Consider the following 113,962-nt stretch of genomic DNA (forward strand, 5'->3'; position numbering starts at 1 on the left):
AGGAACCGCGCACCGGCGCTTGGGGAGGTTGCCGGTCATGGATTTTCTGCGGCGGGGTCTGGTCCACGACCATGGTCAGGTCCGCCCGCGGCGCGAGGAGGGCAGGTGCGTGGGGAGCCTGCCGCCGCGTCACAGCGCGCCTGCCGTCTGCTCAGGGAGAGCGACCGCGGCCTCAACTTGGGTCCCGTCGGCGAGCGGTGTGGACTCCCATCGGGTGGCCAGGGCCTCGACGAGGGCCAGGCCTCGTCCGTGCTCCTCCTCGGGGCGCGCTCTTCGTGCGATGGGTGTCCCGGACAGTCCCTGGTCGGTGACGGTCACGATGGCCTCAGTGGCGGTGACGGACACAGTGATCTCGATGGTCCGACTCGCTGTGTGGACCATCGCGTTGGTGACGAGCTCACTGACGATGAGGCGCAGGGCCTCGACGATGTCGTCGTCGATCTGCCACTCCCGCAGAGCATGGACCGTGTGTGCGCGGGCGTGAGCCACGCTGAAACGGGAGCCTCCGGGTAAGGCCAGCCTGCGCTGGAAAGGAGGACAAGGGCCAGCCACAGGGCGGGCAGTGGACAGACCTGGCAGGTTGACCGGCTTGATGTCACGGCGTGGTACTCGCGCGGCGGAGTCGTAGCACGGAGAAGGAGTCGGTTTCATGCGAGGCGCGTCCCTCCCGAGCGTGCCGGGCGCGCGAGGGCGAACCAAGGCGACGCCAGCTTGACCAGTGCGCTGGTGATGGCCTCGCACAAGACGTCGCTGTCGGTGGTGGCCGGCCTCTCGGGGCCGGGGGCGCAGATCCAAGTGCGACCGCCCGTGCGGCGGCGGCAGGCGGCCGTGACGTCCGGTGCAGGGCACCGCATCACGGCGTCCTCGACGCAGTTTGTACCTGGCAGCGCGGGCCAGGTAGCTCCCGTGCCCGCTGCGACGACGATCTCAGCCGTAAAGCGGGCCCGGTTGGCCAGGACCGGCCCCAGCGGCGTTCCGCTCGCTTCAAGAACAGCCAGAGCCGCCACCGCCACGGAGCCACTGACCCGTAACACCTCCGCACCCGTGATGCGGACGGTGCCGCAGCGGCCCAACAGCCAGGCCCGCTTGAGCCACTCCCCCGGTTCGGCGCCCGGCGTCCAGCTCTCAGCCCTCCCGAAGGCGGGCATCACCGCGCGCCCCCAACAGATTGAGGACAGTTGGGGCAGACGCGCACCGCGTAGCCGAGTAATCCACGCAACTTGACGTAAGCGAATCCACCGGGCTGCAGGTTCTTCGAACTCCCGCAGCCTGCACAGGCGTTGCCTCGAATCCATTCCCAGTCCTCGGCCGGCGTGGCCAGGCCGTCGTGCTCGCGGGCGCGAACGTCGCCTGACGTACCTGACCCAGGCCTTTTGATCGGCGGCTCGGTCTTGCAATAGATGCGCACAGCGGCTAGCCGAGTGGGCGGGTCGCTCGCCTGTAGATGCGGGGCGAGTTCTTGCCTCAGGGTGAAGGAGACGTGCTCGACGAATGCGATCCGGGTCCCAAAGAGCGGCTCCGTCCTCACTGGGGCACCCCCGGCACGCCGTACAGTCCGGCGCAGTTCTCACAGGCGTGCAGCTCCGCCTCATCTCGGAGCAGCGGAATCGGGTGCCGGTCGGAGGCCCAGTCCGAGCACAAGGCGCACGAGCGTCCATCACGCTGAGCCGTGCTGAGCTGCAACGCGTGGATGTTCGGCGCATCGACGAGCACTCTCGGGGCGGGGCTCTGCTGGGTAGTGCTGTTCGGTGTGGTCATCGCGGCCTCACACTCGCGGAATCTGGATGGCCCCGGCCCACTTGTCTCAGGGGAGAAACCTGCGGGCGGGACTGCCGCCCTGGGCGGCTGACATTCAGTCAACGCGCAGACGAGACCGAAGAAGACTCCGCACGGTGACTCCAAGACGGAGTCACGCCGCGCCGCTTGGGCATAGCATCGACTCACCGCTACTCGGGGGAGTTGCCAATGCACCAACGGTCACCAGACCCGCGCGCGATCATGGCCGGGCTACTCAGTGATGAGCGGCTGCTCCGCGCCTGTGCAGAACGTGACATGGGCACCGTCTTCCGGCTCCTCAACAACCGGGGCGTCAGCACTCGCCAGATCGCCGGCGACGCCGGTATCACCCAAGGGCGGCTGTACGACTACATGAACGGCAAGAGCCGGGTGGAGAAGCTGACGGTGTTCGAGCAATTCGCCGACGCTTTCCACATCCCCGGTCACCTGCTGGGGCTGGCCCGCCGTGCCTGGGAGCCCGCGCCGACCGCACCGGAGCACCAGCGCGCCGACCATCCGCCGCCGGACGGCGACGATCTCGCCGCCATGGACCACTTCCGCAGTGCCGACCGGCAGACCGGCGGCGGCCGCCTCTACGGGGCCGTGGTGCGACACCTGTCGGACCGCGTAGCGCTTCGGCTCGTCAGCACCGACAGCGGGCCCCAAGTCTTCGCCGCCGCTGCGGCGTTAACCGAAATGGCCGGGTGGATGGCCCACGACTCCGGGCAGGACACCCGTGCCGGCCGCCACTTCGCCCGCGCCCTGCCACTGGCGCGTACCTCGGGTGATCTTCCGCTCGCCGCCCATGTGGCAGCGTCCAGCAGCCACCTTGCCCTTCAGTCCGGCGACCCGGCGGCGGCCGTGCAGTGGGCTCGCACCGGCCTCGACCTCGCCGCGCAGGGCCCCAGGATTCCGGCGCTGACCGCGCGACTTCACACCATGCAGGCCCGCGCTCTGGCCGCAGCCTCGCAGCACACTCCAGCCGCCCGCGCCCTCGAAGCGGCCCGGCGCGACCTAGAGGGAGCCCCCGACGCCGCGCACCCCTGGCTGAGCCCATTCGACGCTGCCGCTCTCGCAAGCGAGTCGGCGCTGATCTTGCGCGACCTCGAGCGACTCGACGAGGCGCTGACACAAGCCGAGCAAGCCGTCGCGCTGCGCGCCCAGGCCGGGCGGGCGCGATCGCTCGCCCTCAGCCAGATCACTGTGGTGGACATCCAGGTACGCCGCGGAGAGCTGGACGCAGCCGTGCACACCGCACATGTGCTGCTGACCACGAGCCCGACCATGGCATCGGTTCGGGTCGTCCAGCAGCTTGACGAGCTCCGTCGTCTGCTGGAGCACCACAAGAGATATCCACCGGTACGGGAATACCTAGTTCGCTTCGACGAAGCACGCAGAGCGAGAATGCTGCTCCTAGCTGATCTCATCGCTCCGCAATCGGGAGGCATCCCGGCATGAGGCCCACCACCCCTACCCCTGCCGATCCTGAAGCGTGGAACGCCTACCTCGCAGAGGGAAACGCCAAGCAGGCCCGCAAGCGCGTGGCCGCCGACGTGCTGTTGAGAGATACAGCCGGACGCGTACTCCTGGTGAACCCGACCTACAAGCCAGGGTGGGACCTGCCCGGAGGGATGGCAGAAGCGAACGAGCCACCCGAGGACGCGGTGGGCCGGGAGCTGATCGAAGAACTCGGGCTAAGAATCACCGTGCACGGGCTGCTGGTGGTCGACTGGGTCGCCCCACACGGGCCTTGGGATGATCAAATCGCGTTCATCTTTAACGGCGGCACGCTCGCCCAAGACCAGACCGACCGGCTGACCCCGCAGGACGACGAGCTCGCCGAAGCGGCGTTCTTCACACCGGACGCCGCCCGCCGCCAGCTCAGCGACCGCATCCGGCCCAGGTTCACAGCGGCCCTAGACGCCATCGCGGACAGGCACGCCCGCTACCTCCGCAACGGCGAACCCATGGCATAGCTCCCTCGCTCATCCACTCCCGAACGCGGTGGCCACAACCGTTTCCCTACACCCCGAACTTCGCCGTCATGCTCCGCCAGCTGACAGGCGCGACTGCCGGGTAACGGTTCCGCCGTCCACAAGGTGATCGTCGCAGAGCAGGCCCGGCGTTCAAGCCCCACCTCGAGACAAGGAAGAGCATCCTCTCTTGGCGCACAAGAGAGGTGTCGGCATCGACGCGAAGTACCCCGTGACGCCCCGACCTGCGAAAACGCCCCCACGGTGCATCAGGGGTGGACTGCCATTGGGCAACCTGGAAAGCAACTTGGAAGGCAACCCGGAACGCAAGCTGAAAAGCAACCTGTAGGGCAACCCGCCACCGAGCACCGCCGCCGCAGTGGTGACGCCGTTCGATGCAGACAAGACTGCGTCGTGAGGGCGTGGATGGCGATGTGGACCGGCATCGGAACGGGCAGCTCGTCCGGCCACCTCGTACACCACCGTCTTGAGCGCCATCTCCTTCAGCGCGGTCTCCAGCAGTGGCGGGGCGTCGCGGGTGGCGTCGAACTCGACGATCAGCAGCCCGCCGCTTGCACGCGGACAACTGTGCCTCTTTACACCGCTACGCGGTGCGTGGGGCCCAACTGCCCGGTGCGCTGCGCCCGGCCAGTACCCGGCGCCATGGCGTACGCCCATCGCATCGGAGCTGTCTGAACTGCCGCCCCGTTACAGGCGCCCGCTTCGGCGAAAGCCGTGCCGCTCAGCGCGTCCTGGGGAGAGCTCGGAGTTCGGCTGTAGGTGCGCAGCAGCGCGCCCCCGAAGCCCGTGCAGCGGGCGTGTGCTCGTACGCACCCGGTGGAACCGGGTCGGCAACGTGTTCCACGGCCGGCACCGTTCCACAGGGGTGGAACGCTGTGAGCTGCGATTTTCCAGCGTGGGTCACTGTTTGGGGCATAGCTGACTGTGCTGCGCAACGCGCGTGACTGCGTCCGTTGCACGGGGTGGAACTGCTCAGGCTGCAGCGGTAATGCGCACTGCGTTCCACCCTCAAGCACGGCTCCAGACAGTGCCCCGTGCGGGCGCCCGTTCCACCTGCTCGGGTGGAGGGGGAACACGCCCCGTCGACCGGCCGCGCTCCACTGCGGTCTCGCTCCCTCAGACCACAGGGCGCGGACGGATGCCTGCCTCACCTCTGAGACCGGATCCCCGGCCTCCCCCGCCCTGTCCGTCTCGCGCTCCCTGACGGCGCATCGCCTGAATCGTGGCACGTTCCCCGCACCCGACCAGGTCGGGCGGCTGCGCGAAGGGAGCGTCGGGTGCCTTGCGGTGCGCGGGTCACCGCGTTTCTGGGTGGGTCACTCTTTGGGCAAGCACCTGACCTGCACATTCGGGTAGTTGGGGTATTCGGCGGGGCATTGGGGCTGAGGAGAGTCCACGACACGCACTTGAAAAGGGGTCGTGTCGTGGGAGCTACGCAGCGGGTTTTCGTGGGACTGGACGTGGAGTGGGCGCTGGTGTGCGCCACCCCGGCGAACGGCGCCCTCGTGCGCGGCTGGATCGAGGAGGCCGGCGTCGCCGCGGCCGGCGACCTGTCGCAGGAGCTGCGCGAGCTCGTCGCCTACCTCGCCGATCGGCGCGACGCCGCGTTCAGCGACCGATGGCTCATCGCTCTGCTCGAGCGCGCCGCAGGCGAGGGACAACAAGCGCAGCTGGCCGCGCGCGTCATCGTGCAGGCGATGGTGCCTGGCATGGTGCGCCTGACGCAGTCGCTGCTCACCCCGCGGCGCGACTTCGACGACGTGGCGCAGGTGGTGGTCGGCTGCCTGTACGTCGTCGCGCGGACCTTCCCGCTGCGCCGCCGTGCGAAGGTCGCCGCGAACGTGATGCTGGAGACGCTGCACCACGCGACCCGGGAGCTTGGCTCGGACGAGGCGCGCGAGGTTCGTCTCGATGTTCTGTGGGACGTTGCGGCCTCCGACGACGATGTCGCCGACCGGGTCGCGCAGGACCTGCTGATCGAGCGGGGCCAGGCCCAACAGGTCGCCGACACGGCGGAATTGGATGGCGCCGAGGGCGAGCTGGTGGCGCTGCTGGCGTGGGGCGTCGATCACGGGTCTTTGCCACTGCAGCAGGCCCGCTCGGTCGTGAGCATGGTCCGCGAAGAAGCCGAGCGCACGGGTGCTGCGACGCCAGCCGCGCGCAAGCGCCGCTCGCGAGCGGTCAGATGGCTTGGGCCGGTGGCGGCCGAGTGGGTGCGCGCCGCGTGATGCGAAGCGTGGAAATTGGTGCGCCCCTGGCGGTCACGTTTTGCGGGGTGCGGCTCCTTGGGGTGTGTACGGCGGCGAAAGGTCTGCCGAACACTCCGACTTGAGGGAGGAGCCGTGGCGATGACGCACACGGCGAAGGCGTCAGCCGAGTGGGCAGATCTGGACCTACTCGCCGCGGCGCGGGGCCGGGTCCAGCGGCTGGTCGCTCTGCTGGAGACGCTGCCGTTCACGGAACAGACCGCTCGGATCGCGCGCGAGTACCTGACCGAGGCAGGCCCGGCGCGCGAGGCGTTCGACCGCTTCGCGCAGCTAGATACGGCCGAGCAGCAGCGGCAGCTGCTTCTGTGGCAGAGGGCGGCATCGTGACGCGCCGCCGAAGGGAGCGTGCCCGGCAGTCCGGCGCCGACGTCGCAGTGGACCAGGAACTGGACGAGCAGAGCGGTTGGTGGACCTCGCCGTCGACCGGGTCGGTCGCGGTGGCAACCAACGTCGTGCGGCGCCTGGTGTGGGCCCTGCTGATCTCCGGCCCGCTGCTGGGCGGCTGGGCAATCGTGTCGCAGCCGGCCGCGGGCGCTCACCCCGCCCCTGCCATGCAGTCCTCCAGCGGCGACACGGCGGGGCCCGGCGGGTTCGCGGAGATGTACGTCGCCGCGTTCCTCCGCGCCGGCGAAGGATCACAGGGCGAACTCGCCGCCTTCTACCCGCGGGCCGAAGACCTGGAACTGGGCGGCAAGCCCGACGCGGTACAGGTCGGCCAGATCGCCGCGGTGCGCATAACGGAGGTCGCTTCGGGACGGTACTGGTCGGTGACGGTCGCCGCCCGAGTCCTGGAGCCCGCGGCCAAGAACACGGCGAACTCCACCGCGAGACAGCAGCCGCTGATCCGCATGCGGTTCTTCCAAGTGCCCGTCGAGGCGGACCGGGACGGCGGCCCGCTGGCCGCGCTCGCGCTGCCCGCCGAGATCTCCGCCCCCACCGGCAGCGCGCCGAAGGCGAAGCTCGCGTACGGCACGCCGCTACCGGCCCAGGCCGCCGACCCGGCCGTGGACACGCTGTCCGCCTTCTTCGCCGCCTACCTGTCCGGCAGAGGGGAGTTGGGGCGCTACGTCTCGCCCGGTACCCACCTCTCACCGGTCAGACCCGCCCCGTACCGGTCGGCAACCGTCACGCAGGTCGCCATCGAGGCCGCTTTCCAGGACAGCGACGGCGACGGACGGATCGGTGCCCCGGCGGGCCGGGAGCGGCTGCGCCTGGCGGTCGACATCAAGGCCGCCCGCCCCGACGGCATCGCGCGGCCGCTGTCATACGCGCTCACCCTGGCCGGCCGCGATGGCCGATGGGAGGTCGCCGCCCTGGACCCGACCCCCAAAGTCACCCTCCCCGACCTGCCCTCAACGTCGACGGCCTCGCCGTCCACCTCCCCTGCTCAGTAAGGAGAAGCCCTCATGTACTCCACTCCGTTGGCCGCGGTCGGCATCATCGACGACTTCACCGGCATGGGAAAAGACCTCAAGACCCTGCTCACTGTGGTCGTCCTCGGCATCATCTACGTGGGCAGTATCGGTGCGACCTGGGCCGCGACCCGCTCCATGCTCAAGGCCTTCGTCGCCGCCGTGGGCGGAGCGATCGTGATGGGTGTCATCGCCTCCCAGACGGTGCTCAGCAACAAGACGGCCGAAGAGCTGAAGAAGGACCACACCGTCGGCCAGGGCGAGGCGGTCGTCCGCGTGATCGCCGCTCCCGAGCCCATCGTGTTCACCGCTTCGACTGCGGGCCGTGTGCATCTGGGTCGGGACGCATGAGCTCCGCAGCCGAGGAGGATCTCGTCGGCCGCTGCTACACCAAGGCCCGCCGCCACCCGAGCATGATCGGCCAGTGGGAGGGACGCCGGCTGTGGGGCGGCCCGTACAGCGTGCCGCAGTTCATCACCATGGGCGTCGTCTTCGCGGTCATGATCGTCGCTCTGGTCGCCGTGCCCAGTCTGTGGTCGACGTTTGGGCTCTTCAACCTCGTCGCCCTGGCCCTGGTCCCTTATCTCGCCTCGTTGCTGGTGCGCCGCCTGCACATCGACGGCCGGCACCCGTTCGCGGCGTTGGCGAGCGCGGCGGGCCTGGTGGCAGGCGGGCAGCGGCCCCGGCTCGGTGGCCGGCAGCTGCGGCGGATCACCACGCAGCCGCTGCAGGGCACCGTCACCCTCACCGCGCAGGCACCAAAGCGGCGCGCGGCCGCATCTGCTGTGCCCTCGGAGATGCACGTCCTCGTACGACGCCCGTCGCGGCGCGCGACCACCACGCCCGTAGGTACCGCCTCCACCGCGCTCGCCCAGCTCGCGACCCACCGCTCAAGCGCTTCGAGGGAGCAGCGATGAACACCCCCGAACTCACCCCTGGGCCAGACAAGGCCGTGCACGTCGTGCGCGACGAGTGCTGGGAACTGATGAACCGGCCCCCGGAATTCACCACCGCCCAGGCCGTCTTCCCCGGTCTGCTCGCGCGCGGCAGGAGCCTGCCGATGCGCCTGCACCTTGCCCTTCTGCAGTCGGGCCGCGTTCTCGGGCAGTCGGCTCCGCAGCGCGAGGAGGGGGAGTAGGCGTGAAGATGCCGATTAGGCACGTGGCCGGGAACGTCGTGTGGAGCGTGCACGGCACGGTGTGGGCGCTGTACCGGGTGCAGGGAGTGGACCAGGTCCACGCCAGCAAGACCGCGAAGCTGCGCCGTCTGAAGGCGCTCGAGGCGCTGGTGAAGAAGCTGGTGGGCGAGTCGATGTGGCTCTCTCTGTGTCCGCAGGTCGACCCGCGCGCGGTGGTGCGGGCGATGACCGAGGACATCGACATGGCGGCCAGCGACGAATACACGCAGGTCGCCCACCGGGTCCTCGACAGGTTGGAGGGCCTGGAGCTGACCGGGCGCACCGACTGGCTCGCCGTCCCGCTGCCCGCAGTCGGTCGCCGTCAGCGCCTGGCGGACATGGCGGGCGCGGCGAAAGGCGAAGTCGCCCTGCAGCTCGGTCTGTTGCCCGCGCCGATCAGCCGGCAGGAAGAAGGACGCCGGCTGGCGCAGGGGGCGCAGATGGCGGCGACGTGGCCGGGCACGGTGGCGGTGCGTCCGGCGAGCGAGGCGGAGATCCTGTGGATCTACGGGCACTCGGCGCGGCGCGGGGTGCTGGAGCCGCTGCTGCCCACCCCCGACGCGCTACGCGGGCTCGTCAACCGCGGCCGCACGGTCGCCGCGCTCGGCCAGGCCGTGCTCACCGAGGGGGCCATCGACGGCGCCCTCGCCGACGAGGGGGAGCGGCGCGGCCCGGGCGTATTCAAGCGCAGGTGGCTGGAGGTCGCCACCGAACACGGCGCCTCCTACCAGTCGTTCTTGACGCTTTCCGAGATGCCGGAGGCATTCCGCTTCCCCGGCTCGGAGTACCTGGCCGCACTGGACACCTTCGGCTTCCCCGTCGACTGGGTGGTGCGCCTGAACGTCACCCCCGGGGCGGTCGCCGAGGCCAAGACCCGTCGCAAGGCCCGCGACCTGGCGGGCCAGCCCGAGGAGTGGGCGCACGATCCGGCCGGGGTGCCAGCCTCGATCGGAAAGGCATCGGACAGCCTGGCGGAGAACCGGGAGCGGCTGACCGCGTCCAAGGGCGAAGTCGACGTGCGGGCCATGGTCGCCTTCTGCGTCTGGGGAGCGGGCCCGCAGGAGGTGGAACAGCGGGCCGGACAGCTCACTGCGGAGTTCGGCGGCGACGACTACACCCTGGACCGGCCGCTCGGCGACCAGGAACACCTCTTCTACGGGATGCTGCCCGGCGCCCGCACCCCGCAGGCCATGGCCTCCTACGCCCAGTACCTACTCGCCCGCGACTTCTGCATGGCCGGACCATGGGCGGCGACCGAACTCGGCGACGAGCGCGGCCCGCTGTACGGGTGGCAACTGACCGGCGGCGGCGCCCGCCCCGTGCTGATGGACTTCACACGCGGCCCAATGAAGCGGACCTCCGCCTCGGCGGCGTTCCTCGGCGAGCTCGGCGGCGGCAAGTCGTACGCGATGAAGTGCGCCGTCTACTGGACACTCGCCGCAGGCCGCAAGAAGGGGGCGCCGGGTAGTCGCGGTCGCACGGTGATCGTGGACCGCACCCCGAAGCAGGAGTGGCTGCGCTTCGCGCGTGCCTGCCCCGGACGCACCGAGCTGATCACCACCGACAGCAGCGCCGCCGTCTGCCTCGACCCCTTTCGGGTGTTCACGCAGCAGCGCGGACAGGCGTCGGTCGACATCTCCGAGGCCCAGCGGCGCTGCGAGTCCTTTCTGCACATGCTGCTGGGCATCCAGTCGATGGACGAGGCAGGCGATGTCCTGTCCGAGGCCGTCGCACACGTCCTGGCAAGCACGAAGCCGAGCATGCGCGCCCTGATGGCGCACCTGACCGAGCGCGGCGTACGCGACGACGACCCGACCTGCCGGTCCTTGGCCCGCAAGCTGAACATGCACGCCCGCCGCGACATCGCGCGTGCAGTCTTCGACGAGAGCCTGCCGGTCATCGACACCGACGCCGACTCCGTGGTGTTCTCCGTCGCTCAGCTGGCACTGCCCAAGAAGTGGGAGCTGGAGCCGGGCCATTTCGAACGGCTCAGCCCGGAGAAGGTGTTCGGGCGTGCGGCCCTGTATCTGATCGCGGCGATCTGCCGGCACATCGCTTTCGACCCGCGCCACGAAGCGGAGTTCTGCCAGGTCGTGTGGGACGAGTGCTGGTGGCTCACCTCCGCGCCCGAAGGCCTGGACCTCCTCCTGGAGCTGGTGCGCGACGGCCGCAAGCACAACGCCGGCGTGCTGGTGGGCAGCCACGACCCCGACGACATCGGCCCCGACACGGAAGTCGGCCGCATCGTGCGCGGCCTGTTCCCCCGCCGGCACCTGTTCCGCCAGACCAACATGGAACTGGCCCGCCGCGGCCTGGACTTCCTCGACCTCGACACAGGCGACCCCGAACTGCTGGAGATGGTCACCACCCGGCTCTCCCCGCTGGACGAGTCCGACGTGGTGCAGGCACAGCGGGCCGGTGAGTGCCTGGTGCGCGACCTGTTCGGTCGGATCGGTGCGATGCGCGTGCAGGTGCCGCTCGACCCGGCGCTGGCCGACGTCATCCACTCCGACCCCGAACAGGCCCGAGCCGAGGAAGGCCCGGGCGGCGAAGGGCTGGTCGCGGACGGAATGGAGGCGGTGACGGCATGACCATTCGGCGGGGACGTTTCCGTGGGTTCACAGGTGTGCGGCGTCATCTGGCGGGCGGGCTACTGCTCGTCATCACAGCGCTGGCCATGATGATGCTGCTCGCGCCCCGGGTCGGCGCCGCCCCCGGGGACCCCACGCCAACGCCGTCCCCGTCGGCGTCGTTCCCGAAGTACGAGCCGGGCCTGGAACCGACCGCCCCCGGGCTGCTGCCTCCCGAGTCCGTCCACCCCACCGCCCCCAAGGACAAAGACAAGACCGGCCGCACAGCGAAGGACGGCAAGAAGAAGGACACCGACAAGCAGCCGTCCGCGAAGGAGAAGAAGGCGGCTGCGCAGGAGAAGCTGCGCCGCGAGATGCGGCAGCGGGTCAAGGAGTACAAGGCCAAGCACGGCGACGGCGGCGTCCTCAACGCGTTCGAGGTCACCGACGAGAAGGGCCTGCCGGTATCGGCGTACCGGATCGTCTCTGCCACCGGTGGCGTCACTGATTTCTCGGGCGAGCTCCAACAACTTGCCACGCAGTTCCTGTTCGAGCTCACCAAGTGGGTCGTGGCGTTCGGCTGCTGGCTGATCTCCTGGGCCCTGTCCTGGGCTTTGGCCTCCCTGTTCCTCAAGCCGGCCATGAAGCTGTCGGACGCCCTGTACAACCAGACGCTCGTCCAGCTCGGCGTGCCGGGCCTGCTGATGGCCTACTCCGGCGTGGTCGCGTTCTGGAACATCACCTTCGGCAGGACCTCCCGCGGCTGGGGCGAGATCGCCGCCTCCACCGTGATCGGCGCGCTCGCCGTGTCTACGCTCGCCGCTCCCCCGCAGCTGCTTCTCGGCCAGCAGGACGGTGCCGTCGGCAAGGCCCGCGATCTCGGCATCGCCATCTACGCGATCACCACCGGCCACGAGGACGCGCTGTCGAGGGCCGGGCAGATCACCGAGCCCAAGGCCCGGGAACTCACCCGCACTGTCACCGACGGGATCGTCGAGGCGTTCGTAGTGCGCCCCGCGTTCCTGCTCTCCTACAACCAGCAGCTCAGCGACAACTGCGTTGATCTGTACAGCGACTCCCGCGTTAAGCAGGCCTTCTTCAACGAACAGGTCGACAAGACCAAGGAGCTCATTCAGAAGAACCCGTCCGGGTTCGGGTGGGTGCCCAACCCTGTCCAGGGCCTCCCGGACGCTCTCACCGACAAGGCGACCGACTACGTCGCCAACGACCTGCTCGGCCTCAACCCCAACAGCGACTTCGAGAAGGCCTGCGTCAAGGACGCGGCCACAGCGAAGAGGACCGGCTGGGACAAGGTCGGCGGGGCGCTGTTCATCCTCATCGCCGCGGTCCTGATGACGGTGCTGCTGCTCATGACCGCGTTCCTCTACCTGTCCACGCAGATGCGTCTGGTCATCGAGGCGGTGCTGGCACGGGTCGCCCTCGCAGCGGGCATCATGCCCGGCCCCGGCCGGGCATGGCTGTGGGAACGGGCCACGAACATCGTGCGCCTGCTCGGACTCCTGGTCGCCTTGGTCACCGGCCTGGCCATCGCCGTCACCCTGGTGACTGCACTGCTGAACGCGCCCTTCGGCGACAACGCCGGGGCGCTGCCCGCCCGGTTCGTCGCGGTCGACGTTTCCGTCATCGCCTGCTTCATGTTCCGCAAGCGCATCACCCAGCGGTCCAAGGCCTGGGCCATGAACGCCCGCACCCGCCTGGCGGGCAGCCCGCTTGGCGGCAGCGCCCCCGCCGCGATGAACCAGGACGCAGGCCGCAAGCGGTCGCTGGCCGCGACGCTGGCCACTACCGCCCTGATGGTCGGCGCGATATCCGCGACCGGCGGGGCAGCCGCCGGCGGCGTGGGCGCTCGCTCTTTGATGTCGTTGGGCGGGCGCGGGGCCACGTCACTGGCCGGACGGCTGGGCACCCGCCTGGCCGTGCGCGGCACTACCGCCATGGCCAAGGGCGCCACCAAGGCCGTCGCCGGAGGTGCGAAAGCCGCGTACGGGGCAGGCAAGTTCGGGCTCAAGTACACCCTCGGCGCGCCCGTCTACCTGCCACAAGCCGCCCGCGCCGCACACACGGCGATCAAGGCCGCCCCGGGCAATATGGTGCGCTCCGCCGCGCAGCTGCGCTCCCGTCTCACCCAGCCCGTGACCCGGCAGCTGCCCGCCGTCCGCGACTTCTCCCAGACGTACTGGAACAACGTCGGCGGCCGCTGGGCCGGCAACAAGATCCGCATGCACCGCGGGCTGCCGCCCCGCCCGCACCCGCGCACCCCGCCCCGCGTCATCAACCGGCCCCTTGTTCCTTCCCCCGCCGTGCGTCACTCCTCGGCCGCCACCACGACGGCGGCCCCTCGGCCGCGGCGAGTGCCCCGGCCTGTGCCGCAGCCAGCCGCGTCCACGCAGCAGCAGGCCCTGCGCCAGCGGCTGTACCGGATGACGACGGACACGGCCCGCACGCACGGCCCCGCGCCCAGTGCGGAGCCTCAGTCTTCTGTGGCCCCCGCCGGGCCCCGGCCCCGGACGCCGCGGCCCGCGCCGGCCCGCCGGAGGACGCCGTGACGAAGAAGGGATGGCTCGCGCTCGGCGCGGCCGCCGCCGTCATGCCGCTGCTGCTCGGTGTCGGCGCCTTCGTGGCCCTCACCGGGGCGGTGGCCGCCGACCAGGACGAACAGAGGCGGCAGGCCGCCTACTTGTCCGGGGGCGTACAGGATGCGCCGGCCTCGGTGAAGGGGATCGGGCCGGTGATGCTGTCCGCGTACGCGAACGCGGCCTCCCGCACCATCAAGCTCCGCCCGAAGTGCAAAGGCATGCGCTGGTCGGTACTGGCCGGATTCGGGCAGGTCGAGTCCCACCACGCCGCGGGCCATCGCGTCGCAGACGACGGGACGATCACCCCGCGCATCATCGGCGCCCGCCTCGACGGCTCCGGCGCCGGCGGCAACACCAGCAAGGTGCCCGACACCGACGGCGGCACATGGGACGACGACACCTCATACGACCGCGCCGTGGGCCCGATGCAGTTCCTGCCCTCCACCTGGAACGGGCCCACCGGCCAGGACGGCAATAGCGACGGCATCAAGGACCCCCACAACGCGTTCGACGCGGCGCTCGGCGCCGCCGTCTACCTGTGCGGCACCGAGCCCAGCGACCTGAGCGACGACGCCCAGCTACGCAAGGCCGCCCTGCGCTACAACCACGCCGGCTGGTACGCGAACGAAGTCCTGCAGTACGTGCACCAGTACGACCAGGCCGGCGACGTCCTCGGCAACACCGGCAGCAACGGCCCCGTGCCCGTCTCCGTGTCCCTGCCCGGCCCCCCGGCCGCCTACCAGGGCGGAGCAACAGCCTGCTCGTACTCTGACCCGACCGGGGGCCGCTGCCTGACCGGCGCAACAGCCCACGGATACCAGGAAATCCTTAACAAGTGGCCGCGCTGGCACGGCGGAATCGGCTGCCAGACACCGCGCGCCGAAGGCGGCGAGCACCCGCTCGGCCGCGCCTGCGACTACACACCGGGCACCCTCGGCACCCGCGCCGTCGGCACCGCGCTCGCCCAGGGCTGGGCTCTGGCCGCATGGCTGCGCAAGAACGCCGGAGCGCTGGACGTGCAGTACGTGATCTGGCAGGGACGGATCTGGAGCATCAACCACCCTGAAGATCAGGGCGGTTGGGGGCGGCCGTACGACCACGGACTGAACAACACGCACACCGTCACCGGCGGGCACTACGACCACGTCCACGTCACCTACAACGACTGAGGCCAGCCCTCCGGGGCCTCCGCGTCGTCGCCTCCCGGGAAGCTGTGTCCGTCGTTTTCGAGTTTCCTGTGTAACGTCCTGCCGTCTCGCACCAATACCTGATGACAGGAAGCACCCGGAGGGGACGGAGGTGCGGGCGGTGGCCGATGCAACTAGCCGCTTCACCGCGATGTACGACGCGTGTCGGCAGCGGGTATGGGCGTACGCGGTCAGCCGGGCAGGCCGGCAGATTGCCGACGAGGTGGTCAGTGAGACGTTCACGATCGCCTGGCGTCGTCTGTCGGATGTGCCGGACCCGGCGCTGCCCTGGCTGCTCGGGGTCGCCCGCAACGTGGTGCGCGACAGCGCTCGCGCCGAGGTGCGACGCGCCTCGCTCGCGGCTGAGCTGCGCTCCTGGACAGAACACGCCGAAGGGGATGTCGCCGACGACGTGACCGACCGGCTTGCGCTGCTACGCGCGCTCACGACGGTGTCCGAGGCCGACCGTGAAGTACTCATGCTGGCCGCCTGGGACGGGCTCAGCCCGGCCGAGGCGGCCAAGGTCGTCGGCTGCACGGCGGCAGCTATGCGGGTCCGCTTGCACCGTGCCCGCGGCCGGCTCAACCGGGCGCTCGATGACAGCCACGCTTCTCCAGCGCCTGGCCCTGCTTCTACGCCGCCTAGTGCCGTGTTCGTACGAGAGGAGGCCTGACGTCATGGCAGACGACATTCTGCAGCGCCTCGCCGCCGCACGCCCCGCACACCTGGCCCCGGACTCGCCCGTGGACGACACCGTCCGGACCATCGAACTCACGGCCGCCATGGCCGCCGCGCCCACGTCATCCGAAACACGGTCCCCGATGGCGCGGCTGCGACGGCGACTGCGACCGGTGTGGGGGCTGGGCCTCGCGGCCGTGGCCACCGTAGCGGCGCTCGTCGTGACAACGACCAACTTGGGTCCTACGCACGAGCCCGCGCAACAGGTCTTCTCCGGCCGGGAGTTGCTGCTGGCCGGCGCGAACGCCCTCGACAGGCAGCCCCAGCTGAAGGGCGACTACTGGTACCAGGTGGAGCACCGCGGATACCTCACACAGATCCCCGGCAAGAACTACGTCATCGACCAGCGGTGGGTCACCCGCACGTGGCTCGCCGCTGACGCCGACAAACGGTGGACCGAGCACACCGACCTGGGCGCACGGCCAGCCACAGAGTCGGACGAGGCCGCCTGGAAGGCAGACGGTTCCCCGCACACCTTCGACCTGACCGACCCCGCCACCAAGGCCCGCGCCGAGCGGGAGAACGCGAAGGAGAGCCACCACACGCCCAGGTCCGTACCGAAAGACATCGTTCACTACAAGGGCCAGGGCGTCATCCAGCGCGACGCGCCAGGCGGCGGGAGTGAAGAGATGCCCTCCGGCGACATCAGCGTCCGCGAACTGCGCGGGCTGTCCACGAACGCGCACACGCTGGCCGACCAGCTACTCGTAATGATCGACGAGGACTACGACGCCCCGCCCAAGGCGCTGCACGAACTCGTCGTCGACACTGCCCGGCAGATCGCGTTCAGCATGCCATCGCCGCCCCGACTGCGCGCAGCGGCCTACCGGCTACTGGCCGACGAGCCAGGCGTGCGCTCCCTGGGCACGGTCGAGGACCACGACGGCCGTACCGGATACGGCATTGCCATGCCTTCGCCGTACGGGGCAGACCCGGGTCCCCTCGAAGTCCACTACGTCTTCGACCGCAGCACCGGCATGCCCCTGGGCAGCGTCACCGTCGCCGCCGCGGCCTTCAAGCAGTGGAAGGCGGGCGACACCATCAACTACACGACCATCGCCATGCGCTGGACTGACCAGGCGCCGCCGTTCGACACAGACACCCATCCGCGCCCTCCCTCCGCAGACCGCTGACGGGCCCGGCCTTTGCGGCATCCGCCGCCGGTCCCGGCAAAACCATCGATCCAACACGAAGGCGAGCTCATGACATCCGATCAGATCACCCTCATGGAAGCCCTGCGCAGCACGGAACGTCCCACCAAGGTCATCCTGTTCGCTGACCTGGCCGGCTCCACGGAGATGAAGAGCAAGGTGGGGGAGGTTGGCTGGCTGCCGACCCTCGGCACGTTCCTCGACATCGCCACCACCGCGACCGCGGAACACGGCGGCACCGTCGTGAAGTACCTCGGCGACGGCATCCTCGCCGTCTTCGACGGCGACCACGCGGCCGAGGCCATCTGCGCGGCCATCCAGATCCAGGAAATGCTCCACAGCGAGAACGCCGACCTAATCGTCGCCGACTGCCTGGCCAGTGTCGGCATTGCCACCGGCAGGGTCGTGGAGTACGAGGCGCCGTCAGGCGGACTCGACTACGTCGGGTCCGTGGTCGACCTTGCGGCCAGACTCTGCGCCTCTGGCAACCCGCAGGCCATCTGGGTCGACAGCGCCACCGTCGCCGCTGCGATCATGACACGGGTCTCCAGCAAGATCGGCCGAGTCCACGGCTTCACCTCGGACGACTATCTCTCCGACGAATGGCGGGTGAAGGTCAAAGGGTTCGCCAAGCCCGTCCGCTATCGCGAGGTCATCTGGCACACCAGTCCGTTCGGCGCCCGCAACGAGACCGTCGACCAGATCAGCGAGCGCCCCGGTGCCACCCCGCTCGGGCAACCGGGCAAGGACGGGCCAGGCAGCATCGCCGCCCAGTCGTCAACGCCCCTCGATGAACTGCGCGAGGGCGTGGTCAGGCGCTGGGACACCACACGAGGGCAGGGTTTCATCACGACCCCCGCCGACGGGGACTACTACATCGACCGCCGGTTCGTGGCGAACGGAGACAATCTCGCGGAGGGCCGCACCGTGCGCTTCGCGCCACACTCCCCCATCACCCCGGACGGCTCCCGTCCCGTCGCCGCCTGCGCCGTCCAGGAGGGCCACCTGGTACACGGCACCGTTCATCGGGTCCTTCCCCACAAGGGATTCGGCTTCGTCGATGTCGTGGACCAACTGGGCAACCGGCAGTCCCTGTTCGTCCATATGGGCCCGCGGGCGTCCGAGTTCCGCACCGGGCACCACGTCATCGTGGAAGCCGTGCGGAACTACAAGGGGATCTCAGGACGCCTCACTGAGGAGGCCGGCCCGGCGGACGACGGAGTCGAACGTGCGGCCTGACCACCCGGCGCGGACCGCGCTCACCGACGTACGGGCGGAACTGGCCCGAACCGACCAGAAGGCAGGCATGCTCTTCGCGCTGGTCTCCGCCGTCACGGCCGCGATCCTCGCGTCCTTCGCCACCCGCCCATCTGGGCTCTTCGCACTGTGGAACGGAATCGAGTGGCTGGCCTGGAGCGGGCTCGCCTGCCTGGCCACCAGCCTCTTCCACCTTCTGCGGTGCATCCGACCAGAGGGCGTGAACAACCCGCACAGCGGCGGCTACTTCGCCTTCTTCGCCCAGTACGCGGGACAGCCGGAGGCCTTGCGCGCCCACCTCGCTACTGCGACACCCGATGCCGACTGTGCTCAGCTCGTCGCACTGTCGATTCTCGCCACCCGGAAATACCAACTCATCGCCCGGTCCATCTCCTATCTGGCAACGGCGCTCCTCCTACTCGCTGCTGCCCTTGTTCTGAACGCCGTGCACTGACCCCGTCTGTTCCTCGGTCGGGTGCGGGTTGGGAAGAACCTTGTCCGTTGCCGTGGTGAACATGGCCCAAGGTCTCGGCGGTAGGAGGCCTCGAACCCGGACGTCCTGGCCAGCCTGAATTCTTCACGACAGTACGGTCACGTTTTACCCCCCGGCACTCCTTGGGGAATCAGACGGGCGGCACACGGCCGCCCGGATCCTGACGGGAGTGCCGGTGAAGTCCACACGGAGTACCCAGTCGCCGCGGGATGCGGCCGTAGTCCTGCTGGTGGAATGGTGCGGCTGGCTGGCCGCAGTCATCTTCGCCCTGGGCTGCGTGCACGGCTGGTGGTGGGGTGGCGATCTGAAGAATCTGCCGCTCATAGGGGATTCCGCGGCACAGGCGGCGGCGGAGCATCGCGGCTGGCCGTGGGTGCCCTTCCTGGTGATGGGGCTCGGCGGCCTGGCCGTACGACGCCTGTGGCGATCGGCAGCACACCGCGTGTTCGCCCTCGCAAAGGCGGAGCGGGAGGGGCTGCGCACGCCTCGGTTTCGCCTATCGCAAAGCAGCTGATGATGGGCGACATCGTCTCCTCCGTATTCTCGTTCGTCGTTCCCGATGACGTGCCGTGGGCGCAACTGCTGTGCGATGTGGCCTGGTGGCTGGGCTGGGTCGGCGGGGTCGGCGCTCTGTTGGCGGGCGCGGGCTCGCTCTTGTGGCGGTGGAGGGCACGCCGGCTGCTTACGGAACGGGCGGTCGTCGAGCTGGTGCCGTCCCAGGGATTTGATCCGTCCGCACCGGACATGACCCCGCACGCGGCGCGTCTGGCCCGCGCCTCGCAGACCACCGAGTGGACGCCGCGACGCGCGCAGGGGATACGGCTACGGCATGGCAGCGACGGGCAGGGGCAGCTGTCGCTGCGAATGGAAGGTCCGGCGACGTCGGCCGCGCTGATGCGGCTGCCTTCCCTGCCGAACGTCCAGGTCCGCAGCCATCAAGGCCGTCGCAGCCGCGACCCGGTAGAGCGCATCGCGTTCGAGGGAGCTTCTCCCCTGCCCCGGCCCGCAGCAGCTCCCAAGCGCGTGTCCCTGGTCAAGGGCAGCGGACAGGCGGCTCCCGCCGAGCCCGCCACCTTGTATGTGGCGCGCGCCGAGCTGGTCCTGGCGCGCCCCGACCACAAGCGTCTCACCCCGGCCGCGCTGGACCCGGACCCGCTGCAGGTCCTCGCGGACGCGTGTGGGCAGATTGATGCCGAGCGCGGGGAGCATGCCGAGCTGGTCGTCGACGTGGTGCCGGTGGCGAGCTGGCGGGTAGCCGCGTGGCGGCGCCGCCTGGTCCGCCGCGCCGAGCAGCGCGGACCGTCCGCATACGGCGAATCGCTCGGCTCGAGCCGACGCGGTGGCGGATCGTCGTTGATGTCGGCGCTGGTCGAAGGGCTCAACGGCGGCAAGCCGCTGTCCTCGACCAGCTCCTCCAAACCTTTGCCGCGGCAGAAGGACCTGGCCGACGGGGTGGGCAAGTTCCTGCCGACCACGGATGCGCGAGTCTTCGCGGTGCAGGTGCTGGTGCGGGTGACCGGGACGCACCCGGCACGGGCGCAGGCCCGCCTGCACCAGGTGATGGCTGTCATGGATGCCTGGTCCGGGGAGAACTGGTGGCGGCCGGTCGGTCCTCGCCGTACGGGGTGGCGGCCGTACAGCAGTATCTGGTGGCGCCGCCGCAGCTTCGATCGCCGCTACGCCACAGGCGAGTTCGCCCCGGCGCGCCGACAGTGGGTCACATCGGAGGAGTTGGCGGCGCTGCTGCGACCGGCGACCGTCCACTGCACGGCGCAGAACGTGGTGCGCACCGGCGGCACCCTCGCCCCGGCGCCGCGCGCACTGCCCACCTGGACCGGGCAGCCCGGCGTGGTGCCGCTGGGCCGGGTCACCGAAGCCGACGGGCGTACTCGGCTCGCGTGCCTGCCGCAGGCCGAGGTGCTGTTCGGTGCGTCGTTCGGCAAGTCCGGGTTCGGCAAGAGCGAGCTGGCGCTGCTGCAGGCCATCACGCTCTCCTACGGCGGGTTCGGATCGTGGTTCCTCGACCCGCACGGCGCGGCGATCAAGCGGGCGCTGCCGTATCTGACGCACCCGGCGGTCATCGGCCGCGTGCAGCTGATCGACCTGAGCGTGAAGAAGCCGCGGGCGATGGTCGCCGCGTGGAATCCGCTGTCGATGGAGGGCCGCGCCGAAGAGGAGATCCAGGACGTCATCGGCGCCGTGGTCGCCGGGCTCGCCGCCGCACAAGGCTGGGGCGACGGCGCACCGCGCGCACGCGCGATCCTCTCGCACACCGTGGAGATCCTCGCCCACCTCGCCCACCGCATGTGCCAGCGCGGGCGCCCGGACCTGCAGCCCACCCTGTTCACCATCCCCCGCCTTTTGACGGACGAAGAGTGGCGCGAGCGCGTGCTCACCCAACTGCCTTTGCCGCTCTCGCAGTTCTGGCGCACCACGTTCCCCAAGTACGAGGGCAGCGCGGTGCCGGTGGTCACCCAGACCATCGAGCAGCTCGCCACCTCCACCTCCCTGCGCGCCTTCCTCGGCCAGCCGCGCTCCACCTACGACGTACGCAAGGCGATGGACGAGCGGCAGATCGTGCTGCTGCGATGTTCCGGGACCGGCAGCGGCGACCAGATCATCACGAGCCTGCTGCTGTTCGACCTGTTCCGTGCCGGGCATTCCCGCGAGGGCACCGACCCGGAGATGGCCACGCTGTTCGCGTTCGCCGACGAGCTCAAGGCGATCGACGGCGCCGCCCGCGGCTACATCGCCGCGATCCTCGAGCAGCTACGCAAGTACGAAGTCCGGCTCATGGCGATGACACAGATGGCGATGCGGCTCTCGGAGGAGACCCGGCTCGCGCTCATGCAGAACCAGAGCCTCCTCACGGCCGCAGCCGCCGACACCGACGAGGCTACATTCCTCGCCAAACGCCTGCCCGGCGCCGACACGATGACGCTGACCGAGCAGCCGAAGTGGCACTACGCCGTACGCGCCACCCTGGGCGGCAGGCCCACGCCCACGTTCCAGGTCGCTGGCGTCCCCGTCCACGAGGTCCTCGCCGACTACCACCACCCCGAGCGCCTGCCCGATCTGGAGAAGGCCATGGACACCACGCTGCGGCGCCGCCCGCTGCGCACCGTCCTGACCGAGCTGGACGGCAGCGACGACGGGCGCAGGCCCTCCCTGGACGACCGGATCCTCGCCGAACTCGGCCGCCGCCCCGCGCCGCGCAAACCGGAAACCCCCGACGACTGCTGGCCCGACGCCAGCTCCAGTGAGGTTGCCTAATGTCTTTGGACACCCCCATCACACCGACCGCCCCGCCGCGCCCCACGGGCCTGTCCCGCCTGGCGCAGGACCTGCTGCCAGCGCTGTATCAGCACCGCCTGATCGCGACCAGTCAGCTGCACCGGCTATTCACCCCCCACGCCCGCCGTCCCGTCTACCTGCGCCAGCAGCTCAAGGAGCTGCGCCGCATCGGGCTCGTCGACGCCACCGCCCGGCGTACTTCGCGTATGGGGAACCCGGAGCTGCTGTGGTACATCACCGCGCGCGGCGCCGAAGCAGTCGCCTACGACCCGACGATCCCGCGGCGCGGCTACCGCATCAGCCCGCAGACCGCGGCCTCCCAGCTGCAGGAGCACACCCTCACAGTGGTCGACACGGGCGTCGCGTTCGCCGGCTGGGCGCGCCGCCTCGGGGATGAGTGCTCGCCGCTGGACTGGGAGCCCGAGATCGCGCACCGTATCCGCAACGGTGAATCGCGCGGTGTTGACGACGCGTTCATGATTCCGGACGCCGTGCTGCGCTACACCCATGCCGCCGAGGACGGGCGCCGGCGGATGCTCAGCTTCTTCATCGAGGTCGACCGCGCCACCATGCAGACCACCCGGCTAGCCGCCAAGCTCTCCGCGTACGCCCGCTACCAGAGCTACGTCCCCGCGGCCGGTGGCCGCGGCCGGCGTTCCACCCGCGAGGCCTGGCGCGACCACTACCCGGCCTTCCCCCGCCTGCTCATCGTGCTGACCGGAGCCTCCGACAGGGTTCTGGCCAACCGGATCCAGGACCTGCGCGCCCTCGCAGCCGCGGACCCGCGCGTCGGCCAGCTCAGCGCCGGAGTCACCACTCTGCAGCTCCTGCAGGACAAGGGACCCTTCGCTCCGGTCATGACCCCACTGTCCGGTGACGCAGCCCCGACTGACGTCTTCCTCGCCCCGACCGGAGGTTCCCGTGCATGATGTACGGCGCGCCCTTCTCCGGCGCGTTCCCTCGCCACCCACACCGGCCCCGTCGCCTCGAGGGCACGCCTGCGCACCCGTAGTGGACACAGTCCCGCTGCCGTCCCCGCTCCTCACCGAGCTGATCGCGCTGCGTGCCCATACCCGCCATCTCGGCTGGCTCAGCGAACGCGAGCACTGCCCCGCGCAGTACCAGCGCCTGGCCCGCAGCGTCCCGCAGGACCTCCTGGACGGATGGCTCGCCCAGACCGACGGCACCGGCCGCCTCGAGGATCTGATTCAGGCGCTGGCGCACACGCACCGTCAGGCCCCGAGCACCCACTGTGGATCACCGATGGCGCAATCCCAACGCCATATGACCACAGGGGAGTTCACGTGAAGAGAAAGCGCCAGTGGGCCGTTCTGGTGACCGCGGCAGCCCTGCTGTCGGGCTGTTCCGGGCCCCAGGACAGGGCCGAGGACTCGAGCCAAGCAGCAGCCGAGAGGCCTTCCACCGACCCCAAGTCCACACCGCCCTCCGCCCCGGACCTGCCGGAGGGCATGGTGCGCCTTGGCTCGTCCTTCCCGTTCAGGGAGGAGGGACAGAGTGACTCCTGGACGGTCAGTGTCAGTGCACTCTCCTCGGCCAAGCCGAGCGTGAAAGCTTCCTCGATCCCCGACGGCTGGCGAGCGCTGACCACCAAGGTCACCTTCACCAATACCGACAGCGGAATCGCGGAGCTGCACGGCTCTCTCGACGTCACCGCCCGCTACGGCCCCCAAGGCCGCACAGCAGCCGCGTTCACCGACACCGGCATCAAGGGCCTCGCGTTCCCCGACATCGAATCTCACCCGATCCGAGTTCGCCCCGGCGGCACGTACACCACCACAGTCGGCTACGCGGTCCCAGCCGATACCGCCGGACAACCCCTGACCTTCACCATCGAGGGCGACGACCCCACCTACTTCGAGGGCGCGATCCCAGGCGCCCCGGCCCGCCCCGTCGACACCTCTCACGTTCAGCCCGACACCACCAAAGAGCTGAAGTTCGGCGACTGGGAGGAGGACTCGCCCTGGCTCCGCATCGGCCAGCCCCGCACCGCCGGCGCCACCGCCCAGGGCAAGCGCTACGCGGTCGACCTGAGCTTCTTCAACAACTTTGACGACACCCTTCTTGGCAACCGCCCGGAGGCCAACCTGAAGGTTTACGCCGGAGCGGAGCTCGCCGAGGGCGACTTCGAGGAGAACCTGTCCAATCTGCCATCGCTCGCCTGGATCGCGCCCCAGCGGATGGCCACCGTGACCGTGCACTTCACCATTCCCGGAAAACAGATTGATGGTCCGGTCAGTATCGAAGTGGTCGATCCGTACGGAGAGGACGTCACCTACACGGGCGACGTGAAGAACTGACCGCGCCACGGGACCGCCCTATACCGAAAGGACCGGTGTGTCCCGTTGGGCGGTATTGACGCGTTCGCAGCTTGTGAACTGCCTTTACTGGCTGCGCTGTTGGGGTGAATATGCGTAACGTGTGCATGTGCACGGCAACCACACCCGTCTCGCGCAGCACGACCACACCATCACCCAGCGCGATACACCACAGGTCACCGGCACAGCGGACGAGGAGAACGGGGAGGCGTGATGACGCCAACGGCAAAGGCCAAAAACAACCTACTTCGCAGTCGAAATCGACTTATCGGCACGGCACTTGTGGGCTGTTCCGTCTTCGCCCTCGCTGCCTGCAGTTCTGATTCGAAATCCGACGGGTCCAAGCCGTCCAGCAAGCCGACCAACGCCGAGAAAGTACAACCTTCAAAATCATCCAACCCGCAAGCAGCCGAGAAGAAGGCGGTGCTGTCCGCCTATCAGCACATGCAGAGTGAACGCCTGAAGGCGTATGGGAAGGCCTCCGAGGAGGGAACCGAGCTCCAGAAGTACGCCACCTTGGACGCCTTGGGGCAGTTCCGGCTGGCGATGCTCGACATGAAGAAGGCGGGCACGGTCGTGAAGGGGACGCTGGGGCACCTGGGCACGACCGCGACGATCCAGACCGGTGCCAAGCCACCCTCGGCCAGCGTCAGTGACTGCGTGGACCTGTCGCAGTGGAAGACGTGGGACACCAAGGCCGACAAAGAGATCCCGATGCCGTCGGCACAGCCGCAGCGCTACCGGGCGACAGCGAAGCTGGAGAAGTGGAAGGACGGGTGGATCGTCACCTCCTACCTCCCGCACGGGAACCAGGAATGCTGAGGCGAGCGGCGGCGGCCACAATAGGCGTGCTGGTGGTCTCCTCGAGTGCGGCGCACGCCGACGGCGGTCCGGCGGTGGGCAACGATCCCGGTTGCCGCGGGGCAGCGCCGGACGTGACTGTGTGTGCGAGTGACCCTGTCCGCGCTCCGGGCAAGTCGGACTCCCAGAGCGCGGCTGCCAAGGGCGGCGGGAAGGGGTCCGCTGCCCCAAAGTGCATCTACACCAAGATGGTTCCACAGCCGCCTGCCGAGAACCTCGCAATGCAGGATGGCAAGAAGCGCGGGGGTAAGGGTGCCGCGTACCAGGTCATGTGCCCGGGTACTGGTCGGATCGGCGTGGTGTGGATCCCGGACGGAAACGCCCCGGGTGCGCCGGCAATCGATCCGGAGGTGGTGGCCCGTCAGGCGGTCGACTCGATGAAGCTCGTCGGTCCGGATATCGACATCAACCCGAAGCCGGGAGGCAAGGGCTTGGTGGGGATGCCCGTGTGGATGGCAGTGGGCCAGTCGCCGAACACGTACGGCCCCAACTCAGCGACGGCGACGGCCGGCGGGGTAACAGTGACCGCGACGGCGAAGGTGAAGTCAATCGTCTGGAACATGGGCGACGGGACGTCGGTGACCTGTAACGGTCCGGGAACGGGGTACCGGAAGTCGTTCGGGATGAAGCAGTCGCCGGACTGCGGCCACGTCTACAAGCAGACCTCCGACTCAGCGGGCGGGAAGTTCAAGGTGTCCGCGACCGCGACCTGGGCGGTCGACTGGCAGGTGGCCGGCGGCGGTGGGGAGACCGGTCACCTGACCGAGGTCCGCAATTCGCAGGTGGGGCTGACGATCACTGAGTCTCAGGCCGTCAACTAACCATTCTTGAAGGGGATTTCGTACGCCATGGACACCACGACGCCTGCGCCGCCGCCGATCGCTCCGCCACGTCAGGCTGACCTGCCGATCTCCGCGGGCGCCAAGAAGTCGTCCAGGGCCCCGCGCAAGCTGATCCAGGCCTTGGTCTGGACGCTGGCCGCTCTGGTCGGTGCCCTGGTGGCGATCTCTCAGGTGAACCGCGCCGGTGACCGGGTCGAGGTCCTGGCCGTGGCGCACGATGTGCAGGCCGGGCAGGTCGTGAAGGCCTCGGACGTGACGACCGCGTCGGTTGCTGAGGATCCCGCGCTCTCTCCGGTGCCGGCCGCCGACCGGAGCCGGATCGTTGGACAGCGGGCCGCGGTCGACCTGCGCCAGGGCTCCCTGCTGACCGCCTCCTCCGTGCAGTCCGGCGGCGGCCTCGGCGATGACCTGCAGGTGGTCGGCGTCGAGGTGAAGAAGGGCACCGCGCCGAGGGACGAACTGCGCCCCGGCGACAAGGTGCTGGCCGTGGTGCTGCCCGAGCAGGGCGCCCAGTCCACGACCGGCACGGGAGCCGCGAAGAACGGCGCGGAGCCAGAGCCGGAGAGCATCGAAGCGACGGTGAAGTCGGTGGGCCGTACGGACGCGACCGGATCGCTGGTGGTGAATCTCGCGGTGCCGACCACGGAAGGGCCGCAGCTGGCGGAGAAGGCCGCGGCCAAGCGGATCGCCCTGGTGCGGCAGCCGCGCGACGGAAAGCAGTGACGGCATGGCTCTGATCGCATTGGTGTCGGCGGCCTCCGACGGTGTGAGTACGTCGGCGACCGCGCTGGCGCTCTCCAGCCGCCAGTCGGTGCTGCTGGCCGAGTTCGACATGGCGGGCAGCAAGCTACGGCACCGGCTGCTGCGCGGCATCCACCTGGGCGGACAGGCCCTGGACGGCAATATCGGCCTGCACAAGCTGGCCGAGGCGTACTGGAGCAGCGCGGCGGCCGGGGTGCAGGATCTGGCGCCGCAGGTGGATCAGCATCTGTGGCCGCTGGACGACACCGGGATGCGGCTCGTGCTGCCGGGCCTGACTGATCCGCGGCAGGCTTCCTCGCTGCAGGAGTTGTGGCCGAGCCTGATCGACGTGCTGCAGATGACCGACCACGAGCACCACTGGGACGTGATCGTGGACGGCGGGCGGCTGGCCTGGGAGAACGGGCGGCTGCACCGGCTGCTGACCCCGTCCCCGGTCCTGCACCAGGCCGACATCGTCCTGCTGGTCGTGAAGCTCGCCGATCCCGCGTCGGTGTTCCTGGCCTCGACGGCGATCGAGGCGCTGCAGGACGAGCTCGGCCAGCACGGCACCGGCGCACGGGCGTTGGGCCTGCTCACACTGTCGTCCGGCTCGCGGCGGGAGTTCGCGCCGCACGAGGTGGAGGCCAAGTTCGAGGCCCCGATCCTCGGCTCGCTGGCCTGGGATGAGCGCGCGGCCGCGTATCTGTCGGCCGGCGGCGCGCCGCCGCGGAATCTGGCCCGCTCAGCGCTGCTGCGCAGCGCGCGCGATGTGCTGGGTCCGCTGCGCGCGTATGCCCAGCAGCGTCGGCTGCACATGGAGATGCGGGCCCAGCAGGGCGTGAGCCCAGCGGTGCTGCACCAGGTACGGCAGCTGGGGATGCGGCGTCGTAGGGAGGCATCGTGACGAACACTCCGACGGGCCCGGACAAGGACGCGGCCCGGACACAGCTGGGTCGTCTGCTCTCCCAGCGCAGCACCCACCCCCCGGAGCACGTCGCGCCTGCAACACCGGATCCCAGGACGGCACAAGCCCACCCGGCCCCCACCGCGCGCCCGGTCGCGCCGGCGCCTGCCCCCATGGTGCCCGTCGCGCCGGTGACCACCAGCTCCTCGGCGGGCGCCGGGGCGATGGGCGTGACCGACTTCGCGCGGACCGCATCGCTGCCCGGCACGCTGCCGGTGCAGCCGGAGGAGATCCAGAAACTGCGGGTGCGGGTCGCCGAGGATCTACGAGCCGTACGGGAGCGGCAGCAGGCCCAGACGCTGGAGGCGGAGGAGGAGCGGGAGCTGGCGGAGCTGTTCGCCCGCCGCCAGATCGCCGCCTGGCATGCCGAGTTCACGCAGAAGAATCCGCCGCTCAGCCAGGAACAACGCAGCATCCTGCACGAGGAGGTCCTCAACCTGACCTTCCGCGCCGGTGCGCTCCAGCGTCTCTTGGACCAGCCCGGTGTGCAGAACATCGACATCGACGGCGACGTCATGTATGTCGACGTCGCCGGCCAGCAGCGCCAGAAGATGGCCTCTCCGTTCGCCAGCCGTGAGCAGACGATCGCCTGGATCAACACCATGGCCGCCCAGTCCGGGCACGGCGAGCGGCAGCTGTCGTATGCGTCGCCCTACGTCGAGTTCCGGCTGCCGGACGATTCACGTGTGGCAGCGAATGTCCTGACCCGGAATGTGTCGGTGTCGATCCGCAAGCATGGCGGCCGCGCGTGGACGCTGGGCAACCTGCTGCAGGAGAAGACGGTCGACCAGCTGCTCGCCTCGTTCCTGTCGGCGGCGGTGCGGGCCCACATGAACATCGTCATCTGCGGCGGGATGACCGCGGGGAAGACCACGCTGATGCGCGCGATGGGCCGTGAGATCCCGGCCTCGGAGCGGCTGATCACGCTGGAGTCCTCGCTGGAACTGTTCCTCGATGACGCCGAAACGCCCTGCCACACCTTGGCGTTCGAGACGCGACAGTCCAACGGCGAGGACGGCGCCGGCGCCATCACCCTCTCCGACCTGATCGAGATCGCACTGCGCTACAACGCCGACCGGATCATGGTCGGTGAGGTCCGCGGCAAGGAGTCCATGGCGATGCTGGAGGCGATGTCGGCCAGCCAGCCCGGCTCGATGTGCACGCTGCACGCCGACTACCCCAAAGACGTCATCACCCGCCTCGTGCTGCGCCTGTCGATGGCCGATCTCAGTGCGGAGACCTCGTACCGCCTCATCGAGGGCGCAGTGCATCTGATGGTGTTCGTGAAGAAGGGCGCAAAGCCCGGCGAGAAGATCGTCTCCCACGTGTGGGAGGTCGACGGGCTCAACGAGGACGGCACCCCGTCCATGACCCAGCTGTTCGCGCCGAGGCCCGGGGACGGGCGGGCGGTGCCGACCGCGTTCCAGATGAGCCCGGAGCGGGCCGAGCAGATCGCCGAGGCCGGGTTCAACCCGCTGCTGCTGGCCCAGTACCCGCACGGCACCTGGGATCCGGTCGAGCAGTCCGGCGAGGCCGAGAGGCGGGCATCGTGATGAACCAGTCGCAGCGGGCCTTGGTGGCCGCGCTCGGTGTCGTCGTGTTCGTGGCCTGCCTCGCCCGGGCCGTGACGGCCCTGCGCCGCCGCACCGAGCCGGAGCGCGGCCCGGTCAAACGACGTGGCGGACCGGGGCTGCTGGACGAGCTCCCGCCGGTGTGGCAGGCCAACTACCGCTTCCTGTTCAGTGCCGCGGTCGTCGCCGGGGTACTGGTATGGGCGATCGCCGGACGTCCTGTGCACGGTCTGGTCGCGTTCGCCGGTGTGGCTGGTCTGCCGTTCCTGCTGTTCCCTGGCGGTTCGGCGCGTACCGAGCTGGAGCAGCTGGAGGCGTTCTCCGACTGGCTGCAGCAGCTGTCCAGCGTGATCGCTGCCGGAAAGCCGCTGGAGGTGGCGATCCCCGGTTCCCTGTCCACGGTGCCGGATCTGCTGCGTGTGCCGGTGACCCGGCTCGCGCAGCGGCTCGCGGACGGGGTGCCGCCCGCGCAGGCCTACCGGTACTTCGCCGACGATCTGGCCTCCAATACCGGCGACGAGATCGCCATGGTGTTCCAGATGCACACCCAGGCCCGCGGCCGCGGGCTGGCGAACGTGATCAAGGAGATGGCGTTCAACAAGTCCGACAAGGCCAAGGCCCTGCGCAAGCTCGACTCTGACCGGGCGCGGACCCGGCGTAAGGCCCGCAACGTCACCGTGCTGACCCTCGCGGTCATCGCGCTCGGGCTGACCAGCGTCTCCTACACCGATTGGTACCGCACCGCGCCGGGCCAACTCGGCCTGATGGTGGTGGGGTTGATGGTCACCGGGTCGCTGGTGTGGATGCGCAAGACCGCCCGGAACAAACCCGAACCGCGGCTGCTGCGCACGGCGGCCGAGCGTGTGGGGGTGGAGCAGTCGTGATCATGTCTGTGCCCGCGATGGTGGGCGGCGCGGTGGCCGTCCTCGGCGCCGGGATGACGGTGCGGGCGCTGATGCCCGCCCGGCCCTCCGTGGACGCACTGCTGAAGACCACCCGCTCCCCCGCCCCGCCCACCCAGGTCGATGCGAGCGCGGGCCGCTTCGAGGCGCTCACCGACAAGATGGGCGACCGGCTCGTCGCCACGCCCACGGTCGCCTCCCGGCTGCCGGCCACCGACCTCAGGCTGCTGGAGATGTCCCCGGCCAAACTCCTGGGCCGGTGCGCGCGGATGGCAGTGCTGGGGATGGTGCTGCCTCAGCTGTTCATGCTGCTGCTCACGGTTGCCGGCAAGCGCCCGCCGCTGCCGGTGCCGGTGCTGCTCGCGCTCGCGGTGGGTGGGTTCTTCGCGTTCAAGTGCCTGGACGATGTGCGCGACGACGGCAAGAAGCTGCGCGAGGAGTACCGGTACACGATCGTCTCCCTGCTGGAACGGCTCATCCTGATTCGCTCGGCGAACGCGTCGGCCGGCGAATCGCTGCTGCGCGCCGCCTCGGTCGGCGACACCACCCCCGCTTTGCAGATCCGCGAGTCCCTCGAGCACGCCCGGCTGACCGGCACGCCCTACTGGAGCGCGCTGGCCCAACTCGGCCAGGCGATCGGCGTGGAGGACCTGGCCCGGCCCGCCCGCGCCATGGCACTCGCCGGCGAGGAGAAGGCCGCCGTCACCCGCACCCTGGAAAACCAGGTCGACCTACTCAACGCCGCCGTCCAAGGCGACCGCGAAACCCGCGCCAACCAGGCCACCGAGCAGATGGACCTGCCGGCGTTGACCGTCGGCTTGTCCCTGGTCGTCTTCTGCGCCCTGCCCGCCTTCATCAAGATCCTCAACCTGTGACCTGGCCCGAAGGAGATACGGATGTCGCTCGCTCTGTACGGCCTGTGGGCCCTGGCCGTCACGCTCGGCTTCGCCCGCGTGGTCGCACTGAACCAGCCCGCGGCGGCGCGCAACCCCCGGGACACCGACCGGCTGCACCTGATCGCGATCGTCGTCGCGCTGAGCGTCGTCACCCTGATCGCTCTACCCGCCCTCATCAAGATCTTGTCCGTCTAGTCGCCGTCCCTGCAGGGGAGTTCGTATGGGATCCACACGTGAGCTGCTCATCCTCTGGACGGCGATCATCACCATCGCCACCGTCCTCACGATCCTTTTCCAGACCGTCCTGCCCTCCCCGTTCTGACCCCTTTCGCCGCGGACACCGCATCCGGCGCGTCCGCTTGTCCTCACCTCCCGGAGGTTGTGATGTCTCGTCGTCTCACCCGTATCACCGCTGTGCTGCGCCGCCGCTACGGCCACGTGCGCGGCCGCCTCTCCGATGCCGGCTACTCGGTCACCGAGTGGGCCTACATCACCGCGGCCGGCGGCGGCATCGCCACGATCCTCTACCTCGCCATCGACAGCACCGCCCGCGCCAAGGCCTTGGAGATCGCAGGCCTGTGACCAGAGCCGCCGGCAAGCGACACCCGGTCCCGGAGTCGAGATGGTCCCGGCTTCGGGAGCGTCTCAACGACCACGGCGACAGCGTCGTCGAGTTCGCGGTGATCTTCCCCGTCGTGCTGATCCTCGTGTTCACCGTCATCGAGGGCGCCCTGTACTTCCATGCCCGCTCGGTGGCAGCGCGCGCAGCTCAGGTCGGCGTGGACGCAGGCCGCTCCTACGACGCGAGCCCGGACGACGGGGCCGCCGCCGCCCGCGACTTCCTGGCCCGCACCGGCAACTCGGTCGAGGGCTCCAAGGTGGCGGTCGACTCCGGCGGCAACCAGATCGCGGTGACCGTCACCGGCACCGTCTCCTCCCTGGTGCCCGGCCTGGAGTTCACCGTGCGCCAGCGTGCCCAAGCCCCCGTGGAGGAATTCCGGTGAAACACGCGTGGGTTCACGCCTCCCGCGCCCTGCCGCTCGGCCGCTGCCGGCGGACAGAACATCTTGTGGCCCGCACGGTCCTGGGCTGGCGTGCTGCCTTCTCGGGTGCGGCCGCGGACCGGGGCAGTGCCGCGCTGGGTGCGGCAATCTTCACTCCGGTGTTCATCGCCCTGCTCGCCCTGGTGATCGCTGCGGGCCGGATCCAGATCGCGCAGGGTGCCGCGGACGCAGCCGCGCGGGATGCTGCACGCACCGCCTCGCTGGCCGACAGCCCCGACACCGCGCAGGGCGAGGCCCGCCAAGCCGCCGCCGAGTCGCTGCGCCGCTCCGGGCTGACCTGCTCCGACATCGCGGTCGCCGTGGAGTCCGACGGGATCGACGCGCCCGTCGGGCAGGCCGCCACGGTCACCGCCACCGTGTCGTGCACCGTGCCGCTAGATGACGTGGCGCTGCCCGCACTGCCCGGCACCAAGACGCTGAAGAGCACCATGACCAGCGTTGTTGATCAGTGGAGGGCCCGGTGACCAAGCCCCTCCCCCGACTGCGTGCCCATGTCCGTCGTGCCGTCAGTACGCTGCGCGAGCGCCGCGATACCGGCGGCGTGGAACTGTTCATGCCGATCATGGCGATCGCCATCTTCGTGATGCTCGGCCTGGTCGTGGACGGCACCGGCGTCCTCAACGGCAACTCCCGCGCCACCTACGCCGCTCAGGAGGCCGCCCGCGCGGCCGGCCAGCAGATCGATCCCGGTCAGGCCATCACCGGCGAGGCGATCGTCGTCGATCCCGACGCCGCCGCCGGCGCGGCCCAGGACTACCTCGACGCCGAGGGCCTGGACGGTGACGTAGTGGTCTCCGGCGATGGCAAGACCATCACGGTGACCGTCAACGACTCCTACGACCCGCTGTTCGCCTCGCTGTTGGGCATCGACACCCTGCCAGTGTCCGGCGAAGCCAAGGCCACCCTGCTCCACCAGCCCGGAGGCTGACCCGCTCATGGCCCACCGCATCGTCCGCTGGCCCCTCGCCCTGCTGCGCCTGATCGCACGCCTGGCCGCACTCGCCGTACTCGCCGCCGGCGTACCCGCGCTCCTCCTCAAGGTTGGCACCCTGCCGCAGAGCGTGCCGTCCCTGAGCGAGGCGCGTGAGGCGTTGATGGCTCCGGATGACGGGAGCCTGCTGTTCACCACGCTCACCCTCGCCGCGTGGATCGCGTGGCTGTGGCTGCTCGTTCCTCTCCTGGTCGAACTGGTCGCGGCCCTCGCGCACCGGGCCACACCCCGGCTTCCGGGCATGGCCACCAGCCAGCGCCTGGCCGTCTTTCTGCTGGGCGGGCTGCTGCTCGCTTCTCCCGCGGCCGCGGCAACCGCCGCCACCCCCGTCGTCGCAGCGACCGCCACCCTCGACCACGCCTCCCCCGCCCCGGCCTCCGTGGACCACACCGAGCGCACGGCGACCGCGGCGACAACGGCCGCTGCCACCAAGGAGCATCACGTCGCAGGCGAGGGTGTGGTGGCGTACGACGTGGCTGAGCAGCGTCTCGGCGACGGGTTGCGCTGGCGTGACATCGCCCGCCTCAACCCCGAGTTGCACATCACCGGGCCCAGCTCCTCGCTGTCGGCGGGCACCACGCTCACACTGCCCGCCGACGCCAGCCCCGCGGCCGCCTCCGCATCGGGCGCGAGTTCCGGCCTGCAAGCTCAGCTGGCGAGCTCCTCGCGCACGGCGAGCGAGGACGCCTCGGAGCAGCGTTCGGAAAGCCATTACATGGTGCGGCCCGGGGACACGCTGTGGGACATCTCCGAGGAGCAGCAGGGCGATCCCACGCTCTACCCGGAGATCGTCGAGGCGAACCCGGACGTCATCAAGAACCCGAACCTGATCCATCCTGGGGATCACCTGGCTATCCCCGACCAGGCGCGGCCCTCCCAGCAGCCCGGCAAGCAGGGCTCCGACGGCCAGGAGAAGGGCCACCAGGGCGAGGACGGCGAGGCGGCGGCATCGCCCTCCGAGTCCCCCCGGGCCAGCGACGGCGAGGCGGGCACCCCAGAACAGGAAGCAACTCCCGCCCCGTCCGCGAGCAGTTCCGCGCAGGAGCAGGAGTCCAACTCCTCGGCCACGAAGGCACCGAGTGAGGACCCGGGCGTCGGTGTGCCCTCCCAGGCCGCGCCGACCGCGGAGCCCTCCGGGGCCGGCACCGAGGAGCCCTCCGCACCCGGCACCTCGGCACCTGCTGGGGCTGCGCCGTCGGCTGACGATCGCCACAGCAGCGCCCAAGACGCCTCGCCGGACGAGGAGTCCGGCCTGACCGTCACGACGATGGCGTTGGGCGCGTCCGCGTTCGTCGCCGCCGGAGTGCTCTTGATGCTGCGGCGCAGGCGGACGGTGCAGCAGCGTCGCCGGCGGGCCGGGCGCCGGATCTCGATGGCGCAGGGACGTGCCGCCGCGACCGAGCGTGCCCTGCGCTGCGTCGATGCCATCGAGGAGGTCGACTTCCTGGATGCGGCCCTGCGCACGCTCGCCCACCACTGCGCCGAGGCGGGGCGTCCGCTGCCCGCTCTCGCCGCCGTCCAGCTGGGCACCGAGGGCGTGCTGCTCCACCTCGCCGACACCGATGATGCCGACGAACTCCCCGCTCCCCTGCCACCGTTCACCGCCGTCGACGACAGCCCGCAGCTTTGGTGGTGCGCCACCGACACCGGGGACCTCGCAGACGCCGAACTCCTCGGCCGGATGGACGCCCCTTATCCGGCACTGGTCGCGCTCGGCGACGACACCCGCGAGGCGCTGCTACTGGTCGACCTGGAACGCTTCGGGGCCGTGCACCTCACCGGCGCCACACGGCTTCAGGTGCTGCGCGCCCTGGGTACATCGCTCGCGGTGTCCCCGCTCAGCTCGGACCTGGAGATCGCTGTCGCGGGCGAGGACAGCGCCCCGGGCCTGTCCCTCATCGACTCGCGCGTGACCCCGTACACGACGCTCGCCGACGCGGCCGACGTCGTCCGCACCCACCACGGCCGCCAGCACACGGCACTGTCCGGCAGCAACAGTACGGACCTGGGAGCCGCGCGGGCCGCGGACACGGTGGACGAGCTGTGGCCGATGGTCGTCCTTGCCGACCTCGACAGCTGCCCCGACCCCGAGGCCGCCGAAGAGCTCGCCGAGGTCCTGCAGCAGGAACCGCGTACCGCGACCGTCATCATCACCAGCGGGCACATGCCCGCCGAGGCCGACGCGGTGTGGGTCCTGGACACCGACGACGAAGTCCATCCCGTGCCCGGTACCGGGCTGCACTGCCGCCTGGTCGCCTTCTCGGACGAGGAATACGCCGACGTCGTCGAGAGCGCGCTGACGTCGAACTCGGAGACCGACCTCGCCCCCGACGAACCGCCTGCGACCTCCGTCCCGCTGGCGAAGGACACCGAGGCGCCCGCCGCCGCTGCAGCTCCGGCTGCCGCCGAGTCGGTACCCGCCGCGCGGGAGTCGGACAGCCTGTTCGCCCGCCTGGCCGACCTCGACGACGACTCCCCAGCCCATCACCTCGAGGGCGCGCCCGCACCGGCCACAGTGCACCACGAGGACGACGCGGCCACGGAGGCCCAACCTTCTGCAGAAGAGGCTGGCCCCGCCATCCCGCGGACGGACGCCACCTCCCCCAGCCGGATCGTGCTGCCTGCCACAACCGCGACCTCTCGGGTCAACGCCCGGCTGCCCGAGCCCGTCAGCCCGCCGGCCCCGGTGCCCCAGGAGCCGGTGCCCACCAGTGCGGCCGACAGCCCACAGCGGCCGGCAGGCGAGGACGCGGCCGACGGGCCCCTGGTCCGAGTGCTCGGCCCCATCGACGTCACCGGCGCCCGCGGGCACATCGAATCCAACCGGCGCACCGTCGCCACGGAACTGGTCTCCTGGCTCGCCCTGCGCACCGACGGTGCCACCCGCCACGAGCTCGACGAGGTCATCGCGCCCGGCGGAGGGCGCGTGGAGAACAACACCAGGAACGGACGTGTCCGCGAGGTACGGCGCTGGCTCGGTGACGAGTACTACCCAAAGCTCAACGAACAGCCCGACCGCAAGCACCGCCTGGTCGGCGTCGCCTGCGACTGGCACCAGTTCCAGGACCTGACCACCCAGGCCGCTCGCGCCGGCGGCGATGAAGGGCGCGCCATGCTGCGGCGCGCGCTCGAGCTCGTACAGGGCCGGCCCTTCACCGGCATTCCGCCGCGCCGCTACGTCTGGGCCGAGGCCCTGACCCAGGACATGATCTCGGCAGTGGTCGACGTGGCCGACGACCTCGCCGCCCGCTGCCTGGCCGCCCGCGACCCTCGGGGCGCACTGTGGGCGTCGGGCCGCGGCCTGGACACCGCACGCGAGCGCGAGGCCCTGTGGCGCCACCGCTTCGAGGCCCTGGCCCAACTCGGCGCACACGACGAACTGGAAGCAGCGATCCAGCAGCTGAACCAGTACCTCCTCGATGCCGACCTGCCCATGGAACGCCAGACCGAGGAGACCATCCGCCGCCTGGACGCAGTCCGCCGCTAACCCTCGAACCACTGTAGGGTCCGCGATCCGGTGAGCACTGTGGGCGCTCGATGCGCAGTAAATGCGCAAATCCAGTTCCTGTGCGCAATGGCTCCGGAGAGTGAAGCCAACTGTCGATCTCTTTCGAGCCTTCCCAGGGCACTCAGCGCGGTCGCTGGTCTCCCGAACGAATCGACCAGCGATCACTAACGTACGGCAGATGAGAGATTCGAAATTGGATCCGGGGACCCCGGACAGTCGCAGTGCCGCGCGGTACCTGTGGTGGCTGATCACCAGTCAGCGCCGCCGGATCGCCGCCGGTGCGCTGCTGGGCAGCACTTGGATGGTCTGTCTGGCTCTGCCGCCGTACCTGCTGTCACGTGCCATCGACGACGGGCTGGAGCGGGGGCAGTGGTCCGTGCTCGTCGGCTGGGTCGCGGCGTTGTTGGGTGTGGGGGTGCTGAACGCGTGGCTGGCCATCATGCGACACCGCACCATGACCAAGGTGCGGATGGATGCGGCCTTCCGTTCTGTGCAGGTGGTGGTCAGGCAGGCGACCAGGCTGGGCGGGGCGCTGCCGCGCCGGGTCACGGCCGGGGAAGTCGTCACGATCGGGTTCGGCGACGTCGCGGTGATCGCGAGCACGCTGACCATTACCGGCCCCGGTGTCGGCGCGGTCCTCGCCTATGTCGTCGTGGCCGCACTGCTGTTGACCGCTTCGCCGTTGCTCGCCGTGGTGGTGCTTCTCGGTGTGCCGCTGCTCGCGGTGCTGGTCGGCCCGCTGCTGGGGCGGCTGCAGGGCGTCGAGGCGACGTACCGGGAACAGCAGGGCGGGCTCGCCGCCCGTTTCACGGACATCGTCGGAGGACTGCGCGTCCTCAACGGCATCGGCGGCAAGGAGGTGTACGCCGAGCGCTACCGGCGCGGTTCGCGGACGCTGCAGGCGAAGGGGTACCGCGTCGGCGCGGTGACCAGCTGGATCCAGGCCCTGAGCGTCGGCCTGCCCACCCTGTTCCTCGGGGCCGTGACCTGGCTGGCGGCCCGGATGGCGGCGCAAGGGACCATCAGCGTCGGCGAGTTGGTCGCGGTCTACGGGTACGCAGCGGTGCTGGTGGTGCCGGTCTCGTTCTTCATCGAGGGCGGCTACGACCTCAGCCGCGGACTCGTCGCCGCCCGCAGAGTCGTACGTTTTCTGGCCATGGAGCCCGATTCCCTCGGCGGGGACGCGGCTTCGGACGGGCCCGGGCTTCCGGCCGCGCTGCGTGATCCTGCATCCGGCGTCGAGGCGACGCCCGGCAGGCTGACCGCATTGGTCAGCGCCCGGCCCGCGGAGTCGGCGACGGTGGTCGACCGTCTCGGCCGTTTCGTCGAATCGGCCGTGACCTGGGGCGAGATACGCCTCGCAGAGATTGACCTGACACAGGTCCGCCGACGCATCCTCGTCGCGGACAACGAGGCCGATCTGTTCGCCGGCCCGCTGCGCGAGGTGATCTGCGGTCCGTGGGACCGGGACGAGGAGACCATCGGCCGGGGCCTCTCCGCGGCCATGGCGCAGGACATCGTCCGCGCCCTGCCGGACGGCCTCGACTCGCCCGTCGACGCGCAGGGCCGCAACCTCTCCGGCGGTCAGCGGCAGCGCATCCGCCTGGCCCGGGCCCTGCTGGTCGATCCCGAGGTACTCCTGGCGGTCGAGCCCACCTCAGCAGTCGACGCGCACACCGAGGCGGCCATCGCGACCCGGCTGTACGCCGCACGGTCCGGCCGCACCACGGTGGTCACCAGCACATCACCGCTCCTCCTGGTTCAGGCAGACACCGTGCACTACCTGGTCGACGGCTCCGTCGCGGACTCGGGCAGCCATCATGAACTCCTGGCCCGGCAGCCCAGCTACCGGCGCCTGGTCTCCCGCGGCGCGTCCGAAGCAGACGGCGTCCACGACGAAGACCGCGACCGCGCGGACGAAGGAACCGCTCCGACGTGCCGGGAGGCCGTGCAATGACTGCCAGTTCCCCACCCACGGCACCCACGGCCCGGGCCCTGCCCGTCGCCGAACCGTCCCGGATACGCCGGGCGGCACTCCGGCTGGTCCGTCAGGACGGCCGTGCTTTCGCCGCCATGATCGGCCTCAACGCGCTGGCCGCCGGTGCCGGACTCGTCGGCCCCTGGCTGCTCGGCCGCATCATCGACGAAGTCAGGGCCGGGGCCCCGGTGGCCTCGGTGGACCGTCTCGCGCTCATCATCTTCGTGTTCGCGCTGGCGCAGCTCGTCCTGGCCCGTTATGCCGGCTACATCGGACACCGCTTCGGCGAGCGGACCCTGGCGCGTATCCGCGAACAGTTCGCCGACCGGGCGCTCGCGCTGCCCGCCGCGATGGTCGAACGCGCAGGAACGGGCGACCTGATGACCCGTGGCACGGCCGATGTCGCCGCGGTCGGCGCCACCCTCCGGGACGCCGGTCCCCAGGTCCTCATCGCCGGAGTCCAGGCGTTGTTCATCCTCGGAGCGGTCTTCGCACTCGACCCGCTGCTCGGCGCGTGCGGAGTGCTGGGCCTGCTCGGCATCTGGTTCGCCGCCCGCTGGTACCTGCGCCGGGCGCTCACCGCGTACCTTGCCGAGGGAGCCGCCAACACCGCTCTCGCGGAGCAGCTCGCGGCCACCGCCGCCGGCGCCCGCACCGTCGAAGCCTTCGGACTGCAGCAGCACCGCATGACGGCATGCCAGGAGCAAATCGAAAAGTGCCGGACCACCCGGAACCGCACGCTGTTCCTGCGCAGTGTGCTCTTCCCGGCCGTGGACATCTCGTACGTCATTCCCGTGGCCGTTGTCCTGCTGATCGGCGGCGTGCTGTACGCCCACGGCACGATGAGCCTCGGCGCGGTGGTCGCCTCGGCCCTGTACCTGCGGCAGCTCTCCCAGCCCCTGGACACCATCCTCCAGCAGATCGAGCAACTGCAAAGCAGCAGCGCCTCCTTCGCCAGGGTCGAGGGCCCCGGCCTGGCCACGCAAGTACCACCGGCCGCTCCCCTCACACCGACCAACGACCGGATCGAAGTGGCCGATGTGCGCTACGCCTACGACGACGGGAGCGACGTCCTGCACGGCGTCGACCTCACGGTCCAGCCCGGCGAGCGACTAGTGATCGTCGGCCCGTCCGGCGCGGGCAAGACCACCCTGGGCAGGCTGCTGGCAGGCATGGACAGACCCCACACCGGCTCAGTGACGGTAGGGCAGATACCGGTCGCCGACCTGGACCCCGACCAACTGCGCCAACACGTCGTCCTCGTCACCCAGGAACACCACGTGTTCCTAGGAACGGTCCGGGACAACCTGCAGATCGCCTCCGCTCGCGCCACCGACGCCCAACTGCGCACGGCACTCGCTGCCGTCGGCGCCGAATGGGCCAACGAACTACCGGACGGGCTGGACACCGATCTGAGCCACGGGGGACACCGGCCGGACGGCGCCCAGGCACAGCAACTCGCCTTGGCACGCGTGGTGCTGGCCGACCCACACACGCTGATCCTCGACGAGGCAACTGCACTCCTGGACCCAAGAACCGCCCGGCACACGGAACGGGCGCTGGCCGCCGTCCTCAAAGGCCGGACCGTCATCGCCATCGCACACCGCCTACAGACGGCCCATGACGCCGACAGAGTGGCCGTGATGGAAGACGGTCGACTCACCGAACTCGGCACCCACGACGATCTCGTAACAGCCGACGGCGCCTACGCCGCGCTCTGGCGCTCATGGCACGGCGAGCGGCCTCCCTCCTCCTGAACACGGCACCCCGCGCCGCCCCGGACAGAACTCGCGGGTTCCGGGCTGCCCCTACCGACTGTGACCGACCGTGGATCGCCAACGGCGCCGATTGCTCACGCCTGGTCGACCCGACGAGTGCTCACCGAGCGCGGATTCCAGCGTTTCTGCAGGAACCAGTGCTCATCAAGTCGCGGACCCTACAGATCCACACCGGCCCGGCCACCCTCTCAGGTTGGCTGGGCCTGCTGGACGACCACCGGCCCCTGCGAGCTCCGGGCCCTGAGCAGTCCGGAACGCCCTGCGGGCCAGCCGCGGGTGCTCTGCCGTAGCCGACACACCGTCACGCAACGCAATCGGCAGTACGGTTCACCGGCCCGAGCCGTCGCAGCGGCGCCGCGTCAGCGTGGAAAATTCCACCCCGGTCGTCCCGGCCGCGGACATGCCGTCCACGAATTCCACCCGGCCGCACCCCGCGTGGAACGACCCGGAGGACGTTCACGGCCAGGCCCACTCGCCGCACCTCCAACGGTCGCAGTGAGCGGCGTCGGAACGGGAGCGGGGTATACCCCAAACAGTGACCCACGGTGGAAAATTGCAGGTCACAGCGTTCCACCCCTCTAGGAAGCGGACGTCCACCAACGCGAAGTCGGGCAGCCGTTAGGCAACTCCAGCCGCTCCGAGCGGAGCGAGTAGGGCAGCGGATGTGTGCCACACAGCAATGCTGGAAGAGCTGTCCTTTGCGCATTCCACCCCGCCGACGCGCATGCTCTGCTGCAGCAACTGCCGGATTCCACCGGGTGGAACGTCAGCCGGTTTCCTCGCTCGAACCGCGCCGCCGCATCTCGCCGATGTACTTGCGCACCGTGCCCTCTGCGTAGCCGGACAGTGCGGCAAGCTCGGGAGCGAGCGCCTTCGCGGACTTCCCCTGGGACTCCGGCGGCAACTGCCGGTAGTGGAATTCCACCAGGTCGATCCCCGACGGCTTCGCTTCAGTCGGCGCTGCTCCGCTCGGCTCGGGCTCGGCGAGCGTCCCGGTGCCGGCGGCAGGTGCTTCGCCCGTCGGCTCGGCCGCAGGCGCTTCCTGACTCTGCGACCGCTCCAGCTCGCTGATACGCATCTGGACTGCGACCCGCCCCGCATCCTCGGCCCGGCTGGCATTCACCGGAGCCTGGTCCCCCACTGCCACTCCACGAGCGGCCTCCGCCTCCCGGTTGGCGGCCATCACGTACGGGGCGAGGTATTCGGGAGCGAGCGGGCGGCCGTACTGGTCGGCGACGTCGTACTGCTCCAGCAGGTACAAGGACAGCTCATCAGCATCCGGCTCGTATCCCTGGTCCGTTGCGAACTGCTCTGCAGCGGACCGATAGAAGGACGCCCACTCCTTGTCAGGCTCACCACCCGATGCATCAGGCACCGGGGCCTGATGCTCTTGCTCCTGCGGGTGCGGCACCGGCATTCGCTCGGGATGCTCCTCGTGCCAGCTCTGGTGCTCCTGTTCCAACGCGACCATGGGCGGCTCCACCTCGGCGTCGTGGTCGCCCGGATGCTGCGTCTGGCGAGGCGCAGCGAACCCGTGGCTCGGCGCCGTCTGCGCGAGCACCCCAGCAGCAGGCTCCACCCGCACGACCTGCTGATCCAGTTGTGGCGCCTGCGGACGGCGCGGCAGCAACTGCGGCTCGACGCCCGCGGCGACGAGCCCGGCCGGAGCCATCTCCGCGAGCGGCACCCCGTAGCGCGCCAGGCGCAGCGGCATCAGGGACTCGACGGGAGCCTTGCGGCGCCAGGCGCGGCCGAAGCGGGACCGCAGCCGCGCCTGGTAGACGAGCCGCTCCTGCTCCAGCTTGATGACGGCCTCGTAGCTGCGCAGCTCCCACAGCTTCATGCGGCGCCACAGCAGGAACGTGGGCAGTGGGGAGAGCAGCCAGCGCGTGAGGCGCACGCCCTCCATGTGCTTGTCGGCCGTGATGTCGGCGATCCGGCCCACCGCGTGCCGCGCCGCCTCGACCGAGACGACGAACAGGATCGGGATGACGGCGTGCATGCCGACGCCGAGCGGGTCCGGCCACGCGGCCGCGCCGTTGAACGCGATCGTCGCGGCGGTCAGCAGCCACGCCGTCTGGCGCAGCAGCGGGAACGGTATCCGGATCCAGGTCAGCAGCAGGTCCAGGGCGAGCAGTACGCAGATACCCGCGTCGATGCCAATCGGGAACACATAACTGAAGTTCCCGAACCCCTTCTGGAGCGCGAGTGAGCGAACGGCCGCGTACGAACCCGCGAAACCGATGCCGGCGATGACCACCGCACCGGCGACGACCACGCCGATGAGTATCCGATGCGTCCGTGTCAGCTGCGGCGCGGACGCTCCACCTTCCCGCCCTGCCGCACGCTCTCCTCGCCCCCGCACGCCCGGTACTCCCCCGCCGTCAGCTGGTCAACTCGCCCATCACACTTCACTTTTGCACACCCGGTCAGGTCACGACACATGGAATCAATAACTGTCCAACTGGACACCGGTTGATCCTGACGACAGTGGCCTCGGAATTGCACCAGACGGGGCCTTCTACGGAAATGGCGAGAGTCCCCGGACCAGGGCCGTGCCCTTGGGAGGCGATGTACTCGACGTACGTGGCGGTCGTGCAGGGCTTCGTGACGCGGGCCATGGCGGCGCACCATCGTTCGAACATGCCGCGCTGGGAACGGTAGTTGCTGTCAGCGTTCTTCGGCGCGGACTGTTCGTCCATGCGCCGTGCGGTGGCTTCGGAGACGTAGAAGTCGCGCTCGCTGTAGCTGGGCCGTGTCGTGGCGGGGAGTTCGCCGGGACGCAGGATCGTGTGCCGGTCGACGAGCGGCCGCGGCGGGGCCTGCGATCTCGGGGAGGTCTGGAAGGCGGTCTCCGTCGACGAGCTCCGCGTGACAACCTCGGTTGGCTCCCCCGGGTCGTCCGCGTCGGACCCCTCTCAGACAATCAGGTACGTATACGACAAATTATACGAGGGTGATCACGATCCGGTTCCGCGGCGTAGCCGGCTGAGGGGGAATCAAGGGGACTAGTGCGACTGCGGCTTGCACCTGGGGCAGGGGATCAGTTCCGTCAGCAGGGCTTCGTACAGGGTGATAGTCTCCGGCCCGCTCGTCGGGCGGCAACGTTTGTCCAGCCCCGTGTGATAGACGGTGCCTCTCCCTGTGGGGCCGCTGGGAGCATGCCGCCACTGCGAGGCGACCACTGTCGTCTCCAACTGATCCAAGTGCCGCTGCACTTGCTCCAGTTCAGCTTTCAGTTCCTGCTGACGTGTGCGAAGCCGTGTGCGTGCGTCGGCGGCAGATTCCATCTCGGCTTCGGTCCTCTCGCGGTGAGCAGGGGCGCCGGCGGGGCGCCCCTCGCGAACGTACACCGTGAGCCATCTCCACCGACCGTGGTTCTCGAGGGTCACTCTGTGCTGCGCCGGATGTGAGCTCATCGCGGGCCAGACATGATGATCCCCGCGGCGCTCAGGGCGGCAACACGGGGACCGTTCGATGCGTTCGATTCTTCGTCAGGAGCGATCCTAAGCCGCTGTTCTCGTCGAGGCGATCAACGACGCTGACGAGGCTCCTCGACGAACTTGGCTCCAGCGGAGCCGACGACGAGACGCGTGCGACCGCAGAGGAGACAGCCCGGCTGCTCCGCGCGGCCATGGGATTCCCCGCCGGCTGAACAGCTCCTCGGCGTATTTCGCCAACTCGCTGTCCCGGACGGCGGGCAGGCTCCATGCTCCTGACGTGGCAGTCTCACTCCGGCGCAAGCGCGAGGCCCCCCGGGGCCGGTACACACCGAACCTCTGGCCCGTCTGGTTCGTGGCACTCGTGGCGCTGATAGCCGCCGGTGCCCTCGGCTGGGTCATCTACCACTACGCCTACGACCACTTCGCGCAGGCGGCCGCCGACCAGAAGCCGCCCAAGCCGGTCAACATCAATGACGTCCTCAAAGCCACCGTGACGGCCCTGACCCTGATCGGTGCCGTCCTCGCCGGTCTCTACGCCTACCGCAAACAGCTCCTCGCCGAGGGCGACGCACACCGCGCGGACGCAAGTCAGCTCGCCGACCGCTACACCACCGCTGCCGAACAGCTCGGTCACGACCAAGCCGCGGTCCGCCTCGCCGGCGTCTACGCCCTCGCCCGCCTCGCCGACGACTGGGCAGAACAACGCCAGGTCTGCATCGACGTCCTGTGCGCCTACCTCCGCATGCCCTACGAACCCGACCCCTCGTTGCCCGGCCACAAAGAAGGGGAACGCGAGGTCCGCCACACCATCATCCAAGTCATCCGCGACCACCTACAGGAGCCGGACGCGGCTACCGCCTGGTGCCTGCATGACTTCAACTTCACTGGCGCGGTCTTCGACGGCGGCACCTTCGATGCCAGCCACTTTCGAGGAAAGATCACCTTCTTCGACGCGAAGTTCAGCAGCGGCACCGTCAGCTTCAGCGGCGCGGAGTTCAGCGGCCCCACCGTCTACTTCGTCGGCGCAGAGTTCAGCGGCGGCACCGTCTACTTCGCCTCCGCGGAGTTCAGCAGCCCCAACGTCTACTTCGACGACGCAACATTCAGCAGCGGCGACGTCTACTTCGACGACGCGACATTCAGCGGCTTTGTCAGCTTTATCGACGCGACGTTCAGCGGCAGCGCCGTCAGCTTCACCGGCGCGACGTTCAGCGCCGGCACCGTCTACTTCGGCGACGCGACGTTCAGCGCCGGCACCGTCCACTTCGGCGTCGCGACATTCAGCGGCAGCACCGTCCACTTTGTCGACTCGACATTCAGCGGCAGCCTCGTCAACTTCAGCGGCGCGACGTTCAGCGGCAGCCTCGTCAACTTCGGGGACGCGGAGTTCAGCGCCGGCACCGTCCACTTCGGCGACGCGACATTCAGCGCCGGCACCGTCAGCTTCGGCGACGCGACGTTCAGCGGCAGCACCGTCAGCTTCACAAGCACGACGTTCAGCGGCAGCACCGTCAGCTTCGGCGACGCGACGCTCAGCGCCGGCACCGTCAGCTTCGGCGACGCGACGTTCAGCGCCGGCACCGTCAGCTTCGGCGGCGCGACGCTCAGCGCCGGCACCGTCAGCTTCGGCGGCGGCACCACTGGCTTCGCCGCCGCCAGGTTCAGCGGTACCACGTTTGAGTGGGGCCCTCTGGCAGTACCGGCGGGCGCCTAGACCGCCGTCGCACTTGTCCCGTCTCAAATGATCTGGTTCGAAACCGCGGCGGTGACCTGGGGCGACCAGAACGGTTGAGACACCTTGGTGGCCGAAAATCTCAGTTGATCTGGACCCTCGCCTATGAATACTGGCTGTCGTCTCGGTTGATCTGGTCTGCTTCCGGCGTTTCGAATGGGACTGGTGGAAGGGCTCGCGAGTATGACCATGCACGATGACCAAGTGGACGTGACCACCGAAACTGTTGCGACCTTGATCCAGGAACAGTTCCCTCAGTGGAGCGGCAAGGAAATCCGACTCCTGCAGTCGACCGGGACGGTCAACGCCGTCTTCCGCATCGGGAACGACCTCTCGGCACGTTTCCCGCTTCGTCTGGCCGGTGCCGCCGAGACGCTGGCGGTTCTGAAGCAGGAAGCCCGGGCGAGCGCGGAGTTGGCGCAGGTGTCTCGGTTCCCCGCCCCGGAACCCGTCGCCCTGGGAGAGCCTGGAGCGGGCTACCCCATGCCGTGGTCAGTCCAGACGTGGCTGCCGGGAACGGTCTCCTCGGACGCCGACCCGAGTGGGTCGGACGCTTTTGCACAGGACCTTGCGGCCTTCATCTCCGCCCTGCGGGAGGCCGAGACGCGGGGGCGGCACTTCAGCGGCGAAGGTCGTGGCGGCGTTCTCACTCACCACGACGGTTGGATGGAGAAGTGCTTCGAGGAGAGCGAGGAGCTGCTCGACGTGCGCCGGCTCCGCCACATGTGGAGCCACCTGCGGGAGTTGCCACGCGCGGGTGCCGACGTGATGAGCCATGGTGACCTGATCCCCGGCAATGTACTGGTCACGGGCGACCGGCTCAGCGGCGTACTCGACACCGGCGGCTTCAGCCCGGCCGACCCCGCGCTGGATCTGGTCAGTGCCTGGCACCTGCTGCAGCAGGGGCCGCGGGAAGTGCTCCGGCGGACACTGGGCTGTGACGATCTCGAGTGGGAGCGCGGCAGGGCATGGGCGTTCCAGCAGGCGATGGGCGCTGTCTGGTACTACGTCGAGAGCAATCCGGCGATGAGCAGGATGGGACGCCGGACACTCGACCGCATCCTGGAGGCGATGGAGTGATGTCGCCCAGGCTGCAGGCCGTGCCCAAGACGATCGCTTGCCTCTCCCGCCGACAGCAGCACCAACGGGACCGGATGAACTGAGACGACGAGCGAATCGGACCAGATCATTTGAGACAAGGACCAGATCGGCTGAGACGGGACAGCACTGCTCAGCTCCGCCTTCGTGGTGGTCGTCGCCGTCCAGAAACCGATCGGTTCCTGGACAACTCCTCACATGCCCCCGACACCGGTATCGATGAGTGCAACAACACTGTCCACCAAGGTTGGCTGGCCGCGAACCGAGCGAGGTAGTCAGTCAGGGGCGTACGGGGAGAGCGTTACGAAACCTTCGGGCATGGCAGACTGCCTCTCGTTGCGGGCAGATATACCGCAACCACTCCTGCACCCGTCTGGGCGCGGGAGTTCTTCGTTTCAGGGGTAGCTCTTGTCCCCCGTGGCCCTGGTCCCAGCGACCGGGGCCTTTCTCGTTCTCGGAGGTCCCGTGTTCGTCGTGTCGGCGGAGCTGTTCGTTGGCTCCTTGGCTCTCGTGCCGTGCGTTCTAGGTCTAGCTGTGGTTGTAGGTCTGGCAGTTCTGTTGCTCCTTCTGGTCCGGCCGGTGCTGGCCAAGACCCGGGCCCAGGACGTGCCTGCCGCCCTCGTCGGGCTCAGCCAGATCATTGCCTCCCTGTCCTGCTTTCTCCCCTGGGGCAAGTGGCGTCCACCCGCTCAGGACTCACCGGTTTCAACCGAGCAACGGGAAGTGGTTCAGCCTGGCCGATCCTCTTCCTCTACCACCACAATCACTGAATACCTGATGGTGGTGCGCCCGTGTCAGTCGGAGAGGAACGGTTTCGCAGCGCAGCTCTCTGCGCTGTCCCACGAGCATGAGGGGGAAGTAGACGGTGTCTGATGTGCTGATTCACCACTGTGTCCATTGCGGTAAGGACCTGGCATCTTCACGCTCCGGCCGGCCGCGCCGCTTCTGTTCACCTGCCTGCAGGCAGGCGGCGTACCGCGCACGCGGCGTAGTCACGGCACCCCAGCAGACGCCAAAACACTCCTTCTGGCGAACCAGGCCTCGACCATGTCGCGCCACACCAGGGCTTCCATCACGTATGCACCCGTACCTGGTCTGCCCATTGGTTCGCGGGCATCAGGGACTGCATCGCGCCTTGGTGGGACCTGCAAGGGGAGCGGTACGTCTGTACTGGGCAGGATGGCGAGACGACAGCTGGAGTGGAGCAGGTGGATGGGAAGAACCAGGCCCAGTAGACCTATTCAGTGCTTGCAGCCGGTGTCTTCTCCCGCTCGGTCATACGGGCCCTTGCTTGGACACGGCATACGTCTGGACCGACGAGGTCGGCCCCACGGTGCTGGACCGCACGCTCGATCGAATGGTGCGGATGAGGCTGTCCTTTCCGTCCCCAGACATCGCAGTCCCACGGTGGCACCCCCTCTAGGCCTGGTCGCAGCTGACCGCATCGTCCATGGAGAGGGCAGTTCACCCATGCTTCGAAGAGGCGGTGCGCGCCACCGGAGGTGCGGAACTGACCACCCACGACGTGGGGTTGGCCATACTCGGCCCGTTACAGGAACTCGACCTCGTTGCCTATCTGCGGTTCGCGTCTGTGTACCGGGCGTTCGACTCGCTAGAGGACTTCGAGGCAGCCATCGCGGAACTACGCGAGCGGTGGCCTCCCGTACGACGCTGTACAGGTACGTGCCTGAGCTGGCCGCAGGTCGGGATTCCCTCGTCGCTTGCTCAGCGCCAGCGTTGCCCGCTCCTCGCCCCTGGTGGGGGGGGTGAGAACATCCCCACGCGGAAAAGTGATGCGCTTCACAAATTGCCGCTGCGTGGGGGCCGAAATTGCAGGTGGAGTGATGTCAAAGGAACTGAAAGGAAGTCAAGGCCACTGGAATCCCCGGAGAGGCTCTAGCCATGTGTGCCCATGTATAGCCACAACTGCCTGACGGGCGGCCGTTGTTTGACCTCGCCAGTACTATCGTCCGGAAGCGCAAAAGGAGCCCATCCCCGACGCGAGTTGTCTAGGCCCAGTGTCGGGAGGGCTCCCTGCGCGATGTTCCATTCACCCGAGTAGGAGGATTGATACACCGTGTGTCAGCCTAACAAGGACTCCCTATGTAGGGAATCCCGACTGCGCCGTATCCGCCGTTACCTGCGGGAATGGCCACAGCGTCAGGGGCGGACTGTCCACGATCAGATGATCCGGGGAGCGTCGTACAGCCTCGGCAGCGGGGCCGTGAGCCTCATCGTCGTCTGGTTCCAGACCCGCCACTGACCGCGCAGAAATCCATGATGGCCCTCGCTTCGGCGGGGGCCATTCTCGTGGGCGGCATCTCTGGCCGTCGCTGCGCCGGTCTCATGGGCCCCGTCGGGCACCGCCCGCGCAGCGTAGGCCAGCGCGCATCCCCGGGTCGGCCGTCGCAGGCTGGCCCTGTGGAGTACCCGGTCGCTGTCGCCCTTGCCGAGGCTGTGCCGACGCTGCCCCGCGGCAAGGGCTGGTGGTACGAGATCAAGTTCGACGGTTCTCCAGACACCTGACGTTGTCTCATCTGGATGATGGCTCGGCGTCTCGCCGCAGCGGGCGGGACGTGACGGCGGCGTGGCCCGACCTCGCGGCGGCTTCCATTCACCTGCGCCCGGGCACGGTCCTCGGTGGTGAGTGCGCAATCGGCTCCGGGATAGCAGTGGGGCTCGACCCGCCGTAAACACGCTGCGATGAAGTCGGGGTTGAAGGTTCTGTAGAAGCTCCTGCTGGCGCCCGGGATGCTTGCAAGGATCTCTCGACTCGCCCAGCAACTGTGAGGAGCGGAGACAGCAGTGACTCAGGTCCAAGGTGTAAAACCGCCTGTTCCAGCGCAGTCCGGTGGGAACGTCGGGACGCCGCCGCAGCCGCCAGACGGAACCTCAGCAACGCCGGAGCGGAAGAAGCGCGACGGGATGCTGATCGCGACGATGATCGCCACGTTCGTCGCGGCCGGAGGTCTTGTCGCCTCCGCCTGGACGGGCTATTACCAGGTCAAGACGTCCCAAGATCAGTTAGCGCAGTCGAAGGAGGACTCCGAGAAGGAACTCCAGTCTCAGGCCTCGCGCGTCTCAAGTTGGACGATGGAGGGCAAGAGCGGCAAGACCACCGGGTACTTCGCGAACCGGTCTCTCGACCCCATCTCCCAGGTCACCATCGGCGTAGCGACGGGGAGTGACAGCGAGACGAACAAAGGCCAGGAGGGCCTGTACCCCGGTGAGAAGCAGCTGCTCGACCTCAGAGATGTGCCGCCGTGCAGCATCATCACGATCTGGACGCCCGGGAACGCGAATCACTTCGCCGTCGCCGGGTTCTCGTTCGTCGACGTACGCGGCCAACGGTGGGGACGCGCCGGGTACAAGCCGCTGAAGGCCATGGACCTCCCCGCCGCCGCACCCATCATGGGGGACAACGGGCACGGTCAGGGGTCGGCCACCTGGAAGCTCCTCTTCGGAGACACTGACCAGCAGTCGTTGGCCGTGGAGAGGCCGGGCTCGACGTTCAGCAACATCCCGCCGCCCAAGCCGCTGAAGGACTGCGGAGCCGACAAGAATTGAACGCGCTGCGCCCCTGAGTGGTCAGCGGCGCCCGTCGCTCTGTCTCACGAGACACATCAAAGTCTGGAGAACGACGGGCACCGCACCGCCCTGTAGCGCGATGCCGAGACCGTCCGGCTACAGGCCCGGTCCGGGCGGACGGTCACCTCGGCGTGGATGGATCTGGCCGTGGCCGGCATGAACTCGCTACGCCCCGGCACGGTCCTCGACGGGGAGGCTGTGATCTACAGCGAAGGGAGGATCGACTTCGCGGCCGCGCAGTCCCGCGCGGCCTCCGGCCCGGCCCGCGCCCGCGAACTCGCCGCGATACTCCCCGCCTCATACGCAACTGGAGTGCGCGCGGGTTCCTGAAGTGGCCCCCAGGGCACGATCGAGGGAAGTCAGCAGGTGGGGGGAGACCCCTCTTTGAGGCATCCCTCGACGGTGTGAGGTTCCCGCAGTTACTCGCAGATTCCAGGAGAAACGCTCGTAATCTGCCGTTCCATGGGGGATTTCGAAACTCGCACCCCGACATCTGGGCCGAGAGGGCGGAGCCTCCGGAGAGTGAATCCATCATTTTCTGAATTCAGGATGTCCTGTACTGTCGTGGGGTGCTGACTGTTGCCTCCGACATCGAGGTGCTGGCCCGGTTCGGCCGCGCGCTCGCCGACCCGATCCGCTGCCGCATCCTGCTCGCCCTGCGCCAGGCGCCGGCCTACCCGGCGGACCTCGCCGACGCGCTCGCCGTCTCCCGGACCCGCCTGTCCAACCACCTGGCCTGCCTGCGCGACTGCGGCCTTGTGGTCACCGTGCCGGACGGGCGCCGTACCCGCTACGAGCTCGCCGACCCCCGCCTCGGCCACGCCCTGGACCACTTGCTCGCCGCCGTGGTCGCGGTCGAAGGCGACAAGACCTGCCCGGACGCCGCCACGAAGGACTGCTGCTGATGACCGCGATATCCCTCGGGCCGTCCCCGGCCCGCCGCGACGCGCTCGCCCGCCGCATACGCTTCCTGGTCGCCGCGACCATCACCTACAACGTCATCGAGGCCGTCGTCGCGATCACCGCGGGCACGATCGCCTCCTCCACGGCGCTGATCGGCTTCGGGCTGGACTCCGTGATCGAGGTGTCCTCCGCCGCGGCGGTCGCCTGGCAGTTCTCCGCCCGCGACCACGCCGTACGCGACGCCCGGGAGAAGACGACCCTGCGGATCATCGCGGTCTCCTTCTTTGCCCTCGCCGCGTACGTCAGCGTCGACGCCGTCCGGGCCCTGACCGGCACCGGAGAGGCCGAGCGGTCCGTCCCCGGCATCGTCATCGCCGCCCTGTCACTGGCGATCATGCCGTTCCTCTCCGCTGCCCAACGCAAGGCCGGCCGTGAACTCGGCTCCGCCTCCGCGGTCGCCGACTCCAAGCAGACACTGCTGTGCACCTACCTGTCCGCGGTGCTCCTGATCGGCCTGGTCCTCAACGCCACGCTCGGCTGGTCCTGGGCCGACCCGATCGCCGCCCTCGTCATCGCCACCATCGCGGTGAAAGAGGGCCGCGACGCCTGGCAGGGCAAGGGCTGCTGCGCACCCACCGCCCACACTCCGGTCCCCGCCGGGGCGGCCGCGGCCGAGGCGGACGCATGCGGCTGCAAGCCGGGCTGCACCTGCTGCTCGTGAACATCTCATTGCCGCCCCGCCCTCCCTCTGGGTGCTCCCTCGATACTGACCGGGCAATCACGGAGCGGCGGGGGCAGCAGTGGAGTGGACGATCTGGGCCGGGTTCGCGGCCGGCCTGCTGATCTCAACGGTGACCGCGCCGGTCGGCGTGTCCGGCGCGGTCTTCCTCCTGCCGGTCCAGCTCAGCGTCCTCGGCGTGCCGAGCCCCGCGGTCACGCCGACGAACCTGCTGTTCAATGTGGTGGCTGGGCCCGGCGCACTGTGGCGCTACCGCCGCGATGGCGCTCTGCGCGGCGGCCTGGCCCGGCGCCTCGTTGCCTGGACGCTGCCCGGCGTCATCGCCGGCGCCGCCATCCGCGTCTTCGCCCTCCCCGGCCCCGACGTCTTCCGGATCCTGGTCGCCGCCTTCCTCCTTCCACTTGGCACGTGGCTGTGCCTGCGCACCCTGCACCCCGCCCGGCGGCGGCCGGACGCGGCCGAGCCGTCGGCGCGCGCGCTCGCCGCACTTGCCCTGACGGTCGGGGTGGTCGGCGGGATCTACGGGATCGGCGGCGGTTCCCTACTCGGGCCCATCCTCGCCGCGCGCGGTATGCCCATGGCCCGCATCGCACCGGCTACCCTCGCCGCCACCTTCACCACATCCGTCGCCGGGGCCGCCGCGTACGCCGTGCTGGCCCTGGCGAGCCCCGGGCCCGTCGCACCCGATTGGTGGCTAGGTCTGGCCTGCGGCGCCGGGGGGCTGATCGGCGGCTACCTCGGCGCACGGCTCCAGCCTCACCTGCCCGAAACCGCGCTCCGGCTCCTGCTCGGAGCCCTCGCAGGCGCCCTCGGCGCGGTGTACGCCGTCCAGGCCCTGGCCTGATCCCCGAGGCGGTTGGCTCGGGCGACGAAGGCTCCGCCAGCCCGAACCCGCGCGCTCGTCCATTTCTGAGCGCCGCGCACGATCCGGTTCCGGCGTCATGCCGTCCGGGAATCCACGAACCCGTGCGCTTCCGTGTGGGACCTCCTCGCCCACCCTGAACTCGGCGATGTCCGCAGCCGCCCGTACACCGAGCGGCGCGCCCTTCTCCTCGACCTGCTTCACGACGTGCCGCCCCCGATCCAGGCCGTACCCGCCACGGATGATCCGGACGTCGCACAGGACTGGTACGACACGCTTCAGGGCCAGGGCATCGAGGGCGTCGTCTGTAAGCGCGCCACGTCCCCGTACCGGGCCGGTCGGTCTGGAAGAAGGTGCGGCACTCGGACACCGTCGACGCCGACGTCGTCGGCTACATCGGCCCGGCATCCCGGCCCCATCGCGTGGCGGTCCGGCTGCCGGACGGAAGCCGCGTGCTGTCGCAGGCGCTGACGGCTCCCGTCGCTGCGGAGATCGCCCGTCACATCCTCGACGCCGGCCCCGGGCGGAGGGCTCGGACTTCAGCCGGTGACGCCTACGTGACGACCAGCCGGGGCCTCGTGGTGGAGGTCCTCGCGGGGACCACGCGGCACGCGGTGGTCACGGTTACCCGGATGCGCTGACCCGCAACGGCGGGACGATTCGAAAGCGGGCCGCGAGACCGCCGATTTGAGGTCCGCTCACGACGTTTTGAAAGTCTCCTCAGAAATTTTTCGCGCTGCGTGACATCGAAGTGGCAACGACACATAGCAGCGGGCGTGACCGTTGAGATATCACTAGAGAACTGCAACTCGGTCGACAACACGGGGGAGGTGTTGCCTGATCACCGATATGACGTCGCCCTCGACGTCGCGCTCGCTCTACCCGGACGCCAGGGGGAGCGGATCGCACGCGATGAAGCGCTCGTCGAGGACCTACGCCGTGGGGACTTCAAGGGGCCGCGCTACGACATGTTCGAGAACCGCCTCGCCGGCGAGGCGCTGCCCCAGCTCAAGGGCATGCTGCGCACCGGAACCCTGATCACGGATTCCCTGAGGAGGTGGAAGGAAGCAGGGAAGCCTTTCGGCGTCGCGGAAGGACACCGTCACCTACTGCGCGAGGATCTCGAGCAGCGCGACATCCTGGCCGTGGACATCCTGCTGCCCACGCTGGACTCTTTCCGCCGTAAGGCCCTGGTCGAGGGCGGATGGAACCCGCGGCACAAGGGAGGCCACGGGCCGGGCTGCCTGATGACCTACTTCATCGGGCGCTGCAGCTGGGAGTTCCGGCAGCAGTACGAGAAGTGGAGCATCAAGCAGCGGCGCATCGCTGAGGTGCACGCCAAGCTCCTCGACCCGGAGGCGTTCTTGCTGTCCGTGGCCAGCAGCGAAGGCACCGACTTGCACAGCGGCGGCGTGGTGCTCGACATGCTGCGCAAGCAGCCCCGGCAGACGCAGGCCGTCCTGGCGCTGGTGCTCCAGGGCTACGAACAGTTGGAGATCGCCGACCGGCTGCAGGTCTCGCGGGGCGCGGTGGCGAACTCGATCTACCGGTTCCGGCAGAAGGTGCTGCGCGCGGAGCATGAGGGGAAGATCCACATTCCGATGGCGCGCGCGTACACGGACCATAAGAGCGGGCCTGCCGTGCGCCCTATGGTGCAGCACGGCATGGGTGGCAGGGCCCTGTGGCGAGGGGAGTCCCGGTGAACGGGCGCCAATGGGCTATGCCTGCCCGCGTTGCCGGCCTGGTCGGCGGTGGGGCCGTGTTCGGGGTGTCTGCATTCGCGGGCGCGCCGTGGTGGGTCCTGCTGGGTGCTCTGGCCTTAGGCACGCTGCCCTCGGTCCTGCCGCAGGAGTCCGAGCACCGGCGAGACATCTTCCGGGACTACCTCCGGCACCGTGAGCGCATGGCGCGGCTCCGGCGCGAGACGCGCCCCGGGCAACTGACGGCGCCGGGGAGGGATGAGTGACGTGCGGGTCCGTGGTCGGCGACAATCGCAGCGTGCCGGAGTACGCCTCGATCACCGCGCTGGACCGACTCCTCGACGACCTCAAGGTCGGCGAGGCCCGCCGGCGTCAGCTCGCCATGGTCCGAGGGGAGATGGAGCGGGCGCTGGCCCGGGACGCGCTGCCGGTGGGAGCCCGGCGCAGCCTGCAGCGCCTCCTCGAAGAACCAACGCTCAAGTCGTACATACGGATCGCTGAGTCCGGGGCGCTGCGGCACCGCCGCGTCGGCGGCGGTTTCCCGCCCACTTCTCAGCCGACCAACGAGATCCGGCGCCGGTGCGTCGACCTGCTGCGCGAAGCGCTCGGCCTGCCCGGGGTCGGTCTCGGTGGCGGCGAGGTCGCGCTGCAGCCTGCGCCGGAGGCGGCCACCCTCGCCGCGCTGCACCGCCAGCTCGACCGGTACCTGGGCGGGGCGATGTCCCCGGCGCAGACCCGGCTGACGGCTGTGCTCGCGCTGGAGCTGGACACCGCGGCACGAAGTGGGGAGCTGGCCGCGCTGCGCACCACGGACCTGAGCGAGAACAACATCGCAGTGTTCGTCGAGCGGCACCCCCAGGGCGGCGGCACCGTCGAGGGGGAGTGGGTCGAGACCTCGGCGCTGACCCGGGCCGCGCTGGAGCGCTGGTTGTCGGTGCGCGAGGACCTGGTGCAGCGGGCCCACGGCACCTCTCGGCTGTGGGTGTCTCTCTGGATGAACCACGACGGCGTCCTCGACGACGAAGGGCGCACGGTGATCCGTCCTCCCGGGATGCCGCTGGAGGAGAACGGGCTCGTGAGCTCGTTCCGGATCGGCAGGCTGCGCTTGGCGGGAGCTGCGCAAGACCGGGGCGCTCCCCCTGGGACAGGGCATCTGGGCCGTGCCGGAGGTGCCGGTCTTCGCCGACGGCGTGCAGCGGGCCCTCGAACTCACCGACGGCGCCGGCGGCCAGGGCGTGGCCCTCCAGGCTTCCGGCCGTACGGCCGAGGATGCGGCCCGCTTCCGGGAGATGTTCACGGCCGCCCGCACGGCCGAGTGGACGGAGTTCCTCGCGGACTGCGGCAAGTTCGAGGAGGAGATCGCCAAGGACCGCATCGCGAAGTTCACCCTGGCCGAGCTGGAGGAAGAGGAGCAGAGCCTGGAGCGGCTGCGCCGCTGGCACCGGGATCTGACTGCGCGGGACGTCTTCGGCGCCCCCGAAGCCGCCGAAGCGGGGATACGGCTCAAGCAGTGCACAGCCGTCTGCGAGGACTACGCCGAGCGCGTCTTCGCCGCGCTGCACACCAGCGACGAGGACCCATCGTGAGCCACCAGCCCATAACCCAGGCCGCCCCGAAGCGAGCGATGTGGCCGCTGTACGCGGCCGGGTTCACCACCGCCTTCGGCGCGCACGGCATCGCCGCCAACCTCGGAGGCTTGTCCGAGGACGCCGTCACCTCGCTCCTGGTCCTGGGCGGCCTGCTCGCCCTGTACGACGGCGCGGAAGTCATACTCAAGCCGGTCTTCGGCTCGCTCGCCGACCGGATCGGCGGCAAGCCGGTCCTCCTCGGCGGTCTGATCGCCTTCGCCGCCGCCTCCGCGCTGTACGCGATCGCCGACAGCCCCGGCTGGCTGTGGGCGGCCCGCCTGGGCCAGGGCGCCGCGGCATCCGCGTTCTCCCCCTCGGCCTCCGCCCTGGTCGCCCGCCTCAACCCGGCTGCCAAGCGCGGGCGTGCGTTCGGCAGCTACGGGTTCTACAAGTCCATCGGCTACACCCTCGGCCCGCTCCTTGGCGGCGTCCTCGTCTGGGCCGGGGGCCTGCGTCTGCTGTTCACGGTGATGGCCCTGTGCGCAGCCGTCGTTGCCGTGTGGGCCGCGCTCGCCGTGCCCGTCGTTCCGCCGCTGCCCCGCAAGCGGCAGACGGTCGCCGACCTCGCGCGGCGCCTGGCCGACCGGTCCTTCCTCGCCCCCACCGCGGCGCTCGCCGCGGCCACCGCCGCGCTCTCCGTCGGGGTGGGCTTCCTCCCCGTCTCGGGAGCCGCAGCCGGGCTCGGCACCGTGGCCACCGGCGCCGCCGTCTCCGTCCTCGCCGCCACCGCGGCCATCGTCCAGCCCAAGGCCGGCCGCGCCCTCGACGCCGGACGCCTGACCACCCGTACAGGTCTTCTCACCGGACTGCTCATCACCGCCGCCGGACTCGCGGCCGCCATGCTGCCCGGCCTGCCCGGGGTTCTGCTGGCCGCCGCCCTCATCGGCACCGGCACCGGACTGATCACCCCGCTCGGCTTCGCCGCCCTCGCCGCCTCGACCCCGGAGGAGCACATGGGCCAGACCATGGGCTCCGCCGAACTCGGCCGCGAACTCGGCGACGCCGGCGGCCCTTTGCTCGTCGCCGGCGTGGCCACCGCCGCCACCCTCACCTACGGATACGCGGCCCTCGCCATTCTCCTGGCCGCAGGTGCGCTGCTCGCCCTTGCCAGCCGCCGCCGAACGGACCCCACGCCGAGCTGACCCGTCCCGCACCCGCAGAGTCCGGCCGCAAGCGTTCACATGTTTCGACACTATGACGGCTCACCGCCCACGGCACGTACAGGATGAGTCGGCGACGACTCCGGCAGGCGACGCACTCCCCCGTCTCTACCAGTGCGAGTCGAGCGGGGGCGGTGTAAAGAGGAGTCATGGCACAGCGATCTGCAGGGCTTCGCCAGCCGGAGCGTGCGAGCCGGGCGCTGGTCGCCATCCCCGTCGCGTGGATCGTCGCGGTGTCCCTAATTGACATTCTCGCGCCGCCCGACATCCATCTGGGGCCGCTGCTCGTCGCAGCCCCGGCAATCACCCCGTCGTTCGGCGGACCCCGAACGGTGGGCCTGGTCGCTGCCCTGGCGGTGATCGCACAGACGACCATCGGGTTGGTGCGCGATCCTGACGCGATGCTCTCGTCCAACCACCAGGCACAGATCATCGCCCTGATCCTGGTGGGAATCTGCCTCGTCATCTTCTGCGTGGTGCGGGACCGCCGGGCGAAAGAGCTGATGCAGGTGCGGTACGTGTCCGAGACCGCCCAGCGTGTGGTCCTGCCTTCGCTGCCCCGACAGCTCGGACCGCTGCGGGCCGCGTCCCTCTACCTCGCCGCGGAGGCCGAGGCCCGGATTGGCGGGGATCTGTTCGCGGCGGCACGTACCACCTCCGGTACGCGGCTGATGATCGGCGACGTGCGGGGGAAGGGGCTGACCGCGGTCAATGACGCAGCCCTGCTGCTCGGAGCGTTCCGCGGCGCTGCCCACCGCCAGGCGAGCCTGGGCGAGCTGGTGGCCTACCTCGACCGAAGCGTGTGCTGGGACCTGATGGAGCCGGGCGAGACGAGCCTCTACGGAGAAACCTTCATCACCGCCACCCTCCTGGACATCCCCGACCACGGCGGCCGGGTCCAGATGATCTCCTGCGGTCACCCGCCGCCGATCGTCCTCCGTAACGGCCGGCCTACGACCATGGACGCCCGTATTCCCGCACCCCCCTTGGGCCTCGGCGAACTATCGCATCCGCGCTACCGCGTCGACAGCTTCCCGTTCGAGCCGGGAGACCTTCTGCTGCTGTACACGGACGGCGTCACCGAGGCCCGCGACTCCACCGGCACCTTCTACCCGCTCGCCGAGCGCATCACAGGCTGGACCGAGAACGACCCCGACGCCTTCCTCGACCGCCTCCGCCGCGACCTGCTGCACCACGTCGGCGGACACCTGAACGACGACGCCGCCATGATCGCCATAAAGCGCACCGCCACGCCCCGGGCCTGATCACCCGACCCCTCTTGCACCACTCAAACCTCGATGTCACGCGCGTAAATATTCGATGGCGCCAGGTTCGCTGTCACGACAAACAGAACGGAGCAGCGAGGGACGTCAGCAGCACGCTGCAGATCTCGAACGTGGACGACCACCAGCTCCCACCCGCTCCGGCCACAATCAGCGGAACGGAGGCCTTCACCTGGATCAGCCGCACCGCTCAGCCGTACGTCGCCTGCGCAGCCCGCGACCGGCACACGCATCGCCGACATGTTGAGGTGCCAGGGGCTGACAGGCCGCACCGGCCCGGCCGCTTTCGGGCATGTAACGCGGGGACCGCAGTACCCGGCGGCAGCCTAGCCCTCGAGCATGTCGGTGGTGTTGTACTGGTCGTGCCTGATCCGGAAGGCTTTCAACTCTTCGCGGCTGCGCTGTGAGTACTCCTCCACCTTCTCGAAGTACTCCTCCCTGGGAGCTCCCGGTGTGAAGAGCAGCAGAAACGACACGGGGTCGTCGCTGTCGTTCTGGAAAGCGTGGAGCCCGCCGGGCGGTACGTAGAGGAAGTCTCCCTCGCCCCCTGTGACCCAGCGTTCGCCGTTGTAGAGCCGGACCTCGCCGGACAGGACGTAGAAGGACTCGGAGATCGTACGGTGGAAGTGTTCCCTGGCACCCATGGTCTTCGGCGCCATGTCGATCTTGTACAGGCCGAACTCGCCGTTGGTGTTCTCCCGCTTGGCCACATAGCTGATGTCGGTGCCGCCCGAGCCGGTGTCGGGCTGCGGGGGCGCAGGTCGGAACAGTGCGCTGGTCTGGCCCCTGTCTCCGAGGTAGCGGGGCTCTGGGTAGGACATGGCGACTTCCTAATTCGTGAGTGCTGATTGGACCCACGCTAGTGGCCGCTGCTGCGGCCAGAAGCGGCACGACAGGTACGGCAGCCCGACAGATGAATGAGGGAGCCAGGCCGACTCCGACCTATGGCGGGCGAGCGACGAAACGCGACACATGAGGTGACGGGATGCCGGTCGCGAGCCGGCCCCGGACTCGGAAGGAGCAGGCGTGCGACAGCCGTGCACCGAGATCGCATCCCGTCCTTGGGGGTGTTCGTTGGTCGTTGGGGCTGATCAACGAGGAGCCCCGTCGGCAGGCGGAACGGATCTTTGAAGGAGACATCGTGAACCAAGCGGAAATGGTCGCGTTGTGGGAGCAGCACACGGCGTACGAGTTCGTCATCAAGGACGCCGACCTGGCAGTGACCACGATGGTGGAGGACGCCAGCGTGATGCATCTTCCGACGATGAGCGGCGGTTTCGGCAAGAACTACCTGCGGGGTTACTACCGCGACATCTTCATTCCCGGCATTCCGCAGAACACCACCGCTGAGACGGTGGACCGGTCGGTGGGCAGCGATTTCCTCGTCGAGGAGACGATCATGCGGATGCCGCACGACCAGGAGATCCCGTTCCTGCTGCCCGGACTCGCCCCGACCGGACGGACCGTCGAAGTGCCGCTGGTCGTGGTGGTGCAATTCCGCGACGGCCTGATGGAGAGCGAACGGCTCTACTGGGACCAGGCCGCGGTGTTGACCCAGGTCGGTCTGCTCGCCGCCGAAGGCCTGCCCATGGCCGACTTCACCGAGGTCGCCCGGTTCCTGCGGGACAAGGCCACGTCCTGACCACACAGGTTGATCGCTCCAGAGCACCCGAACCAGCAACAGCCGACAGGGAATCGCCACAGATCTACGTCGGGTTCCCCACACGTCTGGCGCCGCGTTCTCGCAGGTCACTGACTTCCGTCGGTGACCCATGGCTTCACGTCGAGACGCACGAGCGCGCCGATCTCCACCAACTGGTCCGGTAGCGCCAGGTCAGAGACACCCATGACCGTGCTGGTGGGCCGGTACTCCCCGAAGTACTCGGCGTGAAGGCGTGCCGTCGTGTCGAAGTTCTCCCGCAGGTTCCTCACCAGCACCGTGCTCTCCACGATTTGGCTGCGCTCGGCCCCGAAGTGCTTCAGCACCAGGTCCAGATTGGCCAGCGTGGTCTTGACCTGGAGCTCAAAGTCGCCGGCACCCACGAAGTTGCCGTCACGGTCATGGGACACCTGCCCAGACACGTACACCACGTCACCGACCTGGATTGCCTGGCTGTATCCGTAGAGCGACTCCCACGGCATACCAAAACCGAATCTCTGGGCCTGAACAGGCATGACTCACTTCCTGGTGAGACGACGCATGGCGCTGCCAGTTACGGACAGTCCTCTTTCGAGGAAGAAGTTATGCCGTGATCGCTGAGGAAGGCCTGGGACATGCCGCGCACCAGGGCCGGGGCTTTCAGGCAGGCGTCATGCAGTGTTGGGGATCTCCGAAAGCAAGGAGCGCCAACACCTGCGGACCTTGGCCCACGATTCGGCGGTCACGTCCTGGTGCAACTGCCGTGCGGCGCTCCGCCTCTGAGGCCCAGGCATCGCGGCGTCGACGGCGGCCGCAACCGTACGGCGCTGGGCACGGGCGTCGGACTGCCGGTCCTCGCAGCGCGGTAGTCCTGGCCGGAATCGAGCAACGACAACGCACCCTCACTCGGCCGTCGCTCGCTCCCCTCCGGGTTGAGAGCAAGGGGGCTGAATCTGCATGGCAGACTCGGGCTGTGATCGGCATCGACGAGTTCATGAGCGGCTGTCGGCCAGCGGTCCGGGGGCTGGTGGAGCAGTTCGGCAGCGCGGAGGCTGCGCTCGAATTCGACGCTGACCCACTGAGCGCAGTCGGCGTCCTGGACGGCTACGTGCAGAGGCTGCCACTCGACGAGTTCGAGGCGGAGGACTGGATTGCCCTGCACACAGACCTGTCCGCGTTCGTCACGGTGGTGTTGCTGGAGACGTATGGTGGCGCCTGCCGGGCACGCCTGGACGATACTCTGCCGACGGGCTGGGAGCTGGTGATTGACGTCGTCGGCTCGGACGCCCGGCACCGTGTGATCGCGCCGATGTCTTTGGTGTACGAGTATCTGGTGCCGGTCCCTCAGAGAATCCCTCGCCTGATGGAAGCCGTGGCCCACCAGGTGACTGGTTGAGCCGTTGGCCGGCTGCACGGGGCGACTCGTTCTCGCGTACATCGGCTGTCCGCATGAGCGTGCGACTCCCCAACCCGCGTCGAAACGACGTCGCGACTCACCCACACAGCCACCTGCCGAAGGCTTAGGCGTTGTTTCCTTTGGCTCCTTATGTGGTTGAAGCGATACGTGACAGGAGCGCTGGTACCCAGTGGTTGCCGTAGCGTGCCCGCAACTCCGGTAGCTTCCAGTCGTTGCCGGTGACGGTTCCTCGGCAGCTGGTCGGTGAGCCACAAGAGCATGCCAGGACGAACTGCGAATCCCAGGTACTGGTGGCGTAGTCGCTGGTCAGTTCCTCATCCGGTGCGATGCTGTGACGGGCGAGAAGGGTGTACGGACCTTCCCACCACAGGCTCGGGTCGCAGCCGTGGTTGCTGTATCCGATGGACTGCTCATTGCGGGGTGGAAGGACGAGATGCATGGTCTCGGTCACAGCGATGGTGTCGATGTAAGGGCGGCCCGGGTCAAGCCCGGCGGCGGCGAAGAGGTCTTGTAGTTCCTGGTGGGAGACCAGCCGGCCGCCCAGCCGGGCCACGACCGTTCCGGCTGCGATGGGCGCATTGGCGAACAAGCCCGAACCCGCAACGGGAGACGGACGGACTTCAGCGTGAGGGTGCAGCCAGCAAAGCGGGTCTGGTGTGGATGCCATTGGCCCATCGTGCCGTGTCACAGGTGGGGCATCAGTGCCTAGTGAGTCAGCGAAAGACGATGAGGGCCGCGGCAAGACCCACGAAGGCCAGGAAGTGTTCAGCCTTGCGTTCGTACCGTCGGTGCAGGCGGCGGCATCCGGCCAGCCAGGAGACTGTTCTCTCAACGACCCAACGGTGGCGTCCTAGGTGGGTGGACGGCTCAATTCCCTTACGGGCGATACGGTAGCGGATGCCGATCCGCTACGTCGTCGACAACGGCGTCAAATGGCGGGCGCTACCGGCCGATTACCCTCCCTGGCAGACCGTCTACTACCACTTCGCGGCCTGGCACCGCCGCGGCGTCATCGCCTTCCTGCGCGACCAGCTCCGCCGACAGATCCGCACGGGCCAGGGACGATGCCCCTGGCCCGTGACGTTGATCCTCGACTCTCAGTCCGTCAAAGCGGCCGAGACAGTATCCAAGGCCACCCGCGGCTTCGACGCCGGGAAGAAGATCAACGGACGCAAGAGACACATCGCCGTTGACACCCTCGGCCTGCCCGTGATGATCACGGTGACGCCCGCCGACACCACCGACCGCGACGCGGCCCGCGAACTCCTCTGGCGCCTGCGGGTCGTGCAACCCCAGATCACACAGGTCTGGGCCGACTCCGCCTACGCAGGCCAGCTCATCAACTGGTCCGGCGACTTCCTCAACATGACCCTGAAAACGGTCTCCCGGCCCCGCGGCGCGAAAGGCTTCGTGCTCCTGCCCCGCCGCTGGAGAGTCGAACGCACTCTCGGCTGGATCATGAAGGCCCGGCGCAACGTCCGCGACTACGAACGTCTGCCACAACATTCCGAAGCCCACCTGACCTGGGCACTCATCACCCTGATGACCCGGAGGATCACCCGCAGCGGTCCTCGCAAGGGCTGGTCGAAAAAGGACTCAACGGCATAAGAGCTCGCAGAGGATGCTTGGGCCTGAAGAGCGGCAGCACCACCTCGGGTGCTGCCGAAAAATAGATCGCCAGGGCGGACCAGGCCTCCTACCGTTCCGCCATGCAGATCGTTGTGACGCTGGACTGTGTCGACACCGAAGCGCAAGCCAACTTCTGGCTCGCCGCGCTCGCCCCGCTGGACTACCGGCGCGGCTTCCACGGACCTCCCTACCTAAGCCTGGTCGGGCCCGCTCCTGCACCAACCCTTCTCCTGCAGCACGTCCCAGAACCAAAGCAGGGCAAGAACCGCATGCACCTTGACCTCGACTTTGGCACCGCAGAACTGGTGTCCGAGGTCAATCGCCTCGAACGGCTCGGCGCTGCGAGGCTCTCTGAAGAACTCAGCGAACACGGCTTTCGCTGGATCGTCGTTGCCGACCCGGAGGGCAACGAGTTCTGCGTATTCAATCCCCCGAACAGCACCAACGTTGCGGAGTAGTTATGAGGTCGGGCTGAGGTTCCACCATGGCCTGGGAAGCCTGTTCATCCGTCGATCCCCGACCCTTGCAGATCGTCTGGGCCTCTAGCGCCGGTATCCCGCCTTTCCAGACACTCACTTAGAAGCCGTATCTCAACCGATCATGGAACGTGTGGGTCGAACGGTTTTCCCGTCGGGGTGATCTTCCCGTTGTACGTGCATGAAGACAGGGCCTCTCGGTAGCTCGGGGATGCGAATCTAACCGAGCAGTGCCGGGAGGCCCTGGTGTCGTTGTTGTACGCGTCCGAGCCCGTTCAGTTCAACTCGGCTGCTCCATCGTGTGATTGCCTCGCGCATGTGTACGGCAACGCGGCCGACCATCCGGACCGGGAACGCCGGTATCCCTCGGACATGTCGGACGCGGAGTGGGCGGCCGTCCGGCCGCTGTTGCCGGTGCCGGCCTGGCTCCAGGGCCGGGGCGGGCAGCCCGAGGGCTACTGTCATCGACAGATGCTGGACGCCGTCCGTTATCTGGTCGCGGGCGGGATCTCCTGGCGGGCGATGCCCGTGGACTTCCCTGATTGGGGCCGGGTTTACGCCTTCTTCCGCCGCTGGCGCGAGCACGGGCTGATCGCAGAGTTCCACGATCGGCTGCGCGGACGGGTGCGTGAGCGGGAGGGCCGTGAGGCGGAGCCGACGGCGGGGATCATCGATGCGCAGTCGGTGAAGGCCGCGGCCTCGGTGCCGTCCGTCTCGCGCGGCTGGGACGGCGGGAAGAAGGTGGGCGGCCGCAAGCGGCACATCGTGACCGACTGCCTCGGTCTGCTCCTGGTCGTCGCGGTGACCGCCGCGAACGTCGGGGACCGGGATGCCGCGGTGGGCCTGCTGCAGCGGCTGCGCCGCCTGCACCGTGACATCTGCCTGGTCTGGGCAGACGGCGGTTACACCGGCGGCCTGGTCGACTGGTGCCGGCAGAAACTCGCGCTCACCCTTCAGGTCGTCAAGCGCACCGACGACACCACGGGCTTCGTGGTGCTGCCGCGCAGGTGGGTGGTGGAGCGCACGTTCGCGTGGTTGATGCATTCGCGCCGGCTGGCCCGGGACTACGAGACGTTGCCGGCCAGCAGCGAGGCGATGATCCGGTGGTCGATGGTCACGCGGATGGGGCGGCGTCTGGCACGGCCATGGGCCGCCGGGCGGCGCTGAACATCCCCGACGTCTCCTGCACGAGCCACCCGCGCTCCGCCAGGCGCCTGGCCTTCGAGCGCACCCCTTCGACCTTCGCCGACGTCGTTTGAAGGCCCAGCTCCACCGTGATTTCCTTGGCCTTCAGCGGTCCTTGGCCCGCTGGCTGCCGCTCGTCGAGCACGCCCAGGATCCGCTGGTAGTCCGGCGCCAGCACCGTCACCGGCAACCCTTCGCGCCAAGGTGGCACGATCGAGCCCGGCACGGGCGAGGGCACGGTTTCCTGCTCCGCCTCGGCCTCGGTCACGGCGGTGGTCTCCGCAGCCGAGGCTGCCAGGGCCTCGACCAGCTCTTCCCGCGCGATCACCCGCCGGTCCAGATCGATCTCGGCAGCCTCCAACACCCCAGACAACCGGGCGACTTCCTCCCGCAGCCCTTCCACCCGCACCCGGGCAGCCGTCTCCCGCTCCTCCAGCATTCCCAGCACCGACGTCATCGCGCACCCCTCGCTCACGGAGCGGAAACAAGACGCCGGATGCCTCCCTCATTCCGAGCGACACCATGCCTGACCAGCAGAAATCAAGCGATCCTGTTCGGTTGAGATACGGCTTCTTAGGGGCGCAGATGGTCAGTGGTTGAGGCTGGCGACGTAGGCGGGAGCCAGGGCGCGGATACGGCTCTGTGGGACGTCTCCGGCGAGGGCTGCAACGGCGAGCTCAGTGCCTGGGGTGGCGGCCGCGCCGAACAGAGCGTGCAGGAGTTCACCCGGCCCCCTCCTGCACCACACAAACTTCGATGGCACGCACTCAAGGTTCACTGTCACAGGACAGCTGTGCCGCTGGCCCTGTGCAATGACGAGACAGCCAGCTTGGGCGCTCGCTTTTCCGCTAGCGCAAAGCCCGTCTGAATAGGTAGCTACTCGCACCGCGGACCTCTGCCGGCCGCGCTACCTGACGCGCGTCACCGTCACCACGGCGTGCCGGGTCGTCCCCGCGAGAACCTCCACCACGAGACCGCGGCTGGTCGTCACGTAGGCCTCGCCGGCCGACGTCCGCGCCCCGCGCCCCGGGCCTGCGGCGAGGACGTGTCGGGCGATTTCCGCAGCGACGGGAGCTGTCAGCGCCTGCGACAGCACGCGGCTGCCGTCCGGCAGCCGGACCGCCACACGATGGGGCCGGGATGCCGGGCCGATGTAGCCGACGACGTCGGCGTCGACGGTGTCCGAGTGCCGCACCTTCTTCCAGATCCGCCCGGCCCGGTACGGGGACGTGGCGCGCTTACAGACGACACCCTCAATGCCCTAGGCCTGAAGCGTGTCGTACCAGAGCTGCGCGACGTCCGGATCATCTGTCGCGGGTACGGCCTGGATCGGGGGCAACACGTCGTGGAGCAGGTCGAGCAGGAGAGCGCGCCGCTCGGTGTACGGGCGGCTGCAGACGTCGCCGAGTTCGGGGTGGGCGAGGAGGTCCCACACGGAAGCGCGCGGGTTCGCGGAATCCTGAAGCGCGAACGAGTCGAACTTGCACTGAACTTCGGCATCTTGCTGGCTTGGTGGGCGGGTTGTCACCTCAGAACGGTGCCGAGCGCGGGGATGTCGGAGGGGTCAGATCAGTGCGGGCGCGCACGAGCTGCGCCCACTCCCGCACGCCGATCGACGGCTCCGGCCGATCGATCAGTGCCGCTTCCCGGTCTCGCGGGAGCTGACGCCATGGCTGGCGCGGCGCATCGCCTCGTACAGGGCGGCGTCCTGCGGCGGGTCCGGGAGCGGTCCGCGGGATGGGGCCTGGAAGGACTGGATCATCCACGCCACGACGCGGCGCCAGGCGTCCGGCGCGGCGTCGCCGGTGGCGCTGAGGACGCCGGCGTTGGCCATCAGCAGCAGGACGAGATCCCGGCTGGTGAAGTCCTCGCGGAGCTGCCCGCTGTCCTTGGCGCGGCCGATGAGTTCGAGGAAGCCCTGGTACGCCTGGGCACGGAGCGCTTCCAGTTCCTGGGCGTCGGAGAAGCTCATGGTCAGGATGTCGGCGAAGCCGCGGTCGGCGGCCTGCATCGCGCAGACCTCCTGGATGTAGCCGGTGAAGCCGTCCCAGGGGTCCGGGGCCGCCAGGGCGTCGGCGGTGGCCCGCGCGTATACCTCCATGCGGTCCGCGAAGACCGCGACGACGAGCTCCTCCTTGCCGGGAAAGTGACGGAAGAGGGTGGCGATCCCCACCCCGGCCTGCCGCGCGACCGAGGCCATCGACGCGTTCAGTCCGTGGCACCCGAACACCGTGCGCGCGGCGGCGATGATCCGCCCCCGGTTGCGCTCCGCGTCGCTGCGCTTGGGCGGGGCTGCGGAGTCGGGGTCTCGGGAGGTCATGCCCGTCAGGCTAGCAAAACGGAAGGCCCTATCCGATTACCGTGTTACCGTCGATCGTGAACCGGATAGGGCTTTCCGGATCGATCCGAAACGGATAGCCCTATCCATCTCCATCATGTCCACCTTCACGAAAGGCCCCTCATGCCCACCATCGCCATCGTCGGCGCCGGCCCCCAGCTCGGTCTCGCCATTGCTCGCACGTTCGGCACGCACGGCTACGAGGTCGCGCTGATCGCCCGCAATCGCGCCAAGCTCGAGAACCTGGCCGGTGAACTGACCACCGAAGGCATCAGCGCCGCCGCCTTCCCCGCCGACGTACTCGACCGCGACGCACTCACCCAGGCGCTCAAGGACGCCGCCGCGCACTTCGGTTCCATCGACGTTCTGGAGTACTCGCCGGTGGGCGGCCTGGGCTCCACCGCGATGACCGCACCATCCGAGACCGACCCGGGACACGTTCAGCACGAGATGGAGTTCCAGCTGTACGGGGCCATCGCCGCAACCCGCGTCGTGCTGCCCGCGATGCGGGAGGCAGGCGCGGGCACCCTGCTGTTCACGACCGGGGCGGGATCGCTCGACCCCGTTCCTATGATCGGCAACGTCAACGCCGCCGCGGCGGCGCTGCGCAACTGGGCCGTCAACCTGCACAAGGAACTGGACGGCACCGGAGTCCAGGCCGCACACGTCGCCATCGACGTGTCGATCGGCGCCGCCGTCATGCCCGGCCACCCGGTCGCCCAGGCCGAGGAGATCTCCCCCGTCTACTGGGAGCTTCACACCACGCGCCGCGACCAGGCGGAACTGGTCTTCAGCAGCTGACACCCCACCCGCGCTCGCCCGTTTTTCATGCAAAGGTCTTCTCGTCGATCACGAAGCGGCAGCGCATGTCCGCGCCGGGTGCCGGCACGGACACCCCACAGACGGGAGATGAGGGACATGGCACTGATCCTGGTGACCGGAGCCTCCAGCGGGCTCGGGCGCGACACGGCGGACGCGCTGGCCGGCGACGGGCATGACGTCGTCGTCCACGTCCGCAACACGGCCCGACTCGCCGACGCCGGAGACACCGCGCGCTGGAAGGGCGTCGTCACAGGGGATCTCTCCGACCCGGACGAGATCCGCGATGTCGCCCGGCAGGCAGGCGAGTTCGGCCGCTTCGATACCGTCATCCACAACGCCGGCGTCATGCGCTCCCCCGAAGCGGTCACCGTCAACGTGGTCGCGCCGTATCTGCTGACGGCCCTGATGGACAAGCCGGACCGGCTCATCTACCTCAGCAGCTCCATGCACCGCACTGGCTCCACCGACCTGCGCCGGCTGGGCGAGGGCACCGCCTCCTACGACGACACCAAGCTCTGGGTCACCACGCTCGCGCTCGCCGTCGCACACCGCTGGCAGGGCACGTCCAGCCACGCGGTGGACCCCGGCTGGGTCCCCACCCGCATGGGCGGTCCCGGCGCACCGGACGACCTGGCCGCCGGACACCGGACCCAGACCTGGCTCGCCACCCACCCCGAGGCAACCCCGCCCACCGGTGGCTACTGGTATCACCAGCAGACACAGACCCCGCACCCCGCGGCACAGGACGAGGACTTCCAGGGCCGGCTCCTGCACGCCCTGGAGAACCACACGGACGCGGTGTTGTGAAGGCGTGATGGGGTCGCGCTGTGAGCACGCTTGAAGAACTCGCGTGTACTCCAGTTGCGTATGAGGCGGGGAGCACCGCGGCGAGTTCGCGGGCGCGGGCCGGGCCGGAGGCCGCGCGGGACTGCGCGGCTGCGAAGTCGCCCCTCCCTTCGTTGTAGACCACCGCCTCCCCGTCGAGGACCGTGCCGGGGCGTAGCGAGTTCATGCCGGTCACGGCCAGATCCATCCACGCTGAGGTGACCGCCCGCCCGGACCTGGCCTGTAGCCGGACAGTCTCGGCATCGCGCCACATCACGGTGCGGTGCCCGTCGAACTTGATCTCGTACCACCAACCCTTACCGCGGGGCAGCGTCGGCACGGCCTCGGCGAGGGCGACAGCGACGGGGTACTCCACAGGGCCAGCCTGCGGCAGCCGAGCCGGGGATGCGCGCTGGCCTCCGCTGCGCGGAGAGGCCCGGCGGTGCGCCCTATGTCCGGCCGATGCTGCTGCCGGGCCGCTCCCCTACTGCTGGCGGGCTTCGGTGTTCTCCCGGATGGCATGCGCGACGTCCAGCAGCGCGTACGCGACGGCCGCCAGGCCCTCGCCGATCGCGTCGGTGCCGCCACGGTGACCACAGGCGGATTCGCGCGTTAGAACTGCGTGACCACGACGACCCAGCCCGCTCCGGTCACCGGCCGCGAGGAAACGGTTCCGCCTCCGCCTGGTGAGCCGATCTTTGCGGCGTTGGCCGCCCGGTGGAGTGCGCAGGGGCGTGTCGTGCCGGGGCAGGTGGACCGGGAGTGGGTCAGGCTGGCAGAGAACTGCCCGTGGCCCACCCGATAGGCCAGCGTGGTGCGGGTCCCTCTCCCCCCATCCCCGCACCCGCTGTACCGGCCGGCAGCCTCGCCGACCTGCCCGGTAACCGAGGCTGCTGGACCGGCCGGGCAGGGTTGGCCCATCCCTGCCCGGGGCAACGGACTTGCTGGCTGGGGAGGCTTCTAGGCGGTGTTCGTGGCGAAGAGGCGTTGTGTCGCCGTGGTGGCTCCGGTCAGGCTGAGGGGGATGTCGAGGCTCTTGCACGTGCGATGGGCGCGGACGAGGACGCTGAGTGTGGCGGGCGTCGGTTCCCCGGCGGGGACCTGGACGGTGACGCGGCGGGGCGTGTGGGTGTGGACGAGGGCTTCGATCTCGACGGCGGCCGCGGCCCGGGTGTTGACGTCGACGTTGTGGTGCAGCGTCACGTGCAGGGCGTCGCCGTCGACGCTGTGACTGGTCAGCATGATGGCCTCCGCTCGCCGTGTCCTTGGGCCGTACTCCGTCGGGCGGGCTGGAGGGAGTACGGCCTTCCAGGATGACAGTCGGGCGGCGTTACGGCAGCTCACGGTCTGTCCTGGGCCGGTCGCGTCGCACGTCCAGGCCACGCCGGGGCCGGTGATCGGGGCGCCGAGAGGGCGGCTGTTCGGTCGCGTGTGCGGCGATGTACTGGTCCGCGCGGTGCGGGCCCGGCCCCCACCGCGCCCGCACCGCACCCCCACGAGGCCGCAGGCGCCACCCCCGTCGGCGCCGCGCTCCAGGCTGCCCGTTGGTGGCACCGAGGTTGGGGCCCCGCCGCTTGGGCAGCCCCACCAGTCCATCACCTCGGCCGGTTCGCCAGAACCCCGCCCCGGCATGAAGCCCTCCGTGCACCCAAAGGGGCGCGGCCAGGGCTGTCGGTCACGCGGTCCGGGGAAGGGGAACCGGGGCCGTTGTCGCGCACCATCTCAACGCCCGGCCTGACCCGCGAGGGGACACGCTCCGGGGCCACGCGGCGCCTGCGTCTGTCTCCTGGGAGGATGCTTGTCATGGAGCCGCTGCCGACGCCCTGCCCCGCCGACCGGATCCCGGACGCAACCGGCATGGACGCCTTCAACGCGGCGTGCAAGGCGGCCAAAGAGCAGCGCGTCGTGTTCATCGCGGTCGAGCAACAGGGCCCGCAGTGGGCGGTCAAGGCCGACGCGCTCACCGCCCCGCAGCACACCATCCCCACCACCGCCCATGACGCCGTGCGCGAGGCCGTCGCCCGTCTCATCCGCTCCCGGGAGATCCGCCCCGACTCCTCCGCCGGCCCCGTCGACTTCGTCCTGCACGACGTGGACAGCGAAGGACTGGCCCGTGAACTGGCCGCCGCCCTGCACGCCGCCCTCTACGGCGACCTCGAACCCCTGGCCCGCGCCGTGTCCCCCACATCCTGACGACGCACCCGGCCCAGGCAGCGAGATCAGTGAATCCCTGACGGGCGCCGACAGGGTGCGCGATGATCGCCCTCTGGACGGGGCAGCGAAGGAGAGGTTGTGGACAAGGGCAAGCGGATCACCGGTGCAGCACGCGACAAGCTCGCCGCCGAGCTGAAGACCGCATACGAAAGCGGCGCCTCCATCCGGAGCATCGCCGACAGCACAGGACGCTCGTACGGCTTCGTCCACCACATCCTCACCGAGGCAGGCGTCACCCTGCGCCAACGCGGCGGAGTCACCCGCAACAAGTCCAGTTCATAACGGTCTGCCGTGAACCCCACGACCGGAATGCCGTAACCGCACCGTCCGCCACGGCCGGGTAGGCCTTCACCGGCGCGGTGCTACGCACCGCGTCGGTAGCGCACCGCAGTTGGCATGACGCGCCTTCGCCAAGGCAGAGCCAGTGCGTCGATGCGCGGCATCCACGCACCGGATCGCTCTGCCGTCGTGCCCGAGTTCACACGTCGTTGGGATGCGGCTGTGAGGTGGTGTGTGAACCTTTCCGAACATGTTGCGAAGGGTTGGCGCCCAACCCGGCCGGTGTCGAGGACATGCCCGGCTGCATGGCTAGGTTCGATCTTCGAGACGTACGTGCGATGACGCACGAGTCATCGGCGTGCCGCAACGGGGAAGGGAATGGCCAGGGTGAGTCCTGACAGTGACAGACAACTCGAGGGCATCGCACGGGGGTTCGTCACCCTGCCCGGCGGCGAACGCGAACGGTGCGACATCACGCTCAGGTACTCCACCGACGACCCGCTCGTCGTCGGCCTGACCGTGTCCCGGCCCGGCCACGGCAGCGCCGGCTGGGTCATCTCGCGGGACCTGCTGTCCGCCGGCCTCACCGGTACAGCGGGCATAGGAGACATCACCGTGGAGCCCGTGGCAGAGCAGAGCTCGCCGCTCGGGGTCCTGCTGCGAGTCCGCAACGAGGTGGGCGAGGCCCGCATCCACATCGACCACCAGGCGCTGCTGCTCTACCTCGAGCGCAGCCACGCCATGATGCCCTTCGGCAGTGAGGCACAGTCGAGACAGGCCGACGCGGAACTCGACCAACTGCTCGACGAGGATCAGGACCCGCCCGTCGTGCGGTAAACGAACCGCCTTAACCCCCCGCCGCGGCGGCACAGAATCGCCGGCGCCGGAGCTGCCATCGAATCCACGCCACCGGATGGACCCCGGATAACCTCACATCTCCCTGACCCAGACGAGCCTCCCCGGGCTGGCCGCCGCTGAGGGCCCGGCGTTCGGGGGACGCCTCACGACGCGGGCGCCTCGGGCCACCCGGACCGGGACGTAGATCACGAGGATCAGTGCGTGACTGACCCCAAGGTGAACTTCGCGGGCGAACAGCAGCATGTCGTCGTCGATGACCTTCGGGCGTCCGCCGTGGGCCAGTTCGCCCACTTGCCGTGCGCCCTCCCCCCCCGACCCTGGAGCGACAGACCGGCAGGCAGGGGGACGGGCATGGCGAGGCGTAGGGGTGTTCAGCCGCGGGACCATCGGGGCCGGTGGACTCGCCGGCCCAGCTCGTCGGCGCCGCCGTGGTGGTTTCTCGTCGCGGTCGTGGCGATCGTGCTGATCGTCGCCGCCACGCAGTAGCGGGCTGCCGTCGGCGCATCGCAGGCCCGTGGCAGAGTGCGCCTGTGGATGATCAGACGCAGTACCGACTCACCCTCCTCTCGGGCGGCCGCATGGTCATGGAAGGCACCTGGTTCGACGCGGCAGTCGCGGACCGCAAGTTCCGGTCGTGGATCGGCGAGTACAGCGGGCTGAAGGACATGCGGATCGTCCTCGAGGAGCAGGCCGGCCCCGCCGGGGAGTGGCTGGTCGTGAAGACCTGGCCACAGGAGACGGGCGCTCAGTAGCGCCGGCGGGGTGTAAGCATGCCCATGCACGATCAAGACTGCGCTGACGCGCCGCCGGTTGCAGCCCGCGCCCACTTCGGGGCGGACGGAGCGGACACCACCCCTTGGACTCCGGATAAGCTCACATATCCGGGATCCAGACGCTACGAATCCTGGTACGGAAGAAGCGGCATGACGGTCACTCAGGGGCGTGCATGACAAACACGGACCTGTCGGTCAGTGTGAGCACCACGACCCGTCAGCTCGGCGTCCCGGCTCCCGGACGGTTCGCCCCGGAGACCGAGGCACGCCTCGACCGGCTCGACCGCGACGCGCCCCGGCACGTCGAGGGCAGCCGGCCGAAGAAGACCCGCGACGGCTACACCGCCGACTGGAACGCCTGGCCTGCTGTCGTGCCTGCTCGTCGTCTGCGCACAGGGCGCGCAGTTGGCCGGGAACATCGGCGGCCGTCCCGTGGGCATGGTTCAGTTTCGACCAGTGCACTTCGTCCAGGCTGGCCAGCAGGTTGTCGTCCGCAGTGATCACGGCCGCATGATGTCAGACACCCCGACAACGGTACCCGACCCCACCGGCGGTTCAACCGGCCCTCCTGTCCGTGCAGTTGAGGCACCGGCTACATCCCGATGACCACGGCCCCGGCAGATTTCCCGGCCCCGCCACAAGAGCGATGGTTCCGGAGCCGACCCCAAGCGAGACAGGGTGCGACAAGGCGGCCTCTCCTCCCGGGTTGGGAACCGGCATCCTTCAGGAATCTGCCGAACCCGTCGGTTTCGAGTGTCGGGGACAGCATGGTGAAGTTGGCCCGTGGATCGGGCTGGGTGGCCCGCGAGGTAGCGGGCGAGGCGTGTTCCGTGCGATCGGACGAGGTGCTCGTGATCTAGCGCACCTTGTCCAGACCGATGACTTTGCCGGTTCCCGTCGGTCAGATGAAGACACCACCACGCGAGGAAGGCTCGTGCATGACCCAGACGCTCAGGGCAGCGCAGCACGCCGCTTCGCGGCCCCCGCCGCCTCCGTCCTGGCCATCACCGCCGGCGCGGGTCTCGGCCTGCTGTGACCCACCGCGCTGACGACCCGCCTGACCACCACCCCGGCGAACCTTTAACCGGTGCCGACCGCCGCTCCAATGAATCATCGACAGCATCAAGATCATCCAGACAGGAAACGAGGACACCCGTGGCCACCCAAGTGAAGGGCCCTGCCAGCTACTTCCCCTCCATCGAGAAGAAGTACGGCCGCCCGATCGCCGAATGGAAAGAGCTCATCCGCGCCGCCCCCCTCAGCAAGCACATGGAGCTCGTCAACTGGCTCAAGTCCGAACACGGTGTGGGCCACGGCCACGCCAACGCCCTCGTCGCCCACACCATCGCCGAGGACGCCGGCAAATAGCCGGGCACCGGCACCGCGAGCGGGAGGTCCACTACAGGCAGGGCGTCCGGCCACGGCAGCCACCACTGCAGCCAAGCGCGTCACGCATGATGACCCTGCCGCTCAACTCCGGCTCCCCCGCACCAAGCACCTACCACCTTCGGCGCTATCCGCAGATACGCAAAGGGGCCGTCCACCACGCGTGGGTCCCAGCCGAACCTGCCGGCGAAAGCGTCCACTGCGTCCACCGGCACGTCCCGGTGCGTGAAGCACTGCGCCGCACCTTGGAGCAGCACGACATCGAAGGTGTCCGGCAGTGACAGGCGCACCCTCGGATCTATGCGCACCTTACGCACCATCGCCAACGTCACGCTCGCGCACACCCAGACCGCATCCCCGTCCCACACGAACCACAACGGGACCTGGCGCGGGCAGTGATCGAAGTGAGCTGTCGCCGGGCGCCCCGTCTGATCAGGCACCCGTGGCAGCCTGGCGCTGCGGGGCAGGTGTCTGGGCGTCAAGCCCTTGGGCTTCTCTTGCCGCGACCGGGCCCCGCGGGGGTCAGCCGGTGGTGTCCGGGAGCCGGTACTCGTACTTGCGGGGCCTCAGGTCCTCCTCGGCCGGCTCCCAGTCGGTGAAGAGCGTGATCTTGTTGCCGCTGGCGGTGTAGGGGTCGGTCTGGGTATCGACCTTGATGTCGCTGACGACGTAGAGGTCGACGGTGTTGTCCTTGTCCCTGGCGTGCAGGACCTCGTTGATCGTCAGCTCTACGCTCGTCGCGGCTCCCGTGGTGCCTTTGACCTCGACATGGAGTTCTTCCGTGCCGCGGGTGCAGCGCAGGTCGTAGGGCTTGCCCAGCCTCTCGACCGTCCAGCCGTGCTTCTCGTAGTGGGCAACTGCGTGGTTCTCTGCGTGCAGTTCGATGGCTTTGCGTTTCTTCGGGTCGGAGATGTAGCCGGCGCCGCGGCGGCGCCGCTGGGGCTTCTTCTTGCCCTCCACCTGTTCCGCCGTGAAGCCCGGTGACTTGTCCAGGGGCACGTCTTCGGGCTCGTCGGGGTCGAAGGGGATCCTGGCCAGCTCCAGGAGGCGCTGGGCCGGCATCTGAACGAGCTTGCCCATGCCCCGGTCGGTGCCTGAGCGGCGGATGGCGTCGCTGCCTGCTTCGGTGAGCGGTCCCTTGGGGCCCAGGGGGATGTTCTCGAGCCGCGCGAGGGGTTCGATGCCGAAGCGCTGGGGGTACTTCAGGCGCCGCTCGGCCTCTTCGTCGGGCCAGTGCCAGGACCGGCCCTCGTAGAAGCCGCCGCGGACCTGGAAGAGGTAGAGCGTTGCGGTGTCCTGAAGCCAGTTCTCGAGCTGGACTCGCGGCGAGGCTCCGGTGGCCAGGAGCGCGAACTGCGGGTGGGCGTCCCTGTATTCGGGTTTTTCCTCGGGGAAGCCCCAGGACAGTGTCTCGATGCCGTGGACGAGGTTGCGCTGGGCTTCAGTGCTCTGGCCGACATGGACCATGACGAACGTCGAACTCTTCATGCAGGGCATCATAAGCATGCCCTTATCGAGGTGTCGATAGAGTTAGTTTTGAAAGTGTGCATGGGTTCAGGATCCAGCAGATGACGTCAACTCGCAGTCTAGGGACGGCCACTGACAATCCGGCAGGTCCGCTGCCAGGAGCAGGTCACGGTCAGGGACCAGCCGGGCCGGCGGGCGGTACAGGTGGCTGTGGGGGCGTGGAAACCCGGGGAAAGAACGTGTCCGACCAGACGGCGACCATCCGAGCCCGACAGCCTCACCGTCCCCTCCCCCACGCCACGCGCCGGGCACATCGGCCACGGGCAGCAAGGGTGGTGGCGTGTGCGGCGGCTGGCCGGGTGGGTGAGATCGCGGCCCGTGTCAGTGACCCCTCGTTCCTCCAGGCGTGCGCGGCCCGGTACATGGCGGCCGGGTTCGGAATGCCGGAACCCCGCGGGGCAGCGAGCGGGCGCGGGCAGCAGGCGCGGGGACGTGATCTTTCGGGTGTCGGGGGTGCTACCTCTACCTCGTATCGGGCGCTCAGCCAGTCGTCCGTCTCGAACTGGTCCGGCTCGGCGACGTGCAGCTGGACCGGCAGCTCGTCCACCGAGGCGCTCTCCGCGATGCCCGAAGTGCCGTGCAGGAGCAGCAGTCCCCGGGCCTGTCGTCGCCCAGGGCGAGGGTCTGCGCGATCGACGCGCCGACGGAGAAGCCCACGTACACCAGGCCTCGCTCGGAGCAGGGCACGGCGGCGAGCACGGCGCGCTTGAGGAGCTCGTCCTTGCCGATCTCCTCGTTGAAGGCCATTCCCTCCTCCACGGTGTCGAAGGTGCGGCCCTCGAAGAGGTCGGGTGTTCACACCTCGTGCCCCCGCGGCACGCAGCCGGTCCGCCGCGGCGCGCACCGCCGGCCGCAGCCCGTAGGTGGAGTGAAGGAGCATGACGTTCATGGGCTCCATGGGGCCAGCCTGGACCGACGACGCCGCACGGGCCCGCGTGGCGGCTTCCGGCTCCAGGTTTGGACCGCGACGGGCCGGTTACGGTCGGGGGCATGGAGAACGTACTGCGCCCGGTGATCGTCGTCGGCGGCTCGGTCGTGCTCACGCTGCTCGTCGGGTGGGCCGTGGACCGGCTGCTGCGACGCGCGGACGGCCGGCACCACGAGACCCCGCTGTGGGGGCTGCTCCGTCGCGGCCGTGTCCCCTTCCAACTCGTTCTGTGCACCGCCATGCTCAGAGGGTCTTACGCGGAGGCCAAGCTGCTGGAGGAGCACTCCATCGGCATCGGCCGGATCCTGACGCTGACCCTCATCGGCTCCACGGCCTGGCTGGTGGTGCGCATCGCCGCCGCCATCGTGGAGACCTCGTACACCCGCTACGCGACCGCGCACCGCGACCCCGCCCGGGTCCGCCGGGTCCGCACCCAGGTGTCGCTGATCCAGCGGGTGGTGTCCGCGATCGTCGGTGTGGTCGCGGTCGCCGCGATGCTGCTCACCTTCCCGGCGATGCGGGCGGCCGGCGCCTCGCTGCTCGCCTCGGCCGGCGTCCTCGGCATCGTCGCCGGTGTCGCCGCACAGTCCACGCTGTCGAACCTCTTCGCCGGGCTGCAGATCGCCTTCGGCGACATGGTGCGCCTCGGCGACACGGTCGTGGTGGACGGCGAGTGGGGCACCGTCGACGAGATCACCCTGACCTTTCTGACGGTACGGACCTGGGACGAGCGGCGGATCACGATGCCCGTCTCGTACTTCACCTCGAAGCCGTTCGAGAACTGGTCGCGTGGCAGCGCCCAGATGACCGGCATCGTCTTCTTCCACGTCGACCACTCGGCGCCGGTGGAGGCCATGCGCGAGAAGCTGCGCGACATCCTGCGCGAGTGCCCGGCCTGGGACGGACGCGACTACGGGCTCGCCGTCACGGATTCCACTCCTAACACCATGCAGGTGCGCGCCCTGGTCACGGCCAAGGACGCGGACGATATCTGGACGGTGAGGGTCACGGTCCGTGAGCGGATGATGCGCTGGCTGACCGAGGACCACCCCTACGCGCTCCCCCGCGTCAACACGGCCGGCGCGGCACCGCCTCCGGGCAGGACGCTGCAGGGCCCGCGCCGCGACCAAGACGGCGCCGCGACCCACTCCTTCGAGCCACGCACAGGCACGGGCCGCGGCTAGCCCCATGCCGAGGCCGCCACTGCCCCGCCACATCGCCGACTGCGCACCCCGCGGCAGAGTCCAGCCGCCCGGCGAAGGGCCACGGCTGCTGCACACCCACCACGGCCAGAGCCCACCCGAGACCGCCGACGGCGCGCACACCAGCAGCCGCAGCCTGCTGCTTTGGCGAGTCCGGGCAGCGCGTGCGCGAGTACGTGGTCACCGACCAGCTTGAGCAGGCGTTCCGCGGCTGCGACCGTGGACGGCATGACCACCACGGTGGAGGCCAAGCGTCCCTTTGAGTGTCATTCGGCTGCTCTCTCCCCTTGCCTCTAGCTCAGGGCGGTGCCCCTCGGGACGTGCGGGGGTGTGATGTCAGCTGCGCGGGTGCGCATCGTCATCGCCATGTACAGGGCCACGAACCACAACACGCCCGTGATGCCAGCCAGGTTGACCACGACAACCAGCCACAGGCGTGCCACCTTCCTGCGGTAGGCGATCACCGTCGGCGCGATGAGGAGAAGGAACGCTGCTGTGACGAAGAGCAGCCCAAGGGGACCTATGTTCGAAAGCACCAGGTCACCCTATCCGTCGACCGGTCGGCGGCAAGGGTGTTGCCCGTGGCCCGTCACCAGGCGCCGCACGACCCGATGTACCCGGTGATCCGCCATCCCCCGAGGTGAGACAGCAGGGTGGGGCGCCTCCCGGCTGAGGCGCCCCGCCTCGTCATCGCAGTCTCATGACGGTGACAACCGAATATCTGGTGGTGCCCGCCGCGACCTCCACGACCAGGCCGTGCGGGAGCGTGGCGTGGCCGAATTGACCGCCCGCGACAGTCGGACCGCATGACGATCCGGCATGCGCATTGCTGGCGTGAACCTTTCGGCTTCCCTGGCTTGAACGCATCGCAGGCCACGTTTCCTTGTGGGCTGCGCCGCCCAAGTGGCGCGCCATGGCTCCGGTTTTATATTCCGCTTCTTCATTGAATTTAATTGACCGTTGGCCATGGATCGGGGCGATCGTTGGCCAACGATTGGAGGGTGAGCGGCACTTGACGGTGTGACAGGTGTGACGTGAGAGGCCGTTTGGCGCGGGTGCCGGAAATTGAATGTCGCAGTTGTGTCACGGGATTCGATCATGCTTGTGTGTCACTGACCTGGCATTACTCTCCGTTGCCGTACCGGATGGTGCCCCTCCGGTGGGCATAGAAAGCTCTTTCAAAGTTCAAGGACTGCACGGAACCTCCACAGTTGCTCCTATCATTTTTTCCATCCAACGGCCGTTCCCACGGGGGGGATATACGTATGCCTGGACACGCTCAGCTTGCGCAGACGGGGGCTCCGGTTCTGGTGATCGGTGGCATCAGCTATCCGATCGGCGGCTCGATGTTCGCCACCGCGGCGGGCCTGCTCTGCTCGGGTCTGCTGTGCATTCGTTTCGGGTTCCGCCGCACGCTCGCCGCCGACGAGGCCACGTCCACGTCCACGTCCACGTCCCCAGCGCGGCACGGCAAGTGAGTCGCCGTCAGCGCAGTGCGCCGGTGCTGAGCGCCCATCAGCACCGGTCCGCGACCGTCGTCATGGGCATCATCGTTGTTCTGTCGGCCGCCGCGTGGGCCACGCATCACGCAGTGGTCGCCTTCGCCACCGACGCCGAGACTCGCAGCCAGCTCACCGTGGTCTGGATCAGCCTGTTCCTGGTGTTCCTGCTGCAGGCCTTCATGTACCACCTCGAGCGGGTACCGCACCTGACCGGCCGCGCCCGTCGCCGGCTGGACGCGCTGCACGTCTCGATCCTGATACCCGCCTACAACGAAGACCCCGGCTACCTGCGGCTCGGCATGGAGAGTTTCCTGCGCCAGACCCGCATGCCTGCGAGCCGGATCAAGGGGAGGACACCACCATGCACATCTGCGTTCTAGGGCAGGGCTATGTCGGCCTGCCTCTGGCCCTGCAGGCCGCCGAGGCCGGCTACATCGTGACTGGCTACGAACCCGACCAAAACCGCTGCCAGCGACTGGCCACCGGCTCGTCCTACATCGAGGACATCGACTCGACTCGTCTGCAGGACGTGCTGCAATCGGGGGCCTACACCCCGACCTCGGATCCGAAGGATCTCAAGGGTTTCGACGTCGCCGTCATCACGGTACCGACACCGCTGACCGACCGTGCCCCCGACCTCAGTTGTGTGCGCGAGGCCGGCCGAACCCTGGCCAGATGGCTGGAGCCGGGCGCCACCGTGGTACTGGAGTCGACCACGCACCCCGGTACCACCCGCGATGTGCTCGTCCCTCTGCTGGAGGAGGGCTCGGGCCTCATCGCCGGACGCGACTTCCATGTCGGGTTCAGCCCCGAGCGCATCGACCCCGGCAACACGCTCTGGCGTCTGGAAAACACGCCCAAGATCGTTGCTGGTCTCACACAAGCCTGCCTGCGCCGCGTGAAGGCCTTCTACGACTCCGTCACCGACGTCACCGTGCCGGCCTCCGGTCTGGAAGAAGCCGAGCTGGCCAAGGTGTTCGAGAACACCTACCGGCACGTCAACATCGCCCTGGTCAACGAACTCTCCCGGATGGCACACACCCTCGGCGTGGACGTCTGGCACACCCTGGAGTTGGCCGCGACCAAGCCGTTCGGGTTCACCAAGTTCCTGCCCGGCCCCGGCGTCGGCGGACACTGCCTGCCCATCGACCCCGTCTACCTCAGCCATCACGTCAAAACGCAGCACGGGCAGACCTTCAGGCTCGTTGAGCTGGCCCAGGACATCAACGAAAGCCAGCCCGACTACGTGGTGCGCCGCCTGCAGGATGCACTCAGCCGCCGCTTCCGCCGCAGCGTGCACGGGGCCCGCATCCTCGCCCTCGGCGCCGCCTACAAGCCCGGCACGTCCGACGCCCGCCAATCACCGGCCATCCAGGTCATCGACCGGCTGCGCGCCATGGGCGCCGATGTCACCGTCGTCGACCCCTACCTGACCGAAGGCGGCCGCCGGGACATCCCCTTCGCATCCGCGGGAGACGGCACGAGCGTTGCCGACTTCGACGCCGTCCTCCTGCTCACCCAACACGGCGAATTCGACCTCACGCAACTCGCCGCCGAGGCCGCCTACGTCCTCGACACCCGCGGCGTCATGACGCGCGCCCAGCACATCGAGCGGCTCTAGAGCACAGACGGAACAACAGCGGGAGAGCTCCGCCCCGTCACGCGGTCGAGCTCTTGGCGCGGGAGCCGCTGTGAACGTCCTGGACCCCCACGGACGACGTGGGACGCGGGAGCGAGATCCCGGTCGAGGAGTACGACGCTGTGGTGCCACTCACGCCCCACAACACCCTCGACCTCACGAAAGTCGCCGACCAGGCGGCCTCCGCTCCGGCACACGCGTGGTGCCATGCCGGCCCGCGACAACGTCGAGCGTCTTTGACGCTCGGAAAGGAGGAACACATGTACGGACACAATGGTGTGGGTGCCGCGATCGGCACCGCCACTGGAGGAGCCGCTCTCGCCGCCACGGGCGGCACGGCGCTGGGGTGGATCGTATTGGGAGCCATGCTCCTCGTGATCAGCGGCGTGGCGGTCTTCCGCCTGGCGACCCGGACTAAGCGGGTGACCGCTTGAGCACTTCATCACGGGCGAGATTCACCGTGGTGACTGCTGTGGTGGTAGCGGCTCTGGCCGCTGCCACCGTGGTGGTCCACCTCCAGTCGAAGAGCCCGATCCTGACGTTCTACTGGTGGCTGGGCATGATGGTGATCGTGCTCTGCCTGGTCTCGTTCCTGAAGGGCCGGTCCTTCACACACCTGCCCGTGGCTCGCGGCCGCACGGTAGCCATCATCCCGGCCTTCGAAGAGCCCACGGACAAACTGCACCGCACCGTGTGGTCGCTGCTGGCCCAGACGCATCCCCTCGATGAGATCCATGTGATCGACGACGGCTCGCAGCAACACCCCGTGGAGCCCTTCGACCACCCCCAGGTCTTCTGGCACCGGCAGGAGAACAAGGGCAAGCGCGGGGCCCAGGTCACGGTACTGCGTCACCTCCAGGCGCAGGGCAAGCACTTCGACTTCGTCCTCACCATCGACTCAGACGGCGAGCCCTTCCCGGATGCTCTGGAGCAGCAGCTCCGGGCCATGAGCAACCCGCGGATTCAGGCCACCACTGGGATGATCTACATCCGCAACTTCGAGGAGACCTGGGTCTCCAGGGCTGCGGACATCGACATCGGCACCTCGTGCGTGATGATGCGCTCCTCGCGCTCCATGCTCGGAGCACTGGAGACCACGTCGGGCGCCTTGGCCCTGTACAGGGCAGAGCTGCTCTACGACCACCTGGACGCTTACGAGGTGGAGTGCGGAACCGGGGACGATCGCTGGCTGGCGCTGAGGGCCCTCATGCGCGGTGAGGTCGTGGCCGTCAATGAGGCCGGCGTGGTCACTGACATGCCCACCACGCTGAAGAAGACCTACCGCCAGCGTCTGCGCTGGGCCCGGTCATGGTGGTGGATGCTGCCGTTCGTGTACTCGCGGCTGTCCCTCAAGCAGCTCATCTCGCCGACCTTCGGTCTGCTCCAGCTCGTCATCACCCCTGTGATGCTGGCCTGGACTGTCGTGATGACGGTGATGACCCTGGGCGGCCGATACCACAACCCCGGCGTGGCCCTGGTGTACCTCGCGGTGTACCTCGTAGTCCGATACGGCCAGTCAGGTCTGTACGTACTCATGCGGCCGGACATGACCACACGCCAGCGGTGGCGCTCGTGGCTTGTCGGAACCCCGTCGTCCGTGTTTATGAACATCGTGCTGCTGTGCCCCACCCGCTACTGGGCTCTGTTCAAGCTTCGTGACAACGCGTGGCAGTCGCGAGGACTGACGGCCAAGACGGCTCTCCCCAAGGGGCGCCACCGCGCCGAGTCCAAGAACGTGATCAACGCCTAGCCCTTCTCGGCCTCCAAGCCCTCGCCATCAACGCGATGGTCTACAACCGCAACCGCGCGATCGAGCACCTCGAATCCGTTCCGGCCGCGTAGCGCGGCCTACTTCTGTGGCCTCGGCTGATCACCGGCGAAAGCGATGCCACCCCATCGGACGTCGCATCCGCAATCGCCGACGCGCACCCCCGAGCCGCCAGCAGCGTCGGCACTTTCCCCGACCTCAACAACCCCCCAAGGAAACATGAACCCGAAAGTCGCAAAACCCCTGATCGACACCCATGTCATCCTCCGCGACGGCGACAAGCTGCTCTTCTCCCAACGCGGCGGCCCCTACGGCTACGGCCGTTGGCACCTGCCGTCGGGCAAGCTCGATCAGGGGAGCCCCTGCGCTTGGGCGCCGCACGGGAGCTGCGCGAAGAGACCGGGGTCACCGTCGACCCGGACCATCTGCGCCTAGTGCACGTCGTCCACCACCACCAGGACAACACGTTCTTGGTCACTGCGGTCCTCGCGAATTGCTGGGGCCGCTGACCAACCCATGAACCCGTGCGCAGCAGAAGACACCGAGCACGCCACCGAGTGCAAGGCCAGTCGCGGCGGCTACTACCCGGTCAGGAGAAGCCGGTCCCGTGCGCGCCAAAGAAAAAGTAGCGGCGGTGTACAACCATCCGCCTCCTTCACAGGTCACACACATGTCGCTCACAGAAAGGGCACCCTTGCCAATGAACCGCGCCGCCAAGACCGTTGCAGCCCTGCTCCTCGCGGGCCTCCTCCCCCTCACCGCCGCATGCAACAGCGGCTCCGAGGTCACCACCACTCCGAACAAGAAGAGCGACATCAAGGCGGACGACAAGCCCGCCAAGAAGCCGGCCGAGAAGCCGGCCAAGGAAGCCGCAAAGAAGGACGCCAAGACCGGCGACACCATCACCCTCAAGGGCATGGAAGACGGTAGTCAGCTCGACGTCACCGTCGTCAAGGTCGTCGACCCCGCCAAGAGCAGCGACGACTTCATGACCCCGGAGTCCGGTAAGCGCTGGATCGGCGTCCAGTTCAAGCTCGTCAACTCCGGCACCAAGGCGTACAACGACAGCCCCTCCAACGGGGCTCAGGTCGCCGACGCCGAGGGACAGCAGTTCCAGTCCACGTTCGGGGACATCACGGCCGGCCCGTCCATGTCGTCCAGCGTCAAGCTGACCCCTGGCGGGAAGGCACTCGGCTGGATCGTGTTCGAGGCCCCGACTAGCTCGAAGGTGACGCAGGTGCAGTTCGCCATGGACTCCGGCTTCTCGGACCAGACCGGCCAGTGGGGCATCGGCTGAACCGCCGCTGATCCAGGCCCCGCTGCGCCCCCGTCGCGGCGGGGCCTCACTCCACGCACCCCGCGTGTTCCAGGCGCACCGACGGACGAGCGCTGACACACTGAAGTCCGGGCCCCGCCACGTTCCCCCGTCATTGCGGGGCCCCTCTATGCCACAACCTGAACACTCCAACTTCACACGGTCCCCACATCTGCGCATCATGCCCACCACTACACCGAACCTGGGGGACACCATGCGCCGCACCGCCACCGCCTTACTCGCCGCCGCCCTGCTCGCCAGCCTCACCGCTTGCGGCGCAAGCGAGGACGGGAAGGCGACCACGACACCAAAGGCCAAGCCGACCATCAGCAAGGAAACCCGTTACCTCAAAGCGGCCCACGAGATCACCTTCAACGGGGAGCCGTCGGACGACGAGTTGACCGCGTTCCCGCCACAGTGGTGCGACGGTCTGAACACTGGACAGCTCCTCGGCGAGGGCAACTTGTACCCGATCGGCGACGACTGGGGGACGGTGAAGCAGGACGCGTACACACTTGTGGCGACGGGGACGAAGGCGTATTGCCCTGAGAATTTTGACGCCGTGCGTGACGAGCTGAGAGATGCCGGCGCGTACTGATCTCGCATCCCACCGTGGCCCCGCCTGGAGTTCCAGGCGGGGCCTTCGTTATGCGGTGGGTTCAGCCGGTGCGCGCTCGGGCAGGCTGGCGGCTTCACACCGCGCGCAGATGAATCCGGCTGGCGGCGCGCCATGGCAGTGCTCACAGTCCGCCGGCGGCTCCAGCAGTTGCTCAGGGCTAAGTCCGAAGACCTGTGCCAGCGCCACGAGTTCGTCAACGTCGACACGGCGCGTCCCAGCATCGATCCCGCTAAGTTCGAGGACGGGGATTGGGTGGCCTGCTCGGGCGGTCCGGTCGGCGACCTCAGACGGTTGTGTGCTGCGTTACAGCGGGGGGAGTACACGCCCGACAGGCCGAATGCGCCCACTGGTTCGTCTGGTGACCAGCACGGCTGATACGAGGAATCTTGGTGGGGCGTTGCAGTTACCAGATCCCGTCGAGGATTTCATCGAGGATGGTGTTCCACTCTGATTCGTCATCTTCGAGGGGGGTGGCATCGAAGGCGGTGACGGCCTCGCGGAAGTGGTGAACGATTACTTCAGTGTTGTCTTTGTGGGCGTGAGCATCCTGGAGTTTGCGGAACTCGGTCAGGCAGTAGGCGAGTGATTCCACGTCGCGGTGCAGCGGCAGGCTGTCTTCTTCGCCCTCCGGGTAGCCGTGTACGGCACCGGAGTCCGGGTCGATGACGATGAGGGTGGTGCGCAGGTAGCCGAGGGTCTGCCAGTGTCGGCGTTCGGCCGGGCAGTCGAAGTCGTCGTCCTCAAGGTCGAAGAGGGCTCCGAGCTCGACGGGGTCGGGGTCCTCGAGTCCGATGTCGGCTCGTGTCTTGAACAGGCGCATGTTGGGGATGCCGACAGCGCTGAGGAAGGCTGCTGTGGCGGGTTCCAACGGCGTGCCTGTGTGTTGAGGGAAGTACACGATGTTGTCCAGGCCGTGAGCGCGCACGAGCTGGTCGGCGGTCAGAGTGCTCTTCAAGGGATCACGCCTCAGTTCTTCCCGTGCGCCTTCTTGAGCCGGTCCATGTAGGCCGCGTGCTCTTTGTTCTGGGTGGACTTGTCACTCTGATCGTAGTCGGCGGCATGGGTGACGGTCAGGTCGGGGTTGGCCGGCTTGAAGTAGTAGTCAAGCCATTTGTTGCATCTTGGATTCTTCTGACATGGTTCTCTTTCTGTGAAAACCTCTTGCAGGCCTGACTGTGCTCCGTTGTGCAGTAGGGGGTGGCCGATGTTGCGTTCGGAGTGGAACCGGTCGTCGCTGTAGCCGACGAGGATGGATTCCTGGTTGCTTTTCGGGTCGATGTAGCGGCCGGCGGCGTAGTTCCCGGCCCCGTAGTCGTCGCGGGCCTTGCGTGCCAGCTGGGTGGCCTGGCCGAGGTCGTTGGTGAACGGGTCGACCTTTTTGGAAGTGACGACGCCGGTGTGCCCTTTGCCGGTGCGCCACTTGCGGAGATCCTTGTCGGTCTGGGGGCGCCAGACCGTCCCGTCCGGCTCGATAATGCTGGTCAGGTTCCTGCGGTCTGTCGCTGTCAGGCCGTCCGAATCGATCTGCCCGTTGGGTAGTAGCCGGTCCACGGAGCCGTCCGAGTTGAGGATGTAGGTCCGGACGTCCTTGCAGCCGTCGAGGTCGCGTTTGGTCTTCTCGTCGCTCTTCTTGTGTTCCTTCTTGGAGTCGTCGATCTTGCCGCCGTGCTTCTCCAGGACGTGGACGGTTTCGTCGGTCTTCTTCTCGACGGCGTCCTCGGCCTTGTCCATGACGGTGGACAGTTTGTGGAAGCGGCTGTCCTTCTTGACGGAACTGCGGCGCTTGGCACCGCCGGTCTTGTGCGCGTTCTTCTTCTTATCGAAGTTGCGCTTGGTCTCGTCGTAGCCGCCCGAGGCCTTCTCGAACTCATCGAACTCGATGGCCAGGTCCTGGGCCATGTCGGCGCTACCGGTGGCGTAGCGGGAGAGGTCGTTGTCGTCGTGGGCGTCGAGCTGGTCGGTGAACAGGTCCTCGATCTTGCCGAGGATCTTTGCCTCGATCTTGTCAGTGACGACCGAGGTGATCTCGCCGATGGCGTAGTCGATGGCTTCGTGCAGGGCGAAGCGGCAGGCGGCGATGGCTGCTGCGCTGAGCAGGCCGCTGAGGCCGACGGTGAAGAACATGCCGATGACGCCTGCGGTGGCGGCCGCGGCGGCGGTGCTCAGCTCGGCGATGCAGGCGATCTTGCAACCTTCGATGAAGCCGGCGCAGTCGTCGAGGGCATCTGCCAGATCGTCGAGGGCTTTAATGAAGGTGGTCAGGTCTTTGGTGGTGAGTTTGCCCCAGCGCCGGTCGAGCGCATCGACGGTCTTGCCCTTACTGCGGCCGGCGACGATATGAGAGCAGGCCTTGTTGCCCTCGGTGATGACGTCGCGGATGCCCTCGGCCAGGTGGCGGTAGTCCTTGGCGCTGCCGCGGACCTCGTCCTCGTCTATGTTGGGCCACTTGACGCCGACGAGGTCGAGCACCTCGACGAGCTCGTCGGGCAGCTTCTTTCCCACACATTGTCCTTCCCCCGTAAAGCTTCAACCTCCCTACCCTTTACGGTAAGTAAAAGATCGTCAACCGTGGACCGTTCTGTTTGAGCCCCGGTGGGTTCAGCAGGGGCGCAGGCAGCCGACCATCTCATCGGTTCCAACAATCAGGCTGCCGACGGCGGTTAGGGCGAGGGCATGCACCGCCGAGCCCAGGCGCAGGGGGCGCACTGTGCCGGAGCTGAGCGAGTGGTGCTCGACCAGGCCGTCCGTCCAGGCGATGGCGAGCGTGGGCTCGCCTTCAACCTGTGCGGCGGCCAGGGCAGAGACCGCAACCTCCCGTGTGGCAACCGGTGTTGACAGTGGATCATGACCGGGCGACCAGACGCGGACGTGGCCGTCGGCCCCGCCGCTGTACACCAGGGGCAGGGGATCCGTGTCGTCCGACGATTTGACGTCCATGACTGCCAGGGCTGTGACGGGCGTCGGGTGAAGGGTTGCCACTTGCGGCCGGGCTGACGGCTGGTCCAGTAGATGGGCGTGCACACAGCCGGCTCGGTCCGCGGTAGCCAGCAGGGTGCCGGATGCGGCGAGGACCTGGCCTGGCTGGCGTGCCAGGTGGGCGCGGACAGTGTCGAGGAGTTGTTCCGTGGGGCTGGTTCCGTCGTCCAGGAGGGCCTGGATGCCGGTCGGTTTGGGCGCCGCGGGGCTGTGCTGGGTGTCCAGGTGGCCCTGACTGTTCAGGGTGAGGGCCATCCCGCCGGGCAGCACGGCCAGGGTGCGGGTCGCGGGGAAGGGTCTTGGCAGGCGGCCTTGAGGGGCTGCGTCGGCCGCGCTTACGGCACGCACAATCCCTCGGTGGTCGGCCATCAAGACGGTGCCGTCGAGCGCGTCGCGTCCGGTCGCCAGCGCGCGGACGGGGCCGGGCCAGGGCGGTCTGACGTCGCCGCTGGCCCGGCTCCAGACGAGACGCCAGGGGGCGTCTTCGGCGAGCTCTGCCAGATGGTCCGCCAGGCGTGGGTCGGCGTTGTCGCCGAGGGCGGTCTGGAGGATGAGGGCGCGGGTTGCGGGGTGTGGTTCGTTGGTGAGCGACTGGCCCGCGCGCAGCCAGGCAGTGCGCAGCCCTGCGTGGTCTGTGGGGCTGGTCTCGTACCGGGTGGTCACCGTCATTGGGTCGGCGCCAACGACTTGAGCCGGGTCGTCCAGATCGATGGCAAAGTCCGGCGTCTGCGGGTGCTGGGCGGGGACGGCAGGATTGGCTGCTTGCCAGGCAGCGAGGCGGGCGGCGTCAGTCCACTGGTCGTGGTCGAGGTCCATGACGGCCGGTGCGCGTGTGCTGAGCCGTGCGGCCGGTGGGCTGTCGTGGGTCACTTCGACCAGGAGTCGGACGTGCTGCAGGTTGGCCAGGGCCAGGGCCAGTTCGCTCAAGGACTCTGGGTCTGCCGAGTGGTCCAGGTCGGGCAGCACGATCGTGGTCGGCCGCTGGTCGGCTGCCAGTGCGGCTATCAGCTCGCCGGGAGTGCGGGCGGCGGCGCCGAGCTGATGGGCCAGGTCCCAGACCGCGCCGTGCAGGCCGATGCCGTGCAGGGGGGCCACGGCGTGCACACGGCGCTCGGTAGATGTGCCAGGCCGTGAGCCGTGCGCGACCAGCCAGGCCAGCAGTTCCGATTTGCCGCAGCCTGCACTGCCAGTTACCAGGCACATGCGAGGTGCGTCCGAGTCTGTCAGCCAGGCCAGCAGGGCGGCCGCGGCCGGCTCCCGTCCGGCTGCCGGCCGCCGCCAGCTCTGGATGCTCACCGCCGGGCCTGCTGCGCCGCGTAGGTGATCAGTTCCTTGAGGCCTTCCTCGCGGGACGCCGCTTCCGGCCCGTAGTCGAAGCTGTGGGTGAACTCGGCGTGAGGGAAGGTGCGTTGCAGCCAGACGGCGCAGTAGTGGCCCGGCATCATGCACGGCTGCAGTTCGCAGTAGACGCGGCGGACCTGTTCCGGCGCAATGCCCTGTTCCTCGAGCCGGCTCCAGAGAAGTTCCTCGGGGTGGGCGCGCCCCGGTCCGGTGGCGTCGGTGACGATCTGCTTGCTGCCTGCGTCGTCGAGGTACTCGAATGCGGAGGAGAACGGGAAGTTCAGGGTGTGACGGACGTCGTCCAGGACACGCGGCCACCAGCGTTCGCGCGCGTCGAACGCCGCCTCGTCGATCAGGCGCAGTTCAGCGTTGAGTTCGCGGAACGCGGCCGCGGCCACCGAGAGGTCCCTCGATGCGGCGATCACGGGCAGTCGGCGGTCCAGGCAGGCGAGTTGGGCGGTGAACGCGGCCAGGCTCGAGGAGACCAGCATGTCGTCCTCCCCCACCGCGTCCAGGAACACGGCCTGCACGGTGCCGTCGGGACGCACACACAGGTGCGCCAGGCGGTCGGTGCCGATGCGCAGCCAGTCGGTCATGTCGGCAGGCGGCGGCTCAAGGTCATGGTGACCTGCGAACACGCCGAGCGTGAGGGCGTCCGAAGGGCTCGCCGCGGTGAAGTAGGGGGCCACGATGAGCGGCACTCCCACGCTCTCCAGCTGCCGGCGGGCTCCGTCGGGCAGACGTACCCTGTAGGCGCCAGGAACAGGAATCCGGCGCATCCCGTCGGGGCCGAAATGGTCAAGCGACGAGTCCTGCACGGGCCCGGACATGAAGACTGCCTCTCTCCTGGCGACGACATCAACGACGCATCAAACGGCGCTGCAGCCATCGGGCGACTGCAGCCGGTGTAGGGAATCCCGACCTGGGCCCCATTGGCCCTTGTTACCGCTGTGCGCGCACTTCCTTCCAGCGCGCAGCGAGGTCCTCGGTCACGGTGTAGAAGAACTCGGACTTGAACCCGTCGCTCTGGCCCGGACCTTCCTCCCAGGACATGGGCCAGTTACGCCGCCGGTAGTGCTTGTGCACCACGCGGGTGAACGCGGCCAGCGAGCCACGCAACTGATTCCGCTCGACCCCGAGCCTATCGACCAGAAACGTGTAGCCCACCTTGCTCCCCGGCTGCTCAGCCAGAACGTCCAGCAGACCGATCACGGTCTGCACCGAGGCCAGTTGACTCGCGGCCAGGTCCCCCAGGTCCTCGACGCCCCACTCCCGGTACGGCCAGCCGCCATCCCCGTCCGCCCCAGACACCTCCGAAGGCGCCGCAGGCGAAGGGACCGTCGCCCCGGACAGGCTCGCCAGGAACGCGTACACCTGCGTGACGTACTCCCGCGGAACCGGCACCGAAACAAACTGCTGATCAAACTCTGCCATGACTCCCACCCCTCTCCCCAGAAGCCGCGTACACGCGGCGGCACCAAGAAGACTGACAGAGACGCAACTCTCTTGTCTACCCAGACAGAAGAGTCTACGGGTAGACCGTCTAGCAGGTGAGGACGTATGCCGCCGCGGCATCACACCGCCTGCATGCGCAGCAACACCCTTCATCAGCCTGCAATGCATAGGCCGCGCCAGGCATCGGGCGGCAGCCGCTCGCCGTCAACCATGCGAATCGGCGCCACTCACTGGCGCAACACCGGTTCCAAGCGCAATTGGGTGTCCTCTCGGTCGAATACATGAAGCGTGTCTTTAAGCAGTTGACGCCAGCCGCCGGTCAGCTCATGGAGACGCACCAGGCGGTCCTCCGTGTGGAACATGTTGACCCACTGAGCCCAGCCGCGCAGGCTGCGGGGGTCGCGGCGGCGCAGCACACTGGAAGCGGCCGAGGTGGGTTCGACTCCCGTCAGCAGGGTGCGTCACAGGGCCAGCTGGGTGGTGCCGGTGACGAGGACGACCGCGCGGGTGCCACCCGGGGGGGCGGGCAGCAAAGTTTCGGCCAGGTCGACGGCCTCCCGGCAGGTCTCAGGCCGCACCGGGTCCCGGTAGTTGACGAAGTCACTGATTACGACACGTTGTTCGCCAGGGCGTCCACCGGTGAGCACCTGCGTACCGCCAGGTCGAAGTGGCACCGACACGAGAGCATCTGCCCCCTTCCTCCAACTCCTGTCGGTGTGCAGGGTGTTCACCGTGACATCAGCCTGTCAGCATCTCTTTGTCCGGGTTCTGGCTCCTTGATGGAGGTGCTGCATGACGTCGGCCCAAAACAATGACCAGCGGCTGCTGGACCGCATCCTGGAGGACCAACACCGAAAGCTGGCGCCTGAGAAGAGCCGCGACGACTTCTTTACCTTCTTTGCTGCCGACAAAGCACTGCAGGACTGGGATCTCGACACCGACGAGATCATGGACGGCATCGTGGACGGGGCGCACGACTGCGGCATCGACGGCATCTGGACCTTCGTGGACGAGCGCTACATCACCGCCGACGCTCATCAGTTCCTGCCGTCGCGGGCGGGGAAGATCGAGCTGGTGATCCTGCAGGCGAAAAACACCTCGGGCTACCAGGAAACCGTAATCGAGAAGCTGCACTTCCATCTGCCCGCGCTGCTGGACATGAGCCGCGACGAGGACGACCTGGCCAGCCACACCAACGCCAGACTCCTGGACCGCACACGGCGCTTCCTGCACATCCTCGAAGAACTGGCGTCCTCCTTCCCCCAGGTCCGCATCAAGGTGATCTATGCCAGCAAAGCATCCGAGGCGCCGCACCCGAATGTGAAGGCCAAGGGCGACCGGTTACGCAGGGAAATCGCGAAGATCACCTCCGATTCCGAGGCCACCATCGAGTACCTCAACGCCGCAGATCTACGCGAGCGCACCGCCCGGGGTGCCAAAGCTGTCGCACAACTGGTCTTCACCGAGACCCCGATGAGCACCTCGCTCGGCGAGGGGTACGTGTGCCTGGCACGCCTGGACGAGTACTACCGCTTCATCACGTCCGGCAACGAGGCGTTGCGGCTGGAGCTGTTCGAGTCGAACGTGCGCGACTACGCAGGGTCCACCGCGGTGAACAACGCCATCGGTGAGACCCTCAAGTCCGGGACCGGCGAGGACTTCTGGTGGTTCAACAACGGTGTCACGGTGGTCGCGGACGCCGCCCAGATCGCCGGCAAGAGGATCGTCGTCAAGGAGCCCCAGATCGTCAACGGGCTGCAGACTAGTCACGAAATCTACAGCTATTTCCAAAGCGGCGGCCAGCACCGTGACCGCTCGCTCCTGGTCAAGGTCGTCGTCGCCCCCGAGTCCGGCACCGCCCGTGACCGCATCATCCGAGCCACCAACAGTCAGACACAGCTGCCTGCCGGTGCCCTGCGGGCTACCGAATCCATCCAGAAGGATATCGAGGAGAGCCTCACGCACGCCGGCGGCTACTACTACGAACGCCGCGCCAGCTACTACCGCAACCTCGGCTTCCCACTTGAACGGGTTGTCAGCATGTCCCGTCTGGCACGGGAGTTCACGGCCTTCGTCCAGCATGAGCCGCACACGGCGTTGCGGCACTCCGATGCCCTGCTGCTGGATGATCAGCACTACACCCAGATCTTCTCGTCCCGACACGACCTGGACATCTACCGCCTCTGCCTCGATGTCCACACCAGGCTGCGCATGTTCCTCACCCGGTACGCCGAAGACCGGCCGCTGCTGGGCGATTCCCTGGAGAACTGGCTCTATCCCCTGGCCTCCATGTCCGCCTACACCCTCACCCGGCTGCGCCAGCCCACCACACGAGATCTCCTCAACATCGACCTCGCCCACCTCAGCGACGACCTGATGACCCGCATGACCGGCACCCTGGAGCAAAACTTCAAAAGTGCCCTACGCCACAGCAAAGCCGGCGGCGTCGACCGCATCGCCCGAACCCCCGACTTCACCACAAAACTCCGCCAGGCCATCATCTCCCAAAGCCGCTATCACATCGAACGCTGACCGAAACCCGAGCGCTACAGGCCCCGCGAGTGCCAGTCCCGCCGACACTCAGAGGGCGGTATGTGACGTGATGCCACGTTTGTTGTCGCTGGAACGTGTGGCGCAGGCGCATCGGGGCTGATCGGGGAGTCCTGTCGTGCTGGAGTGTTCTTCGTGAGCGACCGCCAGCCCTACAAGAGCGACTTGTCCGACGAGCGGTGGGCTCTGATCGAACCCGTCATCGCCTCCTGGAAGGCTCAGCATCCCTCCGTCAGCGGCCACCAGGGCGCCTACGAGATGCGGGAGATCGTCAATGCCCTGCTCTACCAGTCCCGTACCGGCTGCCAGTGGGACTACCTCCCCCACGACCTGCCCCCGGTCGGTGCGGTGAAGTACTACTTCTACAAGTGCCGCGACGACGGCACCGACCAGACCATCCACGACCTGCTGCGCTGGCAGGTCCGCGAGAGCCGGGGGCGCAAGGCCGACCCGAGCCTGGTGGTGCTCGACACCCAGAGCCTGCACGCGGCCGTCGGGGTGCCCGCCGACACCACCGGAAGGGACGCGGCAAAATAAAGTCCCAGGCCGCAAGCGCGGCCTGGCAGTTGATGTTCTCGGTCTGGTGATCGCGGTGGTGGTGCTGGCCGCGTCCGCGCACGACAACGCCGCCGGCATCGCCCTGCTGGACAAGGTCGCCGCCGACACCGACACGGTGCACAAGGCCCTGGTGGACCAGGGGTTCAAGACCGCCGTCATCGACCACGGGCAGAAAGTGGGCATCGACGTCGAAGTCGTCGAGCGCAACCCGGCGACCAGCGGGTTCGTCCCGCAGCCCAAGAGGTGGGTGGTGGAGCAGGTGAACGGGATCATGATGCTGCACCGCAGGCTGGTACGGGACTACGAGCACCGGCCCGCCTCCGCCGAGTCGAGGGTGTACTGGGCCATAAGCGACCGGATGGCCCGGATGCTCACCGTGACCTCCACCCCCACCTGGCGCGGCGCATGAGCGGCAGCGAGCTGACCTTGGGAGCGGTGCTGGCGCACCTGGAGGAGCAAGAGCGCGAGATCGCCGTGCAGGCCGAGGCCACGCGGGGACGCATCGCGGAACTCACCGCACAACTGGAGGAGTTCGACCGGGTCGCCGAGGAGGTCCGCATCACCCGCAAGACCCTGCAGGCGCTGCCTGATCCGTCCCCGCCGACGCCGCCGGCCGCGAAGCTGCCGGACCATCCGGACTACCGGCAGATCATGGCGGTGTCCGCCGCGGCCGACGCCCCGCTGCGGGCACGGGCGGTCTGCGAGGCGATGGATCTGGAGATCGCACCCAGCAACGTCAACAACGTCCGGCTGAAGCTCAAGCGGCTGGTCGAACGCGGGATCCTGATCGAGACCGAGCAGGGGTTGTTCACCCAGCCACGGCCATAGCCACCCGGAGAGGCCACCACCAGCCCGACAACCCCAGCCGCAAGCGCGAAACAGGCAGCACGTCACTTACCGCCCTCTCAGGCTGGGCGTTCGGTGGTGAGGGTGATGCGGCCGTCTGTCCAGGCTGGTAGGCGCTGGGCGAGTTTCCTTAGGGACGGGCCTCGTACGTGGTGCAGGTGCACCACGAGTTTCGTGCCGAACAGCGCATGGAAGTGGACTCCGAGGCCCCGCCCGGTGCCGGTGAATAGTTCGTTGGCCGGGACGTCGGGCTCCGGTGGTTCGTTGAGCCGGTACACGCACAGAGCCTGACGGTCCGGGACCGGTCCGGGGAGGACGGCGACCGCGCGGACCGCCGGCCAGCCCAGTTTGATCACGGGAACGTATCCGTACGCCTGGTGGTACGCGACTCCGCCGGGATGGAAACGGACGGCCGGGTCGTCACGGCGACTCGGCGCGGGCCCGCCCGTATACGCACGGATCGTGGTCAGCAGCGTGCTTCCCGGCCGATAGAACAGCGACTCGTCGCCCACCGCGCGGCTCCTTCGCAGGCTCGTCCGTCGAGTCTCGCTAGTTTCCCAGTTTCTCCCATTGCTTGACGTGTGTGCAGCTGTCTAGTCCGAAACCCTCGGCAGAGGCTTTGGTCGCCAGTGCTGCTCTCTGAACGATGCCCACGACCCCCACCCGCCGGAACGCCACACTGCTACACATTCAGGCGACGACAAACTATCTACTCACTCACATACCGCCCTCTGAGAGCGTCGTCGTCACCCGGGCGGCCCCGGGCCGGTTCCGTTTCCGTCCACGGGCAGGCCGGCGCAGTGCGCGGCAGCCTCGAGCACTTCGCGCACCATCGTCGGAGTGAGCCGGCCGGTGAACACGTTGCGCTGGCTCACGTGGTAGCAGCCGAACAACGTGATCGCGGGGCCCGTCCCGTCCGACGCAGTGAGTGTCGTCCGCGCGCCGTGGCCAAACATCGGGCGCGGCCGGGGCACGCTCCAGCCAGCCTCCTCCAGTGCGGAGAGCGCCGCCTGCCAGCCGAAGGCGCCCAGTGCGACGACGGAGCGCATCGTCGGCCACAGCAGCCGCAGCTCCTGAGCCAGCCACGGGCGGCAGGTGTCCCGCTCGCCAGGCGTGGGTCTGTTGGCGGGCGGTGCGCAGTGGACGGGCGCGGTGACCCTGACCCCGTACAGCTCCAGTCCGTCGTCCCGGCGCGTCGATGCGGCCTGGGAGGCCAGGCCGAGGTCGTACAGCGTCGCGTACAACAGGTCGCCGGCCCGGTCGCCGGTGAAAATGCGGCCGGTCCGGTTGGCGCCGTGCGCCGCAGGTGCCAGGCCGGTGACGACGAGCGAGGCGTCCGTGGGCCCGAAGCCGGGCACGGGCCGCGCCCAGTAGTCCCAGTCCTGGAACGCTGGACGTTTGACGCGTGCGCTCTCCTCGCGCCACGCGACGAGGCGCGGGCAGGCCCGGCACAGGACGAGCCGCGCATCCAGTTCGGCCAGGGTGGGGCTGTCGGCAGCCGCCCGGCCCGGATAACCCTCGGCCGCGGACATGATCCACCCGCTTTCACGCTAGCCGTCACTGGCCGACCGTCATCTGGTGTCATCAAGAGAACAGATGTTGGCGAGTTTCCGCGAGAAGAGTGTGCCCGAGAGTCGTCGCGTCCAAGGGGAGGTGCTCGAGTTGGCGGGTGCCCGGCCAGGGGAGACCATGGGTCGGTAGCTTTCCGAAAGCCGCTCAGCCTGTCCGTCCGCAACAAGGAGCGACCATGTTGCCGAAGCTGACCGAACAGGTCGAGGGCCTGCAGGCGCTCGACGGCGTCTCGCACAAGGCTGCCGGCTGGGTGGCGCGGGCAACGCATCCCGACGCGATCAAGAACGCGCTGTCCGGCACCTGGCTGGGACACCCGCTGCACCCGATGCTCACGGACGTGCCCATCGGCGCCTGGACCATGGCCTCCGTCCTCGACCTGACCGCGGGCAAGGCCGGAGCCGCATCAGCCCGTCGACTCGTCGGCATCGGACTGATCGCCACGCTGCCAGCCGCGGCGACAGGAGCGTCCGACTGGTCCGACACCTACGGCGCCACACAACGGGTCGGCCTCGTGCACGCGGTCTGCAACATGACGGCGTCCGCAGTACAAGCGGCGTCCTGGATCGCCCGCAGGCGGGGACGGCACGAGCTCGGGATGGCGCTGAGCGGAGTCGGGCTCGGCATCACCGCGTGCGCCGCGTACTTGGGCGGGCACCTGTCGCTCGTCCAGGGCGTAGGCGTCAACCACACCGCGTTCCAGCAGACCGTGACCGACTGGACCGACGTCGCAGCGGAGTCCGACCTGGGCGACGGCGAACCCCTCCGAGTGACAGCGGACGGAGTGCCGGTCGTACTCGTCCGGCACCACGGGTCCCTTCACGCGCTCTCGGCCACCTGCACGCACGCAGGCGGGCCGCTCGACGAAGGCGAAGTCATGGCCGACGGCTGTATCCGCTGCCCCTGGCATGCCAGCGTCTTCCGGCTCAAAGACGGCAAAGTGATGCGCGGACCGGCGGCCGTCGACGAGCCCCGCTGGGAGGCGAAGACCGACGGCGGACGCGTCTACGTACGGTCCGCCAAGGACTGACCGGGCGCGCCTGAACGCCGAGCAAAAGGAGCTTGGGATGGCGGAGAAGTTCGCTGTGGGGGACCACGTCCGATGGAACTCCGAAGCCGGGTACGTCGAGGGCGTCATTATCAAGAAGCACACGCGGGACGTGGAGTACAAAGGGTACGTGCGGCACTGCACCGAAAGCGACCCGCAATATGAGATCAAAAGCGACAGGACCGATCACATCGCCATCCACAAAGGGGTAGCTCTGACGAAACTGTAGGAAATGAGCGAGACGGCAGGCTGGTGAACCGGATCTGTACGGTGGGGCATTCGACCCGCGACTTCAGCGAAGTGCTGGAGATGCTCCGGGCCCATGACGTGACCTGCCTGGTCGATGTCCGCTCGTTCCCGTCGTCAAGAAAGTTCCCGCAGTGGAACCAGCCAGCGATCATCGATGCCTTGCCTCCCGATATCGAATACCGGTGGATCCCAAAACTGGGCGGCCGACGGCACACCCCAAAAGGCGTGCCGAGCGCGAACGGCGCATGGCAGGTAAAAGCCTTCCGCGATTACGCCGACTACATGGACACCGACGCCTTCAAGGAAGGCCTGCACGAGTTGCTGGAGCTGGCCGAACACGAACGGCCCGCGATCATGTGCAGCGAAGCGGTTCCCTGGCGCTGCCATCGCAGGCTGATCACCGACGCGTTGATCGTCGCGGGCGTCGAAGTCTTGGACATCACGTCCGCCGCCACCGCGAAGCGGGCTGTCCTGAACAAGAACGCGCACGTCAAGGACGGCCACCTGACGTACCCGCCTCAGCCGGAAAGCGACGCCGACTCGGATCCGACGTGTCCCGCGCCGTGACGGTGCTGACAGGGACCCTCAGGCCAAGGAACACGGCACATCGGAGAAGCGGGCCCAGAACGCCGCCCACCCCAACAAGGGAGCGCGCCCTGGGGAGGCCGAAACCGCCAGCAAGTCCTCCACCCGCGATTCGAAATCCGCCTCCCAATGCGGCGGGAACGCTCCCCCAGCGGGCCGTGGGTGACTGGACGCAGCACGGTCAGCGAAGGACCTGAACTGTGTAGAGCGCGCCGACGCTGGTAGCGAGGGTGCCGAGCAGGAGCCGGAGCGCGGTTTCGGGCAGGTGCGGCTGGAGGTGTGCGCCGAGGTATCCGCCGAGAAGTCCTCCGGCTCCGCAAGACAGGCCCAACAGCCAGTCAGGAGCGACGTCGCCCGTGGCGGCCAGGGAGAGGAGGGCGTAGGTGGCCGCGCCGACCATGGAAGTCACGAAGGTGGAGGCCAGGGCGGCCGGCGCGATGGTGGAGACGGGGGCGCCGCGGCCGACGAGGATCGGGCCGAGCAGGGAGCCGCCCCCGATTCCGTAGATGCCGCCGGCGACACCAACGGCCAGGGCCAGCGACGTCGTCGCGCGGGGCGAAGGCTGGTCGCGGGCGCTCTGTGGAGCCGGGCGTACGCTCCGGAGCCACAGCCACAGCCCGAGCGGTAACAGCAGCACGGCGACGAGGAGACGGAAGACGCGCGGGCCGGGAACGGCGAATACGCGGATCACGGCGCCGATGACGACGCCAGGGACGGTGCCCGCGATGAGTAGGCGGGTCAGTGGCCCGCCCAGTCGCCCTGCTCGCCAGTAGCGCAGGAGGGCACCGGGGCCGGCCACGACGTTGTAGAGCAGGTTCGTGGGTGTCACGGCCGGGCTCGGCACGCCCAGCACGCTGACCTGAACGGGCAGCAGGAAGACCGCCCCGGAGACGCCTACGGGCGCAGTGGTGACCGATAGCAGGAGCCCGGCGGCGAACCCGAGCAATCCCGTTGACCACTCCACGACAATCCCCTCAACACTCACCGACCGGCACCCGGAACAGGCTCCGGATCAGGTGCCTCCCGTTCTCGTGAACATCGACCCCGCCCCGATCCAACCGACTCCCGAGACGGTGAACAACTGCTGTCCAAACTCGGGCTCTGGTCCACTTCGTGTGGTCGCGTACCCAGGGTGACTGTTGATCTTCGTGTGATGGCGATTGAGTTCGCCCGAAAATCGCCCGGCGGGAGGGCAGTGTGGTCGACAGTCCTTCGCCGTGAACGAAGTGCTGCCGCAGCCGGATGAGCTGCTGTTCTCCTCGGTCGAGGGCGTGTTGGTGGAATCGGTGAAGGTGACCGACACGGTCGTCCAGGTGGAAGCTCGGACGACCGTAGGGCGGGCGGCCTGTCCGGAGTGCGGATGCTGGTCAGGGCGGATACATGGCTCCTACCTGCGTTTTCCTCGTGACCTGCCGAGCGCGGGCAAGTTCGTCGTGGTGACCCTGCAGGTGCGGCGATTCGTCTGCGCGGAGGACTCCTGCCCACGCAAGACCTTCGCTGAGCAAGTCCCTGGTCTCACTCGCCTGTTCGGACGACGGACCGAGCGGCTGCGATCGACGTTGGTGTCGGTGGGGCTTGCGCTCGCAGGCCGGGCTGGCGCCCGCATGACGGACGCCTTCAAAGTCCCGGTCAGCAGGAACACTCTGTTGCGGCTGATCGCCTCGCTCCCGGACCCCGCCACTGCCACACCCCGTGTGGTCGGCGTGGACGAATACGCCCAGCGCAAGGGCCGTATCTATGGAACCGTGCTCGTCGACGTCGAAACACGCCGTCCGATCGACCTCTTGCCGGACCGGGAGGCAGACACGCTCGCGGCCTGGCTCGCCGAACGGCCTGGCATCGAGATCATCTGCCGTGACCGGGCTCCCTTCTTCGCCGACGGTGCCACCCGCGGCGCCCCGCAAGCCCTCCAGGTCGCCGACCGATGGCATCTCTGGCACAACCTGGGCGAAGCCGCCGAGAAGTGCGTCTACCGGCAGCGCGGCTGCCTGTGGCCCACGCCCATGCAGCCGGAGGAACCTCAGGAGGAGGCCGAGTCGGCCGCGTTGTCGCCCTGGCCGGCCGGGCACCGGTTCGCCGAACGCACCCGTGCCAAGCACGCCACCATCCACGCTCTCCTCGCCGCCGGTCACAGCAAGCGTTCGGTCGCCAGGCAACTCGGCATGACCCTGAACACGATCTTGCGTTTCTCCCGCGCCGCCACCCCGGAGGAGATGTTCACCGGGCAGTGGCAAGGTCGTGTGACCAGGCTCGACGCCTACAAGCCCTACCTCGACCAGCGTTGGCAGGAAGGCTGCACCAACGCCTGGAAACTGTGGGAGGAGATCAGGGAACAGGGCTATCCACGCGGCTACGGCGGCGTCCGTGACTACGTCAGCAGGACCCTTCGCGGCAAACCCCAACCGGTCGGCCCCCGGCCGCCATCGGCCCGCGCCGTCACTCGCTGGATCCTCACACACCCCGACGCTCTCCCCGAAGGCGACCGGCGCCAGCTCAAGTCCGTGCTGCGACTGTCATGCCCGCCCCGGGCTCAGGGCGCTCGACAGCTTGAACCCCATGGCCAGGGCGGCGGCCGCGCTGATTGTAGAAAGTGAAGTTGCCCGGAACGTTGTGCGTCCCGGTCAGCATGCGCGGGACGCAGTCGCGAAGCTCCTGGGAGAGTTGCAGGTCTCAGCTGCTCAGGCCGCGGTCGTCGGGTTCGCTGATTCGGCGGCGCGGCGGTATTCGGCGTTGATGCGCTGGGCCTCTTCGAGCTGGTCTTCGAGGATGACGATGCGGCAGGCAGCCTCGATCGGGGTGCCGTGGTCGACGAGCTCACGCGCGCGGGCCGCGATGCGCAGCTGGTAGCGGGAGTAGCGGCGGTGGCCGCCCTCGGAGCGCAGCGGGGTGATCAGGCGGGCTTCGCCGATGGCACGCAGGAAGCCCTGGGTGGTGCCGAGCATGGCGGCGGCCCGGCCCATCGTGTAGGCGGGGTAGTCGTCGTCATCGAGACGGCCGAATGAATCGTCTGCTGTCATTACACCTCTCTGTGGAACGCGTGGAGGGGCCCTGGTGCCATACCGGCACCAGAGCCCCGAAGGAACTGCTACACCATCTGCCGACCCTGGTTACTGCGCCGGCCTTCTGTATCCGCTGACCCGACCTGGAAGTTGTCGGGGACGCGGGGATCGCGGTTGCTTGACCGGAGACCACCTCACTATCGATGTCCTGCGGTACCCGGGCTCAACACTCCACCCGGGCGATCCTGATGGCGCTCAACTCCTCCGTTCTTCCCTCTTGATCAACTACTTACCAAACGGGAACTGCGGAACTGCGTACTGCTGGTACTACGAACTGCTCGTGGCCTCGAACAGCGCCACTCTTCGGCAGCCAGCCCCGTCGCCCGTCCTGCATCTGCTCTGGCTTAGAACCCCACTGCCGAACCTCCCGGTGCGCGCGCCCGCAGCTGACGCCTTCACCGAGGTACTGCTCACTGACTTCACTGCTGAGTACTGCGAACTGCACTTACGGGTACTGCCACGGCGGCCCCTGATAACTGCGAGCCGCCCGGTCCGGTCGCCAGTCCCGTCGCCGTCCTGCAACAACCCTGGCTTCGAAACTCCGCCACCGCACCGTCCTGCCAACTGCAACTGCATGTACTACTGACCGGCAGTTCGTCTCTGCCAGGCCCTGCTCGATCTCGGCTACGAGAGAAACCATAACCACACCGCCATCCAATGTCTACTCCAGCCAACATAGATTTCCGCGTGATCGACGGTGAGGTAATCGACCTCGAACAGCGACGCGGACAGGTGCGAAGCCGTCACGCCCCGCTCTGGCGCCGACTACTTCCCCGACGGCATGGACCACGAGACGTACTACCAGCCCACCCGGCCACAAGGGTGGCGGTGAGCGTGACGACTGCGGCGGCAGCGATGGAACGGCGCATGGAATCCCCCCGTACATTCCCGTTAGGACCAGGGGGGCGCCGGTTGTGGACGACAGTTTCCTCGCGGTGCTGCATGCCGGGGATCGGCCGGCCAGCTTCGTACTGCCGGGGAGGCCGTGGGCGCAGCGGTACGAGGTTGCCGTCGACACCTCGCGGGAGGAGCAGGGGCGGGCGCCCGGCGTCGTGCATCGCGCGGGGGGCGCGATTACGGTGCCGGCGCGGGCTGTGCTGCTGCTGCGGGTGGTGGGGTGAGGGTTGTTTCGTCACCGCCACCCCTACCCGTCCCATCCCGTCCTGGGGCTGCGCCCCCAGACGCCCCTAAAAGACTGCGCAGTTCCCCGCGCACCTTTCAGGTGCGTCCACTGCATGGACGTTGGCTTGACGTGTCGGGCTGCCCGCTGGCACCGTCGCTCAGCATGAGGCCCTCCGCCGATCACCCGCGCGCGCTCGTCGCGCTCGTGGAGCGGCGCCACGTCGACCTGTGCCGGCAGTCCAGCGCCATCTGTCGCTGAGCCCACAGTCTCCTCGCCCGCCCTTCTTCTCTTCCCTCTTCGTGTCCCGTCGTGGCACCCGTCCGTTCCGAGGAACCCGCATGCCCGAAATATCCCGTCGTACCTTCGGCGGTCTCGTCGGTGGTGGCGCGGTCACCGCCGTCGCCGGTACGGCCACCGCCGCCGTGGCAGCCCCCGACCAGGCCGCCCCCACCGAGCGCCCGTTCCAGGCCCGTACCGCCTCCGCCGGTTCCGGCCGGCGCCCCAACCTCCTGGTCATCCTGGGGGACGACCTGGGCTGGGCCGACCTCTCCTCGTACGGAGCGCCGCACATCAAGACCCCGAACCTGGACCGGCTCGCCCGGCAGGGGTGCGCTTCACGGACGCGTACTCGGGGTCGGCGACCTGCTCGCCGACCCGGTTCAGCCTGTACACCGGGCGCTATCCGGGCCGTACGAAGGGCGGGCTCGCCGAGCCCATCGCCAACAGGACCCAGGGTCTGGACCCGAACCATCCCACCCTGGCCTCCCTGCTGAAGAAGGCGGGCTACTCCACTGCCCTAATCGGCAAGTGGCACTGCGGCTGGCTGCCCGACTACAGCCCCACGAAGTCGGGTTGGGACGAGTTCTTCGGCAACCATGGCGGCGTCCTGGAGTACTTCTCCAAGCTCGGCCAGCTCGGCGACTACGACCTCTACGAGGGGGACGCCGAGTACAAGGACCTGCGCTACTACACGGAGGTGCTGACCGAGCGGGCGGTGGAGTACGTCGGCCGCAAGCACGACAAGCCGTGGCTGCTGAACCTCAACTTCACCACCCCGCACTGGCCCTGGCTGAGCGAGGAGGACGCCGAGACCGGTGCGGAGATCGCCGCGAAGATCCGGGCCGCCAAGAGCCAGGCCGAGATCACCGCCGCACTGCTGCACGACGACGGCGGCTCGGTCGCGAAGTACACGCAGATGGTCGAGAGCCTCGACGCGGCGGTCGGCGAGGTGCTGGCGGCGCTGCGCCGGTCCGGGCAGGAGGAGAACACGGTGGTGTACTTCGCCAGCGACAACGGTGGTGAACGCTGGTCGTACCTCTGGCCGCTGAGCGGTGAGAAGTTCGTGCTCCAGGAGGGCGGCATCCGGGTGCCGACGATCGTCCGTTGGCCGCACCGCATCGACGACAACCAGGTCAGCCGCGAACCGAACTTCTCCCCCGACTGGACCGCGACCCTGCTGGAGCTGGCCGGCGCCCGGCCCGACCCGGCGTATCCGCTGGACGGCAGAAGCCTCGCGGGCTATCTGCTGAAGGGCGAGAAGCTGCCCGAGCGGGACCTGTTCTGGCGGGTGCGGGCCAATCGGGCGCTCAGGCGCGGCGACTGGAAGTACTACCAGGACTCCGCGGGCAAGGACCACCTCTACGACCTCGGCGCCGATCTGCGCGAGCAGGCCGATCTGGCGCCCGACAAGCCGGAGTTGCTCGCCGAGCTGAAGGCGGCCTGGGAGAAGACCGCGAGCGGGCTGCTGCCGTACCCCGCCGCCTGATCAGAAGGTGAGGCGGTCGACGATGGCCGCGCAGTGGCGTGTGCTGCTCGAGGCGGGGGCCACCGGTGTGTGGACAGCAGTCGGCTCACGGGCGCAAAACGGTTCGGCCGCAGGGTAGGCGAGAGCTCAGTCGATGATGTCGACGCCGAAGCTGCGTGCCAGGTCGGCCAGTTGGTGGTCGTATCCCTGGCCGATGGCGCGTACGCGCCATCCCGGGCCACGCCGGTAGACCTCGGCGAGCAGCAGCGTTCGTTCGGTCGTCGCGGCGTCCAGGGTGGCCTGGGCCAGTGCTCGCGCGTCGGTTGCCTGGGCAACGGTGATCTCGATTGCTCCGGCATCGGCGAACGTCGCGGTTCCGTCGATGGCAGCGGCGATGACGATTTTGCGGACGGCGTCGGAAAGGGTGGTCAGCTCCGCTGTGATGGCTTGTTCGCTGGGGCCGTCGGTGATCAGGCGCACCGTCGCGTCGGGGCTTTCGGGCGCCCCGTAGAAGACGAAGTCCTCGTCGCACAGGACCTGTTCGTCCTCGTCGAGCAGGAAGGCGACCACGTCGATCTCGCAGTCGGCCTGATGGCCCCAGGAGGCACTCACCGTCCATGTTCCGGCGCCGCCGTGTGCAGTCGGAAGGTCGAAAACGCCGCCGCGGGGAAGGACCGGGTCGGCCGTTCCCACTTGTGCGGCGGTGCCCGATGGCGGCTTGAGCGTGGCGAGCCAGTCGCCATCGTGGACCGGCAGTCCGCGTGCCGTGATGTGGGGCATGCGACGGTCCTCGGCTCCACCGGTCAGGAGAATCACATCGGTGACGCCGGCGGAGAGATTGACGGCGGCGGCACCGCCCTGCTCCGTAATGCGGGTGCGCAGCGCCGAGGCTTCGTCGTGGTGGCCGCCCAGCACCAGGACCCGGCGCCCGGACAGCGGTTGGGCGGAGGCTGGGCGGCCGGTGCGCCGCTGTGCGGGTAGGGACGGCTTCGATGGTGCCGGTTTGGTGTGGGCGGTTCCAGGCTGCACGCCGGTGAGCAGGCCGAGGAAGGTTCCTTCGGTGATCACGGGCACTCCTGCACCACGTGCCGCACGATACTTGGCGCTCTCGGAGTCGCACTCGTTGGTGACCAGCACGCTGGTGTGCCGGCTGACCGAGCCCATCACGTTCAGTCCTGCCGCGACGGAGCGTGCGATGAGTTCTTCGCGTGCAGTGCGGGTGTCACCGGTAAAGGCGACCTTCATGCCCTGTACCAGCGGGGCCCGTCGCGGAGCGGAGGGTTGCGACGTTGACGCTCATCGTGTCCATCAGGTTCCCCTGGTCTCTGGATCGTCAGTGTCCGGTCCTGTGTGTCCGTGGCTTGTGCCCCGGCTGCGGCCCGTTAACCCGGCTTGCTCCCGCCCTCCACCGCTGCACGAGGTCGATTACCTCACCGTCGAACACGCGGAAATCTATGTTGGCTGGAGTAGACATTGGATGGCGGTGTGGTTATGGTTTCTCTCGTAGCCGAGATCAACAGGGCCTGGCAGAGATGAACTGCCGGGCAGCAGTACCGCAGTTTGCAGGACGGTGCGGTGGTGGAGTTCCGAAGCCAGGGTTGTTGCAGGACGGCGACGGGACTGACGACCGGACCGGGTGGCCCGCAGTGATCAGGGGCCGCCGCGAGCAGTACCGCAGTACGCGTAAGGGCAGTTCGCAGTACCAGCAGTGAAGTTAAGTGAGCAGCACCTGGGTGAAGGCGTCGGCTGCGGACGCGCGCACCGGGAAGTTCGGCAGTGGGGTTCTAAGCCAGAGCAGATGCAGGACGGGCGACGGGGCTGGCTGCCGAAGAGTGACGCTTACTCAGGTCACCGAGTAGTTCGCATCACCAGCGGTAGGTAAGTGATTGATCCCAGAGGGAAGAACGGAGGAGTTGAGCGCCATCAGGATCGCCCGGGCGGAGTGTTGAGCCCGGGTACCGCAGGACATCGATAGTGAGGTGGTCTCCGGTCAAGCAACCGCGATCCCCGCACCCCCGACAACTCCCAGGTCGGGGCGGCGGACACAGAAGGCCGACGCAGTAATAGGGTCGGCAGATGGTGTAGCAGTTCCTTCGGGGCCCTGGTGCGGTACGGCACCAGGGCCCCTCCGCGTGTTCCACAGAGAGGTGAAATGACAGCAGACGACTCGTTCGGACGTCTCGATGACGACGACTACCCCGCCTACACGATGGGCCGGGCCGCCGCGATGCTCGGCACCACCCAGGGCTTCCTCCGTGCCATCGGCGAAGCCCGCCTCATCACACCGCTGCGCTCCGAGGGCGGCCATCGCCGCTACTCCCGCTACCAGCTGCGCATCGCCGCCCGCGCCCGGGAACTCGTCGACCACGGGACCCCCATCGAGGCCGCCTGCCGCATCGTCATCCTCGAAGACCAGCTCGAAGAAGCACAGCGCATCAACGCCGAATACCGCCGGCGTGGCGAGTCCTCCGCTCCGTCGGCCTCGGCCTGAGACCCTGTGACTACCCCAGCGGTTTCGCGGCTGCCGCCCGCACATGCTGCCCGGAACGCCTCACGTCCTGGGCAACTTCGTCGGACTGTGTGACCGACAGCCCTGGTCTCCCGTCGGGGCCAGGGCTTCATTTCTGCGGGCCCTGTCCCGTGCCCTGCTGGGGTGGGGTGGTGGACTACGGCAGCGCAGCCGGTCAGGCTTGCGGCGGGAAGAGTTCGAGCAGGCGTGCCTTCTGGCGGGAGCCGAGGCCCTGGACGCGGCGGCGCTCGGAGATGTCGAGGTCGGCCAGGAGCTGGGCGGCGCGGATCTTGCCGATGTTGGGCAGTCCTTCCAGCAGGCGCTTGACGAGCATCCTGCCCACGACCGGGTCATCTCGGTCGAGTACCTCCTGCAAGGAGGTGCGTTCGTGCTTGAGCGCGTCGAGCAGTTCGCTGCGTTCGCGGCGGACGGCAGCCGCCTTCCGGAGGTTTTCCGCGCGGGCTTCGGCGGTTAGGGCAGACAGGGGCATCGCTCTGCGGTCCTCTCGTCGTACGGCTTGCGTCGGCCATCATGACGCGTCCGCAGGGGCGGTGACCAGCGGGTTCGCCGTGCCGCGGCCGGTTATGCGCTGGGCTGGCTGCGGGTGTCTCCGCCGCGGCCGCGCAGGGTGACACCGGCTTCGGTGAGGATGCGGTGGACGAAGCCGTAGCTGCGGCCGGTGTCCTCGGCCAGGGCCCGGATGCTCGCTCCGCCTTCGTACGCCTTCTTCAGCTCGTTCGCGATCTTGTCGCGTGCCTCGCCGGTGATCCGCGTTCCCTTGGCCATGGCCGTCCCCTTCGTCGTTCGACGTTCGGAGTGGTGATCATCGCGCATCGATCGGGCGTCCGGCAGCCCGATCCGCACACCCGGGCGAGAACCAACAGGGCGCGATTGCGCTATCGGTGACTCCGCTTCCCTGACCCTTTATCGGACTTGTGTTCATTGACGGCGATGGGCCGCCCGGCACGTGCGGTCACAGAACTTCTTGTCACTGCGAGCGCCCGCCGGCAGCGGCCTGGAGCAGAGGACGTACGCGCACCGGCACACCCGCCCGGCCATGACTTCACCCCGGCTGCTCGATGGTGAAGGCGCTGCCGGTGTGGGACAGCCGCAGCAGCCGGGCCAGGGCGTGCGGGACCGCGTACAGCCGCAGTTCCACCCCTTCGGCCTTCGCGGCGCGGGCGGCGGCCAGCAGCGCGGACAGGCCGGAACAATCCACGAAGGTCAGCCGACCGCAATTCACGTCGACGCGGTCGTGGGCGGACACGGCGGCCCGGAGGGCTTCCCTGATGTCCGGGGCGCTGACCAGGTCGAGGTCCCCGGCCACGGTCACCCGGCAGCTGCCGGGCCCGGTCGGGTGCACTGCGACCTGGAGCGTGTCGTGCACGGCGCCCCCTTCGGGACTGCGATGTCGCGTCACTGGGCGGGGTCGTGATTCCAGAAAACGCCCTGCCCAGACGCCGTGTCCATCCCCGTCACTCACCGCCTGGCGCCCGTCACGCGGCCAAGAAGAACCGTCGCGGCCCCGCCGCCCGCCATGACGCGAGGCGCCCAGGCTGGTGTGGGCGGGCTTGGCGGGGCAGGCTGAGAAGTGCACCGGCTCAGGCATACCGCCGCGCGAAGGGAACCCGGGATGATCAAGATCGCGGATATTCGCGAGTGGCGCACCCACGACGTCGTCGACGCGGGCGGCCACAAGATCGGCACGATGGAGGCCGTCTACGTGGACACCAGCACCGACGAGCCGGCCATGGCCACCGTCCAGGTCGGGCTGCCCACCCGCCGCCACCTGGTCTTCGTCCCGCTGAACGGCGCGCTCGTGGGCCCCGGCTACGTGAAGGTCGACTACGACCGGTCGCTGGTGAAGAAGTGCCCGGCGATCGGCACGGACGACGTTCTGCCCGCCGAGGACGAGGCGGCGGTCTTCGCGCACTACGGCCTGCCCTACCAGAGCGGCGCGAACGGTGAGCGGCAGCTCGCCCGCCGCTGACCGACCCACCGAGGAGGTGCCCGCTCCATGAGACTCTTCCTGATCCTCGTCATCGCGGCGATCGTGCTAGGCATCATCGGCGCCGTCGCCAAGGGGCTGCTTTACCTGCTGATCATCGGCATCGTGGTGTTCATCGCGGCCCTGGTGTACCTGGGCGTGCACCTGCGGCGCTCCGGCCGCCGCAGCCGCACGCTCCGCTGAGACGTCTTGAGCTGCCGGGCCGGCAGGGGGCCCAAACCAGAACCGGCCGGTCCCGGCAGCCCCGGGTGGCCGGGCAGGCTTCCGGGGCTGCCGGCCGGTGGCGTGATGCGGGCCCCGGGGGAAGGCCGTCGCACCGACGCCGGTCTATCGGATGGGCCACAGGCAGCGGCTTGCCAGCATCGTCCACTCCCGGTCAGTCTGGCCGGGCACGACACGCCCCGCCGCACTCCAGTGCACTGCCAGCGCGGCGTAGATCGGCTCGTCCGAGCGAAGCCGGACGGCTTCACTGGTGCGGCCGACTAGGTCGATGACGGGTGCCGGCCGCACGGTCATCGCGGTCATGGTCGTACTAACGCGCCGCCCCGGTCCTGGTCACCCTGCGGTACGGCGCCGCTGGGCGAGGGCGGCGCGCCTGGGCCTCGTCGAGAAGCAGGGCGAACTCCGTCAGCGCGATGCGCTGGACGTCCTCGGCGGTGACCGGCTCGGTGTTGGTGCGGCGGGCCTGGGCGAGTTCGGCCGCGCCTCCCGGGCCGTGACCAGGGCCTGGCGCGCGAGGTCGACCCCGCTCAGCTCGCCGCTCACGCCATCACCGCCCCGGCCATGTCAGCGTCCAGTGGACGCGCGACGAACCCGGCGAGCCGGTCCGACCACGGCGCGGGCACGGCCGCCTCGGTCCGGACTGCGACCTGCTCGCGCAGCTGCTCCAGCCGCGTCGCCAACAGGTACTGCGCGGTGCGCTCCCGGGCGGCGTCGGCGGACTTGGTCGCAGCGACGATGGCGTCCGCGCCGTTCGGGTTCGCCCGAGCCGCCCGAGTGCGCTGCTGCGGTACTCCGGCAGCGCCTGCTCCACGGTCTGGAGCGCGTTGAAGGCGAACGCGGACGCTCGCAACGCCGGGTCCGTGTCCAGCTCGCCCGGCTCCACCAGCTCCAGGAGGTGGCGCCGGGCGCGCTCGATGTCGGCCTCCAGCGACGCCCGGACGTCGGCGGTGACGGTGGCGCCGTCGCCGTCACCGTTCAGCGCGGCCGCCGCGACCAGACCGGCCTCCACGATCAAAGCCTCGGTCCGGCGCCGATAACCGCACGCCTCGCACAGCCCGGCCGCCGCGCCCTGCCCGCGGTCCTCGCACGGCAACGCCTGACGGACCGCGTCGGCGGCGGCCGCGGCCTGGCGCTCGCGCTCCGTCCGCTCCTGCGCAGCTGCACGTGCCGCGTCCCGGCGGGCTTGCTCCGCGCGGGCCTGCTCACGCCGGCACACGAAGCTCTCCGCCTCGATCGCGGCCTGTTCCTGGAGCCGCTCATCGAGGACCTGGCGGCGCTCGCCGATGGTCAGGCCGGGCAGCTGTCGGTCGACCTCCGCCGCGATCTTCGCCCGCCGGGCACGCCGGATGTGGACCACGTTGTGGCAGTTCTCGCAGTCGCCGCCGGTGTCCAGCCGGATCCCGTCGTCGCACCGCCGGTCCGAGCATGCCTGACGCTGCACCAGGCCCCGCCGGGTCAGCCACGGGTACGGACGATCGACCAGGGCCTCTCCGCCGGTCTCCTCCAGCCGGTCGGTGAACCGGTCGGCCAGCAGCTGCGGCGCCATCTCCGGCCGCATCAGCATGCCCGCCAGCCGGGTCAACTCCGCCTGCGCCGCCGCCTCGACCTGGTCCTGCTGCCAGCCGGACAGCCGCTCCCACAGCCCCGCGACCGGCCCCAGAGCCACCCGCACACGAAGATCAGCCGGAAGGCCCACCCTCCGCTGCCGCTGCGCCTTGTCCCACCCCACGGGCTTTTGCCGGCCACCGGCACCAGCCCCGCCAGCGCGCTGTCCATCCCGCTCATCGACCGGAGACTCCTTCGGCCTTTCCCCGCGAAGCGGGCCGACCTCCGCCACCGGCGGCGCTGATGCCGCTGCGGCGTCGGCGGACTGGCCCTCGCGTACGCACGCGCGCTCCGGCCGACGGCCCTCACCCCCACGGACTTCGCCGGAAAACCCAGACGAGAGCTGCGGAGGAACTACCGGAGTAACCACACAAGCGTGGTCTGCGTGGAGCTCTGCACCATCAGGACGCTCCCGATCCCCCGCCCTCTCGACCGCCTCAGCACCGCACAGCCCAGATGTACCAAGGGCAGCGGCACCCTGGTCCGGAGCATGATCTCCGACTGCACCATCGGGACGCTGCGAAAGGATGGTCTCGGGGCCCGAAGAGGCCTCCACAGGGGCCAGCACCCGGCCGTAAGCCTGGGCGACCGGCAGCAGCATGACCCGGCCGCGGCCGCGCATCCGCGTCTCCGTCGCTTTGCGGCCCCGCGCGACGACCTCGGCCTCCGTCAGCCGCGCCAGGACCTTCCGCGCGCCGGACGGCGTGCAGCCCAGCAGCCGCGCCAGCGTCGCCGCCCCGCGCCCCTCCTTCGACTTCACCGAGCCGGCGCACAGCTGCAGCCAGCCCGACGCCCGGGTATTCAGCATCATCATCAGCAGCCCGAGCCGGTCGGTCGCCGCCCCCTTGCCCGTACGGCCGGCCAGCAGCCCCGCCGGGATCACCGAGCCGTCCTCAAGCGTCCAGCCTGGCGAGAACAGCGTCTCGATCAGGCGCAGCAGCACCGCCAGCTCCGCCTTCGACAACGCCAGCGGGTGCGCCGCTCCCCCACCCTTGCGGGCGTTCCACAACGGCATCACCAGGCAGTCCAGCCCCCTCACCTGCCCCTCGGCGTCGGTCACCACCCGAGTGCGCAGCGCGCCCGAGCCGCGCAGCGCGGGCAGCACCTTGTGGTGGACCGTCGACTCGTTCATGCCCAGCCACCGGCCCAACTGCGGACCCTTGATCGAGGTCTGGTTGTCGTCCTTGCGGCCCTTGGGCGCCCGCGACTTCGCGTACAGCACCACCGCCGACAACCGGGCAGCATCCCCGAGCCCGACCAGCGACTCATCCGCCAGCAGCGCCCGGACCGCGGCGAGCAGCCGCAGCCGCATCTCCCGACCCAGCCGCAGCGCGTCGTCCATGCTGCCGTCGCCGGGCTGCCCGGCAGCCGGCACCCACCGCAACCGGCGCGGCGAACTCCAACTCGCAGGCCCAGCCCTGGTGTTACCCAGGAACTCGGGCGCCAGTGCGCCCCCATCCGTTGCTGTCGTCATGACGCGGTTGTGTGCGCCAGAGGGGATACCCCCCGCGAACACGCGCGATGGGAGCACCGGAGCTGCGCAGAGAGTCAGGTGATCGTTCCGCATGCCTTCCCCAAGGAGCGGAAGGGGTCGGGACGTGACTGTGAATGCAGAAGAAGTTTTGCCCGCGGCACTCTGGCAGCCGACGAACGGGGGATGAGACGGATTTAGACGGCAGAGCGCCCGGTGAGCCCGAGTTCCAGGAGCCAGTCCGGGGGAGCGGGCCGGGCGGTCTCACCGCGTTTCCACACCGGCGACTGCCACATCGAGCGGCCGCCCTGCCCCGCCGCCGTCCGCCTTCAAGCACCCGGCGACAGGGGTCTTCAATCGGCTCTACCTTTGATCTTGGCCAGTGCTCCGCCGTTTACGGCGGGGGTGAAGGCCATCTCAGGGCTGCTCTGACCCGCGCGGTTCGCACGGGTCCGCAGTGTTGTCCTCAGCCGGTGGGGCGCTGCTGGTTTTCGATGTACTGCTTGACGACGGTCAGCGGTGCGCCGCCGCAGGATCCGGCGAAGTAGGAGCCGGACCAGAAGTGTCCGCCCCACAGGTAGCGGCGCACGTGTGCGCTGTGTTCCTGGCGGAGCCTGCGGGAGGAGACGCCCTTGAGGGAGTTGACCAGTTTGGAGAGCTGGACCTTGGGCGGATAGTGCACAAGCAGGTGGACGTGATCCTGTTCGCCGTTGAACTGCTTCAGGTCGGCTTCGAAGTCCGCGCAGACCTCGCGCATGATCTCCTCAGTGCGCGTCAGCATGGCGTCGGTGAATGCCTTGCGCCGGTACTTGGTAACAAAAACCAAGTGGACATGCAGGTTGTAGACGACGTGGCGCCCGGTGCGCACGTCAGGATTCGGGTTCCATCGTGGTGACATAAGCCAACCGTAGTAGGGTGATTGTCATGGGCGAACTCGTGTGGGAGAAGCGGCAGTTCGGGCATCGCGCCCGGCTGGCGCTGACGCCTGCACAGGTCCGGCTCATGGATGACCAGGCGCACGCGGCACGCGCGATGTGGAATCAGCTCCACGACCTGTGGCGGATGACGCCGAAGTGTCAGCGCGCTCTGACGCGCATGGATCAGGCGTTGCGGCAGGCCCGCAAGGAGATCGACTGGTACGCGGTGCTGCCCGCGCAGGCCGCGCAGGCGGTACTCAAGACGTACTTCCAGGCGTGGCGGAACTGCTGGGACGGGCGTGCGGACGAGCCGAACTTCAAGGCCCGCTTCCGCACGGCATTGTCGGTGGACATCCCGCAGGGCCGGGATCTGCAGATCAAGCGAGTACACCGACGGTGGGGCCTGGTCAACATCCCCAAGGTGGGCCGCGTCCGCTTCCGCTGGACCAAGGACCTCCCCGTCGGCAAGCACGCCAACAAGGAGAACCGGATCACCGGGGCACGGCTGGTCAAAGACGGACTCGGCTGGCACATCGCCTTCCGTATCCAGACCCTTGAGCCCAAGCCGGAGCCCCACCAGGGTCCCGAGGTCGGTATCGACGCCGGGGTGAACCTGCCCCTTGCGCTGTCCGACGGCAGCCACCAGGACCACGACCGGCCGCCCCGACTCCCGGACGGCACCGCCGACCGGGACAAGTGGCTGAACCCGGATGAGAAGGCCAGACTGCTTCGCCTGGAACAGCGCGCCGCGCACCGCAAGAGCTTCCGCAAGCCGAAAGAGCGCAGCTCCAACCGGCTACACCGCACCTACGACCAGATCAAGCAGCTCCGCGCAAGAGCCACGCGCCGAGCAATCGACTGGCAGCACAAGACCACCACCGCCATCGCCAAGCAGTACGGCACGGTCGTGGTGGAACAGCTCAACATCACGAACATGGTCAAGTCCGCCAAGGGCACTACCGACCAGCCGGGGAAGAACGTCGCGCAGAAGTCCGGCCTGAACCGCTCCATCAGCCAAGAGGCATGGGGTCGCACCGTGACGATGCTGACGTACAAAACCGCCCGAAACGGCGGAACCCTCGCCAAGGTACCCGCCCCGAACACCTCCCTGCGCTGCTCCGCCTGCGGTTTCATCACGCCCGGCAGCCGGGAAGACCAGGCCACGTTCGTATGCAAGAACCCCGACTGCGGATGGTCCGGCAACGCCGACTGGAACGCAGCCCGGAACATCTTGCACCTGTACCGGATCGGCCTCGTGGCGATCCCGGCTGCCGGGAGGGCAGTCGTCAGGCGCACCCGTGGCGT

Annotated in this window: 112 protein-coding genes and 10 pseudogenes (2 of these 122 only partly in view); 85 read left to right on the forward strand and 37 right to left on the reverse strand. The window is 68.7% G+C overall.

The genetic code is table 11. The features are described 5' to 3' along the window. The 3 genes from OG574_RS00245 to OG574_RS00255 all read right to left on the reverse strand — a co-directional run. A protein-coding gene (locus OG574_RS00245) for a hypothetical protein (RefSeq protein WP_326771269.1) crosses the window boundary here: on the reverse strand, positions 1–73 show its 5' end (the start). It extends 308 nt beyond the left edge of the window; the window shows 73 of its 381 coding nt (coding positions 1–73); it begins with the start codon at positions 71–73; its stop codon lies beyond the left edge, outside the window. 56 nt (positions 74–129) lie between these two features. Beyond that, positions 130–489: an ATP-binding protein gene (locus OG574_RS00250; RefSeq protein WP_326771270.1), complete on the reverse strand. Its 360-nt coding sequence runs from the start codon at positions 487–489 to the stop codon at positions 130–132. 158 nt (positions 490–647) lie between these two features. Next, complete coding sequence (locus tag OG574_RS00255; protein WP_326771271.1) at positions 648–1,148, reverse strand: hypothetical protein; 501 nt, start codon at positions 1,146–1,148, stop codon at positions 648–650. Positions 1,149–2,052: 904 nt separating this feature from the next. Between OG574_RS00255 and OG574_RS00260 the strand changes: the two genes are divergently transcribed. The 35 genes from OG574_RS00260 to OG574_RS00430 all read left to right on the forward strand — a co-directional run bounded on the left by OG574_RS00260 (position 2,053) and on the right by OG574_RS00430 (position 40,324). Continuing rightward, positions 2,053–3,234 carry a helix-turn-helix domain-containing protein gene (locus tag OG574_RS00260; RefSeq protein WP_326771272.1) on the forward strand — a complete coding sequence of 394 codons (1,182 nt, stop codon included), beginning with the start codon at positions 2,053–2,055 and terminating at the stop codon, positions 3,232–3,234. Beyond that, a complete protein-coding gene (locus tag OG574_RS00265) occupies positions 3,231–3,752 on the forward strand; it encodes an NUDIX hydrolase (RefSeq protein WP_326771273.1) in 522 nt (173 codons plus the stop codon). Before OG574_RS00260 ends, OG574_RS00265 begins: the two co-directional genes overlap by 4 nt. A 1,466-nt stretch (positions 3,753–5,218) precedes the next feature. Then, positions 5,219–5,998, forward strand: coding sequence for a hypothetical protein (locus tag OG574_RS00270; RefSeq protein WP_326771274.1), 780 nt, complete (start codon positions 5,219–5,221; stop codon positions 5,996–5,998). A 120-nt stretch (positions 5,999–6,118) separates the two neighbouring features. Next, complete coding sequence (locus tag OG574_RS00275) at positions 6,119–6,364, forward strand: hypothetical protein (RefSeq protein WP_326771275.1); 246 nt, start codon at positions 6,119–6,121, stop codon at positions 6,362–6,364. Continuing rightward, on the forward strand, positions 6,361–7,431 hold the full coding sequence (locus OG574_RS00280; RefSeq protein ID WP_326771276.1) for a conjugal transfer protein: 1,071 nt from the start codon (positions 6,361–6,363) through the stop codon (positions 7,429–7,431). The genes OG574_RS00275 and OG574_RS00280 overlap by 4 nt, the downstream gene beginning before the upstream one ends. A gap of 12 nt (positions 7,432–7,443) precedes the next feature. Further along, the gene (locus OG574_RS00285) at positions 7,444–7,800 is read left to right on the forward strand and encodes a hypothetical protein (protein WP_326771277.1); all 357 of its coding nucleotides are present in this window, start codon (positions 7,444–7,446) and stop codon (positions 7,798–7,800) included. Next, positions 7,797–8,366 carry a phage holin family protein gene (locus tag OG574_RS00290; RefSeq protein ID WP_326771278.1) on the forward strand — a complete coding sequence of 190 codons (570 nt, stop codon included), beginning with the start codon at positions 7,797–7,799 and terminating at the stop codon, positions 8,364–8,366. The genes OG574_RS00285 and OG574_RS00290 overlap by 4 nt, the downstream gene beginning before the upstream one ends. Further along, complete coding sequence (locus OG574_RS00295; RefSeq protein ID WP_326771279.1) at positions 8,363–8,587, forward strand: hypothetical protein; 225 nt, start codon at positions 8,363–8,365, stop codon at positions 8,585–8,587. Before OG574_RS00290 ends, OG574_RS00295 begins: the two co-directional genes overlap by 4 nt. Positions 8,588–8,589: 2 nt before the next feature. Further along, entirely contained in the window at positions 8,590–11,217 is a 2,628-nt protein-coding gene (locus OG574_RS00300) for an ATP-binding protein (protein WP_326771280.1), read from the forward strand. Continuing rightward, a complete protein-coding gene (locus OG574_RS00305; protein ID WP_326771281.1) occupies positions 11,214–13,763 on the forward strand; it encodes a hypothetical protein in 2,550 nt (849 codons plus the stop codon). Before OG574_RS00300 ends, OG574_RS00305 begins: the two co-directional genes overlap by 4 nt. Further along, positions 13,760–14,962: a lytic transglycosylase domain-containing protein gene (locus OG574_RS00310; protein ID WP_326771282.1), complete on the forward strand. Its 1,203-nt coding sequence runs from the start codon at positions 13,760–13,762 to the stop codon at positions 14,960–14,962. The genes OG574_RS00305 and OG574_RS00310 overlap by 4 nt, the downstream gene beginning before the upstream one ends. Positions 14,963–15,101: 139 nt before the next feature. Beyond that, a complete protein-coding gene (locus OG574_RS00315; protein WP_326771283.1) occupies positions 15,102–15,653 on the forward strand; it encodes an RNA polymerase sigma factor in 552 nt (183 codons plus the stop codon). A 4-nt stretch (positions 15,654–15,657) separates the two neighbouring features. Then, on the forward strand, positions 15,658–16,851 hold the full coding sequence (locus OG574_RS00320; protein ID WP_326771284.1) for a CU044_5270 family protein: 1,194 nt from the start codon (positions 15,658–15,660) through the stop codon (positions 16,849–16,851). Between the two features lie 69 nt (positions 16,852–16,920). Continuing rightward, positions 16,921–18,108 (forward strand): adenylate/guanylate cyclase domain-containing protein, encoded by a 1,188-nt coding sequence (locus OG574_RS00325; RefSeq protein WP_326771285.1) that lies wholly within the window; start codon positions 16,921–16,923, stop codon positions 18,106–18,108. Further along, entirely contained in the window at positions 18,098–18,580 is a 483-nt protein-coding gene (locus OG574_RS00330; RefSeq protein ID WP_326771286.1) for a Pycsar system effector family protein, read from the forward strand. The genes OG574_RS00325 and OG574_RS00330 overlap by 11 nt, the downstream gene beginning before the upstream one ends. Positions 18,581–18,794: 214 nt before the next feature. Next, positions 18,795–19,133 carry a hypothetical protein gene (locus tag OG574_RS00335; protein ID WP_326771287.1) on the forward strand — a complete coding sequence of 113 codons (339 nt, stop codon included), beginning with the start codon at positions 18,795–18,797 and terminating at the stop codon, positions 19,131–19,133. After that, complete coding sequence (locus OG574_RS00340; protein WP_326771288.1) at positions 19,133–21,892, forward strand: hypothetical protein; 2,760 nt, start codon at positions 19,133–19,135, stop codon at positions 21,890–21,892. The genes OG574_RS00335 and OG574_RS00340 overlap by 1 nt, the downstream gene beginning before the upstream one ends. 5 nt (positions 21,893–21,897) lie before the next feature. Continuing rightward, the gene (locus OG574_RS00345; RefSeq protein ID WP_326771289.1) at positions 21,898–22,842 is read left to right on the forward strand and encodes a replication-relaxation family protein; all 945 of its coding nucleotides are present in this window, start codon (positions 21,898–21,900) and stop codon (positions 22,840–22,842) included. Positions 22,843–22,924: 82 nt separating this feature from the next. Next, on the forward strand, positions 22,925–23,221 hold the full coding sequence (locus tag OG574_RS00350; protein WP_326771290.1) for a hypothetical protein: 297 nt from the start codon (positions 22,925–22,927) through the stop codon (positions 23,219–23,221). Then, a complete protein-coding gene (locus OG574_RS00355; RefSeq protein ID WP_326771291.1) occupies positions 23,218–24,231 on the forward strand; it encodes a hypothetical protein in 1,014 nt (337 codons plus the stop codon). The genes OG574_RS00350 and OG574_RS00355 overlap by 4 nt, the downstream gene beginning before the upstream one ends. 228 nt (positions 24,232–24,459) lie before the next feature. Next, positions 24,460–25,071, forward strand: coding sequence for a hypothetical protein (locus tag OG574_RS00360; protein WP_326771292.1), 612 nt, complete (start codon positions 24,460–24,462; stop codon positions 25,069–25,071). A 26-nt stretch (positions 25,072–25,097) separates the two neighbouring features. Further along, a complete protein-coding gene (locus OG574_RS00365; protein WP_326771293.1) occupies positions 25,098–25,931 on the forward strand; it encodes an ATP/GTP-binding protein in 834 nt (277 codons plus the stop codon). 27 nt (positions 25,932–25,958) lie between these two features. After that, on the forward strand, positions 25,959–26,675 hold the full coding sequence (locus OG574_RS00370) for an SAF domain-containing protein (RefSeq protein WP_326771294.1): 717 nt from the start codon (positions 25,959–25,961) through the stop codon (positions 26,673–26,675). Positions 26,676–26,679: 4 nt separating this feature from the next. After that, positions 26,680–27,597 carry a hypothetical protein gene (locus tag OG574_RS00375; RefSeq protein ID WP_326771295.1) on the forward strand — a complete coding sequence of 306 codons (918 nt, stop codon included), beginning with the start codon at positions 26,680–26,682 and terminating at the stop codon, positions 27,595–27,597. After that, positions 27,594–29,210, forward strand: a complete 1,617-nt coding sequence (locus OG574_RS00380; protein ID WP_326771296.1) for a CpaF family protein — start codon at positions 27,594–27,596, stop codon at positions 29,208–29,210. The genes OG574_RS00375 and OG574_RS00380 overlap by 4 nt, the downstream gene beginning before the upstream one ends. After that, complete coding sequence (locus tag OG574_RS00385) at positions 29,210–30,112, forward strand: type II secretion system F family protein (protein WP_326771297.1); 903 nt, start codon at positions 29,210–29,212, stop codon at positions 30,110–30,112. Before OG574_RS00380 ends, OG574_RS00385 begins: the two co-directional genes overlap by 1 nt. 2 nt (positions 30,113–30,114) lie before the next feature. Beyond that, positions 30,115–31,005, forward strand: a complete 891-nt coding sequence (locus OG574_RS00390; protein WP_326771298.1) for a hypothetical protein — start codon at positions 30,115–30,117, stop codon at positions 31,003–31,005. Positions 31,006–31,026: 21 nt separating this feature from the next. Beyond that, positions 31,027–31,221 carry a hypothetical protein gene (locus OG574_RS00395; RefSeq protein WP_326771299.1) on the forward strand — a complete coding sequence of 65 codons (195 nt, stop codon included), beginning with the start codon at positions 31,027–31,029 and terminating at the stop codon, positions 31,219–31,221. A gap of 189 nt (positions 31,222–31,410) precedes the next feature. Next, positions 31,411–31,608: a hypothetical protein gene (locus OG574_RS00400; protein WP_326771300.1), complete on the forward strand. Its 198-nt coding sequence runs from the start codon at positions 31,411–31,413 to the stop codon at positions 31,606–31,608. Next, positions 31,605–32,030, forward strand: coding sequence for a TadE/TadG family type IV pilus assembly protein (locus tag OG574_RS00405; protein ID WP_326771301.1), 426 nt, complete (start codon positions 31,605–31,607; stop codon positions 32,028–32,030). The genes OG574_RS00400 and OG574_RS00405 overlap by 4 nt, the downstream gene beginning before the upstream one ends. After that, positions 32,027–32,554: a TadE/TadG family type IV pilus assembly protein gene (locus OG574_RS00410; protein WP_326771302.1), complete on the forward strand. Its 528-nt coding sequence runs from the start codon at positions 32,027–32,029 to the stop codon at positions 32,552–32,554. The genes OG574_RS00405 and OG574_RS00410 overlap by 4 nt, the downstream gene beginning before the upstream one ends. Beyond that, the gene (locus OG574_RS00415; protein ID WP_326771303.1) at positions 32,551–33,018 is read left to right on the forward strand and encodes a pilus assembly protein TadG-related protein; all 468 of its coding nucleotides are present in this window, start codon (positions 32,551–32,553) and stop codon (positions 33,016–33,018) included. The genes OG574_RS00410 and OG574_RS00415 overlap by 4 nt, the downstream gene beginning before the upstream one ends. Before the next feature lie 7 nt (positions 33,019–33,025). Next, positions 33,026–36,568, forward strand: a complete 3,543-nt coding sequence (locus OG574_RS00420; protein ID WP_326771304.1) for a LysM peptidoglycan-binding domain-containing protein — start codon at positions 33,026–33,028, stop codon at positions 36,566–36,568. Positions 36,569–36,767: 199 nt separating this feature from the next. Then, on the forward strand, positions 36,768–38,546 hold the full coding sequence (locus OG574_RS00425) for an ABC transporter ATP-binding protein (protein WP_326771305.1): 1,779 nt from the start codon (positions 36,768–36,770) through the stop codon (positions 38,544–38,546). Beyond that, positions 38,543–40,324 (forward strand): ABC transporter ATP-binding protein, encoded by a 1,782-nt coding sequence (locus OG574_RS00430; RefSeq protein WP_326771306.1) that lies wholly within the window; start codon positions 38,543–38,545, stop codon positions 40,322–40,324. Before OG574_RS00425 ends, OG574_RS00430 begins: the two co-directional genes overlap by 4 nt. Before the next feature lie 787 nt (positions 40,325–41,111). Here the strand turns inward: OG574_RS00430 and OG574_RS00435 are convergent. After that, positions 41,112–42,653, reverse strand: coding sequence for a DUF2637 domain-containing protein (locus tag OG574_RS00435; RefSeq protein ID WP_326778317.1), 1,542 nt, complete (start codon positions 42,651–42,653; stop codon positions 41,112–41,114). A gap of 1,412 nt (positions 42,654–44,065) precedes the next feature. On the opposite strand from OG574_RS00435, the gene OG574_RS00440 reads away from it, so the two are divergent. The 11 genes and pseudogenes from OG574_RS00440 (at position 44,066) to OG574_RS00485 (ending at position 54,413) form a co-directional block, all read left to right on the forward strand. Next, entirely contained in the window at positions 44,066–45,502 is a 1,437-nt protein-coding gene (locus tag OG574_RS00440; RefSeq protein WP_326771307.1) for a pentapeptide repeat-containing protein, read from the forward strand. 201 nt (positions 45,503–45,703) lie between these two features. Next, positions 45,704–46,600 carry an aminoglycoside phosphotransferase family protein gene (locus OG574_RS00445; protein WP_326771308.1) on the forward strand — a complete coding sequence of 299 codons (897 nt, stop codon included), beginning with the start codon at positions 45,704–45,706 and terminating at the stop codon, positions 46,598–46,600. Between the two features lie 1,495 nt (positions 46,601–48,095). After that, positions 48,096–48,518: pseudogene (locus tag OG574_RS00450) on the forward strand (hypothetical protein); the annotation flags it as partial. Positions 48,519–49,543: 1,025 nt separating this feature from the next. Beyond that, the gene (locus tag OG574_RS00455) at positions 49,544–50,185 is read left to right on the forward strand and encodes a hypothetical protein (RefSeq protein ID WP_326771309.1); all 642 of its coding nucleotides are present in this window, start codon (positions 49,544–49,546) and stop codon (positions 50,183–50,185) included. Positions 50,186–50,341: 156 nt separating this feature from the next. Beyond that, on the forward strand, positions 50,342–50,536 hold the full coding sequence (locus OG574_RS00460; protein ID WP_326771310.1) for a hypothetical protein: 195 nt from the start codon (positions 50,342–50,344) through the stop codon (positions 50,534–50,536). Between the two features lie 239 nt (positions 50,537–50,775). Further along, positions 50,776–51,111: an ArsR/SmtB family transcription factor gene (locus OG574_RS00465; RefSeq protein ID WP_326771311.1), complete on the forward strand. Its 336-nt coding sequence runs from the start codon at positions 50,776–50,778 to the stop codon at positions 51,109–51,111. Further along, entirely contained in the window at positions 51,111–51,830 is a 720-nt protein-coding gene (locus tag OG574_RS00470; protein WP_326771312.1) for a cation transporter, read from the forward strand. Before OG574_RS00465 ends, OG574_RS00470 begins: the two co-directional genes overlap by 1 nt. A 79-nt stretch (positions 51,831–51,909) precedes the next feature. Beyond that, positions 51,910–52,692: a sulfite exporter TauE/SafE family protein gene (locus tag OG574_RS00475; RefSeq protein WP_326771313.1), complete on the forward strand. Its 783-nt coding sequence runs from the start codon at positions 51,910–51,912 to the stop codon at positions 52,690–52,692. Positions 52,693–52,773: 81 nt separating this feature from the next. After that, positions 52,774–53,181, forward strand: a complete 408-nt coding sequence (locus OG574_RS52585) for an ATP-dependent DNA ligase (RefSeq protein WP_442816916.1) — start codon at positions 52,774–52,776, stop codon at positions 53,179–53,181. Then, on the forward strand, positions 53,064–53,351 hold the full coding sequence (locus tag OG574_RS00480; protein ID WP_326771314.1) for a hypothetical protein: 288 nt from the start codon (positions 53,064–53,066) through the stop codon (positions 53,349–53,351). The genes OG574_RS52585 and OG574_RS00480 overlap by 118 nt, the downstream gene beginning before the upstream one ends. 135 nt (positions 53,352–53,486) lie before the next feature. Next, positions 53,487–54,413 carry a sigma factor-like helix-turn-helix DNA-binding protein gene (locus OG574_RS00485; protein WP_326771315.1) on the forward strand — a complete coding sequence of 309 codons (927 nt, stop codon included), beginning with the start codon at positions 53,487–53,489 and terminating at the stop codon, positions 54,411–54,413. Between the two features lie 178 nt (positions 54,414–54,591). Here OG574_RS00485 and OG574_RS00490 read toward each other — a convergent pair whose 3' ends face one another. Next, positions 54,592–55,374 carry a hypothetical protein gene (locus tag OG574_RS00490; protein ID WP_326771316.1) on the reverse strand — a complete coding sequence of 261 codons (783 nt, stop codon included), beginning with the start codon at positions 55,372–55,374 and terminating at the stop codon, positions 54,592–54,594. A 196-nt stretch (positions 55,375–55,570) separates the two neighbouring features. On the opposite strand from OG574_RS00490, the gene OG574_RS00495 reads away from it, so the two are divergent. From OG574_RS00495 to OG574_RS00505, 3 genes are all read left to right on the forward strand, one after another. Then, entirely contained in the window at positions 55,571–55,996 is a 426-nt protein-coding gene (locus OG574_RS00495) for a Chromate resistance protein ChrB (protein WP_326771317.1), read from the forward strand. 38 nt (positions 55,997–56,034) lie between these two features. Beyond that, positions 56,035–57,180, forward strand: a complete 1,146-nt coding sequence (locus OG574_RS00500) for an MFS transporter (protein WP_326778318.1) — start codon at positions 56,035–56,037, stop codon at positions 57,178–57,180. Between the two features lie 167 nt (positions 57,181–57,347). Continuing rightward, positions 57,348–58,463: a PP2C family protein-serine/threonine phosphatase gene (locus OG574_RS00505; RefSeq protein ID WP_326771318.1), complete on the forward strand. Its 1,116-nt coding sequence runs from the start codon at positions 57,348–57,350 to the stop codon at positions 58,461–58,463. Positions 58,464–58,807: 344 nt separating this feature from the next. Here OG574_RS00505 and OG574_RS00510 read toward each other — a convergent pair whose 3' ends face one another. After that, positions 58,808–59,302, reverse strand: a complete 495-nt coding sequence (locus tag OG574_RS00510; RefSeq protein WP_326771319.1) for a cupin domain-containing protein — start codon at positions 59,300–59,302, stop codon at positions 58,808–58,810. 320 nt (positions 59,303–59,622) lie between these two features. On the opposite strand from OG574_RS00510, the gene OG574_RS00515 reads away from it, so the two are divergent. Continuing rightward, on the forward strand, positions 59,623–60,123 hold the full coding sequence (locus OG574_RS00515) for a nuclear transport factor 2 family protein (RefSeq protein WP_326771320.1): 501 nt from the start codon (positions 59,623–59,625) through the stop codon (positions 60,121–60,123). 107 nt (positions 60,124–60,230) lie between these two features. On the opposite strand, the gene OG574_RS00520 is transcribed toward OG574_RS00515, so the two are convergent. Beyond that, positions 60,231–60,623, reverse strand: coding sequence for a RidA family protein (locus OG574_RS00520; protein WP_326771321.1), 393 nt, complete (start codon positions 60,621–60,623; stop codon positions 60,231–60,233). A gap of 470 nt (positions 60,624–61,093) precedes the next feature. Between OG574_RS00520 and OG574_RS00525 the strand changes: the two genes are divergently transcribed. Then, entirely contained in the window at positions 61,094–61,516 is a 423-nt protein-coding gene (locus tag OG574_RS00525) for a hypothetical protein (protein ID WP_326771322.1), read from the forward strand. A gap of 148 nt (positions 61,517–61,664) precedes the next feature. Here the strand turns inward: OG574_RS00525 and OG574_RS00530 are convergent, their stop codons facing one another. Beyond that, positions 61,665–62,126 (reverse strand): SET domain-containing protein-lysine N-methyltransferase, encoded by a 462-nt coding sequence (locus OG574_RS00530; protein WP_326771323.1) that lies wholly within the window; start codon positions 62,124–62,126, stop codon positions 61,665–61,667. A gap of 124 nt (positions 62,127–62,250) precedes the next feature. Further along, positions 62,251–62,436 (reverse strand): annotated as a pseudogene (locus tag OG574_RS00535) (transposase); the annotation flags it as partial. A gap of 4 nt (positions 62,437–62,440) precedes the next feature. On the opposite strand from OG574_RS00535, the pseudogene OG574_RS00540 reads away from it, so the two are divergent. The 3 genes and pseudogenes from OG574_RS00540 to OG574_RS00550 form a co-directional block, all read left to right on the forward strand. Continuing rightward, a pseudogene (locus OG574_RS00540) lies at positions 62,441–63,130 on the forward strand (IS5 family transposase); the annotation flags it as partial. Between the two features lie 116 nt (positions 63,131–63,246). After that, complete coding sequence (locus tag OG574_RS00545) at positions 63,247–63,624, forward strand: VOC family protein (protein ID WP_326771324.1); 378 nt, start codon at positions 63,247–63,249, stop codon at positions 63,622–63,624. 390 nt (positions 63,625–64,014) lie between these two features. Continuing rightward, the gene (locus OG574_RS00550; RefSeq protein ID WP_326771325.1) at positions 64,015–64,809 is read left to right on the forward strand and encodes an IS5 family transposase; all 795 of its coding nucleotides are present in this window, start codon (positions 64,015–64,017) and stop codon (positions 64,807–64,809) included. Here the strand turns inward: OG574_RS00550 and OG574_RS00555 are convergent. The 5 genes from OG574_RS00555 to OG574_RS00575 form a co-directional block, all read right to left on the reverse strand. Next, a complete protein-coding gene (locus OG574_RS00555; protein ID WP_326771326.1) occupies positions 64,757–65,284 on the reverse strand; it encodes a hypothetical protein in 528 nt (175 codons plus the stop codon). The two genes, OG574_RS00550 and OG574_RS00555, sit on opposite strands and share 53 nt — an antisense overlap. Before the next feature lie 132 nt (positions 65,285–65,416). Then, positions 65,417–65,590 (reverse strand): hypothetical protein, encoded by a 174-nt coding sequence (locus OG574_RS00560; protein ID WP_326771327.1) that lies wholly within the window; start codon positions 65,588–65,590, stop codon positions 65,417–65,419. 144 nt (positions 65,591–65,734) lie between these two features. Continuing rightward, positions 65,735–66,022: a hypothetical protein gene (locus OG574_RS00565; protein ID WP_326771328.1), complete on the reverse strand. Its 288-nt coding sequence runs from the start codon at positions 66,020–66,022 to the stop codon at positions 65,735–65,737. Positions 66,023–66,088: 66 nt separating this feature from the next. Beyond that, positions 66,089–66,355 (reverse strand): hypothetical protein, encoded by a 267-nt coding sequence (locus OG574_RS00570; RefSeq protein ID WP_326771329.1) that lies wholly within the window; start codon positions 66,353–66,355, stop codon positions 66,089–66,091. Positions 66,356–66,460: 105 nt separating this feature from the next. After that, positions 66,461–67,147, reverse strand: coding sequence for a TetR/AcrR family transcriptional regulator (locus OG574_RS00575; protein WP_326771330.1), 687 nt, complete (start codon positions 67,145–67,147; stop codon positions 66,461–66,463). A 141-nt stretch (positions 67,148–67,288) separates the two neighbouring features. Here OG574_RS00575 and OG574_RS00580 point away from each other — a divergent pair, with 141 nt between their 5' ends. Both OG574_RS00580 and OG574_RS00585 read left to right on the forward strand, forming a co-directional pair. Then, positions 67,289–67,966 carry an SDR family NAD(P)-dependent oxidoreductase gene (locus OG574_RS00580; RefSeq protein WP_326771331.1) on the forward strand — a complete coding sequence of 226 codons (678 nt, stop codon included), beginning with the start codon at positions 67,289–67,291 and terminating at the stop codon, positions 67,964–67,966. A gap of 117 nt (positions 67,967–68,083) precedes the next feature. Beyond that, a complete protein-coding gene (locus OG574_RS00585; protein ID WP_326771332.1) occupies positions 68,084–68,794 on the forward strand; it encodes an SDR family NAD(P)-dependent oxidoreductase in 711 nt (236 codons plus the stop codon). A 124-nt stretch (positions 68,795–68,918) separates the two neighbouring features. Here the strand turns inward: OG574_RS00585 and OG574_RS00590 are convergent. After that, a pseudogene (locus OG574_RS00590) lies at positions 68,919–69,188 on the reverse strand (ATP-dependent DNA ligase); the annotation flags it as partial. Between the two features lie 75 nt (positions 69,189–69,263). Between OG574_RS00590 and OG574_RS00595 the strand changes: the two are divergent. Beyond that, positions 69,264–69,428, forward strand: a complete 165-nt coding sequence (locus tag OG574_RS00595) for a hypothetical protein (RefSeq protein ID WP_326771333.1) — start codon at positions 69,264–69,266, stop codon at positions 69,426–69,428. Positions 69,429–69,772: 344 nt separating this feature from the next. Here the strand turns inward: OG574_RS00595 and OG574_RS00600 are convergent, their stop codons facing one another. After that, positions 69,773–70,054 carry a hypothetical protein gene (locus OG574_RS00600; protein ID WP_326771334.1) on the reverse strand — a complete coding sequence of 94 codons (282 nt, stop codon included), beginning with the start codon at positions 70,052–70,054 and terminating at the stop codon, positions 69,773–69,775. Between the two features lie 561 nt (positions 70,055–70,615). Here OG574_RS00600 and OG574_RS00605 point away from each other — a divergent pair. The 3 genes from OG574_RS00605 to OG574_RS00615 all read left to right on the forward strand — a co-directional run bounded on the left by OG574_RS00605 (position 70,616) and on the right by OG574_RS00615 (position 72,142). Continuing rightward, positions 70,616–71,005, forward strand: coding sequence for a hypothetical protein (locus OG574_RS00605; RefSeq protein ID WP_326771335.1), 390 nt, complete (start codon positions 70,616–70,618; stop codon positions 71,003–71,005). A gap of 99 nt (positions 71,006–71,104) precedes the next feature. Next, positions 71,105–71,308, forward strand: coding sequence for a helix-turn-helix domain-containing protein (locus tag OG574_RS00610; RefSeq protein ID WP_326771336.1), 204 nt, complete (start codon positions 71,105–71,107; stop codon positions 71,306–71,308). Between the two features lie 384 nt (positions 71,309–71,692). Further along, complete coding sequence (locus OG574_RS00615; RefSeq protein WP_326771337.1) at positions 71,693–72,142, forward strand: SsgA family sporulation/cell division regulator; 450 nt, start codon at positions 71,693–71,695, stop codon at positions 72,140–72,142. Positions 72,143–72,235: 93 nt separating this feature from the next. Here the strand turns inward: OG574_RS00615 and OG574_RS00620 are convergent, their stop codons facing one another. After that, on the reverse strand, positions 72,236–72,454 hold the full coding sequence (locus OG574_RS00620; protein WP_326771338.1) for a hypothetical protein: 219 nt from the start codon (positions 72,452–72,454) through the stop codon (positions 72,236–72,238). 239 nt (positions 72,455–72,693) lie between these two features. On the opposite strand from OG574_RS00620, the gene OG574_RS00625 reads away from it, so the two are divergent. Together OG574_RS00625 and OG574_RS00630 are read left to right on the forward strand one after the other, a co-directional pair. Then, complete coding sequence (locus tag OG574_RS00625) at positions 72,694–72,915, forward strand: hypothetical protein (RefSeq protein WP_326771339.1); 222 nt, start codon at positions 72,694–72,696, stop codon at positions 72,913–72,915. Between the two features lie 1,176 nt (positions 72,916–74,091). Further along, positions 74,092–74,304 (forward strand): DUF4287 domain-containing protein, encoded by a 213-nt coding sequence (locus OG574_RS00630; RefSeq protein WP_326771340.1) that lies wholly within the window; start codon positions 74,092–74,094, stop codon positions 74,302–74,304. 540 nt (positions 74,305–74,844) lie between these two features. Here OG574_RS00630 and OG574_RS00635 read toward each other — a convergent pair. Then, the gene (locus OG574_RS00635) at positions 74,845–75,810 is read right to left on the reverse strand and encodes a protein NO VEIN domain-containing protein (RefSeq protein ID WP_326771341.1); all 966 of its coding nucleotides are present in this window, start codon (positions 75,808–75,810) and stop codon (positions 74,845–74,847) included. Between the two features lie 508 nt (positions 75,811–76,318). Beyond that, positions 76,319–76,738: pseudogene (locus OG574_RS00640) on the reverse strand (dienelactone hydrolase family protein); the annotation flags it as partial. A gap of 101 nt (positions 76,739–76,839) precedes the next feature. Between OG574_RS00640 and OG574_RS00645 the strand changes: the two are divergent. After that, positions 76,840–77,961, forward strand: a complete 1,122-nt coding sequence (locus tag OG574_RS00645; RefSeq protein WP_326771342.1) for a mechanosensitive ion channel family protein — start codon at positions 76,840–76,842, stop codon at positions 77,959–77,961. A gap of 311 nt (positions 77,962–78,272) precedes the next feature. On the opposite strand, the gene OG574_RS00650 is transcribed toward OG574_RS00645, so the two are convergent. After that, complete coding sequence (locus tag OG574_RS00650; RefSeq protein ID WP_326771343.1) at positions 78,273–78,515, reverse strand: superinfection immunity protein; 243 nt, start codon at positions 78,513–78,515, stop codon at positions 78,273–78,275. Positions 78,516–79,244: 729 nt separating this feature from the next. Here OG574_RS00650 and OG574_RS00655 point away from each other — a divergent pair. The 8 genes and pseudogenes from OG574_RS00655 to OG574_RS00690 all read left to right on the forward strand — a co-directional run bounded on the left by OG574_RS00655 (position 79,245) and on the right by OG574_RS00690 (position 84,801). After that, positions 79,245–79,457: a hypothetical protein gene (locus OG574_RS00655; protein WP_326771344.1), complete on the forward strand. Its 213-nt coding sequence runs from the start codon at positions 79,245–79,247 to the stop codon at positions 79,455–79,457. Positions 79,458–79,480: 23 nt separating this feature from the next. After that, positions 79,481–79,861 (forward strand): hypothetical protein, encoded by a 381-nt coding sequence (locus OG574_RS00660; protein WP_326771345.1) that lies wholly within the window; start codon positions 79,481–79,483, stop codon positions 79,859–79,861. Beyond that, on the forward strand, positions 79,843–81,102 hold the full coding sequence (locus tag OG574_RS00665) for a nucleotide sugar dehydrogenase (RefSeq protein ID WP_326771346.1): 1,260 nt from the start codon (positions 79,843–79,845) through the stop codon (positions 81,100–81,102). The genes OG574_RS00660 and OG574_RS00665 overlap by 19 nt, the downstream gene beginning before the upstream one ends. Before the next feature lie 278 nt (positions 81,103–81,380). Further along, positions 81,381–81,554 carry a hypothetical protein gene (locus tag OG574_RS00670; RefSeq protein WP_326771347.1) on the forward strand — a complete coding sequence of 58 codons (174 nt, stop codon included), beginning with the start codon at positions 81,381–81,383 and terminating at the stop codon, positions 81,552–81,554. A gap of 29 nt (positions 81,555–81,583) precedes the next feature. Then, a complete protein-coding gene (locus tag OG574_RS00675; RefSeq protein WP_326771348.1) occupies positions 81,584–82,870 on the forward strand; it encodes a glycosyltransferase family 2 protein in 1,287 nt (428 codons plus the stop codon). A 237-nt stretch (positions 82,871–83,107) separates the two neighbouring features. Further along, positions 83,108–83,346, forward strand: a pseudogene (locus OG574_RS00680) (NUDIX domain-containing protein); the annotation flags it as partial. Positions 83,347–83,588: 242 nt separating this feature from the next. Then, positions 83,589–84,185 carry a DUF4352 domain-containing protein gene (locus tag OG574_RS00685; RefSeq protein WP_326771349.1) on the forward strand — a complete coding sequence of 199 codons (597 nt, stop codon included), beginning with the start codon at positions 83,589–83,591 and terminating at the stop codon, positions 84,183–84,185. A gap of 199 nt (positions 84,186–84,384) precedes the next feature. Continuing rightward, positions 84,385–84,801 (forward strand): hypothetical protein, encoded by a 417-nt coding sequence (locus OG574_RS00690; RefSeq protein WP_326771350.1) that lies wholly within the window; start codon positions 84,385–84,387, stop codon positions 84,799–84,801. A 424-nt stretch (positions 84,802–85,225) separates the two neighbouring features. Here the strand turns inward: OG574_RS00690 and OG574_RS00695 are convergent, their stop codons facing one another. The 6 genes from OG574_RS00695 to OG574_RS00720 all read right to left on the reverse strand — a co-directional run bounded on the left by OG574_RS00695 (position 85,226) and on the right by OG574_RS00720 (position 91,010). After that, positions 85,226–85,777, reverse strand: a complete 552-nt coding sequence (locus OG574_RS00695; protein ID WP_326771351.1) for an SUKH-4 family immunity protein — start codon at positions 85,775–85,777, stop codon at positions 85,226–85,228. 11 nt (positions 85,778–85,788) lie between these two features. Continuing rightward, on the reverse strand, positions 85,789–87,324 hold the full coding sequence (locus OG574_RS00700; protein WP_326771352.1) for a nucleic acid/nucleotide deaminase domain-containing protein: 1,536 nt from the start codon (positions 87,322–87,324) through the stop codon (positions 85,789–85,791). Positions 87,325–87,420: 96 nt separating this feature from the next. Further along, positions 87,421–88,902, reverse strand: a complete 1,482-nt coding sequence (locus tag OG574_RS00705; protein WP_326771353.1) for a hypothetical protein — start codon at positions 88,900–88,902, stop codon at positions 87,421–87,423. A 188-nt stretch (positions 88,903–89,090) separates the two neighbouring features. Beyond that, positions 89,091–89,969 (reverse strand): nucleic acid/nucleotide deaminase domain-containing protein, encoded by an 879-nt coding sequence (locus OG574_RS00710; RefSeq protein ID WP_326771354.1) that lies wholly within the window; start codon positions 89,967–89,969, stop codon positions 89,091–89,093. A gap of 112 nt (positions 89,970–90,081) precedes the next feature. Beyond that, positions 90,082–90,573, reverse strand: coding sequence for a hypothetical protein (locus OG574_RS00715; protein WP_326771355.1), 492 nt, complete (start codon positions 90,571–90,573; stop codon positions 90,082–90,084). Between the two features lie 248 nt (positions 90,574–90,821). Continuing rightward, a complete protein-coding gene (locus OG574_RS00720) occupies positions 90,822–91,010 on the reverse strand; it encodes a hypothetical protein (RefSeq protein ID WP_326771356.1) in 189 nt (62 codons plus the stop codon). A 376-nt stretch (positions 91,011–91,386) separates the two neighbouring features. Between OG574_RS00720 and OG574_RS00725 the strand changes: the two genes are divergently transcribed. From OG574_RS00725 to OG574_RS00735, 3 genes and pseudogenes are all read left to right on the forward strand, one after another. After that, complete coding sequence (locus tag OG574_RS00725; protein WP_326771357.1) at positions 91,387–93,126, forward strand: AIPR family protein; 1,740 nt, start codon at positions 91,387–91,389, stop codon at positions 93,124–93,126. 153 nt (positions 93,127–93,279) lie between these two features. Next, positions 93,280–94,111: pseudogene (locus OG574_RS00730) on the forward strand (IS5 family transposase). Further along, positions 94,108–94,530 (forward strand): hypothetical protein, encoded by a 423-nt coding sequence (locus OG574_RS00735; RefSeq protein WP_326771358.1) that lies wholly within the window; start codon positions 94,108–94,110, stop codon positions 94,528–94,530. The pseudogene OG574_RS00730 and the gene OG574_RS00735 overlap by 4 nt, the downstream one beginning before the upstream one ends. A 77-nt stretch (positions 94,531–94,607) precedes the next feature. On the opposite strand, the gene OG574_RS00740 is transcribed toward OG574_RS00735, so the two are convergent. Together OG574_RS00740 and OG574_RS00745 are read right to left on the reverse strand one after the other, a co-directional pair. Continuing rightward, positions 94,608–95,060 (reverse strand): hypothetical protein, encoded by a 453-nt coding sequence (locus OG574_RS00740; RefSeq protein ID WP_326771359.1) that lies wholly within the window; start codon positions 95,058–95,060, stop codon positions 94,608–94,610. Positions 95,061–95,294: 234 nt separating this feature from the next. Beyond that, positions 95,295–96,080, reverse strand: a complete 786-nt coding sequence (locus tag OG574_RS00745; RefSeq protein WP_326771360.1) for a uracil-DNA glycosylase — start codon at positions 96,078–96,080, stop codon at positions 95,295–95,297. Between the two features lie 215 nt (positions 96,081–96,295). On the opposite strand from OG574_RS00745, the gene OG574_RS00750 reads away from it, so the two are divergent. From OG574_RS00750 to OG574_RS00760, 3 genes are read left to right on the forward strand one after another with little or no spacing between them, the layout of a single operon-like run. After that, complete coding sequence (locus OG574_RS00750) at positions 96,296–97,147, forward strand: Rieske 2Fe-2S domain-containing protein (RefSeq protein ID WP_326771361.1); 852 nt, start codon at positions 96,296–96,298, stop codon at positions 97,145–97,147. Between the two features lie 37 nt (positions 97,148–97,184). Continuing rightward, on the forward strand, positions 97,185–97,394 hold the full coding sequence (locus OG574_RS00755; protein ID WP_326771362.1) for a DUF2945 domain-containing protein: 210 nt from the start codon (positions 97,185–97,187) through the stop codon (positions 97,392–97,394). Positions 97,395–97,417: 23 nt separating this feature from the next. Then, positions 97,418–97,981, forward strand: a complete 564-nt coding sequence (locus tag OG574_RS00760; RefSeq protein WP_326771363.1) for a DUF488 domain-containing protein — start codon at positions 97,418–97,420, stop codon at positions 97,979–97,981. Positions 97,982–98,180: 199 nt separating this feature from the next. Here the strand turns inward: OG574_RS00760 and OG574_RS00765 are convergent, their stop codons facing one another. Continuing rightward, on the reverse strand, positions 98,181–98,963 hold the full coding sequence (locus tag OG574_RS00765; RefSeq protein WP_326771364.1) for a sulfite exporter TauE/SafE family protein: 783 nt from the start codon (positions 98,961–98,963) through the stop codon (positions 98,181–98,183). Between the two features lie 253 nt (positions 98,964–99,216). Here OG574_RS00765 and OG574_RS00770 point away from each other — a divergent pair, with 253 nt between their 5' ends. Then, positions 99,217–100,593, forward strand: a complete 1,377-nt coding sequence (locus OG574_RS00770; protein ID WP_326771365.1) for an ISL3 family transposase — start codon at positions 99,217–99,219, stop codon at positions 100,591–100,593. An 84-nt stretch (positions 100,594–100,677) separates the two neighbouring features. Here the strand turns inward: OG574_RS00770 and OG574_RS00775 are convergent, their stop codons facing one another. Further along, entirely contained in the window at positions 100,678–101,016 is a 339-nt protein-coding gene (locus tag OG574_RS00775) for a MerR family transcriptional regulator (protein WP_326771366.1), read from the reverse strand. A gap of 941 nt (positions 101,017–101,957) precedes the next feature. Between OG574_RS00775 and OG574_RS00780 the strand changes: the two are divergent. The 3 genes and pseudogenes from OG574_RS00780 to OG574_RS00790 form a co-directional block, all read left to right on the forward strand. Next, positions 101,958–102,179, forward strand: a pseudogene (locus OG574_RS00780) (hypothetical protein); the annotation flags it as partial. A 164-nt stretch (positions 102,180–102,343) separates the two neighbouring features. Further along, positions 102,344–102,439 (forward strand): putative leader peptide, encoded by a 96-nt coding sequence (locus OG574_RS00785; RefSeq protein WP_326771367.1) that lies wholly within the window; start codon positions 102,344–102,346, stop codon positions 102,437–102,439. An 80-nt stretch (positions 102,440–102,519) separates the two neighbouring features. Continuing rightward, positions 102,520–103,946: pseudogene (locus OG574_RS00790) on the forward strand (sulfatase family protein). A gap of 126 nt (positions 103,947–104,072) precedes the next feature. Here the strand turns inward: OG574_RS00790 and OG574_RS00795 are convergent. Further along, positions 104,073–105,185: pseudogene (locus OG574_RS00795) on the reverse strand (TerD family protein); the annotation flags it as partial. An 892-nt stretch (positions 105,186–106,077) separates the two neighbouring features. Here OG574_RS00795 and OG574_RS00800 point away from each other — a divergent pair. After that, complete coding sequence (locus tag OG574_RS00800; RefSeq protein ID WP_326771368.1) at positions 106,078–106,416, forward strand: MerR family transcriptional regulator; 339 nt, start codon at positions 106,078–106,080, stop codon at positions 106,414–106,416. Positions 106,417–106,609: 193 nt separating this feature from the next. On the opposite strand, the gene mihF is transcribed toward OG574_RS00800, so the two are convergent. From mihF to OG574_RS00815, 3 genes are all read right to left on the reverse strand, one after another. Continuing rightward, complete coding sequence (gene mihF, locus OG574_RS00805) at positions 106,610–106,924, reverse strand: integration host factor, actinobacterial type (protein ID WP_326771369.1); 315 nt, start codon at positions 106,922–106,924, stop codon at positions 106,610–106,612. Positions 106,925–107,016: 92 nt separating this feature from the next. Beyond that, complete coding sequence (locus OG574_RS00810) at positions 107,017–107,220, reverse strand: helix-turn-helix domain-containing protein (RefSeq protein ID WP_442816781.1); 204 nt, start codon at positions 107,218–107,220, stop codon at positions 107,017–107,019. A gap of 277 nt (positions 107,221–107,497) precedes the next feature. After that, positions 107,498–107,821 carry an STAS domain-containing protein gene (locus OG574_RS00815; RefSeq protein ID WP_326771371.1) on the reverse strand — a complete coding sequence of 108 codons (324 nt, stop codon included), beginning with the start codon at positions 107,819–107,821 and terminating at the stop codon, positions 107,498–107,500. A gap of 246 nt (positions 107,822–108,067) precedes the next feature. On the opposite strand from OG574_RS00815, the gene OG574_RS00820 reads away from it, so the two are divergent. Together OG574_RS00820 and OG574_RS00825 are read left to right on the forward strand one after the other, a co-directional pair. Continuing rightward, positions 108,068–108,424: a PRC-barrel domain-containing protein gene (locus tag OG574_RS00820; RefSeq protein WP_326771372.1), complete on the forward strand. Its 357-nt coding sequence runs from the start codon at positions 108,068–108,070 to the stop codon at positions 108,422–108,424. Between the two features lie 27 nt (positions 108,425–108,451). Then, a complete protein-coding gene (locus OG574_RS00825) occupies positions 108,452–108,625 on the forward strand; it encodes a hypothetical protein (protein WP_326771373.1) in 174 nt (57 codons plus the stop codon). A 144-nt stretch (positions 108,626–108,769) separates the two neighbouring features. On the opposite strand, the gene OG574_RS00830 is transcribed toward OG574_RS00825, so the two are convergent. From OG574_RS00830 to tnpA, 3 genes are all read right to left on the reverse strand, one after another. Then, entirely contained in the window at positions 108,770–108,967 is a 198-nt protein-coding gene (locus OG574_RS00830; protein ID WP_326771374.1) for a hypothetical protein, read from the reverse strand. A gap of 244 nt (positions 108,968–109,211) precedes the next feature. Beyond that, positions 109,212–111,743, reverse strand: a complete 2,532-nt coding sequence (locus OG574_RS00835) for a hypothetical protein (RefSeq protein ID WP_326771375.1) — start codon at positions 111,741–111,743, stop codon at positions 109,212–109,214. A 463-nt stretch (positions 111,744–112,206) separates the two neighbouring features. Beyond that, entirely contained in the window at positions 112,207–112,638 is a 432-nt protein-coding gene (gene tnpA, locus OG574_RS00840) for an IS200/IS605 family transposase (RefSeq protein ID WP_326771376.1), read from the reverse strand. Between the two features lie 26 nt (positions 112,639–112,664). On the opposite strand from tnpA, the gene OG574_RS00845 reads away from it, so the two are divergent. Continuing rightward, positions 112,665–113,962: the 5' portion of an RNA-guided endonuclease InsQ/TnpB family protein gene (locus OG574_RS00845; RefSeq protein ID WP_326771377.1), read on the forward strand. The gene runs 22 nt beyond the window's last position; 1,298 of the gene's 1,320 nt are visible here — the first part of the coding sequence; its start codon is at positions 112,665–112,667; its stop codon lies beyond the right edge, outside the window.

Source organism: Streptomyces sp. NBC_01445, from assembly GCF_035918235.1.
GTDB lineage: Bacteria > Actinomycetota > Actinomycetes > Streptomycetales > Streptomycetaceae > Streptomyces.

Coding starts and splice junctions, on each gene's coding strand:
- OG574_RS00325 (WP_326771285.1), top strand. CDS start 16,921: ATGACATCCGATCAGATCACCCTCATGGAAGCCCTGCGCAGCACGGAA.
- OG574_RS00425 (WP_326771305.1), top strand. CDS start 36,768: ATGAGAGATTCGAAATTGGATCCGGGGACCCCGGACAGTCGCAGTGCC.
- OG574_RS00550 (WP_326771325.1), top strand. CDS start 64,015: ATGTCGGACGCGGAGTGGGCGGCCGTCCGGCCGCTGTTGCCGGTGCCG.
- OG574_RS00260 (WP_326771272.1), top strand. CDS start 2,053: ATGGGCACCGTCTTCCGGCTCCTCAACAACCGGGGCGTCAGCACTCGC.
- OG574_RS00470 (WP_326771312.1), top strand. CDS start 51,111: ATGACCGCGATATCCCTCGGGCCGTCCCCGGCCCGCCGCGACGCGCTC.
- OG574_RS00670 (WP_326771347.1), top strand. CDS start 81,381: ATGTACGGACACAATGGTGTGGGTGCCGCGATCGGCACCGCCACTGGA.
- OG574_RS00585 (WP_326771332.1), top strand. CDS start 68,084: ATGGCACTGATCCTGGTGACCGGAGCCTCCAGCGGGCTCGGGCGCGAC.
- OG574_RS00690 (WP_326771350.1), top strand. CDS start 84,385: ATGCCCACCACTACACCGAACCTGGGGGACACCATGCGCCGCACCGCC.
- OG574_RS00605 (WP_326771335.1), top strand. CDS start 70,616: ATGGAGCCGCTGCCGACGCCCTGCCCCGCCGACCGGATCCCGGACGCA.
- OG574_RS00375 (WP_326771295.1), top strand. CDS start 26,680: ATGGCTCTGATCGCATTGGTGTCGGCGGCCTCCGACGGTGTGAGTACG.
- OG574_RS00825 (WP_326771373.1), top strand. CDS start 108,452: ATGAGACTCTTCCTGATCCTCGTCATCGCGGCGATCGTGCTAGGCATC.
- OG574_RS00685 (WP_326771349.1), top strand. CDS start 83,589: ATGAACCGCGCCGCCAAGACCGTTGCAGCCCTGCTCCTCGCGGGCCTC.
- OG574_RS00370 (WP_326771294.1), top strand. CDS start 25,959: ATGGACACCACGACGCCTGCGCCGCCGCCGATCGCTCCGCCACGTCAG.
- OG574_RS00800 (WP_326771368.1), top strand. CDS start 106,078: ATGACAGCAGACGACTCGTTCGGACGTCTCGATGACGACGACTACCCC.
- OG574_RS00265 (WP_326771273.1), top strand. CDS start 3,231: ATGAGGCCCACCACCCCTACCCCTGCCGATCCTGAAGCGTGGAACGCC.
- OG574_RS00385 (WP_326771297.1), top strand. CDS start 29,210: ATGAACCAGTCGCAGCGGGCCTTGGTGGCCGCGCTCGGTGTCGTCGTG.
- tnpA (WP_326771376.1), bottom strand. CDS start 112,638: ATGTCACCACGATGGAACCCGAATCCTGACGTGCGCACCGGGCGCCAC.
- OG574_RS00710 (WP_326771354.1), bottom strand. CDS start 89,969: ATGTCCGGGCCCGTGCAGGACTCGTCGCTTGACCATTTCGGCCCCGAC.
- OG574_RS00390 (WP_326771298.1), top strand. CDS start 30,115: ATGTCTGTGCCCGCGATGGTGGGCGGCGCGGTGGCCGTCCTCGGCGCC.
- OG574_RS00645 (WP_326771342.1), top strand. CDS start 76,840: ATGGAGAACGTACTGCGCCCGGTGATCGTCGTCGGCGGCTCGGTCGTG.
- OG574_RS00580 (WP_326771331.1), top strand. CDS start 67,289: ATGCCCACCATCGCCATCGTCGGCGCCGGCCCCCAGCTCGGTCTCGCC.
- OG574_RS00395 (WP_326771299.1), top strand. CDS start 31,027: ATGTCGCTCGCTCTGTACGGCCTGTGGGCCCTGGCCGTCACGCTCGGC.
- OG574_RS00775 (WP_326771366.1), bottom strand. CDS start 101,016: ATGACAGCAGACGATTCATTCGGCCGTCTCGATGACGACGACTACCCC.
- OG574_RS00520 (WP_326771321.1), bottom strand. CDS start 60,623: ATGCCGTGGGAGTCGCTCTACGGATACAGCCAGGCAATCCAGGTCGGT.
- OG574_RS00545 (WP_326771324.1), top strand. CDS start 63,247: ATGCAGATCGTTGTGACGCTGGACTGTGTCGACACCGAAGCGCAAGCC.
- OG574_RS00460 (WP_326771310.1), top strand. CDS start 50,342: ATGGATCTGGCCGTGGCCGGCATGAACTCGCTACGCCCCGGCACGGTC.
- OG574_RS00500 (WP_326778318.1), top strand. CDS start 56,035: ATGTGGCCGCTGTACGCGGCCGGGTTCACCACCGCCTTCGGCGCGCAC.
- OG574_RS00785 (WP_326771367.1), top strand. CDS start 102,344: ATGAGGCCCTCCGCCGATCACCCGCGCGCGCTCGTCGCGCTCGTGGAG.
- OG574_RS00810 (WP_442816781.1), bottom strand. CDS start 107,220: ATGGCCAAGGGAACGCGGATCACCGGCGAGGCACGCGACAAGATCGCG.
- OG574_RS00820 (WP_326771372.1), top strand. CDS start 108,068: ATGATCAAGATCGCGGATATTCGCGAGTGGCGCACCCACGACGTCGTC.
- OG574_RS00725 (WP_326771357.1), top strand. CDS start 91,387: ATGACGTCGGCCCAAAACAATGACCAGCGGCTGCTGGACCGCATCCTG.
- OG574_RS00290 (WP_326771278.1), top strand. CDS start 7,797: ATGAGCTCCGCAGCCGAGGAGGATCTCGTCGGCCGCTGCTACACCAAG.
- OG574_RS00420 (WP_326771304.1), top strand. CDS start 33,026: ATGGCCCACCGCATCGTCCGCTGGCCCCTCGCCCTGCTGCGCCTGATC.
- OG574_RS00285 (WP_326771277.1), top strand. CDS start 7,444: ATGTACTCCACTCCGTTGGCCGCGGTCGGCATCATCGACGACTTCACC.
- mihF (WP_326771369.1), bottom strand. CDS start 106,924: ATGCCCCTGTCTGCCCTAACCGCCGAAGCCCGCGCGGAAAACCTCCGG.
- OG574_RS00755 (WP_326771362.1), top strand. CDS start 97,185: ATGGCGGAGAAGTTCGCTGTGGGGGACCACGTCCGATGGAACTCCGAA.
- OG574_RS00655 (WP_326771344.1), top strand. CDS start 79,245: ATGCCTGGACACGCTCAGCTTGCGCAGACGGGGGCTCCGGTTCTGGTG.
- OG574_RS00255 (WP_326771271.1), bottom strand. CDS start 1,148: ATGCCCGCCTTCGGGAGGGCTGAGAGCTGGACGCCGGGCGCCGAACCG.
- OG574_RS00735 (WP_326771358.1), top strand. CDS start 94,108: ATGAGCGGCAGCGAGCTGACCTTGGGAGCGGTGCTGGCGCACCTGGAG.
- OG574_RS00275 (WP_326771275.1), top strand. CDS start 6,119: ATGACGCACACGGCGAAGGCGTCAGCCGAGTGGGCAGATCTGGACCTA.
- OG574_RS00665 (WP_326771346.1), top strand. CDS start 79,843: ATGCACATCTGCGTTCTAGGGCAGGGCTATGTCGGCCTGCCTCTGGCC.
- OG574_RS00400 (WP_326771300.1), top strand. CDS start 31,411: ATGTCTCGTCGTCTCACCCGTATCACCGCTGTGCTGCGCCGCCGCTAC.
- OG574_RS00455 (WP_326771309.1), top strand. CDS start 49,544: ATGCTGATCGCGACGATGATCGCCACGTTCGTCGCGGCCGGAGGTCTT.
- OG574_RS00295 (WP_326771279.1), top strand. CDS start 8,363: ATGAACACCCCCGAACTCACCCCTGGGCCAGACAAGGCCGTGCACGTC.
- OG574_RS00510 (WP_326771319.1), bottom strand. CDS start 59,302: ATGTCCTACCCAGAGCCCCGCTACCTCGGAGACAGGGGCCAGACCAGC.
- OG574_RS00430 (WP_326771306.1), top strand. CDS start 38,543: ATGACTGCCAGTTCCCCACCCACGGCACCCACGGCCCGGGCCCTGCCC.
- OG574_RS00595 (WP_326771333.1), top strand. CDS start 69,264: ATGTCCGGCCGATGCTGCTGCCGGGCCGCTCCCCTACTGCTGGCGGGC.
- OG574_RS00750 (WP_326771361.1), top strand. CDS start 96,296: ATGTTGCCGAAGCTGACCGAACAGGTCGAGGGCCTGCAGGCGCTCGAC.
- OG574_RS00555 (WP_326771326.1), bottom strand. CDS start 65,284: ATGACGTCGGTGCTGGGAATGCTGGAGGAGCGGGAGACGGCTGCCCGG.
- OG574_RS00745 (WP_326771360.1), bottom strand. CDS start 96,080: ATGTCCGCGGCCGAGGGTTATCCGGGCCGGGCGGCTGCCGACAGCCCC.
- OG574_RS00340 (WP_326771288.1), top strand. CDS start 19,133: ATGATGGGCGACATCGTCTCCTCCGTATTCTCGTTCGTCGTTCCCGAT.
- OG574_RS00305 (WP_326771281.1), top strand. CDS start 11,214: ATGACCATTCGGCGGGGACGTTTCCGTGGGTTCACAGGTGTGCGGCGT.
- OG574_RS00600 (WP_326771334.1), bottom strand. CDS start 70,054: ATGCTGACCAGTCACAGCGTCGACGGCGACGCCCTGCACGTGACGCTG.
- OG574_RS00830 (WP_326771374.1), bottom strand. CDS start 108,967: ATGACCGCGATGACCGTGCGGCCGGCACCCGTCATCGACCTAGTCGGC.
- OG574_RS00505 (WP_326771318.1), top strand. CDS start 57,348: ATGGCACAGCGATCTGCAGGGCTTCGCCAGCCGGAGCGTGCGAGCCGG.
- OG574_RS00575 (WP_326771330.1), bottom strand. CDS start 67,147: ATGACCTCCCGAGACCCCGACTCCGCAGCCCCGCCCAAGCGCAGCGAC.
- OG574_RS00445 (WP_326771308.1), top strand. CDS start 45,704: ATGACCATGCACGATGACCAAGTGGACGTGACCACCGAAACTGTTGCG.
- OG574_RS00835 (WP_326771375.1), bottom strand. CDS start 111,743: ATGACGACAGCAACGGATGGGGGCGCACTGGCGCCCGAGTTCCTGGGT.
- OG574_RS00715 (WP_326771355.1), bottom strand. CDS start 90,573: ATGGCAGAGTTTGATCAGCAGTTTGTTTCGGTGCCGGTTCCGCGGGAG.
- OG574_RS00320 (WP_326771284.1), top strand. CDS start 15,658: ATGGCAGACGACATTCTGCAGCGCCTCGCCGCCGCACGCCCCGCACAC.
- OG574_RS00635 (WP_326771341.1), bottom strand. CDS start 75,810: ATGAAGAGTTCGACGTTCGTCATGGTCCATGTCGGCCAGAGCACTGAA.